This window comes from Chloroflexota bacterium, assembly GCA_034717495.1.
Lineage (GTDB): Bacteria > Chloroflexota > Anaerolineae > JAAEKA01 > JAAEKA01 > JAYELL01.
Window position 1 is genome coordinate 221,081 of the sequence record JAYELL010000001.1, and the last position, 91,223, is coordinate 312,303.

General features: G+C 56.9%; 77 protein-coding genes and 3 tRNA genes. 33 read left to right on the plus strand and 47 right to left on the minus strand.

What is annotated here, in order from left to right:
* The 12 genes from U9R25_00865 to U9R25_00920 form a co-directional block, all read right to left on the minus strand.
* Nucleotides 1–3,865: PKD domain-containing protein (locus U9R25_00865; protein ID MEA3334432.1), on the minus strand; the 3,865-nt coding region annotated here is incomplete at its 3' end.
* A gap of 354 nt (nucleotides 3,866–4,219) precedes the next feature.
* Nucleotides 4,220–6,061, minus strand: coding sequence for a class I SAM-dependent methyltransferase (locus tag U9R25_00870; protein ID MEA3334433.1), 1,842 nt, complete (start codon nucleotides 6,059–6,061; stop codon nucleotides 4,220–4,222).
* A gap of 67 nt (nucleotides 6,062–6,128) precedes the next feature.
* Complete coding sequence (locus U9R25_00875) at nucleotides 6,129–7,352, minus strand: M28 family peptidase (GenBank protein ID MEA3334434.1); 1,224 nt, start codon at nucleotides 7,350–7,352, stop codon at nucleotides 6,129–6,131.
* 37 nt (nucleotides 7,353–7,389) lie between these two features.
* A complete protein-coding gene (locus U9R25_00880; protein ID MEA3334435.1) occupies nucleotides 7,390–8,394 on the minus strand; it encodes an aldo/keto reductase in 1,005 nt (334 codons plus the stop codon).
* Nucleotides 8,395–8,464: 70 nt separating this feature from the next.
* Nucleotides 8,465–9,076 carry a GNAT family N-acetyltransferase gene (locus U9R25_00885; GenBank protein ID MEA3334436.1) on the minus strand — a complete coding sequence of 204 codons (612 nt, stop codon included), beginning with the start codon at nucleotides 9,074–9,076 and terminating at the stop codon, nucleotides 8,465–8,467.
* Nucleotides 9,073–9,735: an HD domain-containing protein gene (locus U9R25_00890; GenBank protein MEA3334437.1), complete on the minus strand. Its 663-nt coding sequence runs from the start codon at nucleotides 9,733–9,735 to the stop codon at nucleotides 9,073–9,075. Before U9R25_00890 ends, U9R25_00885 begins: the two co-directional genes overlap by 4 nt.
* A gap of 222 nt (nucleotides 9,736–9,957) precedes the next feature.
* Nucleotides 9,958–10,872, minus strand: a complete 915-nt coding sequence (locus U9R25_00895) for a dihydrodipicolinate synthase family protein (GenBank protein MEA3334438.1) — start codon at nucleotides 10,870–10,872, stop codon at nucleotides 9,958–9,960.
* A gap of 56 nt (nucleotides 10,873–10,928) precedes the next feature.
* Nucleotides 10,929–12,113: a MalY/PatB family protein gene (locus U9R25_00900; protein ID MEA3334439.1), complete on the minus strand. Its 1,185-nt coding sequence runs from the start codon at nucleotides 12,111–12,113 to the stop codon at nucleotides 10,929–10,931.
* A gap of 131 nt (nucleotides 12,114–12,244) precedes the next feature.
* The gene (locus U9R25_00905; GenBank protein ID MEA3334440.1) at nucleotides 12,245–13,291 is read right to left on the minus strand and encodes a transketolase C-terminal domain-containing protein; all 1,047 of its coding nucleotides are present in this window, start codon (nucleotides 13,289–13,291) and stop codon (nucleotides 12,245–12,247) included.
* On the minus strand, nucleotides 13,288–14,316 hold the full coding sequence (locus U9R25_00910; protein MEA3334441.1) for a thiamine pyrophosphate-dependent dehydrogenase E1 component subunit alpha: 1,029 nt from the start codon (nucleotides 14,314–14,316) through the stop codon (nucleotides 13,288–13,290). Before U9R25_00910 ends, U9R25_00905 begins: the two co-directional genes overlap by 4 nt.
* 56 nt (nucleotides 14,317–14,372) lie before the next feature.
* The gene (locus U9R25_00915; protein ID MEA3334442.1) at nucleotides 14,373–14,714 is read right to left on the minus strand and encodes a hypothetical protein; all 342 of its coding nucleotides are present in this window, start codon (nucleotides 14,712–14,714) and stop codon (nucleotides 14,373–14,375) included.
* A 309-nt stretch (nucleotides 14,715–15,023) separates the two neighbouring features.
* Nucleotides 15,024–15,100: transfer RNA gene (locus U9R25_00920), tRNA-Asp, on the minus strand.
* 371 nt (nucleotides 15,101–15,471) lie between these two features.
* On the opposite strand from U9R25_00920, the gene ssb reads away from it, so the two are divergent.
* Nucleotides 15,472–15,849 carry a single-stranded DNA-binding protein gene (gene ssb, locus U9R25_00925; protein ID MEA3334443.1) on the plus strand — a complete coding sequence of 126 codons (378 nt, stop codon included), beginning with the start codon at nucleotides 15,472–15,474 and terminating at the stop codon, nucleotides 15,847–15,849.
* A gap of 247 nt (nucleotides 15,850–16,096) precedes the next feature.
* On the opposite strand, the gene ltaE is transcribed toward ssb, so the two are convergent.
* Nucleotides 16,097–17,134: a low-specificity L-threonine aldolase gene (gene ltaE, locus U9R25_00930; GenBank protein MEA3334444.1), complete on the minus strand. Its 1,038-nt coding sequence runs from the start codon at nucleotides 17,132–17,134 to the stop codon at nucleotides 16,097–16,099.
* Between the two features lie 640 nt (nucleotides 17,135–17,774).
* Complete coding sequence (locus tag U9R25_00935) at nucleotides 17,775–18,710, minus strand: hypothetical protein (protein ID MEA3334445.1); 936 nt, start codon at nucleotides 18,708–18,710, stop codon at nucleotides 17,775–17,777.
* 417 nt (nucleotides 18,711–19,127) lie between these two features.
* Between U9R25_00935 and U9R25_00940 the strand changes: the two genes are divergently transcribed.
* Nucleotides 19,128–19,595, plus strand: coding sequence for a pentapeptide repeat-containing protein (locus tag U9R25_00940; GenBank protein ID MEA3334446.1), 468 nt, complete (start codon nucleotides 19,128–19,130; stop codon nucleotides 19,593–19,595).
* A 54-nt stretch (nucleotides 19,596–19,649) separates the two neighbouring features.
* Here the strand turns inward: U9R25_00940 and U9R25_00945 are convergent, their stop codons facing one another.
* The 4 genes from U9R25_00945 to U9R25_00960 all read right to left on the minus strand — a co-directional run bounded on the left by U9R25_00945 (nucleotide 19,650) and on the right by U9R25_00960 (nucleotide 21,825).
* Nucleotides 19,650–20,474 (minus strand): carbon-nitrogen hydrolase family protein, encoded by an 825-nt coding sequence (locus U9R25_00945; protein MEA3334447.1) that lies wholly within the window; start codon nucleotides 20,472–20,474, stop codon nucleotides 19,650–19,652.
* Between the two features lie 22 nt (nucleotides 20,475–20,496).
* Nucleotides 20,497–20,856, minus strand: a complete 360-nt coding sequence (locus U9R25_00950; protein MEA3334448.1) for an MGMT family protein — start codon at nucleotides 20,854–20,856, stop codon at nucleotides 20,497–20,499.
* 24 nt (nucleotides 20,857–20,880) lie between these two features.
* On the minus strand, nucleotides 20,881–21,489 hold the full coding sequence (locus U9R25_00955) for a molybdenum cofactor guanylyltransferase (protein MEA3334449.1): 609 nt from the start codon (nucleotides 21,487–21,489) through the stop codon (nucleotides 20,881–20,883).
* 84 nt (nucleotides 21,490–21,573) lie between these two features.
* The gene (locus U9R25_00960; protein ID MEA3334450.1) at nucleotides 21,574–21,825 is read right to left on the minus strand and encodes an acyl carrier protein; all 252 of its coding nucleotides are present in this window, start codon (nucleotides 21,823–21,825) and stop codon (nucleotides 21,574–21,576) included.
* A 290-nt stretch (nucleotides 21,826–22,115) separates the two neighbouring features.
* Between U9R25_00960 and fni the strand changes: the two genes are divergently transcribed.
* The gene (gene fni, locus U9R25_00965; GenBank protein ID MEA3334451.1) at nucleotides 22,116–23,144 is read left to right on the plus strand and encodes a type 2 isopentenyl-diphosphate Delta-isomerase; all 1,029 of its coding nucleotides are present in this window, start codon (nucleotides 22,116–22,118) and stop codon (nucleotides 23,142–23,144) included.
* A gap of 30 nt (nucleotides 23,145–23,174) precedes the next feature.
* Entirely contained in the window at nucleotides 23,175–24,206 is a 1,032-nt protein-coding gene (locus tag U9R25_00970) for a polyprenyl synthetase family protein (protein MEA3334452.1), read from the plus strand.
* A 16-nt stretch (nucleotides 24,207–24,222) separates the two neighbouring features.
* Here the strand turns inward: U9R25_00970 and hemW are convergent, their stop codons facing one another.
* Nucleotides 24,223–25,413, minus strand: a complete 1,191-nt coding sequence (hemW, locus tag U9R25_00975) for a radical SAM family heme chaperone HemW (GenBank protein ID MEA3334453.1) — start codon at nucleotides 25,411–25,413, stop codon at nucleotides 24,223–24,225.
* Complete coding sequence (locus tag U9R25_00980; GenBank protein MEA3334454.1) at nucleotides 25,413–26,090, minus strand: FHA domain-containing protein; 678 nt, start codon at nucleotides 26,088–26,090, stop codon at nucleotides 25,413–25,415. The genes hemW and U9R25_00980 overlap by 1 nt, the downstream gene beginning before the upstream one ends.
* Before the next feature lie 106 nt (nucleotides 26,091–26,196).
* Here U9R25_00980 and U9R25_00985 point away from each other — a divergent pair, with 106 nt between their 5' ends.
* Nucleotides 26,197–27,267 carry a serine/threonine-protein kinase gene (locus U9R25_00985; GenBank protein ID MEA3334455.1) on the plus strand — a complete coding sequence of 357 codons (1,071 nt, stop codon included), beginning with the start codon at nucleotides 26,197–26,199 and terminating at the stop codon, nucleotides 27,265–27,267.
* A gap of 3 nt (nucleotides 27,268–27,270) precedes the next feature.
* Here the strand turns inward: U9R25_00985 and U9R25_00990 are convergent, their stop codons facing one another.
* Nucleotides 27,271–30,210, minus strand: coding sequence for a glycoside hydrolase family 3 N-terminal domain-containing protein (locus U9R25_00990; GenBank protein ID MEA3334456.1), 2,940 nt, complete (start codon nucleotides 30,208–30,210; stop codon nucleotides 27,271–27,273).
* Nucleotides 30,211–30,390: 180 nt separating this feature from the next.
* On the opposite strand from U9R25_00990, the gene uvrB reads away from it, so the two are divergent.
* The 5 genes from uvrB to gyrA all read left to right on the plus strand — a co-directional run bounded on the left by uvrB (nucleotide 30,391) and on the right by gyrA (nucleotide 38,447).
* Nucleotides 30,391–32,520, plus strand: a complete 2,130-nt coding sequence (gene uvrB / locus U9R25_00995) for an excinuclease ABC subunit UvrB (GenBank protein ID MEA3334457.1) — start codon at nucleotides 30,391–30,393, stop codon at nucleotides 32,518–32,520.
* A 25-nt stretch (nucleotides 32,521–32,545) separates the two neighbouring features.
* Nucleotides 32,546–34,033, plus strand: a complete 1,488-nt coding sequence (locus U9R25_01000; protein ID MEA3334458.1) for an alpha-amylase family glycosyl hydrolase — start codon at nucleotides 32,546–32,548, stop codon at nucleotides 34,031–34,033.
* Between the two features lie 26 nt (nucleotides 34,034–34,059).
* On the plus strand, nucleotides 34,060–35,064 hold the full coding sequence (gene galT, locus U9R25_01005) for a galactose-1-phosphate uridylyltransferase (GenBank protein MEA3334459.1): 1,005 nt from the start codon (nucleotides 34,060–34,062) through the stop codon (nucleotides 35,062–35,064).
* 92 nt (nucleotides 35,065–35,156) lie between these two features.
* A complete protein-coding gene (locus tag U9R25_01010; protein ID MEA3334460.1) occupies nucleotides 35,157–35,333 on the plus strand; it encodes a CopG family transcriptional regulator in 177 nt (58 codons plus the stop codon).
* Between the two features lie 153 nt (nucleotides 35,334–35,486).
* Nucleotides 35,487–38,447 (plus strand): DNA gyrase subunit A, encoded by a 2,961-nt coding sequence (gyrA, locus tag U9R25_01015; protein MEA3334461.1) that lies wholly within the window; start codon nucleotides 35,487–35,489, stop codon nucleotides 38,445–38,447.
* A 40-nt stretch (nucleotides 38,448–38,487) separates the two neighbouring features.
* Here the strand turns inward: gyrA and U9R25_01020 are convergent.
* Together U9R25_01020 and U9R25_01025 are read right to left on the minus strand one after the other, a co-directional pair.
* Nucleotides 38,488–38,570 (minus strand) — tRNA-Leu (locus U9R25_01020).
* Between the two features lie 58 nt (nucleotides 38,571–38,628).
* Nucleotides 38,629–38,701, minus strand: a tRNA-Cys gene (locus U9R25_01025).
* Between the two features lie 259 nt (nucleotides 38,702–38,960).
* Between U9R25_01025 and U9R25_01030 the strand changes: the two genes are divergently transcribed.
* Nucleotides 38,961–39,170, plus strand: a complete 210-nt coding sequence (locus tag U9R25_01030) for a cold shock domain-containing protein (GenBank protein ID MEA3334462.1) — start codon at nucleotides 38,961–38,963, stop codon at nucleotides 39,168–39,170.
* On the opposite strand, the gene U9R25_01035 is transcribed toward U9R25_01030, so the two are convergent.
* The 5 genes from U9R25_01035 to U9R25_01055 all read right to left on the minus strand — a co-directional run bounded on the left by U9R25_01035 (nucleotide 39,157) and on the right by U9R25_01055 (nucleotide 46,761).
* Entirely contained in the window at nucleotides 39,157–40,317 is a 1,161-nt protein-coding gene (locus U9R25_01035; protein MEA3334463.1) for a DUF3524 domain-containing protein, read from the minus strand. The two genes, U9R25_01030 and U9R25_01035, sit on opposite strands and share 14 nt — an antisense overlap.
* 172 nt (nucleotides 40,318–40,489) lie before the next feature.
* Complete coding sequence (locus U9R25_01040; protein MEA3334464.1) at nucleotides 40,490–42,172, minus strand: S8/S53 family peptidase; 1,683 nt, start codon at nucleotides 42,170–42,172, stop codon at nucleotides 40,490–40,492.
* A 168-nt stretch (nucleotides 42,173–42,340) separates the two neighbouring features.
* Entirely contained in the window at nucleotides 42,341–45,220 is a 2,880-nt protein-coding gene (locus U9R25_01045; GenBank protein MEA3334465.1) for a CHAT domain-containing tetratricopeptide repeat protein, read from the minus strand.
* Between the two features lie 24 nt (nucleotides 45,221–45,244).
* A complete protein-coding gene (locus U9R25_01050; GenBank protein MEA3334466.1) occupies nucleotides 45,245–45,991 on the minus strand; it encodes a hypothetical protein in 747 nt (248 codons plus the stop codon).
* 53 nt (nucleotides 45,992–46,044) lie between these two features.
* Nucleotides 46,045–46,761 carry a hypothetical protein gene (locus tag U9R25_01055; protein ID MEA3334467.1) on the minus strand — a complete coding sequence of 239 codons (717 nt, stop codon included), beginning with the start codon at nucleotides 46,759–46,761 and terminating at the stop codon, nucleotides 46,045–46,047.
* Nucleotides 46,762–47,065: 304 nt separating this feature from the next.
* Here U9R25_01055 and U9R25_01060 point away from each other — a divergent pair, with 304 nt between their 5' ends.
* Complete coding sequence (locus U9R25_01060; GenBank protein MEA3334468.1) at nucleotides 47,066–48,409, plus strand: trypsin-like peptidase domain-containing protein; 1,344 nt, start codon at nucleotides 47,066–47,068, stop codon at nucleotides 48,407–48,409.
* Here the strand turns inward: U9R25_01060 and U9R25_01065 are convergent.
* Nucleotides 48,388–50,745, minus strand: a complete 2,358-nt coding sequence (locus tag U9R25_01065; GenBank protein MEA3334469.1) for a heavy metal translocating P-type ATPase — start codon at nucleotides 50,743–50,745, stop codon at nucleotides 48,388–48,390. The genes U9R25_01060 and U9R25_01065 overlap by 22 nt on opposite strands.
* A complete protein-coding gene (locus tag U9R25_01070) occupies nucleotides 50,735–51,139 on the minus strand; it encodes a HEAT repeat domain-containing protein (protein ID MEA3334470.1) in 405 nt (134 codons plus the stop codon). The genes U9R25_01065 and U9R25_01070 overlap by 11 nt, the downstream gene beginning before the upstream one ends.
* Nucleotides 51,140–51,382: 243 nt before the next feature.
* Between U9R25_01070 and U9R25_01075 the strand changes: the two genes are divergently transcribed.
* Nucleotides 51,383–52,183, plus strand: a complete 801-nt coding sequence (locus U9R25_01075; protein ID MEA3334471.1) for an undecaprenyl-diphosphate phosphatase — start codon at nucleotides 51,383–51,385, stop codon at nucleotides 52,181–52,183.
* Between the two features lie 42 nt (nucleotides 52,184–52,225).
* On the opposite strand, the gene U9R25_01080 is transcribed toward U9R25_01075, so the two are convergent.
* The gene (locus tag U9R25_01080) at nucleotides 52,226–52,975 is read right to left on the minus strand and encodes an NAD-dependent deacylase (GenBank protein ID MEA3334472.1); all 750 of its coding nucleotides are present in this window, start codon (nucleotides 52,973–52,975) and stop codon (nucleotides 52,226–52,228) included.
* 245 nt (nucleotides 52,976–53,220) lie between these two features.
* Here U9R25_01080 and U9R25_01085 point away from each other — a divergent pair, with 245 nt between their 5' ends.
* From U9R25_01085 to U9R25_01100, 4 genes are all read left to right on the plus strand, one after another.
* Nucleotides 53,221–53,838 carry a CDP-alcohol phosphatidyltransferase family protein gene (locus tag U9R25_01085; GenBank protein MEA3334473.1) on the plus strand — a complete coding sequence of 206 codons (618 nt, stop codon included), beginning with the start codon at nucleotides 53,221–53,223 and terminating at the stop codon, nucleotides 53,836–53,838.
* 127 nt (nucleotides 53,839–53,965) lie between these two features.
* Nucleotides 53,966–54,478 (plus strand): sigma-70 family RNA polymerase sigma factor, encoded by a 513-nt coding sequence (locus U9R25_01090; GenBank protein ID MEA3334474.1) that lies wholly within the window; start codon nucleotides 53,966–53,968, stop codon nucleotides 54,476–54,478.
* A gap of 15 nt (nucleotides 54,479–54,493) precedes the next feature.
* Nucleotides 54,494–57,019, plus strand: a complete 2,526-nt coding sequence (locus U9R25_01095; GenBank protein ID MEA3334475.1) for a DUF5666 domain-containing protein — start codon at nucleotides 54,494–54,496, stop codon at nucleotides 57,017–57,019.
* 595 nt (nucleotides 57,020–57,614) lie between these two features.
* Nucleotides 57,615–58,739: a hypothetical protein gene (locus U9R25_01100; protein MEA3334476.1), complete on the plus strand. Its 1,125-nt coding sequence runs from the start codon at nucleotides 57,615–57,617 to the stop codon at nucleotides 58,737–58,739.
* A gap of 229 nt (nucleotides 58,740–58,968) precedes the next feature.
* On the opposite strand, the gene U9R25_01105 is transcribed toward U9R25_01100, so the two are convergent.
* On the minus strand, nucleotides 58,969–59,268 hold the full coding sequence (locus tag U9R25_01105) for an isoamylase early set domain-containing protein (GenBank protein MEA3334477.1): 300 nt from the start codon (nucleotides 59,266–59,268) through the stop codon (nucleotides 58,969–58,971).
* A gap of 264 nt (nucleotides 59,269–59,532) precedes the next feature.
* Here U9R25_01105 and ffh point away from each other — a divergent pair, with 264 nt between their 5' ends.
* From ffh to thyX, 9 genes are all read left to right on the plus strand, one after another.
* Nucleotides 59,533–60,876 (plus strand): signal recognition particle protein, encoded by a 1,344-nt coding sequence (gene ffh / locus U9R25_01110; GenBank protein MEA3334478.1) that lies wholly within the window; start codon nucleotides 59,533–59,535, stop codon nucleotides 60,874–60,876.
* A 152-nt stretch (nucleotides 60,877–61,028) separates the two neighbouring features.
* Entirely contained in the window at nucleotides 61,029–61,337 is a 309-nt protein-coding gene (locus U9R25_01115; protein ID MEA3334479.1) for a hypothetical protein, read from the plus strand.
* Between the two features lie 24 nt (nucleotides 61,338–61,361).
* Nucleotides 61,362–62,474, plus strand: a complete 1,113-nt coding sequence (gene gcvT / locus U9R25_01120; GenBank protein MEA3334480.1) for a glycine cleavage system aminomethyltransferase GcvT — start codon at nucleotides 61,362–61,364, stop codon at nucleotides 62,472–62,474.
* Nucleotides 62,475–62,490: 16 nt separating this feature from the next.
* Nucleotides 62,491–62,898, plus strand: a complete 408-nt coding sequence (gene gcvH, locus U9R25_01125) for a glycine cleavage system protein GcvH (GenBank protein MEA3334481.1) — start codon at nucleotides 62,491–62,493, stop codon at nucleotides 62,896–62,898.
* Nucleotides 62,898–64,274, plus strand: coding sequence for an aminomethyl-transferring glycine dehydrogenase subunit GcvPA (gene gcvPA, locus U9R25_01130; GenBank protein ID MEA3334482.1), 1,377 nt, complete (start codon nucleotides 62,898–62,900; stop codon nucleotides 64,272–64,274). Before gcvH ends, gcvPA begins: the two co-directional genes overlap by 1 nt.
* Entirely contained in the window at nucleotides 64,271–65,782 is a 1,512-nt protein-coding gene (gene gcvPB, locus U9R25_01135) for an aminomethyl-transferring glycine dehydrogenase subunit GcvPB (GenBank protein ID MEA3334483.1), read from the plus strand. Before gcvPA ends, gcvPB begins: the two co-directional genes overlap by 4 nt.
* A 50-nt stretch (nucleotides 65,783–65,832) precedes the next feature.
* The gene (locus U9R25_01140) at nucleotides 65,833–66,660 is read left to right on the plus strand and encodes a pyruvate, water dikinase regulatory protein (GenBank protein MEA3334484.1); all 828 of its coding nucleotides are present in this window, start codon (nucleotides 65,833–65,835) and stop codon (nucleotides 66,658–66,660) included.
* 9 nt (nucleotides 66,661–66,669) lie between these two features.
* Nucleotides 66,670–67,485, plus strand: a complete 816-nt coding sequence (locus U9R25_01145) for a hypothetical protein (protein ID MEA3334485.1) — start codon at nucleotides 66,670–66,672, stop codon at nucleotides 67,483–67,485.
* Nucleotides 67,486–67,502: 17 nt separating this feature from the next.
* Complete coding sequence (gene thyX / locus U9R25_01150; protein MEA3334486.1) at nucleotides 67,503–68,213, plus strand: FAD-dependent thymidylate synthase; 711 nt, start codon at nucleotides 67,503–67,505, stop codon at nucleotides 68,211–68,213.
* A 54-nt stretch (nucleotides 68,214–68,267) separates the two neighbouring features.
* Here thyX and U9R25_01155 read toward each other — a convergent pair whose 3' ends face one another.
* The 10 genes from U9R25_01155 to tgt form a co-directional block, all read right to left on the minus strand.
* Complete coding sequence (locus U9R25_01155) at nucleotides 68,268–68,684, minus strand: archease (protein MEA3334487.1); 417 nt, start codon at nucleotides 68,682–68,684, stop codon at nucleotides 68,268–68,270.
* A 23-nt stretch (nucleotides 68,685–68,707) separates the two neighbouring features.
* Nucleotides 68,708–69,691 carry a bifunctional riboflavin kinase/FAD synthetase gene (locus tag U9R25_01160; protein MEA3334488.1) on the minus strand — a complete coding sequence of 328 codons (984 nt, stop codon included), beginning with the start codon at nucleotides 69,689–69,691 and terminating at the stop codon, nucleotides 68,708–68,710.
* A 3-nt stretch (nucleotides 69,692–69,694) separates the two neighbouring features.
* Entirely contained in the window at nucleotides 69,695–70,612 is a 918-nt protein-coding gene (truB, locus tag U9R25_01165; GenBank protein ID MEA3334489.1) for a tRNA pseudouridine(55) synthase TruB, read from the minus strand.
* Complete coding sequence (locus tag U9R25_01170; protein MEA3334490.1) at nucleotides 70,609–71,610, minus strand: bifunctional oligoribonuclease/PAP phosphatase NrnA; 1,002 nt, start codon at nucleotides 71,608–71,610, stop codon at nucleotides 70,609–70,611. Before U9R25_01170 ends, truB begins: the two co-directional genes overlap by 4 nt.
* 90 nt (nucleotides 71,611–71,700) lie before the next feature.
* Entirely contained in the window at nucleotides 71,701–72,099 is a 399-nt protein-coding gene (rbfA, locus tag U9R25_01175; GenBank protein ID MEA3334491.1) for a 30S ribosome-binding factor RbfA, read from the minus strand.
* A 17-nt stretch (nucleotides 72,100–72,116) separates the two neighbouring features.
* Complete coding sequence (gene infB / locus U9R25_01180; protein ID MEA3334492.1) at nucleotides 72,117–74,141, minus strand: translation initiation factor IF-2; 2,025 nt, start codon at nucleotides 74,139–74,141, stop codon at nucleotides 72,117–72,119.
* A gap of 262 nt (nucleotides 74,142–74,403) precedes the next feature.
* Complete coding sequence (locus U9R25_01185; protein ID MEA3334493.1) at nucleotides 74,404–74,751, minus strand: YlxR family protein; 348 nt, start codon at nucleotides 74,749–74,751, stop codon at nucleotides 74,404–74,406.
* A 52-nt stretch (nucleotides 74,752–74,803) separates the two neighbouring features.
* Nucleotides 74,804–76,477 carry a transcription termination factor NusA gene (gene nusA / locus U9R25_01190; GenBank protein ID MEA3334494.1) on the minus strand — a complete coding sequence of 558 codons (1,674 nt, stop codon included), beginning with the start codon at nucleotides 76,475–76,477 and terminating at the stop codon, nucleotides 74,804–74,806.
* A 202-nt stretch (nucleotides 76,478–76,679) separates the two neighbouring features.
* Entirely contained in the window at nucleotides 76,680–77,519 is an 840-nt protein-coding gene (locus tag U9R25_01195; protein ID MEA3334495.1) for a substrate-binding domain-containing protein, read from the minus strand.
* Between the two features lie 9 nt (nucleotides 77,520–77,528).
* Nucleotides 77,529–78,704: a tRNA guanosine(34) transglycosylase Tgt gene (gene tgt / locus U9R25_01200; GenBank protein MEA3334496.1), complete on the minus strand. Its 1,176-nt coding sequence runs from the start codon at nucleotides 78,702–78,704 to the stop codon at nucleotides 77,529–77,531.
* A gap of 214 nt (nucleotides 78,705–78,918) precedes the next feature.
* Here tgt and U9R25_01205 point away from each other — a divergent pair, with 214 nt between their 5' ends.
* Nucleotides 78,919–80,862, plus strand: coding sequence for a hypothetical protein (locus U9R25_01205; GenBank protein ID MEA3334497.1), 1,944 nt, complete (start codon nucleotides 78,919–78,921; stop codon nucleotides 80,860–80,862).
* 149 nt (nucleotides 80,863–81,011) lie between these two features.
* Here U9R25_01205 and U9R25_01210 read toward each other — a convergent pair whose 3' ends face one another.
* The 5 genes from U9R25_01210 to lepB all read right to left on the minus strand — a co-directional run bounded on the left by U9R25_01210 (nucleotide 81,012) and on the right by lepB (nucleotide 84,653).
* Complete coding sequence (locus U9R25_01210) at nucleotides 81,012–81,554, minus strand: inorganic diphosphatase (GenBank protein MEA3334498.1); 543 nt, start codon at nucleotides 81,552–81,554, stop codon at nucleotides 81,012–81,014.
* A 100-nt stretch (nucleotides 81,555–81,654) separates the two neighbouring features.
* Entirely contained in the window at nucleotides 81,655–82,938 is a 1,284-nt protein-coding gene (locus tag U9R25_01215; protein MEA3334499.1) for a peptidase MA family metallohydrolase, read from the minus strand.
* Nucleotides 82,939–82,967: 29 nt separating this feature from the next.
* Entirely contained in the window at nucleotides 82,968–83,228 is a 261-nt protein-coding gene (locus U9R25_01220; GenBank protein MEA3334500.1) for a hypothetical protein, read from the minus strand.
* Nucleotides 83,229–83,257: 29 nt separating this feature from the next.
* Nucleotides 83,258–83,956, minus strand: a complete 699-nt coding sequence (gene deoC / locus U9R25_01225; protein MEA3334501.1) for a deoxyribose-phosphate aldolase — start codon at nucleotides 83,954–83,956, stop codon at nucleotides 83,258–83,260.
* A 34-nt stretch (nucleotides 83,957–83,990) separates the two neighbouring features.
* Nucleotides 83,991–84,653: a signal peptidase I gene (gene lepB, locus U9R25_01230; GenBank protein MEA3334502.1), complete on the minus strand. Its 663-nt coding sequence runs from the start codon at nucleotides 84,651–84,653 to the stop codon at nucleotides 83,991–83,993.
* A 347-nt stretch (nucleotides 84,654–85,000) separates the two neighbouring features.
* On the opposite strand from lepB, the gene U9R25_01235 reads away from it, so the two are divergent.
* The 6 genes from U9R25_01235 (at nucleotide 85,001) to U9R25_01260 (ending at nucleotide 91,176) form a co-directional block, all read left to right on the plus strand.
* Entirely contained in the window at nucleotides 85,001–85,666 is a 666-nt protein-coding gene (locus tag U9R25_01235) for a hypothetical protein (protein ID MEA3334503.1), read from the plus strand.
* 4 nt (nucleotides 85,667–85,670) lie between these two features.
* Nucleotides 85,671–87,089, plus strand: a complete 1,419-nt coding sequence (locus U9R25_01240; GenBank protein MEA3334504.1) for an SH3 domain-containing protein — start codon at nucleotides 85,671–85,673, stop codon at nucleotides 87,087–87,089.
* Between the two features lie 462 nt (nucleotides 87,090–87,551).
* Nucleotides 87,552–88,088: a Rab family GTPase gene (locus tag U9R25_01245; protein ID MEA3334505.1), complete on the plus strand. Its 537-nt coding sequence runs from the start codon at nucleotides 87,552–87,554 to the stop codon at nucleotides 88,086–88,088.
* 10 nt (nucleotides 88,089–88,098) lie between these two features.
* Nucleotides 88,099–89,313 (plus strand): HAMP domain-containing sensor histidine kinase, encoded by a 1,215-nt coding sequence (locus tag U9R25_01250; protein ID MEA3334506.1) that lies wholly within the window; start codon nucleotides 88,099–88,101, stop codon nucleotides 89,311–89,313.
* Entirely contained in the window at nucleotides 89,310–90,167 is an 858-nt protein-coding gene (locus U9R25_01255; GenBank protein ID MEA3334507.1) for an inositol monophosphatase family protein, read from the plus strand. Before U9R25_01250 ends, U9R25_01255 begins: the two co-directional genes overlap by 4 nt.
* Nucleotides 90,168–90,231: 64 nt before the next feature.
* Nucleotides 90,232–91,176: a metalloenzyme domain-containing protein gene (locus U9R25_01260; GenBank protein ID MEA3334508.1), complete on the plus strand. Its 945-nt coding sequence runs from the start codon at nucleotides 90,232–90,234 to the stop codon at nucleotides 91,174–91,176.
* Nucleotides 91,177–91,223 lie beyond the last annotated feature (47 nt).

The window sequence follows — 91,223 nt, forward strand, 5'->3', positions numbered from 1 at the left end:
GCTCGCCGACGCTGGCCTGGGTCGGACCCTCGATCAAGGCCGTTGGTGGCTGAGCCTGTTGGGCGATGGTGATCTGGTGGGTGTCATCGTCGCTGAGGCCGTTGGCGTCAGTGACTCTGAGCCGGATGGTGTAGGTGCCCGGCTGGCTGAAGCTGGTTGTCACACTGACATCGGCAGTGGATGCAGCTGAGGCTGATCGGGTGCCCAGGTCCCAGGCGTAGCTGACGATGGGGCTGCTGCCCGGTGTAGAACGGCTGGTGAAGGTCACCGGCTCGCCGACGCTGGCCTGGGTCGGACCCTCGATCCTGGCCGTGGGTGGAGTCTGTTGAGGTCGCTGGCTGATCGTAATTTGATGGGTATCGGTATCTCTGAGGCCGTTGGCATCGGTAACTGTCAAACTGACCGTGTAGGTGCCTGGTTGGCTGTAGCTGGTCGTGACGCTGACGTTCGACTGGGCGTAGGAACTTGACCGGCCAGTCAGATCCCAGTGGTAGCTAACGATGGGGCTGCTGCCCGGTGTAGAACGGCTGGTGAAGGTCACCGGCTCGCCTACGTAAGCCTGGGTTGGGCCTTCGATCAAGGCCGTGGGTGGCTGAGCCTGTTGGGCGATGGTGATCTGGTGGGTGTCATCGTCGCTGAGGCCGTTGGCGTCAGTGACCGAGAGCCGGATGGTGTAGGTGCCCGGCTGGCTGAAACTGGTCGTCACACTGACATCGGCAGTGGATGCAGCTGAGGCTGATCGGGTACCCAGGTCCCAGGCGTAGCTGACGATGGGGCTGCTGCCCGGTGTAGAACGACTGACGAAGGTGACCTGTTGATTTACGAAAGCCTGGGAGGGACCTTCTATCCTTGCCGTCGGTGGATATTGTGGCGGTCGCTGGCTGATCGTAATTTGATGGGTGTCGGTGTCGCTGTAGCCGTTGGCGTCGGTTACTTTCAGACTGACGGTGTAGGTGCCGGGCCGGTTGAAGACCGTCGTCAAGCTGGAATATCCCGTCGAGTAGGGGGCAACCGAGCGGGTGCTCAGGCCCCATTGGTAGCTGACGATCGGGCTGCTGCCTGGCTGGGAGCGACTGACGAAGGTGACCTGATCGCCCACATAGGCCTGGGTTGGACCCTCAATGACTGCATTTGGCGGCGCGTCCTGTGGGTAGATGACAATCTGGTGGCTTGTGGAGTTGCTGAGTCCATTGGTATCGGTGACGGTCAACCGGACAGAATAACTGCCAGGATTGCTGTAGACTACGGAAGCGCTGCTGCTCGACTGGGCATGGGTCGAGGCCTGGCCACTCAGGTCCCATTGGTAGATAGCAATAGGGCTGCTGCCCGGTTGTGAACGGCTGACAAAGGTGACCGTTTCCCCGACATAGGCGTAGGTAGGTCCTTCGATGATCGCCGTTGGAGGGATCTCGGAGGAAGGTGGAGGAAGGATGATGATCCACCGCGTCGTCGTATTGCTCAGGCCATTGGCGTCTGTTACCGTTAGCGAGACGTCATACCATCCGGGTGTACTGTACACGGTCGCGACACTGGCGTTGTTCTCCCCGTAGGACTGCGCAGGAGTAGCCAGGTCCCACTGATAGCTTACGATGGGACTGCTGCCCGGCGTGGATCTGCTGATATAGGTTACAAGCTGGCCTGAGAAGGCATGGGTCGGGCTCTGGATGATGGCTGTCGGCGGCACCTCAGCCTCGATGATCTGGATTGTCTTTCCGGAGGTACCAGTGAAACCGGCTGAATCGACGACTGTCAGGTTTGCCAGGAATGTGCCAACAAACTGATAGGCGTGTGACACCTGGGCGCCATTGCCCCGGAAGCCGTCGCCGAACTGCCAGAAATAGAGCGAGATCGGGTACCGGGAGCGAGATCGGCTGCCGTCGAACAGGACGAGCTCCCCGCGGTTTGCCTTGCCGGGCGCGTCAATGATTGCCACGGGAGACGTCGGTTTGGGCGGAGGATCCTTTGAGAACACCAGGAGTCCCCCATCGGTTGGCATGATAAGCAGGTCATCCTGGAGGAAAAAGGAGCTTGCGGTTCCAAGCGCGCTGAGGTAAGCGGTTTCCTGTTCCATGATGCCGTCGGGTGACCCGCACATCTTCAGTGTGATACCACCCGGAATGACCCAGAATCCTGGCTCAATGGCGGCTTGGTAGTCGTTGCAGCCGGCTGAACCGTTGACAGTACCCTGGATTCTATTATCTTCGATGGTGAATTCGGCGGTGATCTGCGTTTCGGGCAGCAGGGGTTTATCGACAAGTGTGACCAGATACCAGAAGGTGCTATCCAACGGCGAAAGATCGATCCTGCCGCCTTCGGGCAAGGGTGTACCGGCGAAGGTCATCACCTGGTGGCGATCATCGAAGAATATCTCCAACTCATCACCGAGTATTCGGTAGCTCGTGGCATCGTTCAGCCCCAGGAAGTATTGCTGCTCCCTTTCCCGAATGGCATCGCCACAGTCATTCTGTTGCTTTCGGGGCAGGTTGATCTTTATCCTGGTAAGCGATGCGATGTAGTCGGAACCGTATTCGTTGCATCCGCTGGATCCTGTCATCAGGCCGGATGGGGAATCATCGGGTGATGGGGTGAATATCGCCGTGAAATGGGTTTCGGGAATCGGGTACTGTGTCCCGTCAACTGCTCCGATGGAAACGAGTTCCCAAAGCGTGCCTTCCAGTGGCATCCGTTGGGATGTGTAAACAAGCGAACCGCGGCTGGTCGTGATTTCAAGGCGGTCGCCCATGATATCGTAGGTCTTGGCCGCCTGAAGGTCTCGCAGGTAGACCGACTCCAGCTCTTCCAGTTGGGGGCAAACTGCGCTACCGGCCGAAATAGGACCGACGGTCATGCCATTCCCTTCGGCCTCATACCATGCGGAAAAGGAGTTACATCCGGTCCAACCGGTCACCTGTCCATAGGAGTCCAGAAGCCAGGGCTGGAAAAGGGCTGTGATACGAACCTCAGCCGGGATCATTCTACCGTTAAGTGATTCCAGCACCCACTCGATGTCCTGGAGGGGGTATTGGGTCGACGAAAAGACCAGTTGTCCGTCGCCATCATCGTAGTTGATCTCCAGGCTTTCCCCGAAGGTAAGGTAGGTCTCTGCATCGGTCAGGGCTTCCAGGAACAGGGATTCCTGTTCCATGCCAACGGGACATGCCTTCCGCGTTGTGGCCGCGGCCGAGACAAAGATGCGCTGTTCATCCACGCGATACTCTGCCGAATAATCGTTGCACCCGGCCGAGCCGGTGACGGTGCCACCGTCAATCTTTTCTGGAATGAATACTGCAGTAATCGTGGTGCCCGCCTCAACACCCTGCGGGGCATTGGGATCGCCCATGCTTTTCAGTATCCACTCGGTTCCTTCCAGGGGCTGCTGGCCCTGCTTGAAGAGCAGGACCTCTTCGAAGGGCGCCTCTGAATCGTAGGTGATCTCCAGGCCACCATCGTCGCCGATCTGATAGGCCTCGGACTGGGGCAACGCTGAAAAGAACAGTTGCTCCTGTTCCATGCCGGTCGGACAGAGTTTTTTGGTAGCGCCCACACCTTCGACGACGAGACTGTAGCCATCAGAATAATAGCTCGCCGTGTAGTTGTTGCAGCCGCCTGTGCCCGAAAGTGATCCATCGGCGTTGAAAACGGCGGTGACGACGGAACCTGCTTCGACGACCCGCGGATTGAGTGCGTCGCCATAGGCTACCAGCACCCAAAGGGTATCGGTGAGGGACACGGAATCATCGGTGTTCTCTGCGTATGCCGGCTGGGGCGCCACACCAACCAGCGCTGTCAGTGCCAGGAGAACAGCCAGCAGTAATGTTAGCCCTCCCTGGGTAAGAGTAGTTGTTCTGTAAGTCTTTCTTCTCATCTTCTTGTTCCTCCAAATATTCGCTCACAACGCCGGAAAGATTCCCGGCAGTGTTGATGCGGTCGACAAATGCAACGGGGTAACGGTTTAGCACGGCATTGGGCATGCCAGCACAGGGAGCACGGTTGGCCCACTATGTTGCATGCGGGCCATGTCGGAAAGGTTCACTGCCACGCGGCCCGATTCACCCCAAAAAGGGCAAGTCCTGCTGAAAGAGAAGACGTCAGGAACGGCGACAGGTTGCGCATGATTTGCAGCAACTGGTGGAACGAGGTCTTGCGTGGGTCACCCGAGGGGAATCCTCGTGAGACAAGCCCTGTAACCCGGCGTGGTGGGATGTGGTGGGATTGCCACCTATACGGCTTGTTGAAATAGGATGACATCCCTGTCGACAACTTCGATGGTGGCATGCCACTTTTCTGCCAGCCATTGCAGTGTGTCGAGAGAAAAGAAGGATATATGGGTCAGGTCGCGAATATAGTGCCAACTGGCAAAAGCCTCGCGATCGATGACGAGCTTGGTCATGATGCCCAGGGTGCCACCTGGACGCACACACTGCCATAACTGCTCCAGCACTTCGCCCGGATGGCTCAGGTGTTCGACAACCTCGCTGGCCGTAATGAAATCATAGTGTTGCTGAAGGAGTCGAGGGTCGTCGGCGAAGAAGGGATCGTAGGTCGAAACCAAATGCCCGGCCTCTTCGAACATGAGCGGGAGGGCAGGACCAGGGCCGGAGCCAAAATCGAGGCCATGACTTCCTGCCGGCAAACGCTCCTGCATTGGCAGGAACAACCTGGATAGGAATCGGCGATATCCGGGGTCATCCGGCGAATTCTCATGCAGGTTATACTGCGCTTTTTCCTTCTCGGCTGACAGATGGAAGGCGGGTGGCACGAACACCAGGCTGCAGGTGTTGCAGCGATAATAGGGCCGCCACCTGTCATTGTGGTACAGTTCGGCGCTGTCACTACTGCATAAGGGGCAGGTTCTGGCGAAAACGACATCAGCGACGAGCTTGAGCCGCTCTTCCGGGATCTTGAGCAGATCCCACGATAATACCAAACCGTCAGCCCCTGCATCCAGAAATGCATCCAGGTCGGTCTGGATCTGCTGGTTATTCAAGTCTGCAATACCCGGGGCATCGAGCAATTCTATGCCTGCGTACGCTGTACGCACTCCCAATCGGTGGGCGCGACGGATTTCCTTGGCCAGACTTTGCGGAGGAAGGCCCCGATCCCTAAACGTTTCGATGGTCGCCGGCAGGTCAAGTGCCGTTTCTTCGGCAAGCCAGGCCAGCGCCTCTTGTTCACTGGTATCGCCGTTGTCAACCAGGCAATTGGCCAGGTTGATAAGCTCGAAAGGGATCCCGGCCGGCCCCATGGCATGTCCGTAGGTCATCAACTTCACCCATCCGTTCGACCTTCCAAGCACTGAAAGGTCTTGACCGACCATCGGCGCGAGGCACGGTGAAAAACAATCCAACCCAATCGAAAATCCTGCCTGGCGGGCCTGGCTCGCGGCTGATTCGATAAACCGCGAGATAACCCGACTTCGAAACAGCATGAATCGCTGCACTGCTGTCGCTCGTTCATCCTGTGAATCGGAAGGCGTGCAATCTAACAGCAATCGCAACAGCCGTCGTCGCCCCTCCTTCGAGGAGAGCAGGGACCGAGTCGCTGATCTTACTTCGCCAAGATGCAATCCTTCGACTGCTGCGGTTCGCTGGCAGCCTTGGCAGAAGCAGGCCAGGTATCGGCCGGGATCTTCCGCCGGCGAGGGGAAGCGAATGCGGTCGAGAAAGAGGCCGTCGAAGGGGCCGCGTGCCAGCGCTCGACCCAGGTTTTCGAGCATGGCATCGGCAGTGTCAGTTCGATTGGGACAGAGAAAGGTGAATTCCGGCAGGTTGCGGTATCCAGGCACCGGCTCGCCAGCCAGGCCTATCGTTCGCCATTCTTTTTTGATGGGAAAGTTCGCACTGCCCGTCAAGAGTGGATGCCACAGATAGAGGCGCGTGCCCGTTCTGGCAGACTCCTCGGCACAGGCGTTGATCAGGGAATCTGGCAGATCCCACCCGATGATCAATATGTCGATGGGCAGGCAGTTCAGTGCTTGGCGCAGAATCCTGCGGACGCTCGCCTCGGGCAGCGAGGATATGTCCGGCTCGTATTCGAGGAATTGCGTTGCGATAAATGGCACCAATTGCCTTCACTTCACGATCTGGCGTCCCATTAACTGACAGGCGTAACAGGTGGACGGCATCTGATTACGGCCGGTAGCGTTCCAGTCGTAGGATTAAGTCCAGCAGGGCGAATGCCGCGTCAACCAGCTTGCCACTGTCGACGATGTCCGGTACGTCATCAGCGGTATGGGCAATCTCTCGCCAGAGTGCGTCGAAATGATCGGAGGTCAGCGCCAGGGCCGGGCGCTGTTTCAGCAGGAAGAGGCTGTGATCGGACTGGTACCATTTATCGCCCTCGGCTATGCTGTCGAAACCGGCGAATGAGTCGTGAATATAGCGGGCCAGTTCCGGCGAACAGTCGTACAGCGAGTAGGCGGTCTTGCCCTCTCTGTAACCCACGCCGTCCAGGTTGATTCCGAGGTGAATCTGGTGGAATGTGCCGGAATTCCGGGCTAACCAGAGCTTCTCCCCGGGCGCCGAGTAGTAGTCCTCTCCATTCAATGCCACGATCTCAACGCCGAGGCTGCCTTTGTAACCTGCCAGCAACTCGGCAAGTAACAGAAGTATCACAACGCCGGTGCTGTTATCGATGGCACCGGGCGTGCCATCCTTGGCATCGATATGAGCAAAGATGACGACCCGACGGTCCCGTTCCGTACCTTTGGTGGCGACGACGTTTCTGCCGCGGGCGGGCGAACGGGCAGCCCGAATCTCGAGCGATACCTGTTCCCCCTTCAACTGTGCCAATCGATCCCCCGCTTTCGCCGTCATGTATACTGAGGGGATGTCGAAATCGCCATCCTCGATGAGCGGGAAGGGGGAGACGGCTCCAGCCAGGCCTGGATCCTGGGTGGTTGCCGCCGCGATCGCGACCGGATTCCCTGTTTCGAGGAGTTGAATGATCTCCTGGTGTCGTTCGGGATTGAAGAAGGGGAACTTCTTGGGCATCAACTGCTCTTTGGCGATATCTCCCCGCAGCAGCAGGATTTTGCCGGCGACGTCCGCAGCACGCATTTCATCAACGGTAGTGATCGATACGAGGGGAGCTTCAACACTGGCGCCCAGCGAGTAGGGGCTGACCAGGACATCGAACCTGGAATCGCCCGCGAACAGATCGGCGCCCTGCTCGAGCCAGTCGATGCAGGGAAAGGGTGGCGTTTTCGTCTCGAAGCCGAACGATTGCACCTTTTCGGCGAAGAATTCGGTAGCTGTCCGATTTCCTTCACTGCCAACACGCCTGCCCGGAATCTCGAGACAAAGTCGGTTCAGATAGTCGCCGGCTTTCTCTTCCACTGGAATTGCCGCCATCATTACTCCTGATTCGTTCCGCCTTCAAACTGGCACATTACCATGCATATGCCTCAGGTGCTTGACCTGGCCGCAGTGGCCGGCCCTTATTGATGCTGAAAATCTCGTTCAGCTTCCTCATGGCCTCAGGGGCCAACGTCAACTCGGCCGCTCGTTCCATGTTATCCAAATGATCCGGGGTTCGGATTCCCACGATGGCCGATGTTACCGCTGGTTGTGCCAATGTCCACGCAATGGCGACCGCAGTTTCCTCTTCGCCAAGATCCCGGCAGAGCGCGGAGAATTTGGCCAGCTGTTGGTTGGTCTCCCCGATGTGGATCCCGTATTCTCGTTCGACTTGCCTGGTCCTGGAATCGTCTTGCGACTGCGTCTTGCCGGTCAATATGCCACCGGCCAGCGGCATGTAGGGAATGACACCGATTCCCAGATCAAGGGCCGCGGGAAGCACCTCTAACTCGGGATACCGGCATAGCAAGCTGTACATCGTCTGCTCGGAGATGAATCCCATGGAACCGCGTTGCAGGGCCTGCATCTGGTGTTTGGCCAGGCCCCACCCCGGGAAATTACTCGAACCCATGTAAAGCACCTTGCCATCATCGATCAATCGTTCGAAAGTTCCCCAGAATTCCTCCGCAGTTATTCGCCGGTCGATGTGGTGGACCTGATAGAGATCAATGTGATCGGTCTGCAGACGCCTGAGGGAGGACTCCAGGTGTTTGCGGACCCTGTAGGCTGAAATCCCCCGTTCTTCGTTGGGAAGGGATTCGTCGACCATTTGACCGTATACCTTGGTGGCCAGGACCACCCGGTCGCGGTTTTCCGGGCGTTGCTGGAACCATTTGCCGATGATCGTCTCCGAGCCACCGCGATTCTCACTGCCGCCGTAGACGTTGGCGGTGTCAAAGAAGTTGATTCCCAGTTCCAGTGCCCGGTCCATGATGCTGAGGGATTCCTCTTCGGAAGTGCGCTGGCCAAAATGCATGGTGCCCAGGCATATTCGACTGACCATCATGGTGGATTTTCCAAGTCTGGCGTATTTCATCGTGGTTCTCCTCGTGTACTATGTCGTGGCAATGACAAACCTGTTGTCACCGCGTCATCGCATTTCCGCACTATCGCTGCTGAAGAATCATGCCCATGACCAGACTCTTCCTGTGTTCCTCGATCACATGGAAGCCCATATGTTCGTAAAACCCAATGGCATTCTCATTCTGTTTCCCGACTCCCAAATGAACAGCCGGCACCTTCAAAAGGCGGAGGCGGCTCAAGAATGTTTGTACCAGTTTCTGTCCCCAACCCTGGCCCTGGGCCAGCGGCAACAGGTCAATGTGCAGATGGGCGGGATAGGCGCCAAGCCCTTCTTCAACGCGATGGCCTCGGTGAATCAGGCTTACCATCTTGCCGTCAGCTGACTTGGCTTCAGCTCTGTAATCAGACAACGGGTAACGTTCCCTTAACACTGGGAACCAATCACGCTCGCAGCGTTCGTGAAAGAGCTTTGAATCACGGGTGCCGATCATATAACCACATGGTTTTTCGGCATGAGTCAGGACAAAGGCCAGATCGGGTTCCTGAACTACATACGGTCCGACGAACAAGTGCCCAAGTATGTCTGGATCCCGGTAGAGATGGCTGGCATCCTTACCATTGGTGCCCACTTGCATGCAGATTCGATAGAGCGTGCTTAGATCGGAGGGATGGTACGGCCGGATCCTGAAACTCATGACGCGCTGAAGGTCTTTGGCGCCCGATCGATAGCGACCGGCGCGGCATCGCTCGCCAGGCCAAATGTATTCTCGACGACTTCAGGAAACAGACTATAGACCGATCGCCCGATCACCGTCTCCGTCTGCGCCTTGATCTCAAATGTGGCTTTCCACTTGGCCACTGTGTGGTCGTTAATCCCATGCCGAAGCGCGACATCCATCATGCGCTTCTCCATCAGGCAAACCCCCGATGCCATTGCCAAAGCATCACAGAGTTGGATCAATCGGTCATAGTTATCAAAGACGGCCTCACACAAAAATCTGTCGACGAAGGTCAGTTCATCCCGGCTGCAATCCCAGACCCCGAAAAATGTTCTGATATCCCGATTTGGAAAGGGATGGGTGAGGCAGACGTTGGCAGCGTCTTGATAGCCCAGGTTCGCCAGGAAGTTGTACCCGTCCAACAGGTGGCGCATGCCTGTAACGCCCTCACGCCGGCCGATGTCATGTAACAGGCCAAGAACAAAGGCGGCTTCCAGGTCGAGCAGGGGGTGAGGTGTGGCAATCGCTTCGGCGGCGCGCGCCACGTGCTTTGAATGTTCAACCCAGGGACCCGGGTTTAGAAGCGCCGCTTCTTCCAGAAGTGTTTCGGCCTCGTCTCGTGTGGGGGTTTGCATGGCAATGGGTTCCGCGGATTGGGATGTTTCAACAGCCTGAGATTGAATCTACTTCAACTTGAGACAAATTGCAACTGAGCGAGTTTCGCCCATTTCCACAAGGAGAAACCAGTGAAAACCTTCGGCCTGAATGACGATGTGAAACCTGAATACGTCGAGGAGTTTACGAAATATTCGTTACAGGTGCTTGAGGCGATGCAGGGCTTCGATGGGCACATTACGTTAACGCAGCGAAGAGGCCAGGTCAGTAGCAACTTCCAACAGGTTATCTATGAACCTCATGTTCTCACCTGAGAGGACGATATTCCGGACCCTGCATTTTGTCTGAATAGAGAGGCCGCGCTGCTGCAGGAAGTATTTTGCTGCTGCAGGATAATTCACCGATGTGACACTTTCCATCAGTGTCAACATCCGCTGCAGGTAGCGTGCTTGTTCTGGTTTATCGCGGAAGGCGGAACAGAGCCAGGCAAACAGTTCCGGGTAGAAATTGGCCGAAATGGGCGACACTCCGGCAGCGCCGCCCTGCAATGCCGCCAGCGCGGTCGGTGTGTTTGCGCTATACAGTCCCAGACGACTTCCCTGGACCGCATCAATCTTTCCCTGGGTAAGGTCAGGATCGGAAGAAATGGATTTCAGATAGAGGAAACGTCCGGTGGCGGCAAGCTGTCTTGACGTCTCAGGCGGGATCAAACGTTCATGGGGCACCGGGCATTCATACAGGCCCAATGGCAGCGGATCGGTCAAAACCAGGAGGTGCTCAAGCCGATCGAGGATCAGCGTTTCGTTCTCGTCAGGAGCGACCAACTGGTTCGGGATTGCGACGACTGCTTCAACACCGGTGTCAGCCATCTGTTTGACGAAAGCTGCCTGGTTTGCCAGCTTACCGCCGAAGGTACCCGTCGCAACCACAGGCACGCGCCCGTTGCTGCGTCCGACAACGTGTTGAACCAGCGAAAGACGTTCCTCGGGCGTCAGTTCATACATTTCACTGGAAAGACAGCAGGCGAAAAGCCCCGCTGCCCCGGAGGCAATGTACCAATCAGTCAGTTCGTCGACGCTATGCCAATCTATTGAGCCGTCGCTGTTGAATCCGGTTAGCATCACCGGCCACAATCCGCCCGGTAGAGTCTTGTTCATAGTGTGCTGCCAGGCCTTTCCGCACTGTGTGTACTTCGCTGGTCAAGTCTCGGAGATTAGAACTTCGCTGCGATTCGTTGAAGAGCTTCCCGAAGAATGCTGCGGGGGCTGGGGACACAAATTCTCTGGAATCCCTGCCCTTCGGGACCATATCTCTCGCCATCCTGCAGCACTACATTGGCCTTGTTGTAGATCCTGTCATGGATTTCGGCCGCACTTAACCCATATCCCCGAAAGTCAAGCCAGGCGAAATAAGTCCCCTCAGGTATCCAGTATCTGACGCCGGGCATGTTCTCTTCGATAAATCGAGCCAAAAAAGCCAGGTTATCATCGACGTAGCCGTTTACCTGGGCCAGCCATTCTTCGCCATGGTCATAGGCGGCGATGAGCGCCGTGATGGCAAAAGGTGTCGGCGATTTTCTGCCCAACGCGGCACTGAACTGCTCTCGCATCTCTTTGTTATCGATGATGATGTTGGAGCAGTGCAGTCCGGCCGTGTTGAAGGTCTTGTTGATGGCCGTGCAGGAGATCAGCCGGTCATCCTCGACAAGGGTATGAATTGGATGGTGGGTCTTATCCTTGCGGATCAAGTCACCGTGGATTTCGTCAGACACGAAAACGACATCGTTGGCCAGGCAAATTTCCGCCATCCTGATCAACTCATCGGGCCGCCAAACCCGGCCGACGGGATTATGAGGGCTGCAGAGGAGAAACAGGGTGTTTTGTGAATATCTGGCTTTTTCTGCAAGGTCGTCAAAATCAATTGTGTAATAACCGTCGTCGTTGACGAGTGAATTGTTTACCACGCTTCGCCGGTTCGCCTCGATTCTGTTCGTGAATGGACCGTATACCGGGCGCTGAATGATGACACCATCACCTTCCGCGGTAAACGCTCGAATCAGTGCATCGATGGCTTGCACGGTTCCCGGGCTGTAAACAATGGAATCTGCAGTGATCTCCCAGTGGTGTCTGCGTTTGAACCAACCCTGTATGGCATCGACGTAATCTGGCGAGGTGAGGTAGGAAGTGTAACCGAATATCCTTTGCTCGACCCTGGCATGCAGCGCTTCCAGCAGCGGTTGCGGGCATTGGAAATCCATATCCGCCAAAAAGAGGGCAATGGTATCCTGGTCGAATCGTTCTATCACTCCCTTACGAATGAGATACTTGCCCGATTCCCACTTGACCGAGTTGGTGCCGGCCCGACTTATGATTTCGTCAAGATCGTACTTCAATGCCATGGCCTGATTTTAATCCCCTTTGGGTTCGTAGACCCTTCTTCCTTCTTGAGTGAACTGCACGATTTCGGCGGTGGTGATGCCCACTCATTTCGCCACCTCCGTGACTCTTACCCTTATTTTTTTGGCCGCTCTCACCAGGTTCCGATAACCTGTGGCGGGTTGCTTGATACTTCCAGCAGCTGCGCGACTGCAGCGCGGATTCTGGCTATGTTCGGCAAGGTTCTATCTTCAAGGTGCCGGGCATAAGGGATGGTTGTTCGGGTGCAGACGCGACCGTACTTGAACGGGATTCCCGCCTCCAGCACGACCGCTGCCAGCTCGCCGGAAAGGGCAAAGCCTTCGTAATCTTCATCTACCACCAGAAGATGGCCTGTTGAGGCGACTGATTTGAAGAGAGCCGCTTCATCGAGCGGGCAGACAGTTCGCAGGTCCAGCACTTCGGCTGAAATCCCTTCAGCCGCCAGGCCCTCGGCAGCTTCCAGGGCCCGGTGCACACCCACGCCGACGCCGGCCAGCGTGATGTCATGTCCGCTGCGTCGAACAACAGCTTTGCCAATGGGTGTCGGTTGCCACTTTGAGGGTACCGGACCGCGCGCGCCGTCCGCAGGAACGTCGTAGTGTACCGTACTTCGGCCGCCCGAACCAAGAAACTCCAGCCAGGACTCCGAAAGCAGCTTGTGTTCGAGGAAGATGACCGGTCCATCAACCCTGAGAGCCGCCAGCATCAGACCACCCGCGTCGGCTGGCGTCGAAGGAACGACCACGGTCAGTCCGGGGATGTGGGCCAGCCACCCCCACAAGGACTGTCCGTGCTGTCCACCATCGCCATAGCCACCGCCGCAGGGAGCACGCACAACAAGGGGCGCCCGCCATTTGCCACCCGAAAACCTCTCGAGTTTGGCTGCGTGATTGAGCAGCGCATCCATGGCTACAGCGAGGAAGTCCACCATGTACACCTCGACCACCGGGTGCAACCCTGCCATCGCAGCGGCGATTCCTGCTCCCAGGAACGCGCTCTCGCTGATCGGGGCGTTCAGTAGACGATTCGGACCAAAGCGTACCAGAAGATTGCGCCGGATCAGGCGGATGTCCTCACCGATCAGAACGATGCTGGGGTCTTCGGCCATTGCCTGTCCGAGGGCATCATCGACGGCCTCAGTAAACCACATGTTTTTCATTGCTCGCATTCCTGCAAGGCGGACGACAGGATCAAAGCGATTTTCTTTTCGGCCTCGTTTTCCAAGGATTGCAGGCGCGTGGGATCTGACTGCAAAGCGGCCCGGGAGCGGACCACCGGATCGTTGGCAGAGCTCTGGCGTGGATCTCGCAAGGTCGCCAGGATGGCCGAGATGACCAGTTTCAACCCGTCCAGGCGCTCACGCATGGGTGCTCCTCCGGAATGCAGGAACGACCGTGTCAGGGGGAGTGCCATCCCAGGGATTTCCCTATGGGGGGCGCGCCTCACTCGCAGAAGTTGATAGCCCAGGAAATGTCCCTCCAGATGGTCACAACGGGCATGCAGGAATCGCGGCCCCAGGCCGGAGCGGATCTGTTCGATGGCCTGGCCGGCGGCTTCGCAGACCTGGTCTACATCGCGGCCATCTGTTTCGACGGAAGGGATGCCAAAGGCGCGGGACCGCTCGCCCAGGTCACCACCGGTCATTTGGCTGGATCGGGTGGTGATGGCCCACTGGTCATCCTTGCAGACGAACAGCACAGGCAATTTCCAGGCCGAAGCCAGGTTCATGGCCTCCATCAACATGCCCTGATTCATGGCTGCTTCGCCGAAAAAAGCCAGGGCAATGGTGCCCGGCCGCAGGTATTGAGCTGCCAGCGCGAATCCTGCAGCGGTTGGGCCGGCTGCTCCAACAATGCCAGAGGAAGCCGCCAGATGCTTTTTTGAGAACAGGTGCATGTGTCCGCCCATTCCGCCACACAACCCTTTCGGACGGCCCAGCAGCTCGCGCAGGATCAGGACTGGGTCCACGCCGCGCATGATCAAGGGCGGTGTGCCGCGGTGGTCAAGGGCCATGGCATCTCCGTCGCGCAGATGAGCGACAACGCCTGCCACGATGCCTTCCTCGCCGGTCCCCAGGTGCATCTCGCCTGAAATCAAGCCGTCCTTCCAGAGTTGGGCGACAGCCTCCTCGAACAGACGGCTTTTCAGCATGGCCGCATAGAGCGGCCACACGTCACAGGACATGGCATTCTTTGCCGTAGTGGGTGCAAGCGCAGGCTTTTTCGTGGCGATGGTTTCCTCTAGATTCCCTCTTCGGCAATGTTTCTATCGATTTCGAGAAATTCAATCGGTGCGCCATTGTCTTCAATGAAGGCCACAATTACTCCGGGACTGGGGCTGTTTGGCTCGATCAAGACCTTTTTGTCTTTAATGGCTTCTTGGATGTTGCCTACCTCAAAAGCAACATGAGGCACTGTTTTTACCAACTCTGGATATGGCGCATCGTCTTCATATCTTGTCCATTCAACTCCGTATGGGCTTTTGCCGTAGCCGCTGACATACATTTTCAGATGCTCAAGGTGCTTTTCATCTCTGAGTTTGTCATGGGTCGGTATCCCTAAATGGTGATATTTCAAAACCATATTCCTTTTCAGCCCTCTCGGCTGGGATTACCGGCAACCGGGTTCAACGGCTGGGACGTTGCGGTCATTGTAGCTCCTGAGAGGGCAGATGTCAATGCAAAGACCCTATGTCGCGCTGGTAACGTGACCTGCGGGACACTTTGAGTCGACCTGAAATTTGTTCTTCCCAGACTCCGATGGAACAAGAGACTGAAGCTGTTGCCATGATGATGCTGGCAGTCCGGGTTGACGCCAGGGCGAGAAGAAGCCCAGATAATCGTAGGCGGGAGACCAAAGCAAAAGAGCCAACCGGAATTCGGCTGGCTCTTCTGGCGGTCCCGACGGGGCTCGAACCCGCGATCTCCGGCTTGACAGGCCGGTGTGTTCTCCATCTACACTACGGGACCCAGTGCTTGACTTCATTGTACACAAAGCGTACCATTCGTCAAATCATGGGATCGGGATTCGGGTGCTGCTAAAAAACCCTGTGAACGTTATGCTGAGCGGCACGATGAGCCAGCGATCACGTTCGGGCGGCGCAGCGAAGCACACTCATAAATGAATAAGTCGACATAACGCCGGTGGTTTCGATTTGCGCCGCGCGCCAGCTTGTGTTATACTGTTGTCACAATCAATCCGCTTGCGTTGATCCACTCAACCGACTGACCATGAACCGATAATGGGGGCGACAAACCAATCCGCTTAAGGCCATCTTTTGATCGCGTTATTGGATTCTGACGTTGGGGGCAATGCACACATTCAATCGAAGGGGGAACCGATGTATCAACAACTTACGATCGTTGGCAATCTGGGCAATGACCCGGAGTTGAAGCACCTGGCCGATGGCACGCCAGTGACTAACTTCAGCGTCGCTGTTGACCGGCGCTGGACCAACAAGAATGGCGACCCGGGGAAAGAAACTACCTGGTTCCGGGTTGGCGCCTGGCGCAAGCTGGCAGAGCCGTGCAACGAGTATCTCAAGAAAGGCCGGCGTGTCATGGTGGTCGGACGGGTGTCGACCCGCGCCTACCAGGCGGGCGATGGCGAGCCGCGGGCTGTCATGGAGATCGCAGCGAACACGGTCAAGTTCCTGGACGGCGTGCCCGTGGCCGAAGATGCGGCTCCTGACGCGGAGGGAGAGGAGGCGCCCTTCTAGACAACACTGTTTGGCTGAAGGAACCTGAGCAGACCGCCCGGCATGGACGAGCCGGGCGGTTGTTTGATTTGGGTGTGTTCAAAACGGGTTGGGCCGATCCCTGCGGTCACGCTGGTGGGCAGAGGGCGGGGAGACCCCGCCCCTACCGGGGATCAACCCATTTTGAATGCGGTCGTTTGATTTTCTGGGCGGTCCGCCGTCTGCTGTCCGCGGTCACCAAGGCACCGCGTCAACTGCGTAACATCAGTTACTGGGATAGCACGTCGGTGAAGGCCGCCACGGCGCGGTCGATATCTGGCCGGTCCACATGGTAGTTGGTCACGGCACGCAGACGATTGCCTCCGATAGCAAACAGCCAGACTTCCTGCTCGGCCAGCGCAGCGGCAAGTTGCTCGGGCGAAAGCCTGGCATGATCCAGTTCAAAGATCACAATGTTGGTTTGCACTGCCAGAGGGTCGATGGTGATGCCGGGCAGGTCGGCTATGCCTTCAGCCAATCGTCTGGCATTGGCATGGTCGTCGTCAAGCCGGTCCACCATTTCGCTCAGGGCAACGATGCCCGCGGCGGCGATCACCCCGGCCTGGCGCATGCCTCCGCCTACCACTTTGCGTGCACGTCTGGCTCTTGCGACGAAATCGTGATCTCCCGCAGCCATCGAACCGACCGGCGCACCCAGTCCCTTGCTGAGGCAAATATTGACCGAATCGCAGCCGGAAACCAACTCCCGCACATCAACATCAAGCGCCACCGCTGCATTGAAGACCCGGGCGCCATCCAGGTGCAATGCCAGACCGTGTCTCGCCGCGATCTCGACAACCGCGCGTGTGTATGAGATGGGCAGCACTGCGCCGCCGCAGCGATTGTGGGTGTTCTCAAGCAGTATCAGGCGGGTTGGCGGCTGGTGGATATCATCGGGTCGAATCGCCTTTTCGAGCGTTTCCAGATCGATGGTGCCGTCAGGCCGATTGGGCACATTTTTTGGCTGAACGCTGCCCAGAGCGGCCATGCCGGCTTGCTCGTAGACGAAGGTGTGGGCCTGATCTCCCACGATGGCTTCATCTCCCCGCCCGCAGTGGGCCAGAATGGATATGAGGTTGGCCATGGTGCCCGACGGTACGTAGACCGCAGCTTCCATGCCCAGCATTTCCGCGGCCAGTTCCTCCAGGCGTTTCACGGTCGGGTCGTCGCCAAGCACGTCATCGCCTACTTCGGCCTCATACATGGCCTGGCGCATGGCAGGGGTCGGTTTGGTCACAGTGTCCGATCGCAGATCAATGATTTTCATGGTGAATGCTTTCTATGGGTAAGTAGGCAAGTAGACAAGGAAACAAGTAGACAAGTAGACAAGGAAACAAGTAGACAAGTAGACAAGGAAACAAGTAGACAAGTAGACAAGGAAACAAGTAGACAAGTAGACAAGTAGACAAGGAAACAAGTATACAAGTAGACAAGGAAACAAGTAGACAAGTAGACAAGTAGACAAGGAAACAAGTAGACAAGTAGACAAGGAAACAAGTAGACAAGTAGACAAGGAAACAAGTAGACAAGTAGACAAGTAGACAAGGAAACAAGTAGACAAGGAAACAAGTAGACAAGTCAACATGATCGTTGGCACACCAGCAACGATAAAAATGTGGATGCGGTGGACACCAACACGTTCCCGGCCTTTCAGGTGTCTTGCCGACAGGCCACCTGGCCGCGTCACTCCCGCTGTCATCCTCGCGAACGCCGCCAGCACGCTAGCAAGCGGTGCGTGAGCTAGGCGTACCGTGAGGTAGGAACGCGGGAGCCCAGGACTCAATGCCGCTTTCGCATGGATGATGTTCGCCTATCGCAGAAGCGCCTATTTTCAGGACAGTAGACAAGTTTGCCGATGCACCAGAAGCCAGGTATGGAGTTCGTTCCAATTGCATAGTTGGAGTTACTCAACTCGCTGGCGGCGGCTCGTCCCAGACGGCTCGACGAAAACTCAGCCAGGCACGGGCGAATTCCGTTTCCACGCCAGGCACCGCCCGCTCGACCAGGGCAAGGGTTTCGGCGTAGAGAGCCTGCATCTCCGCGACCGCGGCGCGATAGTCCATCCAGAATACCATACGCAGCCGTTCCTGCAAATCCTGTGGCGCCACCGTCATGCGGGCGATCAGAACCTGGGCCCACTTGAAACGGGGATCGGGCAGGAAAATGCGATTGCTCGCCAGGAGAAGGCGCAACAGTTTCTTTTGCATCTGGCTGAATAGATCATACAATGGAATATGCGCCTCACGCTCGGCCAGCATATCGGCCCTCCACCAGGCCTCGTTCACTTCCAACTGCTGCTTGACTACTGCTGCGGCCAGCTCATCGGAGTAGTTGATACGTGCCTTCCATTGAGAAAGCAGATCGACTCCGAAACAGGGTTGGCCATTTTGCACAGAGGACAGCAGGATGTGTTTGTTGTCGTCGACATCGAGATCGTCAACCACATCGGTCAGCCAGCTCTCCATGGTGTTCGCCAGAAATGCGCTGACACCGATATTGACTCCCCGAACGTAGAAGTGCTCAGACCACTCCAGGTCCTCATAGGGCCAAATCTGGCTGGCATGACCTTCTGTGCGCAGAAGAATGTCACGGTACTCGCCCTCGCCCGGAGGATTGTTCCAATTGATATCGATAGCGCTGCCGGCTGCCTGGAGTATGGCAGACCGCTCCGCGTCGTCGGGTGGTTCGGACCAGAACACGTCCAGCTCGATATCGGAATGGCGGTCGGCCCAGCCCCTGGCCACAGATCCTGCCAGCGAAATAGCAGCGATCTTGGGATTAGTCCTGTACGCGTCGGCGACCGACCTGACGAACTCCTGCCGCCATCGTGTTGCGTGGGTCATGATGCTATTCCATCGAAAAGATTATGCCAGATGAACGCTGACAGACGCAGATCAATCCAAAAAAGGATCAGAAAAGATCAGCGAGAATCTGCGCCGGAGGTCTGCGTAATCAGTGTTCCTCTGGCTTGTCCAGGTTAGGGTAAGGCGGTTTGTCAGCTGTGTTTGCCTAAGACTAACCCGGCTAACCCGGAGAAATGGGGACTTCGTGCAGCCTGGACTCCAATGCATATTTGGAATACCGGCAGGACAATTGGGAGATACGGGCCCGCCGGTCTCACGGCTCTGTTCGCCGGCGACGTCGTGAACTTGGTGGCTGCCATGATCTGGGGTAAACTTATGCTGGGAACATTGTAGTACTGATGCTTTGAAACGTTGGTCATTGCCATGGTCAACTCTATTGCAGCGGGAGAAGACACAATGCGTCGCATGAGACTCAGTGAAGAACAGATTCGGGAAATGGTCCAACAGGACCGGGCGCAGGGCAAGACACCTGATTTGAGCAATCGGGACCTTTCCGGACTCGGGTTTTTTCGAGCCGAGTTGAGTGAGGTCGATTTTCGCCGAAGTGACCTGACATCCACCAACTTTGGGCGAGCGGATCTCAGCGGTTCATTGTTTCAGGAGGCAGATCTGAGCCAGGCCGATTTTGGAGGGGCTGATCTGAGCGGTGCCGGCATGAGACGGGCCAATCTATTCAATGCCACCCTGGTTGGGGCGAATCTTCAGGGCGTTGATATGCGGGGCGTGCAGCTGCAGGGCGCTGATCTCAGTCGTGCCAATCTGGCGGGCGCTCAGCTTGAAGGAGCACGCTACAATGAGTATACCAGTTGGCCAGCGCTGTTTGAACCCACAGAAGCAGGCGCGGTAAACGAAGTTGCTTCGTAGGAGGGTCTGGCCCAGGTTCTGGCAGGTGACAACACCATCCATGTCCAGGCCCGATCAATACTTCCTCACCAGATTTCGGTAAGCGGTAGGTTGGCGGCGCTGTAGTATCTGTGTTTGTTCCCGTGTTCCCCGGACGTCGTCCAGATCGATGGTTGCAATCGCATATCCCTCGACAGGCTCCTCGAGGTTGGTGTAAAGCTCAGCGCTGGGACCTACAACCATCGAATCGCCGCAGAAAGCGTAGCTTGGTTCCTCGCCGACTCGGTTGGCTCCGGCCACAAAGACTCCGTTTTCGCAAGCCCTCGCCACGTTGAATGCGCGCCACTGGGCATTGTCATCGACTTCCCAGGCGCCTGACACCGCGATGATCTCGGCGCCGTCCAGGGTAAGACTTCGGGCAGCTTCCGGGAATGCCAGATCCCATCCCAGCAGGAGGCCAACGCGTCCCGGCCCGTTGCGGAACTCGACATCCCACGCCAGGAAGCGATACCCATTTCTGAAGGCCAGGCGCTCCTCGCCACCGAGATGAACCTTGCGATAATCGCCGATCAACTCCCCTTCGGAGCCTAGAAATACGGCGCCATTATAGAGGATGCTTTCGACTTTTTCCTTGATAACCATACCAAATACGATATGGACTCCATATTCGCCCGCACGCTTGGCAATGTAATTCACGCTGTGCCCATGGATGCTCTCAGCCAGTTCAGTGAATCGAGGGCCCGCCTCGTAGCCCGTTGTAGTCAGTTCCGGGAACACGATCAGGTCTGTAGGTTGTTCCTGACAAATACGGTCCACAAATTCGCCCATGCGCTCGAGGTTTCCCTCCACTTCGCCCAGACGTGGATTGAATTGAACCAATGCAACGTTGATTTCTCTCATGATGGTCTCCTCTTTTCTTTCACTATCCCTCTCCCAGCAGGGCTTCCATTTCAACAGGGCTTAAGCCGCGCCAGCCGAAGCGTTTCCAGTCGACATATCCACGATCGCTGAACTCAACACCTTCGGACTCGAGAAGAAGTTGTTGCTCTTCGGCGGCATGCTCCAGGTTTCGAATGCTGATACGTCCCTGCGCGTTGATAACCCGTTGCCACGGGACCTCGGATGCTTGTTCCTGCGGCAGGGATGCCAACGCCCAACCCACGGTGCGGGCGGCTCTGGGGTGTCCCAGAATCGCAGCGACCTGCCCGTAGCTGGTGACTTTCCCCGGAGGGATTTGTTTGACAACCAGGTAGATCTGTTCGAAAAAACGGGACGGGGACAATTTGTTGCCTCCCGGAGATGTTTGCTAACGGCCTGCCGCCGTTCGGGCAAGCTCCGCTTTCATAGCCTGCCAGTCTTTCGGCGTATTGGCATTGGAGAAGCTTTTCCCTTCCCGGTCAAATATGGCGATCTCCCGCTGTTCGACCAAACGCACGCGTACATCAGGATAGAAGCCAATAATCTTGCGTCGTTTGCTTTCCAGGCGCCCTTCGATGGCCTGGATACACCGCCTGTGATACAGAGCGTGAAGGGGTTCATAATTTCCGTTGTGGCGCGGAACGACGATATCGTGGCCTTCAGTCAGCAACACCATGAAGCGTACCAGTCGATGATCGACCAGCGGCATATCACAGGCTACGACGAGTGACCAATCGTTGACCGCTACTGTCAGACCCGCGTGGATGCCTGCCAGTGGACCCGAGCCACCATACAGATCCCCTGTCTGACGCACGGCAAGATTGTCGTAGAGTTCCGGGTTGTTGCTCACGATAACCAGGTCATCGGAAAGCACACTCAGGTTGGACACGACGCGTTCGATCAATGTTTCGTCCGCACTGATCTCCAGCAAAGCCTTGTTGCTGCCCATACGACGGCTTCGGCCGCCAGCCAGGATGATGATGCTAATCGGTTGCAAGCCGTTTTATCCCTTGCAAACAGCGAAAGCGGGCGCCAGGAAGACGCCCGCTACAGGTACGAAATGCAGTTCGATGGAAAAGAGCTAGGCCCCTGCGCCCTGCTCTACCAGGAAGTTGACTGCATCACCGACTGTGGAAATGCTCTGGGCATCCTCGTCGGAAATCTCGCCGCCAAACTCCTCTTCGAAGGCCATGATCAGCTCGACCAGATCCAGAGAGTCGGCTTCCAAATCATCGCGAAAGCTGGCTTTCATCGTTACCTGGTCCTCGTCGACTCCCAATTGGTCAACGATGATATTCCGCACCTTGATAAAAATAGTTTCTTTGTCGGACATGACTTTTCCTTTCTTCTCCAAAATTCGCTGAAAATTTCCCGATATTCTAGCAGCCCTCGCTGTTGCTGTCAACTTCGAAACAGACTGGGATTGCGCAACACGTCCAAGGGGAACGTATCTTCCGCCGCACTTCGCTGTGGTTCCCAAAGGCGCCAGGTACTTGACAAGCGAGACCGCGGCTGGTAAGATGCCCGCTGGCGGCGCGCCCAAGGGCTGAATGGCCAGGCTGGTGGAGCAATTCAGGGCTGGCGTTCGCTGTTTCAAACACCAGAATCGTGGAAAAGTTACGAGTGGACCATCAAACTCGCAAGGCGGACCACATCCGAATCAACCTGGAAGAGGATGTGCAGTTTCCCAGGCTATCGACCGGTTTGAATCGCTACCGTTTCCTCCATCAGGCACTTCCGGAGATGGATATGGCTGATGCCGATACGAGCGTCAACCTTCTGGGCAAGACGTTGCGATTCCCCTTTCTGATATCATCGATGACCGGCGGGACGCCTGAGGCTGAGCGACTCAACCGGAACCTGGCCATTGCGGCTCAGAACCGGGGTGTTGCCATGGGCCTTGGTTCCCAGCGGGCCGGCCTTGAACTGGAGGGGAGCGCCCGCACTTTTCAGGTCCGCAGTGAAGCACCCGATATCCTGCTCATGGCCAACCTGGGTGCTGTGCAACTAAACAAGGGCTATGGGATCGAACAGTGCCTGCGGGCCGTCGACATGATCGAGGCCGATGCTCTGATTCTGCATCTCAACCCGCTGCAGGAGGCGCTGCAAGCCGATGGGGATTGGAACTGGCGGGGGCTGCTCGGAAAAATCTCCGGGGTAGTTGCCAACGTTGGGGTACCGGTGGTGGTGAAGGAAGTCGGTTGGGGCATCTCGGCCGCGGTAGCCCGCCAGTTATCTGAGGTGGGTGTGGCTGCAATCGACGTGGCTGGCGCAGGTGGAACATCCTGGAGCGAGGTGGAGTATCACCGGGCGCCTGACGAACGTCTTCGCCGTCTGGCTCGATCCTTTGCAGACTGGGGCAATCCCACTGCCGATTGCCTGGTGGCTGTCGGGGAAGCTGTACCTGATCTCCCTCTTATTGCCAGCGGTGGCATTCGAACCGGCATTGATGTCGCCAAGTGTCTCGCGCTGGGTGCTACGGCCGCCGGGCTGGCGCTCCCATTTCTGAAAGCCGCTGACGTTTCGGCCGGGGCAGTGATCGAAGCCATCGATATTCTCGGGGATGAACTTCGACTCGCGATGTTCTGTGCTGGTGCAATTGACATGGCGGCGCTTCAGCAACCAGGCAGGTTAATCGAGACCCGGAAATAGAGAATCAGCAGGCTGCGGTTCAGGAGACCAATGATTCAAGATATCTTTTCGGGTTACATCCCGTTGATCGACGCCGAGATGCGCCAGATTCTGGGCGATGATCAGGCGGATCTGGCAGCTCATTATGGCATGCTGCGTTATCACATGGGATGGGTGGACGAGCAGTTCCAGACGGTTCGAAGCGACGGAGGAAAGCGCATCCGTCCGGTGCTATGCCTGCTGGCATGTCAGGCCGTGGGTGGCACGGTGGACCAGGCATTGCCTGCAGCCGCTTCCCTGGAGTTGCTGCATAATTTCTCCCTGATTCACGACGATATCGAAGACGATAGTCCGACGCGAAGGCACCGGCCAACCGTATGGGCTATCTGGGGCCGGCCCCAGGCAATCAATGCCGGTGATGCCATGTTTTCAGTATCGCGGGTTGCATTGAGTGGCCTGGCTGAACGGGGCCTGCCGGCGGAGGTCGTCCTGGATGCCACCCGCGTATTCGATGAAAGTTGTCTGCGTTTGACCGAAGGCCAGTTTCTCGATATGTCCTTCGAGGATCGACTGGATGTGACCAGCGAGCAGTATCTGCGAATGATTGGCGGCAAAACAGCGGCACTGCTTGGTGCCAGTCTGCGTATCGGGGCGATCGTGGGCGGCGCCAGAATGCCAGTTCAGGACAGCCTGGCAGACTATGGCTACCAACTTGGATTGGCATTTCAGATCAGGGACGATCTGCTTGGTATCTGGGGGGATGAGAGGCAGACTGGCAAGTCGGCCCAAAGTGACATCCTGGCGCGCAAGAAATCATTGCCAGTTGTCTACGCTTTGCAGCACTTTGATGTGGGCGAGGCCCTGTCCGCGCTCTATAGCCAGCCCATTTTCCCCGATGACGTCCAGGCGGTTATGGCTCTGTTGGACCAATGCGGCGCCCGGGTCTATGCCGAGGATATGGCGGCCAGCGCCCATCGGGCAGCTCTCGATGCGTTACAAGCCAGCGGGGTCCTCGAAGCTGAAAACGGGGTGGGTCAGGCCTTGTTGCAGATTTCCAGGGCGCTGCTCGATCGGCAGAAGTGAACTCGTTAGTCGGGCACTAGGGCAAAAAGCGGACGAAGACCTGGTTACCGATCAACCGTGCTTCAGGCGCGAGTCGAATCCGATCGGGCAATTGTTCCAGCAAACCAAGCCGCGTCAGTTCGACTACTTCCTGGCCAAAAACATCGATCAGAGCGGCCCCGTGCTTGCGCTCGAATCGTTGGTAACCAACCCCTTCTTCGGTCAATCTCAGGCCCAGCATCATAGTTTCACCCATTGCCAGGGGCGCGTCGATTTCTTCTGCTGAATCGACAGGGGAAGAACCATTGCCAATGGTGCGGATGAATTCCGGTACCAGCCTTTGGTTCGACCAGCGCACGCCCCTTTCGGACGAATGGGCACCCGGACCAAATCCCAGATAGGTTTCGTTGCGCCAGTAGGTCAGGTTGTGCCGGCATTCCGGTCCCGAAATGGCTGATTCCCCTGGTTCATGGGTCGAATGGGCGTCAGCTCGGGCCCAATTGCTGATTTCGTATTGAAGGTATCCTGCATCCGCCAGAAGCTCAACCGCTATCTCGTAGAGATCGGCCGCTCGATCGGGGTCGGGGTAGGGAAACCTGCCGGCCGCTGCCCAATCGGCAAACGGGGTGTTTTCTTCAATTGTCAGGGAGTAGAGCGACAGATGTTCGGGGTGTAGGTCGATCGCCTGGCGCAGTGAGGCGCGCCAGGTCGCTGTGGTCTGGAAGGGCAAACCGAAGATCAAGTCCAGGTTGATGTTGTTGAATCCCGTCCGCCGGGCGGCGCCAACCGCCGCTCGTGCCGTCGCTGCATCGTGAATGCGGCCCAAAAATTGCAGTTCCCCGTCGTCGAAGCTTTGCACTCCCAGGCTCAACCGGTTGATATCCATCTGGCGAAGCGCTGCAAAACGCAGGCTGTCGACAGTGCCCGGGTTGGCCTCGCTGGTGATCTCGGCATCCGGCAGGATTCGAAAAGCGCGCCGAATCGTCGTCAGGATTCGATTTAGTTGGATGGGAGGTAGAACGGTGGGTGTCCCACCACCAATAAAGACAGTTTTGACGGCGGGACGGTTGCGCTGTGCGCCTGCCAACTCGATCTCCTGAACAAGCGCATCGGTGAAGCTTTCGTGTAGTCGATTAAGGCCGGCGAAGGTGTTGAAATCGCAATAGGGGCATTTCTTCTGACAGAAAGGAATATGGATATAGAGTGAAAGCTCCGACGAAACCGGCATCACGAGTCGTCGTCGCCGTCCGTGGCGTTTTCGAAGCGAAAGCCATGGCCCCTGACGGTAACAACGTACTGATGCTCCGGATCGCCTTCGCTTAACCTTTCCCGCAGACGGCGAATCAGCGCGTCGATAGCTTGCTCACTCACCCCTTCTTCAACTGCCTCGGGCCACACCTGTCGCACAACCTCGTCACGGCTCACGACTCCTCCCTGAGCCCGGATCAGGCTGGAGAGCAAACGAAATTGTGCCGGGGAGAGTGGCGGGTCGATGATTGTGTCATCCAGAGAGACCTGTCGCGTGTTATCGTCGATCTGCAGCCGCCCTTGTGTAACAGGTATTTCAAAGGTCAATGGCGCGGTCTCGCCGGTGTCGACAAAGGCCAGCTTAAACCGCAATGCGATCTGGATCTCATCGCCATCTTCCAGCGCATGGGTGCCTGCCAGTTCCAAACCATTCACAAAGGTTCCGTTTTTACTTTTCAGATCTTCTACGATGTAGGAACTCTCTTCATTTTGCCAGACAACCTGGGCGTGGTGCCTTGAGACGAGACGGTCGGGTAGGACGATATCACAGTCGGCATTGCGCCCGATAATGAATCGTCTGCGGCCCAGGGTCCAACGCCGGCCGGCCTCATTGCCGCCCCGTTGAAGGATTAGCATAGCGTTTTCGATTGGTGACATTTGCGACTTTCCTCAAGCGTTTGACAGGTATTCGGTCGTGGGTGATAATTGCATACGGTCTCTACACCACGAAATTGCTCGTTTTCGGATGACCAGGGTTTTTTCTATGCCAGCACCTTTCGCTGTGGGAACGGTCCTTCGTTCTCGCTATAAGATCACAGAATTGGTAGGCCAGGGCGGCATGGGTGCCGTCTATAAGGCCGAAGATCTTCGCCTGGAAGGGCGCCTTTGTGCCGTTAAGGAGATTCTTCCCGATTTTAGCGCCTTTCCCGATGAGCTGGAACAAATGCAGGATCAGTTTTATCGGGAGGCCTCAATTCTGGCACGTTTGGACCACCCGAATTTGCCCAAGGTGTCCGATTATTTCTCATCTGAAGAGCGTGAATTACTTGTCATGGATTTCGTTCCAGGCCGAGATCTGCGGGAATTGGTCTCCGATGCCAAACGGCGCGGCCAGTTTCTTGACGAACGGCAGGTACTTGGCTGGGCTGCACAGCTTTGTGATGCCCTGAGTTATCTTCACAATCAAAATCCTGCGGTCCTTCACCGGGACGTAAAGCCGTCCAATATCAAGCTGACGCCGCGAGGGACGATCAAGCTGGTTGACTTTGGGCTTGTCAAGGTACTGGCGCCTGATGATACGCGTACGGTCACAGTCGTTCAGGGTCGGGGCACGGTCCAATATACGCCGCTCGAGCAATATGGCGGCGACACGGGGCATACCGACGCCCGCTCTGACATTTACTCGCTGGGTGCCACGCTATATCATCTCCTGACAGGCCGGGCACCGGCCGACGCCAAACAGCGATTCCTGTTACCCGGCGCTCTTTTGCCGCCCCGGGAGATCAACCCGCGGGTTTCAACTCGGACCGAACGTGCCATCATGCGGGCTGTAGCCATGCATCCCGACGAGCGCCCGAGCGACGCGGCCCAATTCAGGAATCTGCTCATTGGCTCACAGGTCATCAACGTTCAGGGAATCGCTCAAGCGCAGAGCCGGTCAGCAGAGTGGACCTCCGCCATTCAGCGAAATGGTCTTCTGGCGGGCGCAGCGTTAGGTCTTCTGGCAGTTGCTCTCATAATCAGCTTGCTTGCGCCCCGAATGCCGGCAATACCGGGCGAGCGCTCAATATCATTGACCCCGGCATCTTTGCTCCTTGCTGAAGAGGGCCAGTAACACCTACGCTCTCTTATGCCACTCCTTCCGTGCCCACAGGATCGCCAGCGGCAAGAGGCAACCGATGGTCGTCACCACTGCCGCACCCCAGGGACGCCACTCCCGTTGCATCCAGTTTGCTCCTGGCAGCATACCCAGGCCATACAAGGAAAACCCGATCAAACCGCCGATAGTTGCAATCAACAGGTTCCGTACGGTCTGCTCGGGGATTTCGGCCGTCATCCGATAGAAGAGCAAGCCCACCACAGCTACCGCGATGATGGCAATCAGTGACATACCGAACGATCCCGGGTTGACCCGTCTGGGCGGCAAGGGTAAGACCGGCGTCGGAGCTGGAGTCACGGTTGGGGTGGCGCTGGGTTCTTTGGTCGGTGTCGGTGTCGTGCTGGGGCTTGGCGTGACCGTTGGAACGGGAGATGGCGTGGCAGTGGCCGTGGCAATGGCCACCTGGGCCTCTCCTTCGGCTTCGTCCACGATGTTAAGGATCAAACTGAGGGATCCCTGTGCGTCGCCGGCACGGGCTCGCACCTCGAAGTCGCCGGCCCGTTCAAGGACGACAGAGGTCTCCGCGAATCCGTCAACGGTGCCACTTTCACCCAGAGGCAGTTCGAATTGGTCACCACGTTGCTGCAGCCGGAACACCACCGTTGTGTTGTCTGGCACCAGCCGCCCATTGAAGTCCAGGATGGGGCCCGCAAGTACCCGCAAGGTGTCATCAACCTGGGCCGTGAAAGTGTTGCTGCCCATCCGCACCCGGACATCCGGGACCTGGAGCGGAATAGACTGGGCAGGATCCGGTTTGAGTTTTTCGGCGATGACATAATTGATTCCACTGATGTCGACCGGGGAGGAACCTGTGGGAGAAAATTCTCTGAACAAAGCTCGAATTGATGCTTCCAGGAATGGCTCAGTCTTTCCGAAGGCTGCAAAGTAAGCCGTGAGCTTGGAGATGTCAGTGGCATCCAGGAAGAATGGGGCGTTATAGCTCATCGCTATGACCCGTTTGCGCTCCCGACTCACTGGCCGCTGGTCAAGGAACTGTCTGAGTGCACCCGAGGAAGGGACGTTTGGATCCTCGTCCAACATCGCAAAGACCAACCAGTCAGCAGCATCGATGAGTGCCTCGATTTCCTGGGAGGCCGCTTCGCTGGAACTGCCTTCGAGAAAGGCATTCAACTGGACAAAGCTAAGGCTTTCCACATTCTCCGGTTGCACCTGGCCGCTGCCCTGAGGACCATATTGGCGCAAAATGATCTCCTCCAGGGCGCCAGGCTGGATGAGTGGAAACGAGGGGCAATCTTGCCCGTCCTGACACTCCTGGACCTCTCTTGCATCTGTGAATATCAGGATCTTTTCGTCGGAACCGGGTCCGGTAGGCATTCGCTGGGCCAGCTCAGCCGAGCTGGGGCTGAGCAGCGTGACCGCATCCCTGGCTACCTGGGCAATGGTCGCTTCCGAGGTCGTCTCCCGGACCGCGATCTCGGTGCCATCGACCAGTGCGCTTCGCAGGTCGAGCTCTGGATAGAGCCTGGCCTTCATGTTCAGGATACGAGCCACCGCAGCATCGACGCGGCGCTGAAAATCGGCGTCGCTCGTGTATTTGTCTCGAAAAAACTCGATCGTCTCCTCGATATTGGCCAACTCATCCTGCCAATCGTCGGTCAGCGAAAACCGGGAAAGAAGCAGCAGATCGTTTCCTGCCAGCAGGGCTTCCTGGGCAATCTGTTTTGTGGGAAAACTTTGCAGCGTCGGATCGTAGTATTTGCGGATAGCAGGAGCGCCCAGCGCTTCGCTCATCACCACGCCGCCCTGGTCAACGCGCCAGTCACTGAACGGTGGACTTGCCAGGAGTTCCTGTCCGAGTTGAGGCGCCAGGCTGATGGGAGGAATGCCTTCGCTGCTGCCCTGAATAGCGGCATAACGAACGTGAGTGCTTGACAGCCCGTCGGTGGTCGTGGCGGCGTCAGAGGGGGTATCCTGCCCGTCGGCCAGAAGGGCGTCCAGCGTGCCAGGTTTGACGGCAGCAGCAAATGGGACCAATTCCACCGAGGCCAGTTCCCCGGCCGATTTCTGGATGGTCGCAACTTCATCTTCGGGAAGACGGTCGCTGCTTCCCTGGCCGGGAAAATGGTTTGCCACGGTGGCGATTCGGCCATCAGACCCTTGATGGATCCCGCCGATATAGGCCCGGGAGAGGCGACCCACCCAGTATGGACTTCCGCCAAAAGATCGCACGCCAAGGCTTGTTTGGTCAGGCCGCGGCCGGTCGAGGATGTCCAGGGAAGGACCGGACAGAAGGTTGATTCCGATGTCAGCCAACTCTTGTCCCACGATGCGACCAACAGTAGCCACCGCATCGGTGCTCCATGTGGCGCCAAGAGCCATGTTGCTGGGCAGAGGTGTCATGCCGCCGGTCAGCTGAGAATAGGGGAAACCATCCCCCTCTTGTTCGATGCCAATCAAAAGCGGAAGGGTGACGCCGCGATTTGGCGGCACCGGCAGTCTGCGCACCTCACGATTTTTTGGCACAATCGCGTCCTCAGCAGGTAGATCGCCGTCGAAGGCCAGGGCTTGAAGCTGGTTGGTTAGCCGGACCAACTGGTCGGGGATGTTGGCGGGGCTGCCATCGGGCTCCAGATTGTGAAAGTTGCCGTTGTCCGACCGGAGCAGAACGCCACCGACACGGTATTGCCTGATCAACGTCGCGATATCGGCCGCGGGGGTAACCTCGTCGCCCTCGAAGGTGACGACAAAAAGCTGTCCAATTCGGTCGTCGACCGACATGGCTTCGAGAATGGGATCGACATCGATCGGTTCCTGATGGGCAGCGACACGATCTGCGGGCAAGAATCCAGCCACGACAGCGGAAAGGAGCAGGATGCTGATAAGCCGGCTTGCCAGCCAGTTGCGACCAGAGCGCGATGGATGATGATGGGTCATCATTGCTAGTATACTTGGCGGGGGAATTGTCGTCAAACTGGCAAAAACGGCTGGAATCGCGCTGGAAATCCTTATGCAACCAACTTCCAAACACTTTGCGTATGGCTTTCTGCAAATCGGGAATCCCTGGTCTCGGCTTTGGACAATCAGCACGACCGATGTATAATAAGGCGTTGCGAACCCATGTTCTGTTTACGACCTCCCGGGAGCGATGAATCGGTGCCGGAATTCCAGTTAGTTTCAGAGTTCAAACCAATGGGCGACCAGCCGGAAGCGATACGCCGGTTGCTTGCCGGCATCGACGCGAACTACAAGCATCAGACCCTGCTGGGCGCAACCGGCACGGGAAAAACCTTCGTGATGGCTTCGGTAATCGAGGCGATTCAGCGACCTGCATTGATCCTGGCCCACAACAAGACGCTGGCAGCTCAGTTGTATGCCGAGTTTCGGGAGTTCTTCCCGCATAACGCAGTGGAATACTTCGTCAGCTACTACGATTACTACCAGCCAGAGGCCTACATCCCCAGAACGGACACTTTCATCGAGAAGGATGCTAGCATCAACGACGAGATCGACCGCCTTCGTCTGGCTGCCACCGCATCCCTGTTTTCCCGCCGCGATGTGGTCATCGTAGCCTCCGTGTCGGCGATCTATGGCCTTGGCAGCCCACAGGATTATGGACGGGAGGTCGTTCATCTTGGCGTTGGGGAGACGATTCGACGAAATCTCATCCTGCGGCGACTGGTGGATATTTATTACGACCGAAACGACGTGGCGCTGCAGCGAGGAAAGTTCCGGGTCAGGGGCGATACACTGGAGATCCAGCCGGCCTATGGCCAGACCGCCTATCGGATCGAACTATGGGGTGATGAAGTCGAACGCATCAAGGAGATCGATACCCTGACTGGCGAGGTGCTGGCCGAGCATTCAGAGATCGACATTTTCCCGGCAAAACATTTCGTGACTCCTGCCGATAAACTGGCGGAAGCTGTGGGCAAGATCGAGGATGAACTGGAGGAACGGATCGCCTGGTTCAAGGAGAACGATCTGCTTCTGGAGGCCCAACGAATCGAACAGCGTACCCGCTACGATCTGGAGATGATGCGCGAGGTGGGTTACTGCTCGGGAATCGAGAACTACAGCCAGCCTCTGAGCGGACGTCCTCCCGGGTCTCAGCCCTGGACGCTGCTTGATTATTTTCCTGCTGATTGGCTCTGCATCGTCGATGAAAGCCACATGACCATTCCCCAGATCCGGGGCATGTTTCGCGGCGACCGGTCGCGCAAACAGGTCCTGGTCGATTTTGGATTCAGGTTGCCATCGGCGTTGGATAACCGGCCGTTGCAGTTCGACGAGTTCGAGACGATGGTAAACCAGGTGGTCTACACGAGCGCGACGCCCGGCCCTTACGAGCGCGAGGTGTCAAGTCAGGTGGTGGACCAGGTCATTCGCCCGACAGGATTGCTGGACCCTGTGGTGGAGATCAGGCCTGTTAGTGGCCAGGTTGACGATCTGGTAGGCGAGATTCGCCAGCGTCTGAGCAAAGGGCAGCGGGTTCTTGTCACTACATTGACAAAGCGCATGGCCGAGGATTTGGCGGACTACCTGGCTGATCTGGGAATCAGGGTTCATTATCTCCACAGCGAGATCCATACGCTCGAGCGGGTGGAAATACTGCGCGACCTGCGGCTCGGCGTCTATGACGTGGTTGTCGGGATAAACCTGTTGCGAGAGGGGCTTGATCTGCCCGAGGTGAGCCTTGTCGCTATTTTGGATGCCGATAAAGAGGGTTTTCTGCGATCAGAGTCCGCTCTCATTCAGAACATGGGGCGCGCCGCTCGCCATGTCGAAGGCAAAGCGTTGCTGTATGCCGATCGCATCACCGATAGCATGCGGCGCGCTATCGAGGAAACCGACCGGCGCCGTGAAAAGCAGCGGCAATACAACGAGCAACATGGAATCGAACCGGCGAGCATCGTGAAGTCTATTCGCGACCTGACGCAGCGGCTGCAGCTTAGCGTTGCAGAGCAGAGCGAAGACTACGAGGTTGAAGTGGGCGAGGATGGCCGCGTGGCACAGCCTCTGAACGCCCTGCCCAGGGGTGAACGGGTCAGGATTATCCGCGACCTGGAAGGGGAAATGCACCAGGCTGCTGAAGATCTTCGGTTCGAAGAAGCGGCAGCTCTCCGAGATCAAATTATCGAACTCAAACGCAGTCTGCAGGAGGATTCCGGTCTGCCGGCCTGGAAACGGGATACTCTGGTCGAAATCGAGGAACAGGTTGATTACGCGATCAGCCGGGATCCAGCTTAATGGGTGTGGTGAGAAAGAGTTGACAATGAAATGGCCTCGCTTCCCGCTAATTTACGAAATCAACACGTGGGTGTGGCTTGACGCGCTCAGCCGGCAGGCTGGAGAGCGTTACTCCCTGGCTGATGTGCCCCAGAGCGAGCTGGAACGCCTGGCTGGCCTGGGGCTTGATGGCATCTGGCTCATGGGTGTTTGGCAGCGAAGTCCCGCCGGGCGCCAGGTTGCCCTTCACCACCCTGGGCTGCAGGAGGAATACCACCGGGCATTGCCCGATTTTTCCGATGAGGACGTTGTAGGATCACCTTATGCCGTTCTGGGCTATCGAGTGGATCCTGAGCTGGGTGGTGATGAGGCGCTGGCCTGCCTGCGCCAGCGGCTGTCAGATCTGGGCCTGCGATTGATTCTGGACTTTGTGCCCAATCATGTGGCCGTCGATCACAGGTGGACCACGGATCACCCGGAGCGTCTCCTGCAAGGTGGCCCCGATAACCTGGTCCGTGAGCCCGGCAATTACTTTGAGGTATCGGCTGACGGCACGTGGCGTATCTTTGCGCATGGGCGCGATCCCTATTTCGATGGCTGGACCGACACAGTTCAGATCGATTATCGCGTCGTCGAGGCTCGCCGTGCCATGGCAGATAGGCTGCTGGACATAGCCGATCGCTGTGATGGCGTTCGTTGTGACATGGCAATGCTGGTCACCCATGACATCTTCCAACGCACATGGGGTGGTGAATTTCAGCCGGCGCAGGCGGAGTTCTGGCCAGCAGCCATTGCCGATCTCAAAGCCCGACGTACTGACTTCGCAACGATTGCAGAGGTCTACTGGGACATGGAGTGGGAACTTCAGCAGCAAGGCTTCGATTTCACCTATGACAAACTCCTCTATGATCGTTTGCTTGAGGGCGATGCCATGGCGGTGCGTCTGCACCTGACCGCCAGTCCAGACTACCAGCAACACCTGGCGCGCTTCATCGAAAACCATGATGAACGCCGGGCCGCCGAAGCCTTCGGTATTCCCGCCAGCCGCGCTGCGGCGGTTCTGTCCCTTAGCCTGCCAGGCCTGCGGCTTCTTCATGAAGGCCAACTCAGCGGCAGCCGCGTGAGATTGCCTGTTCAGCTGGGGCGCCGTCCGGATGAGCCAGAGAACAGGGGACTGGAAAAGTTTTTCCAACGTCTTTTGCTGGCGCTGAGACACCCGGTATTTCAAGAGGGCGATTGGCAATTGTTGCGGCCGCTGCCGGAATGGGAGGAGAATCCAAGCCACCGTCAGGCAGTGGCGCATTGCTGGACGTTGCAAGAGGACTATCGGTTGATCATCGTCAACCTGTCTGATCAGCCTGCTCAGTTTTTTCTGCCGGTCCCCTTTCCAGGTCTGGCCGGCAGGGATTGGCGGCTGGTGGACCTGCTCAGCGATGACCAGTATATTCGCAGCGGGGATGAAATGCTGGGACGAGGCCTCTACGTGGATTTACCAGGCTACCGGTATCATTTCTTTGAGCTTCTGCCGGCCTGAGACGACGGGATGACGAGGGATAGCTTATGTCGGAGATTCGACAGAACATGGCGACCAAACAATGGGTCATCATTGCCTCGGAACGAGCCAAGCGCCCGGAGGACTTCGCAGACTGGTCCCGGAGCCGCCCGATGGCCGATGTGCCGGTCTATGATCCGGAATGCCCGTTTTGTCCAGGCAACGAGGAAGGGCCCGAGATGGAGGTCCTGAGATTGCCTGAGGGGGAATCGGATTGGCAGCTTCGCGTGGTCAAAAACAAGTATCCAGCTCTCAATCTGGATGGGCAGCGCGTGCGCCAATTCGATGGCGTACACCGCCGGATTTCGGGTGTGGGTTACCACGAAGTTGTCATCGAGACCAGAGAACACAATACATCGCTGGCAACTCAGACCATCGAAGAGGTGAGCCGGACATTCCAGGCATTCCAGATGCGTGGAAAAGAGATCGCGCTGGATGATCGCATCGAGCACATTATCTACTTTCGAAACCATGGCCCTCATGCCGGCACCTCGCTGGTGCATCCCCATAGCCAGATCATCGGACTTCCTGTCGTGCCATTCAATGTGCGCTCACGAATGGAAGAGGCCCAGCGCTATTTCGATGATACGGGCATTTGCGTCTACTGTGCCATGCTCAAGGATGAGGTAAAGAGCGGCCAACGGGTCGTTGTGGAAAACGAGGATTACGTGGCGTTTTTGCCCTATGCAGCCCTCTCCCCATTTCACATCTGGATCTTGCCAAAAGAGCATCAGTTCAGTTACCTGATGGTCTCACCGCGAGCGATTGATACGCTGGCCGAAATTACGCGGGATGTGCTTGGCCGGCTCTACGTTGGACTGAACGATCCCGATTACAACATCGTGTTGCGGTCCGCGCCTGCCAAAGTCTGGTATGCGGACTACCTTCACTGGTATCTCTCCCTGATTCCTCGTGTTACGCAGTCTGCTGGCTTTGAATTGGGCAGCGGCATGTTTATCAATACAGCTCTGCCCGAGGACAGTGCCGAATTCCTCCGATCGGTAAAAACCTGATCCTTCAACCGGCATTTTTCTCTGGCGCGCTGGCCGAAAGTATGTTATAATGTATACAGCATGACATTACTTCAGAGCGTTGGGGTGAAACCGTGAAACGAACACAGATATACCTGCCGGAAGAGTTACACGATACGGTGCGACGTATTGCCTACGAGCAGCGGCGAAGCATGGCCGATGTTATTCGCGAGGCGGTGTCATCCTATGTGGACCGCCAGAGTGCAGATAGTGCTGGATCAAAAGATGTTGCGGCCCGCAAGACGGCCTGATCATCGTTATCGCACAGCAGATCGGTGATTTTGCGTCGGAGGCGACATTACAGCGACGAGCTTGGGTGTCAAGGCAATCATGATTAAATCAGTGGCTGATGTCGCCTCGGTTATCCGGGGTGGCCGGTCGCCAGGCTTATGTGGAGCGTCGGTATGGAATTAGGACAGGTTCGACAGATCGATATTCAGACGGAAATGCAGGGGGCCTATCTGGATTACGCCATGAGCGTCATCGTTGCGCGCGCTCTGCCCGATGTGCGGGATGGTCTCAAACCGGTGCACCGCCGCATACTTTATGCTATGCACGACATGGGCCTCGACCATGAAAAACCGCACAGGAAATCGGCCCGTATCGTAGGTGAAGTGTTAGGCAAATACCATCCCCATAGCGATGGGGCTGTCTATGATGCCATGGTTCGAATGGCGCAGGATTTCAGCTTGCGCTATACCCTTGTCGATGGGCAGGGCAATTTCGGTTCCATCGATGGCGATAATGCGGCGGCCATGCGTTATACCGAGGCGCGTCTCGAGTTGCTCGCCCACGAGATGCTTTCCGATATCGACAAAGATACCGTTGACTTCACCGTAAACTTTGACGGCATGTTGGAGGAGCCGACCGTGTTGCCGTCCGAACTGCCCAACCTGCTGGTAAACGGCGCCAGCGGCATTGCTGTCGGCATGGCAACCAATATTCCTCCCCACAACCTGGACGAGGTCTGCAATGCCTTGATTTACGTCATCGAGCGCTACGACGAGATTGATGAGATCACGGTTGCGGATCTGATGCAGTTCATCAAAGGGCCCGATTTTCCCACGGCGGGAATAGTCTACCGCTACAGCGGTGATGGAAGCGATGCTGAGGATGTAATTGCCCGTGCCTATGCTTCAGGTCGCGGGCGCTTTCGGATGCAGGCAAAGATCCATATCGAGGAGATGAGTCGCAACCGAAACCGCATCGTGGTGACCGAGTTGCCCTATCAGGTAAACAAGACCCGCCTCATCGAGCGAATCGCCGAACTGGCCCGGGATGAAAAGATCGAGGGCATCACCGATCTGCGCGATGAGTCGGACCGGGCCGGCATGAGGATCGTCATAGAATTGACCCGCAACGCAGACCCGAAGAATGTGTTGGCCGATCTCTATAAGTACACCCCAATGCAGCAGACCTTCGGCATGATCATGCTGGCGCTGGTCAACGGCGAACCCCGTCTGTTGAGCCTGAAGAGGGTGCTGCAATTTCACATTGAACATCGCCGGGAGATCATTCGCCGCCGCAGTGAGTTCAAGTTGAAGCGAGCCAGGGCGCGGGCTCACATCGTCGAAGGTTTGCTCCGGGCCATCGACATTCTGGACGAGATCATCGAAACCATCAGAAAATCCCGCAATACAGAAACGGCCCGCCGGAATCTGGTGCGACAGTTCAAGTTTACGCCGGTCCAGGCCCAGGCCATTCTTGATATGCCGCTCAAACGACTTGCAGGGTTGGAACGGAAGAGGTTGAGCGATGAGCTTGCCGACCTGCGGACGAACATTGCTTATCTGGAGGGCTTGCTGAAGGATCAAAAAAAGATCCTTGGTGTCATCCAGTCAGACCTTGTCGGTCTCAAGGAGCGCTACGCAGATCCAAGGCGCACACGCATCGTGGAACGTGGTGCCTCCCGCGAGAGTCTCACCGTTCGCGATATGCTGGCTGACGAGCCTGTGATGGTGGCAATGGCGTCAGACGGTCATTTGTTGCGGGAAAGCATGAGCGGGCGCCGCCGGGGCAAATTGCCTTCCAAGGTGGGCCGCCGCGCGCCCTCGGTGGTTTCTGCAGGTCGCACGCTCGACGAAGCGTTTCTCTTTTCAGCTGATGGTCGCATGGCGCATTTCGCGGTCCATCGATTGCCCGTCAATAACCCTATCCACGTGGCAGATCTGGGGTTCTTCAATCGCAACGACCGGATCGTCGGGCTTGTATTGGCGGCCAAGGACAACAACGGCGACCCCGAAGGTGACGAACGTTTCATTGCCATGTCCACGCGCGATGGTCGCGTCAAACGGATAAAGATCGGTGATGCCCGGGCCACGGTTCGCGTCTCGACCGCCATGAATGTCGAGCGAGGTGATGAGTTGGTTGGCGTGCAGTTGTCGGATGGCACCGGAGAGATCATGCTGACCACCAGGTTGGGCCAGGTGATCCGCTTCCGCGAATCCGACGTGCGCCCCATGGGTCTTTCGGCAGCAGGGGTTTGGGGCATGAAGTTAAGCAGCGGTGATGAGGTTGTCAGCCTGGCGGTAACACGACCTGATAGCGAACTGGTCATTGCGACCACAGCAGGCTACTTCAAGCGCACCCCTCTTGCTCAGTATTCGATCCAGGGCCGGCATGGCAGTGGCTTGACAGCCATTCGCCTGGGCCAGCGCAGTGGTGCCGTGGCGACAGCCCTCGTGGTTCAGCCCAGTGATGAGTTTTTCAGCGCCAGTCGGGGAGGGACTCTTCGGCGTATCGAATACGGGGAGATCTCCGCGGGTGGACGCAGTGCCATGGGAAAGATGCTGGTGCAACCGGCCAAAAACGATGCCGTAGTTGCCGTGCTTCATCTGCCTTCTGCTCGACCGGGACGAACCGGAGGCGGCCGTTCGGGAACGAAAACGCCGGAAACAGGGAAACCGGCCGCAGCGAAGAAAGTTGGAAAAACAAGGAAGCAGGCGGTCAGAGCTGCCGGTGCAGCGATGGCAGCGGGCGCAAGGACCAAAGCCTCGACAGCCACCAGGTCGCCAACCGCCGCGCGCAGGCAAAAGATAAAAGATGCTGCCAAAGGATCTGGAACAACCAAGAAGGTATCGCAGGGTAAACCGAGCGCGACCGGCAAACCGAAAGCGGGGTCATCCAGCGCCAGGACTTCCTCGACCAGTGGCAAAACGGCCACTGGAAAGGCGCCAGATTCTGGAAAAGAGAAGACACCGGCGGCCAAACGTGATCCTGCTGCCAGTTCAGGGTCGACTGCGAAGGGTGCGACAAAGAAGCCTGCCTCGAAACCTGTTCCAAAGGGGACGACAGGAACACGGAAAAAGAAAGCGCGGCAGCTTTCTCTCCTGGATAAGCTGCGCAGCGTTGGAAAGCAGTCATAAAAAAAAGCCCGGTATGAAAGGTGCCGGGCTTTGTTCAAGGTAGGGCGGGTGGGAGTCGAACCCACATGGGTGTTACCCCGGCGGATTTTAAGTCCGCTGCGTCTGCCATTTCGCCACCGCCCCAGATCAGGTTGATAGCAGATGGCCTATAGCTGACATCCGCTATAGGCCACTTATCCAGAGGCGACGGCCGGACTCGAACCGGCGATCAGGGTTTTGCAGACCCTTGCCTTAACCAACTTGGCCACGTCGCCTGACGTAGTTTCATTTTACCTGGGATGGCGGCTCTTGTCAACTGTCGCATGTTTTCGGTTGGGTATCGAAAATTGTCGCATAGTTCCGCTCGGCCGATCTCGGCTGGCATCGGGAAAACCTCCTGTGGAGGGAACTGTTACAGTGAACGATGATAAGATCTTGACCTGTCGCGAGTGCGGCACAAGGTTCATCTGGACCGCCTTTCAGCAGCGTTCAGCGACAGGGAAACCGGACTATTGTCCCGGATGTATCCAGTTGCTGCCCGGTTCCGGGCGACAACGGGGCACCATCAAGTTCTTCAACGCACGCCGAGGCTGGGGCTTTATCATAGGCACCGGCGGCGGGCAAGTCTTTTTCCATCGGAGTGGGTTGCAGGAAGGGAACAAACCAGGGGAAGGCGACCTGGTGGAATTCGCTGTCGAAGCAACCTCGCGAGGGCCCCAGGCAACCGGGATCATATCCCTCTAAGCGGTTCTTCAGTCGCCAACCCGGACAGCATGTCGTCATACTGTGGAGCCATGTGTCGCCAGTCGAATGACTCGACAACGGGCCGCAGACTTTGCTGCCGCACCATGTCGATTTTGCTGATCGCCCGGTGTAGCAAGGCCACCAGGTCTTCAGGTGACTCGTAGAGACATCGACTGTGATATTCGGAGGGGATCAGGTTGGGGTAGACCAGTCGATTAGGCAGTATCGGCCAGGTGTCGCAATACATGGCTTCGGCGATGCTCACGCCGAAAAACTCGTGGCGTGCGCAGGAGACGACCAGATCGGCCTTCCACAGCCATTCCCCGTACGCCAATCGATCTTTCGCATAGCCAAACTGAACAATGCGGTGGGGCAGACGTTCCCTGGCGCTCTCGAACTCGGTCGGAGTCAATCGAAAGCTTTCACCCAATAAAGCGACCCTGTAATCCGCTCCTGTCAACTCCAGGGCGTCGAGCGCATCGAAGAAGCTGTTGGGACCTTTATCGTGTTCCCAGCGGTGATTCCAGAGAAGCAGGGCAGGCCCGGCGTAAGGGATTGCCGGCCGGGCTTCGTCGAGGGAACCTAGTGCCAGGCCGACCGGCAGGACCTGGCTGCGCTTCTCTATCAGTCTGACGGTATCGGTTTCATTGAAATCGGGGAACTGTTTAAGGAATCGGGGCAGTCCGTCCAGGAAACTATCCCGGTTGAACCTGGAGTTCCACAGGATGCGATCGGCTGCCAGCGCGCTGGTGTAGTTGATGAACGGGTAATGCATATCGGTGCCGGCTGACTGCGTTCGACGCCGGCGGGAGTCGTCCCAGCTTTGGTCGACAGGATTGGCTGGATAGGCCAACTGGTTCTCGTGAAAGTAAAGGGCCACGGGGACGCCGCCGGTGACGTCCCGTGAGAGCGCCAGGAACGTGGCCAGGTCCAGCATGTCGGATGCCAGAATCACGTTGGGCCTCAGCCGGCTTTCCTTCAGCCGTCGGGCCAGCGTAACTGCAGCGCCGTGCATTCGCCACTTCCAGAAACGGCCTGGCAGGGTCAAGAGAGTGACATCATGCCGGCTGTGCCGCGCCAAACCCTCGGCCCAGGTAGCGTGGGAGCCGGTGAAGTAGGGTTCCAACAACAGGACCTTTTGAGGCATAATCTATCAGGATACCATTTTCAGTTTCGAATTCCCGCAGACGAGCGCTGGTTTTGGTAGATTGGAGAATTGAAGAGATCAGCGGAAATCTGCGGCGATCTGCGTGATCTGCGGCTTATTTCTCTCCGATTTCAATCTCAGCAGCTCTTTGTAGATCATATGGGTTTTGTGATCAGGGAAGCGAACCGTCGTGATTGGTCACCCCGGATCCGAGAACTGGATCTGGACTACCGTAGTGGCTGCCCGATTCTGCCAGTTCTTGCCCAACATCGGCTGGGTTGACGCCCTCCTGCAGCAGTCGAGCCGCCTGGCCAGACACGATAGGAGCCGAGAAGGAACTGCCAACCCAAAATCGCAAGCCACCTCCATTCTCGCTTACCGTGCTTATCACACCGAAAGGACATTGGGTATCGGCAGGATCACAATCAGCCGATCGCGGCAGGCAGGACTCGCTGGGCGTCAATTGACCATCCCCTCCGGGCGCAGCGACATCACCCCTGTTGGAGTAACAGGATGGCTTGGTGTAGATATTGCTGGCCGAAACACCCACCACATAGGGGAAATCAGCCGGCAAATCGGGGCTGGCAGCTTCGCCATCTCCCTCGATCTCAGCTGAACTGTTTCCGGCGGCTGCAACCACCACGATGTCATTGTTGTAGACCCGCGAGACAGCCTCTTCCAAGGAAACCACCTCGGCAGGTACCCGGTATTTTTCGACATTCCGGGGCTGGTGAACGCCCAGGCTCAGGTTGGCGACCGCTCTACCCTGTCCCTTGTTCTCAACCACCGAGTCGACAAAGCCGTTGAGTGCAACGATCAACGAAAAAAGATCGCCACACCCATACTTGTTCAGGACCGGATAAAGATGGATGTCTGTGACGGGAGCTACGGCGTTGACCAATCCTGCAACCATTGTGCCGTGCTCTGATGCATCTCCACCGGGGCTGCCGGGAGCGGGCTCGAGTCGATTTAGAATCGGAACGTCGTGCACCGTAAGTGCGAACGAAGCGGAATCTGCCTTCACTCTCGTTTGACCAGCCGACGAAAAGGGCGAGGTGTCGAAGACGCCAACGCGAATAGCAGCGAGCTCAGGCTGGCGCCACTCCTGGCTGTAGACTCTGCCGGCCCTGGCGGTTTTGAAGGCCCACTGGTTCCAGAAGGTGGTCTCGTCGCTCACCGATCCCGGGCCTCCCTGGCCACTGCCTTCCATCTCGAAGGGGCTGCCTTCCATTTCGAAAGGACTGCCTTCCATTTCGAATGGGTTACCGCAGGGACTGGCCCCTTGAGGCCCCACCAGGTAGTTTGGATCCGCAAACACCACACTTTGTCCCAGCTCGTTGATCCTTTTTACGACAACTTCCGGTTGCTCGCTCTCACTGTCGCCGTCGATGAAGTACAGCCGGGTTTCTACCTTGTCCTGGATATTGCTCCATGGGGGCGGTTCCGCCCACCCGCTGCGTTCACCTGGACGCATGGTGTCTCTGCGCACATACGATTTTGGGCTCGGGTAATACAGATAGCATACGGCCATCGGCTGAAGACTCACATCAAGCTCGGCGATCAGCCTGTCTATCTCGGCTCGCGGCCCGCTGACGATGACCTGCTGGTTTACATAGTGGCCTCGACTTGTGGTCTGCCCGCCGCTTTGCCCAGCTTTTAACGTGATGCAACGTTCGCCGTCGGGATCGAATGGTGGCAGCTCTCCTGGAGGGATCGTTGGCCTTTCTGGTTTTTCAGTTGGGGACGGGGGCGTCGGTTGATCAGGTTGTGGATATTGACATCCAGCGACGACGATGCTCAATACAAGCAGGCCCAGGCAAAGAGCTAACACGAATCTTCCAGGTTTGGCCATCATGATTCTTTCCTCCATAAGCTCGGTTCGATCAAGGAAACTGTGTGAAAAGTCTTGTCCATGGCTTGTTGGGTCTTCAAAGTGTGCTTTGCTGCATCAGGCGGGTTTCCAGGCCTGAATTGCAGCTTTCGAGCGGCCTGGGGAGACCGTTGACCCTTTTTCAAACAGCTACTAAAGGGCTCCCGGGTCGCCCACCAGAAAAAATGGTGCCCAGAAATAAGGATGGGCAACGATGCCGTCTTCTACCGAGGCAAGTTGCTGGTTGAAAAACTCGCGCTGGGCCTGGCGCAGCGCAGCGCCCTTGGCGAAGCCGTCAGCGAGTTTGCCGTAGAAGTTCTCCATGAACCGCGCTGTGGCACTATCCTCCACGGTCCACAAGGTGAGAAGTAGCGAGGCCGCGCCTGCGTACAAAAAGGCGCGCATCAATCCGAGAAGTTCGTCTCCCCCGGCGATTGCGCTGCGTCCGGTCTGGCAGGCGCTGAGCGTCACCAGCGACGCTTGCACCCGCTGGTTGAAAATATCAAGCGTTGTCAACCAGCTATCTTCAAGAGCGATTCCGGAAAAGAGGGGGTTGTCCGGCCTGAAATCGCCATGGGCTGCGATATGCACAATCTGGCATTCCCTCATGGCGTCCTTCAATTTACTTACCAGGGCCTGGTCTTCCAGCAATAGCTGGCCGTCGAATTGTGCCGCCACCGATCGGGCTTCAGCCAGGGTATGGGGCAGTCTGCCGTGCAACGAATGGGCGCAGGCCACCGTCGGCCCCGGCACTTTCTGGCTCCGAGAACTGTAGCGGAGGAGACTGGCCCCTGGGAGATAGCTGATCTCGTGATTTTCGACCAGATAGGTTGTTCCGTCGAACAGGGCGTGAAAGGGCAGGTAGTGCAAAGGACCGTGGGGCACGATCACGTGGCGCGGGAAATCCTCGACAAGTGCCTGAATCGGGGCATACAACTGGTCGTGGGCGCGCTTCAGCAGGCCCTGGGCGTTCCTGGTGAGTTCACCGATTCGCGTCGAACCGCCGGCCAGCACCGCGCCAAAGTTGAGCTGGAGCAGACGAAGCAGTTGCTGAATCTGGGCCGGTTTTACCCCAAGCCGGCGTGCCTCAACCGCATCCTGTGTCACCAGGAAGACCACCAACTCATTCTTCACAGAGAAGTATTCGACCAGAATCGTTTCAGCAGGCAGGAAGGGCTGGATGGGCTCGGCGCGTATCTGCCACAACGCCGCGTCGCGTGCGTAGTCAGCGTTGCGGATCAGCAGTTTGTGCCACAGGGAGGTAATTTGTTTTTCAAGTTCGAGAACATCCTGCTGCGAATCCTGCCATGTGTCCTCGCCACTGGATCCACCTCGAACGCCGATTTCGTTCTGCACCTGCCATTGCCGGACTATCAGGTCGCGCTTTTCTCGCAGCCGCTGCAATTCGGTGATCAAGGCCGCATCGCCCGGATTTCTGGCCTCGATGCTGAGATCCAGCCGGAAGGCCAGCATATCGATCAATGCCCGGGACTTGGCGCGTTCCGCATATTCCAGGCTCAATTCGGGCTGCTGGTTCTCCAGGCCCAGATCAACCAGCTCTTCGTAGACCGCCTGCTTGTCTCCCTGGAAATCGGCCCGAAACTCGATCATGATCCGACCTCGCAGCTGTTCCAACGCCGCAATCGCCTTCTTGTATTCGTCGATCGCGTCTTCCAGACGACCCTGTTTGGCTGCGGCCAGGCCCCTCAAGTGGTGGCCCTGGTATTGCAGAGCCGGAATATTGTTTTCCTCTCCGATCCTCAGAGATCGGTCAGCCAGGTCAAGGCCTTCCGCTATGCTGTCCTGTGCCAGCGCAGACCGGGCCGCGACCAACAGTCCATGCGCCTGCCGGACAGGATGGCCGGATGCCGCCAATACTGCCGCTGCATCAAGTGCCAGGGTTTGGCTGGTTTCATACTGCTTCATCTGTCGCAAGATGCTGGCGGTCTCGATATCAGTCAGTGCCGCCCAAACCTTGTTGTCGGAAGCTGCGAAGATATGCCGGGCCTCCTCCAGGGAGTCGAGGGCGTCGCCGAATCGCCCCAGGCCTGCATAGGCCAGTGCTTCATTGACAATGGCCTGTCCGACCTCCTTTGGCGCTCCCAGCCGGACGAACAGATCGCGCACCCGGAGGCAGCGATCCCGGACATCGGCATAGCGCCGGAGCTGAATAAGGCAGTTGCTGGCGAACAACTCAACCAGCATGGCATCGCGTTCCCGCCCGTCGGCCAGAAAGACTCCCGATACGTGGTCCAGATGCTCAAGGGCTTCGTTATAGCGCCCCAGAACGAAAAAGGTCATGGCCAGATTCTGTCGGGCACGGGCAGCGGCCACCGGCTGATGAAGCTCGTCGAGGCGCTGCCAGGCGAGGGTGCTCGCGTCGATGGCAGCATCGAATTGGCCCAGGTTTCGCAGGACATGGGAGCGGTTGAGCTGTGTCCAGAGCCAGCCGGTTTCCCCCTGTTCTCCCATCTCCTGATAGAGCGAGGCTGCTTGATCGAACTTTGCCAGGGCTTCCCGATCGGCTCCCTTGCGGGCGAAATTCACCGCCATGTTCATGGTCAATGAAGTCAAAGGAGTTAGCTGATTGTGGGCAACGAGGACAGTTTCCGCTTGATCAGCTTCCCTGGCGGCCTCCTCATAGCGACCAATACACCCCAGTGCAGCTACCTTGCCGATCGCTGAACGCGCTTCCTCCACTGGCATGTTGGCTTGCCGGTAAATGTCAGCAGCCTGATCATATAGCCCGATGGCCCGATGATAATCCCCCAATCCAAGAGCGTAAACATTTGCCTCGGCAAGCAGCCCCAGGGCCTGATCTGCCGGCTCCTCGTTTAATTCAGCCCAGGTATTGATCAACTCAACAGTGTCCAGTGATCGCTGAACGTTGGACCTCAACAGTCTGTCGGCCTCCGCCTTCAGGGCGCGGGAAATCTCGCCATCATCCTTGCCAGCATGGTCCTCGAGAAGGAGGCGCTGACTGGCAGAATCTGGCGCGGCAAGAAGCTGCTCGACAAATTCCTCCGTAGCCATCACTCGTTGTTTTTTCGCAGCCGGTTAATCTTTCTCCAGTTCCAATTCCTGGATATGGACTTCCAGAGCAGGTGCGCTCAAAATGATGTCGTATTGAGCTGGTGATACGCTGGCAAAGAGGAAGTTTCCCAGGTCGTCCACGTTGGCCGCGGCGATCCACTGCCCCTCTTGCCAGAGATGCGCCTGGGTCTCGACGGGTTGGCCCAGGCCCGTTACCAGTCCGAGGACGTCCAGAGAGCCGGGCGACTCCCCACTGGCCTGAAGGTCAAGGACGATTTGCATTTCACCGGTGACATCGTAGACCATGGGTGTATCCCCGGCACCGCGAACACCGGCGAAAGCAGGAGCGAATGCCGGACTTTGCAGTCCTTGCGAAAGGTTGCCGGCCAGTTTGGCGATCAATACCTGGACCCGTTCCTTGATCGGGCCAACGAAATCGCTTTGTTCCCGGGGTTCGGTGTCAATCAGGAATCGCTCAAGCTGGACGAGTTCGAGCGCACAGTGGGGGCAGGATGCGACATGCGTTGAGATTTCCGCGGCTTGATTCGCCGGCAGCAGGCTCGCGTGAAACTCGCCAAGTTCAATGGACGAGGGGCACTCGGCTCTGAATAGAATGCCTTCAAGATGCCGTTTTTCGATCGCAACGGCATTTGCCCGGTTGCGGCAATAATCGCATCGAGCCAGGTGCGAAATCACCTCCGGGCTTGTTTCACCATCTGCCCACATTAGCAGCATGGTGTCCTCAAGGGCTGGTGGAGAGATACAGTTCATAAAAAAACACGCTCCAATTGGAACAGATAAGGATTCACCAGTTTAAACGAGACCTAGCCAAAAGTTTCAGCATAGTCGAGCAGGATATCTCTCAACTCCTTGTCTCGTCGGAGCCTCGCCAGCACATTCTGTTTGATCCGGTAGATTTCCCGGGTGTCGTCGAACACCTGGCTGTAGCTTTGTTGCAGCTCGCGCGGTTTCATCGCCAGGACGAAACAGCCGTGTAGAACCAGCCGTTCTTTCTCGCTGGCCATGCGCTGCTCGAAAAGATGCCAGAACGATTTCTTCTGAGACTCGTAGACAGCGCTGTCCTCGACGCTTGGGCCTGGCCTTGGTTTGCCTGCAAGGGCCTCCTCCGGCTCAGCATCGACTGTTTCATGACGCCGCAATCTTGAATGATCAACTATGACACTGTTCGTGCATAATTTCAGGTAGCGCAGCAGCGATGGAAGGTTGGGAAATCGCTCAAATTTCTCCGGCGTCACAGCTCTCCAGATTTTTTCGAACGAACGATTGACGAAATACTGGATTTCCTCTCCTGTTCCCGGATAACTCGGGTGGCGTTCTACCCAACCCGCTACAAGAGGCTGGTATTGGCTGTAGAGACAGGAGTGGGCATGTTCATCGTGATGTAGAATGGCGCGCCGGAAAAGTTCGTAACAAAAAGCAGGATCGTAATCCTTCCTGTTGAAGAAATGGGTAGTTTCCTGGGCACACCGGTGTGCGATACCGGATAAATTGAGTGCTGCGAGGTCAACTCTGTCTGCCATGGGATGAAAAGGAGAACCAACTATCGAAATTGCGCCATGTTCCTTGTCAGACCATTATACAATGACTGAAAAAAGATGCAAAGGGGTTGTCTTCCATATCAACGTAATCGCCAATCCAATTTTATGAACCCTTAATGTTGTCGTAATGGGCAGTTAGCCTTGGCAGGATACGATGATGATCGATATCAGGGGTAAGGATGGGGCATGCTGCCAGCATCTACGGTCATAGAGGGACAATTTTCTTCCAGACGCACTAATCCGGAAGAGTCTTCGGGCATAATCTGAGTTTTGAGAAAGGTGATTTATGGATCAGGTTCCAGGAAAGCGTTATGGTGGTTCAGTTGCAATCATTGCTTTGCTGATCGCTACGTTGATTGTCACAGTTGTTATGGCGATTCCAGCAATTGACGGTCTGCCCGCGCAGGCCAGCACGGTGAGCGATGTTTTCGTTCAGCAACCTCCGGTCCGGGCAGGCGTCTCCGCTGCGGCAACACGACCCGCAGACCAGACTCTGCCACCCGATCTGGCAGCAGCGCTGACCTTGGTTGAAGCACAGGAACGAGTCCTGACAAATATCTATGAGACAGTCTTGCCTTCCGTGGTGCATATTCAGGTGCGACAGCGCATTGACAGGGAAAATCTGGGCGGGTTCGCTGTCCCAGGCTTGCCATTCGGTGGACCCGATGACCCGGACACTCCCGGCGATGATTTCTTTCGGGGTGGCGAGGGTTCCGGTTTCGTCTGGGATGATGCGGGCCATATCGTCACCAACAATCACGTAGTCGAAAATGCGGTCGAAGTTCGTGTCTTCTTTTCCAATGGGTTTGAGGCAGAAGCCGAGGTTCTTGGCAAGGATGCCGATGCCGACCTGGCTGTAATTTCCATTGACGTCGATTCCGATCAATTGGTGCCCGTGGTTCTTGGAAACAGCGGCAACCTTCGGGTTGGACAATTGGCAGTAGCTATTGGCAACCCCTTTGGCCTCGAAAACACCATGACATTTGGGATCATCAGCGCACTGGGCCGAACGATCAACAGTGGCCGGACACCCTTTTCGATCCCGGAGGTGGTTCAGACCGATGCGCCTATCAATCCGGGCAACTCGGGTGGACCTCTGCTGGATCGATTTGGTCGGGTCATCGGTATCAACACCCAGATCGTGAGCCGAAGTGGCAGCAATTCAGGCATCGGGTTTGCCGTGCCGATAGACATTGCTAAAAGGATCGTGCCTGAGTTGATCGAGGATGGCGACTACGAGTATTCCTGGCTGGGGATCACCGGTCAGACCTTGCGATCAGAGGTCGTCGAGGCCAACGACCTTTCCCCGGACACTCGAGGCGCTCTGGTCGTAGCGCTTGCTGGTGGCGGCCCGGCAGACCAGGCTGGTCTCGTTGGCAGCCAGAACAGGCAAATCGAGGATGCATTGCCCTATCCAGTGGGTGGAGATGTGATCGTTGCGATTGCAGATCAGCCGGTCACGGGAATGGATGATCTGATCACCTACCTGGCCAGCCAGACCCAACCGGGCGACGTGGTGACGCTGGAGGTGATCAGGGATGGAGAGACCATCTCGCTGGACGTGGAGCTGGGAGCTCGTCCCGGTGTCATGGAAGTTCGAAACCAGTTTCAGGATGACGGCGAGAAATAGAAACCCTGGCCTGACTCTTTCAGCGATCTCGGTCGCGATCGGAGCAGGCGCATGCTGTTCAAGATCACGATAAGCGACGCTCCCACGTCGGCAAAAACCGCCATCCAGAGCGTTGCATAACCCAGCAGTGCCAGGACGACGAAGACCGCTTTGATTGCCAGACTCAGCGCCACGTTTTGTATGATGATGTTTCGCGTTTGGCGGCTAAGGCGGACCAGGTAGGGCAGGCGCGCAAGGTCATCTCCCATCAAGGCAATATCCGCGGTTTCGATGGCCTGATCGGTGCCGGCGCTGCCCATGGCGATCCCTACTGTGGCTCGGGCCAGCGCCGGTGCGTCGTTCACGCCATCTCCCACCATGGCTACAGGGCCGATATGATCGAGGATGTCGGCGATGGCGTTGACTTTGTCTTCCGGAAGAAGACTGGCCCGAACGTCGTCGATCCCAACCTGGCCGGCGATTGCCATGGCTGCGGCGTCGCTGTCTCCCGTCAGCATGATCGTGTGCTGGATGCCGACCTCCTTTAGGGCTGCTATCGCCTCCGCGGCTTCCGGCCGGACCTGATCGGCGACGGCCAGGAATCCCCGTACCGCGTTCGTGTCGTGCACCAGGAGCGCGGTTTGCCCCCGAAGCTCGGCATCGCGGACTTGCCTGCAGAGCGGGTTAGCTTCGCAGAGGCCCAGGTCGTGAACATGGCGGTGGCTGCTTATGCCGATCATCTGGCCGTCGATCTGGCCCTGGACGCCCATTCCGAGAAGCGCCTCGACTTGCCCGGCAGCAGGGTATTGCCGATCCAGTTGCCTGTGCCGCGCTGCCTCTACTACAGCGCGGGCCAGGGGGTGTTCAGATCGTCGCTCGACGGCTGCCGCAAGGGCCAGCAGGTCATCGCAGGAGGAGCAGTTTGTGCTGGAATGCCCGTTGCCAGAGGCCGCGCAATGAATCGTCGTGAGCGCCGGCTGTCCAACAGTCAGCGTTCCCGTCTTGTCGAAGGCGATGGCGCGCACGCCGCTCATGGCTTCCAGGTTGGCACCTCCCTTGATCAGAACGCCATGACGGGCGGCGGCCGTGATGGCTGCAACGATGCTCACCGGGATCGATAACACCAGCGCGCAAGGGCAGGCAATCACCAGCAATGTCAGCGACCGGTAGAGCCAGCCTGTGGTGGTGGCGGTATCGAAAAAGGGTTGACCGAATAACAAGGGCGGTACGATCGCCACCAGAACGGCAATACCCATAACGGCAGGCGTGTAGATGCGGGCAAAACGGTCAACCCAGCGCTGGGCCGGCGCCTTGCTGCTTTGAGCCTCTTCAACCAGGTGAATCAACCTGCTCAGTGTGTTGTCCTCGGCCAGATGGGTGACTTCAATCGTCAGCGTGCCATTGCCATTCACCGTGCCCGCAAAGACCTGATCGCCAGGAGACTTGTCGACCGGAAGGCTTTCACCGGTGATGGGCGACTGGTTGACAGCCGATTGTCCCGACAATACGACGCCATCCATGGGAAATCGTTCACCGGGACGTACAAAAATTGTCTCGCCGATTGCCAAATCCTCGACCGGAACGGCGAGTTCGTGGGGTTCACACCAGGGACATGGCCCGCCATTGTAAACTTCTCCCGTGGGAAGGGCTTTGCCAAAATGCTCCTCACAGTCGACGCAGGGACGCAGGATGGTTGCCTGTGAGGGAGAGAGGGACACCAGGCTCTGGATCGCCTGTCTTGCCCGACCCATGGTATAACCTTCGAGTAACTCGCCGATGCTGAACAGGAACACCACCATGGCCCCTTCGGGCCATTCCCCGATCGCCGCCGCGCCCAACACAGCTACCGTCATCAAGACGTTGATATCAAATTCGTGGTTGTAGCGAAGGCTGGCATAGGCCTTGCGGGCGATCTTGTAGCCGCCGACGACGATGGCAGCGGCAAAGAATCCGGTTGTGACCACCTCAGGCCATTGCAGCCAAGCGCCAAACCAGCCGATGCCGATAAGCAAGCCACATGAAAGGGTGGCCGAAAGGCGGGCCTGGCTTCGCAGCGTATGCAGCAGCCACTCCACACCCTGGGTTTTGGCGGGGTCGCTCGAATCATCCCCGGTGGCGACAGCATAGCCCATGTCGCGAACGCGCCGCTCGACCTGGCCAGGTTCCAGCACCGCCGGATCGATTACCAGGGTCAATTTCGTACTCACGAAGCTTACATCACAGGCGTCTACGCCTGGAAGTTGGCCGATGCTCTTTTCAAGTTTCAGGGCACAATCGGCGCAATCCATTCCCTCAATGGAATAGCTTAGTTCGTTCTGTCCATCGGAGCCAGGAAGTGCCATTTCCTTAGTTTTCAAGCTCCTTCAGCAGTTCATAGGCGGCTTGCGAGGTTGCCAAATCTGCCGCAGGCCCCTTCATGGCAGCCAGAACTGGTTTACTGATTTCACGGACCCCGGGGTCCGTGTTTTTGCTTAGCGCTACCTGTGCGACTTCTCTCAGATTGACGCCGGTGCCGTGAGCCACCAGGTCACGAAGAACCGGGAGTAGTGCGGCCTTGCCGCAGTAGGCCAGCGCGTTGGCGGCCGCCCAGCGGACACCAAACTCGTCGTCGTGCAGGGTCTGGACCAGAACAGCGATCGTTTCGTCGTCGGTGTAGCCCGCGAGCGCATGAATCGCTGTTTCGTGTTCGATGTCGGTCCTGTCGGAGTCCCGAAGAATCGCAAGCGCTTCCAGTTGGCCAAGGGTATCCATGGTTTCCTCCAGTCTTCCAGGGTTAGAAGAACCTGGGTAAGCCGGCCCAGGCTGATTGCTTGACTCGTGTCTTCCGAATCGATTCCAATCGCACTGCTGCTTCTGCCTTCCACTCTACCGCGAGTCGTCCTGCGAGTCAAGCATTGAGGTTATACTTTGACATCCTCACATCCCGGCGTATACTTCTTGTCTGGATTGCTCCGAGAGCGATTTCCAGAGTACATCCCGTTGAAAGACCGTTTTATGAATGAACTATGGAAAGTGATTGTCCTCGGCATCGTGGAGGGAATCACGGAATTCCTTCCCGTTTCGTCCACAGGCCATCTCATCGTCGTTGCCGATCTGATCGATTTTGAGGGATCCATCGGTGGCACGTTCGAGATATTCATCCAGTTGGGCGCCACCCTGGCTGTCGTCGTCTATTTCTTCCGCGACTTGTTGGATCAGGCAAAACGATTGCCGACCGACAGGACTGTCCAACGCTTCTGGCTCAATATTCTCATTGCCTTTTTACCCGCGGCGATCATCGGTTTCCTTATCCATGATTGGATCAAGGAAGTGTTATTCTCGCCCTTGGTGGTGGCGGTGGCGTTGGTATTGGGTGGCGTCATTCTGATTCTGGTCGACAGGGTTGAACGTGAGGGGGCCATCAGCGATCTCTTTGCTGTTCCACCCAAAAAAGCACTGGCCATCGGCATTGCCCAGGTGGCCGCGCTGATTCCTGGTACCTCACGCTCGGGCGCCACGATCGTGGGGGGGTTGCTCTCCGGTCTTGACAGGAAAACTGCCACCGAGTTTTCGTTTTATCTGGCCATACCGACCCTGGGGGGCGCGACTGTATTCGAACTGCTGACCAGCCTGGATCAGATCGGTCGGGACGATGCACTTAACCTGATCGTCGGCGCGATTGTATCGTTTGTCGTTGCTTTGGTCGTGATTGGTTGGCTGCTGCGCTACGTGCAAACCCACAGTTTTCTATTGTTTGGAATTTACCGGATCATTGCGGGGGCGACGATCCTGGCCTGGTGGCAATGGATTGCCTGAACCTCTTTATGTCGTTGCGACGGCTGGCGGATTCAGTAGTGGTTAGCGGCAAGCGTGCGCCAGGGCCGGCAGGATCGTGGCCGCATCCCCTCGGATTACGACGTCTGCAATGGAGTCGGCGCGGGTGGGTTCTCGATTGATAAGAATGATCTTAGCACCCTGGCGTTTGGCCAGATAGGGAAGATCAGCCGCCGGTTCAACCTCCAGCGAAGATCCGACGGCGATCACCACGTCGCACTCGAGGGCGGCCTGTTGCGCCTTTCTCAGGTTCTCATACTCCAGCGGTTCACCGAACAGGATAACATCTGGTTTCACCAGGCCGTTGCATGCTTCGCAATGGATGATTTGGCCGCGCTCGACGAGGGGCCAGAGGATTTCTGTTGAGACCTGCTGGCGGCATGAGAGGCAGGAGGCTGAACGCAAGTGTCCATGAAGTTCGACGACCTCGCTCGAACCGGCTGCCTGGTGCAAACCGTCGATGTTTTGGGTCACAATCAGGGGCAACAGGCCTTTGTGTTCCCACTCGGCCAGGGCGTGGTGGGCCGGGTTGGGTTGGGCGTGGCGGATCTGTCGAGCCAGGGGGACAAACCATCGATAGAAGGCGGTGGGAGTGTCCTGGAATCCCCAAATGGAGGCTACGATGAACGGGTCAACCTGCTGCCAAAGTCCTGAACTGGGGCTACGGAAATCGGGGATCCCTGAGGGTGTACTGATGCCAGCACCGGTGAGCGCCATCACATGGCTTGCGGAACGAAGTATTCTGGAGGCATTCCTGATTTCTTGCTGGCTCATAGGTTATCGACTACCAGCCGGGTTCTGGGTTCGGCTACTGTACCATACGAGTCACTGGCGGACAAACGGCGAGCACTTGACGTAATTCAGCTTTTTATGTATTATGGTAGGTGATGACGGTGAAGCGCCGTGCCGATGGCCTTCTTCGATCGGGCCCGCTATCCAGTATTCTGCCGATATCGCCGACGCTAAATGTGGTATGATGCACACGAATTCTCGGGCCTAGACATGGAGCCTAGCACCAAATGATATCTGATTGGGCCCGCGGTTTTTTTCGGGGATTTCTTGAGGCGGTAGCCAGGTTTTTTCAGCGCCTGGGGGTTACACCAAACCAGCTAACAATTATCGGCCTCATGCTTCAGGCGGTCGTTGCCGTAGTGATCGCGCTCGGATACCTTCCTTTGGCTGGAATCTTGCTGGTCCTCTTTTCCATCTTCGACGCCTTCGACGGTACCCTGGCTCGCATGACCGGGCGCGCCAGCACCTTCGGCTCCTTCCTCGATTCAACCATCGACCGTTATGCTGAGGCCATTGTTCTCTTCGGCCTTCTTGTGTACATGACAGGAATAGGCGATCGGACTGGTATTCTGCTGATCTATGTTTCAATCGTCGGTTCCCTGTTGGTAAGCTATACGCGGGCCAAGGCCGAGAGTCTCGATATCGAGTGTAAGGTTGGCATCCTAACCAGAGCCGAACGCATCATTGTCCTGGTCATTGGCCTGGTATTCTCGGGATGGCACCCGTTTCCTGGAGGCCCCGGCGTTCTGATCCTGGCGCTCTGGGTCCTGGCTATTTTCAGCAACGTCACCGCTATCCAGCGGGTTTATGCCGTATGGAAAGCGACTGAATCGGAGCGAAATTAGCCAATTTGTTGACCTCAGTCAACTGGATAAAAATTGTTCAAAAACTGGGCGTTATTTTTCCGCCGTCCGTACGTCTTGAGAGGTGATGAGGGTGTCGTCAAAGACAACCAACTTGGAGAAGCACACATTGGAACGGGCAAAAGCCTACGATACTGATGCATTGGCTCAGATCTTCGACCAATACCAGGGCAAGATTTACAGCTACATGTATCATCGAGTCGGTAATCCGTCCGTCGCGCAAGACCTAACATCGCAGGTCTTCTTGCGTGTGCTCGAAGCAATTCAAAACGAGCGTGCCTGGCAGTCCTCCTTCTCAGGCTGGCTTTATAGAATTGCTCATAACCTGGTCATCGATTACTACCGTCGCCGGGGGCGCTCCACCCAGGTTTCATTCGAAGATGTACCGGCTCTCGTTTCCAAAGGCGTGGGCCCCGAGCAAGCAGCTCAGCGTGCGCTGGACGCCGAGGGGTTGCGTGATGCCATCAATCGACTGACGGAAGAACAAGCCCAGGTCGTAACTTTACGGTTCCTTGAAGGATTAAGCATTGCTGAAGTCGCTATGGCCATGGAAAAGACGGAAGGTGCTATTAAGGCCCTGCAATACAGGGCGGTCTCATCTCTTCGTCGGTTGATGGTGTAACAGGCATTAGAAACCATGGCAGATATGAGTGCCCGTTTTGAGGCATATGTAGGTGAACTGGAAAGTGGCGCCAGCGTGGACGAATGTGTCTTCGCCGACGACGCCACGGACTCCAGTCTTGCCCCCTTGATTGAGCTGGTGGCGGCCCTGCGCGGGTTGGGCGGGCCAGTACCCGCGCGCGATCCCGAAACGCTGGACGTAGCCCGGACAAGCTTCCTTGAACAAGTCACCCTGTTTGGTCAGCAGGTAAACCAGGAGTTGGAGGATGCCCTGGCGCAGGCCACCCTCATGTTAGGGGCCGGCGCCACCATCGATGAATGCAGTGATGCCTTTCCCGACCTGGCCGAGCAACTCGAACCGCTCCTGGTTACGGTGGACCAACTTCAAACCCTGAGCGACCCTGCGCCACTGCCGGATCCGGACCAGGTAGCCTTTGAACGCAATCGTTTCCTGGCACGCGCTACGCTGTTGGGCCAGGCTCCGGCAACCAGCATCGACGACGCGCTGGACGCGAGTCTGGCCATGATGGCATCGGGGGCAACGCTCGACCAGTGTATCGACAGGTTCCCCCACCATGCGGCGGAATTACGATCGCTTCTTGATACAGTGTTCGCCCTCGAACCCGCTGCCGAACCGGTCCCGGAACGACAGCCCGCGGTAGTTTCAGCCCAGCGAGCGGCATTTCTGGCCGCAGCAGGCGAATATGCTGATGAACCAGGGCCACTGCTTGCGTTCTGGTACGGTTTACTTGATGGCATCGAGTCTTTCTTTGTGCCGGGGGCAAGGCGATGGGCTGCTGTTGCGGCTGCCCTCCTGGTTGTGTTGGTTGGTTTGAGTGGGTTTTCCGTTCAGGTTGCCGCCTCTTCCTTGCCCGGAGATGCCCTTTATCCAGTCAAACTGGCGTCCGAACGTGTCCGTCTGGTTCTGACTACCGACGGCGGGCCCCGCGATATTTTAGCTGAACAGCTTGCGGGTCAGCGCCGGGTCGAAGCAGAAGCCATTTCCGGATTGGGGCGGGTTGCCCGGATGGTGATTCCGGGTGAGATAGAGCGCATCGAGGATGGAGTCTGGTGGCTTGCAGATCTTGCGGTCCCGGTCATGGTTTCGGGTGACACTATTGTTCTCGACGGTGTTCCCGAGCCGGGAAGTAAGGTTCTTATCGAGGCTGTTTCCGATAGCGGCGGCACGCTCCATGCCATTAACATCTGGATCCTGGAAGGCCCATCAGAGTCCTCTGTGGAGGCCGCTCCCCTGCCTGCGACTGCCACACCAACGCCGACAGCGACCTGGACATCGACGCCACTGCCAAGTGATACACCGACGCATGAGCCGAGCAATACGCCGGTTTCGGCTGCCGTCCCGGTTCCGACCAGAACGCCGACGAGGACTCCAACCCGCACGCCGACACCATCGCCGACGCCGAGTCCCTCGCCGACCCCAACGGCGACGATTACGCCGACCCCGACCCCCACAACCCCGACTACTATAAACGTAGGCGGTGTGATTTTGGAGAAACACACCAACTGGTGGCGTGTGGCCGACCATCGAGTTCTCCTGGATAGCGCCACCGTCATCGACGAAACCGTGGCGCCGGCTGAGGTGGGAGCGGATGTCAATGTGGAGGGCTTCCCGCAGCCCGGCGGCGAGATCCTCGCGACCCTCATTACCGTTGTCAGAGGGGCACCCGGACCGGAGATCAAGGAATTCACCGGTCGGATCAACGCCATGAACGGTTCCAATTGGCAGATCGGCAGCACCTGGGTTGTGGTTACCGGCTCTACCGAGATCACCGGCGATCCGGAGATTGGGAAAGTTGCGTCGGTGCGGGCCGAGCGCGATCCGGGCGGACCATGGGAAGCGAAGTGGATCCATGTTCGGGAAACTGAGATTGTCTATATCGATGGGATCATCACCTCGATCAACGGTGATACCTGGGTTGTAGGAGGCCAGACGATCCATGTGGATGGGTCTACTGATATTGCAGGTGATCCCGAGGTCGGACGTCGCGCCCAGGTTGAGGCTGAGGTTCGCCCCGAGGGATTGTACGCCCGCCGAATTCACGTCTTCGGTCCCACTGATACGCCAACCCATACGCCGACCTTTACACCGAGTCTCACGGCGACCTTTACTCCGACGCCGACCGGTACACCCACAGTAACCATTACACCTTCGGATACTCCGACATTGGAGCCTACGGCAACAAATACGCCAACGGTCGAACCGACCAATACTTCGACTCCTGAACCCACGGAAACCCCGACGGTCAAGCCGACTGATACCGTGACACCCGAACCGACCAGTACGCCGACGCCTGAACCGACCGATACATCGACACCTGAACCGACCGATACGCCGACACCTGAACCGACCGATACGCCGACACCTGAACCGACCGATACATCGACACCTGAACCGACCGATACATCGACACCTGAACCGACCAATACGCCGACAGAAGCGCCAACGGATACACCGACCCCCCGACCCTCGCCGACATCGACTGCAGTAATACCGATTCCGCTCACGCCGACGCCGGAGTAACACCTTTGGCGGATAGCCGTGCAGCGCGGCAGACAGGCTTCGATGGCTCACTGTCGCAAGAAAAATATCAACGGTTTTTTCGACTGGCGCGTTTTTTGAACCTGTTGTATACTTGCTGAAGTTATGACGCCCTGGGCATTATTGTTCTCATCAATCGTCCGCCGCCGCCGTTAACACTGCAGCGCAAGAAAAAAAGAAGCAGTTGGTGCCAGAAGCCGAGGTTGTCTCGGGTCTGGAATGCTTTTTCCGCGTTGTCCAGTGGCCTGGGCCAGAAATGAATAACCTACAACGATCTCCAACTTTGCACCATCGCCGGGATGCCGCCACGGTTTCGACCTCTTTGTCGAAGTTCGGGTGGCAGTTTTTGCTTGTACTGTTCTTGGGATTCACCAGTGGCCTGCTGGTGGCCCAAGGCCTGAATACCACTACAGGTGTTTATTCGGGGCTTTCTCCTCGTAGCCTGGCAAGGGTCCTGGAATCAGTTCCTGGATTCGCATCCAACTTCCTTTCGGCAAGCCTCCCATCTGAAACCTCGAATCTGGCTTCCGGGGCTCCGTACAACGCTGCCATCATTGATCAAAGGAGTAGCTCGGCCATGTCCAACGACCTGACTGGCTCACCAGCCTCATCCCATCAGGTGCTAAGCGCCGACTGGTCATTTCCTGAGAATATCTCATCGTCGCAGGCAAGGGCAACCCGTCCCGCCCTGGTAAGTGGACCAAATGGTCAGCTTCACGCCTTGTGGGAGCAGAATGCGAGAATCTTCTATTCGGTGCGCGACAACGGTCAATGGAGTTCGCCTGCAACTGTCGCAACCGGGCGGCAACCGTCCGCCGGCCTCGATGAACAGGGTGCGCTTCATGTAGTCTTCACCAACGAGTTTTTCTTCAAGGACGATATCTTCTTCGTAGTGTTCGATCAGGGGATTTGGTCGCTTCCCATTAAGGTTTCCAAGACAACGGGTGCTTCCCGCCTGGCCGACCTTGCTATCGACCATCAGGGAACGGTTCATGCTGTCTGGACCGATGAAACCCCCGGTTATGAAGTGATCTATCACGGTTGGTTCGAGGAGACCTGGCTCAACGAACCGATTCAAAATGCTCGAGGCGCGACACCGGTATTGGTGGCGGATGGTCAGGATCCTGAGGGGCTTCATCTCGCCTTCCAATCCAGCGGGATCGGAGTTGCTGCCAAGGATATCTACCACCTGAAGGGCAAGATCTACGAGTGGACATTGCCAGAAAATGTTTCGATTTCATCGGAAACGGACTCCATCGACGTCGCTTTGACCCTCGATTCTGACAATCGTGTCCACATGGTTTGGCAAGAGGTGGAGGGGGATACCAGCCGGGTTCGTTACGTGAAGGGCAACCCGAGTGGGTGGGAATATCCTGAGGATGTGTCGGTTCCTGGAATCGATGCCCGTCAGCCTGCCATTCTGGCAACCCAGGGGACTCAGATCAGTGTTGTCTGGCGGGAAGGAAATACCATTGTATTTCGCTGGCGCAGGGGAGATGTCCCCAACTGGCACGTGCCCGATCCAGTGATCGCCAACGACAGCGGACTTGCCGACATGGTCATGGAAGGTGGTGCTGATGGAGCGCTCTACGTCGCATGGAGCGGCGCTGCCAACGGCAGCGAGCGTGATATCTTCTCCTCCCGACATGCACCCTTGTATCAACCCAAGGTATTTCTGCCGGGCATCGAAGTCGATCACTGACCTGTTTGGCAGCTTGATTCTTTCGTACCGACAGCACTTCCCGTAGCCTATACGCGAAAACGCTCACCCTTCAAGGGTGGGCGTCGTACTGTGCGCACTGAAACGCTTCGGGTGGCTATCGCATCAACATCGAGAAAACGCCTGAGGTGAGCAAAGTCGAACTGTTGTCGATAGCGCGCTCATCGAAGCGATGCGGGGCCATCAATGGCAATTGACCACTGACAATTGGCTAAGCGCTTACGACCGAATTGTCGCTTCCATGGATGTTTGGCACAAAGCGGTCGGCATGCCAGTCATTGTGCCAGATGGACTGGTCGACCAAATAGCGGAACTGGTACTCCCGACCTCTCGCCAGCTCCAGTTGCACAGTCCAGATACCGGTTCGTTTATCTTTCCCCATTGGCGTCGCAAGTTCATCCCACTCGTTAAAGTCGCCCACCAGGTGTACCTGGCGCGCTCGTGTGGCGGCTGGATACTCGAATGCGATCAGCACTGTATTGGGGTTGGAAGTATGCTCTCGACGAATCATTCTATGGATATATCCAGATCATAGGGATTTCTACCTGGAAGCAGCATTGCTGGTAGCATAGCATAATCCCCATATCAAGGCAAAACACAAAAACGTTCGGTGCGCAACTTGACGAAAAGATAAGCAAAACGTAGAATGATTTTTGTAAATGCGCCGGGGGCCACCCAACGCCAGTTCGGTGTGCTTGTGAACCGCTGATATCGGTTTGCCTCGTCGCTGATTGTGGTTGGAAAAACCAGGGAAAAGAGTTGACGGGAGCCAATAATGTTTGAGTCCCTATCTGACAAATTGCAGAACATTTTCGATGGCCTTTCGAGTCGCGGGCGTCTTTCGGAAGCCGATGTCGATCGCGCCATGCGCGAGGTTCGCCTGGCGCTGCTTGAAGCCGATGTCAATTTTAAGGTAGTAAAGGATTTCGTCGATCGGGTAAAACAGCGCGCGATTGGCGCTGAGGTCATGAAGAGCCTGACACCCGCTCAACAGGTCGTCAAGATCGTTCACGAGGAACTGGTAGAGACGCTTGGTGAGTCTTCCAGGTTGGACCTCTCTGGCACCACTCCTCACGTGATCATGCTGGTTGGTCTCCAGGGGTCGGGCAAGACAACTACTGCCGCCAAACTGGCCCGGTCATTGCGAAAGTCAGGACAGCGGCCACTGCTGGTCGCCGCCGACACCTACCGTCCTGCCGCCATTCACCAACTCGAGGTGCTCGGCAAACAATTGGACATTCCGGTGCATAGTGAAGGGGATCAGGTCCCGCCACCGGTCATCTGCGAGAATGCGGTGCGACGTGCCCGGGATGCTGCCTACACGGTTGTCATCCTGGATACTGCGGGTCGTCTTCAGATTGACGACTTGATGATGCAGGAACTGGAGGAGATTCGCGATCGTACGCGACCCCAGGAGGTTCTCCTGGTCGCTGATTCGATGACAGGTCAGCAGGCAGTGAATGTAGCAAAATCCTTCCACGAAAAGATCGGGTTGACAGGGTTGATTCTGACGAAGGTTGATGGCGACGCTCGCGGCGGTGCTGCCATCTCCATGCGCCAGGTCACCAATGTCCCGATCAAATTCCTGGCCACGGGTGAGAAAACAGATGCACTGGAAGTGTTTCATCCAGATCGTCTGGCGAACCGTATCCTGGGCATGGGCGACGTGCTTACCCTGATCGAACGAGCCCAGGAAACCATGGATCATGAGACATCCGCGTCGGCTGCCCGGCGCATGATGAAGGGTGAGTTTGATCTGGACGACTTTCTGGAGCAAATGGCTCAGGTGAAGAAAATGGGACCGCTGAGCCAAATAATGGATATGCTTCCAGGATTTGGCCGGATCAGCCAGGACGTTTCTGCTGAAGTTACGGATCAGCAGATGGGCCAGATCGAGGCAATCATAAGTTCAATGACTCGAGAGGAGCGGCGGCGGCCAGAGATCATCAATGCCAGCCGAAAACGCAGAATCGCTCGCGGCTCCGGCACGAATGTGCAGGAGATCAATGAGCTTCTTTCCCAATTCAAGCAGATCAAGAGAATGATGAAACAGTTTGGCGGTGGTGGCAAGCGTCGTCGTGGGCAGATTCCGGGCTTCCCCGGTTTTCCGATGGAGTGATCGAAAGAATCAAGTGCCAGGCATGGATCGAGCAGTTGAAAAAACAGAACCGGGTCATGACGAGATTACCAATTGGCTTATCGAATAAATTTTACGAAACAGACAGCCTCAGGAACACCGATCAAGGATTTGAGTTAGCATTCAAGAATCGTTTGGCTCCAACTACGTTGATTGCAGTGGGGCCGCTGAAGATCGACGGCCAGGTATTTGAGGGTGAAGAAGTTCTGCTTTCACTGGAACGTCCTGCGGTCGGGCACCGTCGGCCTCCTGAACCCCTGCTTCGAACCGGGGCAGAGATATCGTCCAAGAAATCGCTGGCTTTCGATTTGAACGCGATCGCCCGCGTGGCAGTGCCTGGTGCGAGTCTGCCTGCCGGTGAGTACAGTGTTGCCTGGACTTTCAAGACGAAAGAGGTGGGTGACATCACCGTGAGGGCGGTGGATGAAGTTTCCGAAGCCTGATCGATCCTGGATTGGAGAGTCCCCGTGGTTAAAGCATTGAAACGAACAGCTTTGTACGATGAGCACCTGGAACTTCATGGAAGAATGGTGCCGTTTTCAGGTTGGGAGCTGCCTGTCCAATATGACGGCATTGGTCCAATCAAAGAGCATGAGGCAGTTCGCACCAATGCCGGCCTGTTCGACATCGATCACATGGGCCAATTCGAAGTCCGCGGCACTGATGTGTTGCCGTTCCTTCAATTTGTCCAGGTGGCCGATTTGCGGTCTTTGCAGGATAGCGATGCTCGCTACAGCCTGCTCTGTTATGCTGACGGTGGTGTCGTGGATGATATCTTCATCTATCGCTTCGAGAGCGATCGCTGGTGGATCGTGGTTAATGCCACCAACCGTCGCAAGGATCTGGCATGGCTGGAAGCTCACGCGAGCGGCTTCGATGTCCAGATCGAGGATATATCTGACAGGGTGTATATGCTCGCCTTACAGGGACCCAAAGCACAAGAAATCCTGCAACGGTTGGTCGACACCGATCTGGATGAACTGGCCTTTCATACATCGATTTCGGCGCAGGTGGCCGGGATTCCCACTGTGATCGGCGCCACCGGCTATACCGGCGAGTATGGCTACGAACTGTTTTTTCCCGAGAGCAGCGCTGTTTTTTTGTGGCGTACTTTGCTGGAAGCGGGAAAGGCCGATGGGTTACTTCCCTGTGGTCTGGCTGCGCGCGATTCGCTTCGCTTCGAACCCTGTTTGGCTCTTTACGGTCACGAGATCGATCAGGACATCGATCCAGTTGGCGCGCGGTTGGGGTGGGCCATAAGTTTTGACAAGGGTGGTTTTATCGGCCGTGATGCGCTCCTCAAGCTCAAACTCGAAGGGCCGCCCAAAAAACTGGTCGGATTTGAGATGGTGGATCGGGCCGTGCCTCGCGCTGGCTATCAAGTCGCAGTCGACGGTACCGTGGTCGGCCAGGTGACGACCGGGATGAAATCCCCGACAACCGGTCGTTTCGTCGGGCTTGCCTACGTGCCCGCCGAATCGTCGAGGCTGAATACTGAAATTGACATAATTGTTCGAGACAAACCGAAGAGAGCAGTCGTCGTCCGGCGACCGTTCTATCTTGCTGCCTACCGGCGCTAGCAGAGGAGGACATTCCATGGTATACAAATTCGATAGTGGCGTGCACTACGCCAAGTCCCACGACTGGGCCCGCGTTGAAGATGGTCTGGTGGTTTGCGGAATCAGTGACTTTGCCCAGAACGCACTGTCTGACATCGTCTACATCGAGTTGCCTGAAGTTGGCAGCGAGGTGCAACAGGGTGAGGTCTACAGCACCGTCGAGTCGGTGAAAGCGGCTGAAGAGGTCTATGCACCGGTTAGTGGCGAAGTTGTTGAGGTCAATGAGGAATTGGAAGATTCACCTGAACTGCTCAACGAAGATCCCTACGGGGGTGCCTGGATAATGAAGGTTCGTCCAACAGACCTGGCTGAACTGGACAACTTGATGGTAGCCAAGGTCTACGAGGTTTTTGCTGGAAACCTCGATGATTCTGGAGGCCACTAATGCCATTCATTGCGACCACCGATGAAGAGCGAGCGGAGATGCTGGCAGAAATCGGTGTGGAGCGCATCGAAGACCTCTTTCTCGATGTACCGGAACTTTTCCGCTATCCGCCAATGAATCTGCCTGAACCGCTCAGTGAACTGGAGGCCATTCGCGACCTGGGCAGCCTGGCTGGCGCCAACGAGAGCGGCGAGGACCTTTCCAGCTTCATCGGTGCAGGCGCCTACCATCACTTCTCCCCGTCGGTAGTGAATTTCCTTGCAGGTAGATCGGAATTCTATTCCGCTTATACACCCTATCAGGCCGAGGTCAGTCAAGGCACGCTGCAGGCGATCTTCGAGTATCAGACGATGATTGCTGCCCTGACCGGTATGGACGTGGCGAATGCCAGTCATTATGATGGTGCTACGGCAACCGCTGAAGCCGTCATCATGGCCCTGAATATGGCGCGGGGTCGGCGTAAACGGATTGTACTGTCGCCGACTGTAAACGCTCAGTATCGGGAGGTTGTGCGCACATATACCCAGGGCATGGATCTGGATATCGTCGGCGACGGCGATCTAGACAATGATTTCCATGCGCTGATCGATCTCTGCAACGACGACACGGCTATCGTGGTAGTTCAGAATCCTGATTTCCTGGGCCAATTGCATAGCCCGGCTGAGATGCAGGATCTGGCAAACGCCGTGCATGCCGCTGGCGCCGTATTGGCGGTGGCGGTGGATCTCATCAGTCTTGGGCTGTTCACACCGCCTGGTGATTATGGCGCCGATATCGTGATGGGCGAAGGCCAAAGCCTTGGCAACGCGATCAGTTTCGGCGGTCCCTATCTGGGCTTTTTTGCCATGCGGCAGAAGGACGTTCGCAGGTCGGCAGGCCGGATTGCCGGAGAAACGGTCGACGCGGATGACAACACAGGCTATGTGCTCACTCTGAATACCAGGGAGCAGCATATTCGCCGCGGCCGGGCCACCAGCAATATCTGTACCAACCAGGCATGGAACGCGCTGATGGCGTCCATCTATCTGGCAGTCATGGGGAAACATGGGCTGCGCTCCGTCGCCGAGCAATGTTACCATAAAGCCCATTACGCGGCCGCCAGAATCAACGAACTCGACGGTTTCGAAGTACTGGGTAGCCGGCCCTTCTTTAAGGAGTTCGTAATCAGGTGTCCGGTTGACGTGAGCGATCTGAAGGATTATCTGTTGACGGAATGGGGTGTGCTGCCAGGTTATGACCTGACCGGAGATTATCCTGATCTGGGCCAATGCCTTCTTGTTTGCGTGACCGAAATGAACAGTCGCCAGGAGATCGATGATCTGGTAGAGGCGCTGACGCAAGCTGCATCAGTTCTCACCGTTGAGGTAGTGGTATGATCGAACCTACAGTCTATGAAATTTCCTCCCCCGGTCGCACAGGCCCTCGATTGCCCGAATTGGATGTGCCTGAAGCGCCCTTGCCCGAGGGCTACGTGAGGGACGCTGAACAACTTCCTTTGCCGGAATTGAGTGAATTGGATGTCGTGCGGCATTTTGTGCGGCTCAGTCAGAAGAACATGAGCATCGATACCAACTTTTATCCGTTGGGTTCCTGCACGATGAAGTACAATCCGAAGGTCAACGAGTTAACCGCCGGATTGGCCGGATTCGCTCAAATTCATCCCCTTCAGGATACCGATCTGGTTCAGGGTGCTATGCAATTGATGTTTGAGTTGCAGGTTTACCTGGCGGAGATCAGCGGTTTCGACGCGGTGACGCTGCAACCTGCTGCGGGAGCGCAAGGTGAGCTGGCCGGTGTACTCATGATGCGCAAGTACCATCTGGACCGCGGCGATAACAAACGAAAAAAGATTCTGGTGCCCGACTCTGCTCATGGTACGAACCCGGCCTCGACCACCATGTCGGGTCTCGAAGTAGTGGAATTGCCTTCAGATGACCGCGGGAATCTCGATCTGGCTGCTCTCAAGGAGAACCTGGACGAAACGGTCGTCGGTCTGATGCTGACCAATCCCAATACCCTTGGCCTCTTCGAGGAACACATCCTTGAGGTTACCAGGCTGGTCCACGATTCTGGTGGCCTGGTCTACGGCGACGGCGCCAATCTGAATGCCATTGTAGGGATCTGTAAGCCTGCCGAACTCGGTATCGACGTCATGCACTTCAACCTTCACAAGACCTTCAGCACACCGCATGGTGGTGGTGGCCCCGGGGCCGGCCCCGTCGGTGTTGTAGAAAAACTGGCATCGTTTCTGCCTGGTCCTCTTGTGGCCCTTGAGGCTATCGTTGATGAAGAGCCCGGTTTGCCCTTCCTGGCCGGTCCGTTGGCTGAAGAGGGACCCACCGACCTTCATCGCTTGGTCTGGTACACGCCGTCAAAATCGATCGGACGGGTCCGCAGCTTTGCCGGGAACTTCGGCGTGCTGGTCCGCGCCTACACGTATATCCGAATGCTGGGGGCCGAGGGACTTCGCCGGGTCGCGGAGAACGCCGTGCTTAACGCCAACTACCTGAAGGCGCGGCTGCAGGGTGAGGGCTCCTATCCCATTGCTTTTAGCGACCGGACCTGCATGCATGAGTTTGTTGCCCAGGGGATTTTGGAGGGTGCGTCCGGCGTCCATACCCTGGATATCTCCAAGCGATTGATGGATTATGGCTTCCATCCACCAACGGTCTATTTTCCATTGATTGTGAAGGAAGCGTTGATGATTGAACCAACTGAGACAGAAAGCAAGGAGGCGCTTGACCTCTTTGCCGACGCGCTCATCGCTATCGCAGGCGAGGCCCGCACCGATCCGGACCTGCTTCACGAGGCGCCTCATCAGGCACCAGTACGTCGCCTCGACGAGGTGCGTGCCGCCCGGCAGGCGATTTTCTGTCGCCGTTGATCAACAGGGAAACGATGGTTCTGGCCTGCAAAAAGAAAGGATAATCCACGGTGCCAGCCCGTAACGAGTTGCCAATTTATGTCGTTTCTGGCGGGACCGGAACCAGCGCGACAGCCGTTTTGGACCGGGCCTTGAGCCAATTCCCCAGCGCCAAAACCGATGTGCACTTGGTGACCGAAGTGCGCGACGTTGCCCGTTTGGAAGAGGTGGTTCTGTCTGCGGCACTTGATGGAGGCACCATCGTTCATACACTGGTAGAGGCTGACCTGCGAGAGGCAATGGTGAGCCTGGCTCGCAATCACAATGTAGTGGCAATTGACCTGATCGGGCGGCTGCTTCAGCGTCTCAGCCTGGAGTTGGATCAGGCGCCGCTCGAAGAACCAGGACTTTACCGGCAACTGCATGACGAGTATTTCCGTCGCGTCGAAGCCATTGAGTTTTCGGTCAGCCATGACGATGGTCAGCGTGCCCGCGATCTGGAGAATGCTGACATCGTTCTGACCGGCGTATCCAGGGTCTCCAAAACGCCGCTGAGTGTCTATCTTTCAACCCAAGGATGGAAGGTGGCCAATGTGCCAATCGTGGTTAATCAGGAGCCGCCTCAGGAGCTATTCGAGGTCGACAGGAACAAGGTGGTCGCGCTGACGGTGGAGCCGGCACAATTGCAGGAATTCCGTCTGCGGCGGGGACGCCAGCAGGGTCTGCCGGTCAGCGGCCGGTACGGCGATATCCACCATATCACCGAAGAGCTGGAGTGGGCCAACCTGCTGTACCGACGGGGACACTTTGCGGTCGTCGACGTGACGGGCCGGTCGATAGAGGAAACTGCTCAGGTTGTGGTTGACCTGATACGACGCCGGATGAACGAGGATAAGTAGCCAATCTCAATGAAACAGTTTGTTCTGCGCCTGATTCTATTTCTGGTCATTCTATTGGTTGTTTTTGGCGTGTATCGTCTGTTGACCGTCGATGCTCTTGAGCCGCGGGCGTTCTTTGAGGACGCTTCCGATAAACCCCTGGTGATCGTCGATACCGGGCACGGTAGTTTTGGGGTACCTTACTCCCTCGCTGCGATGGAGGCGGCGCGCGATTCCGGTGCCGGGGGGCTATACCTGCCGGTCTATCTGACCCGGGACGGGGAGTTGGCTGTGCTGCCGTCATCGCAGGATGCGCAGGGTTCCGATTTCCGCAGTGGCGCTTCGACGCTGACGCTCGACGACGTGCGCACGCTGGGCGCCGAACAGGGACTCGAGGTAGCCAGCCTCAATGAGGTTTTGCGCGCGTTCCCTGAAATGCGCTTCTTTGTCGACATGCCAGAACCCAGTTTTGGCGCTCTTTCCGCCCTGCTGATAGCGAGTGATGCCTCTTCAGCGCTCGATCGTCTGGTAGTGCGGGTTGACAACCAGCAATTGGCTGATGCGCTACGCCATCAGGTGCCATCTCTGACTACAACCTACACGAGTGGCGAGTACGACGCTTTTTCCCCAGTATTTGCTCTTGGCCTTACGCCCTTTTATCGACCGGCTGCACCGGCGATTGTGGCGCCTTTGCCTGAGGTTTCCCCGCGGCTGATCCGGGTTGGTGACAATGGGGGATTCTATATCGTTGCAGGCGCCGTTGGGCAGGCAAGGGAGACCATCGAGGATTGGCTTGAGTCTGATCTTGATGCGATCATAGTAAGCGAGACATCGCAGATCAACTAAACGATGTGAGGGAGTCGATGATTAACGAGCGTGTGATGGTTCTGGACAAGGGGTGGATCGAGCTTCAGGATGTTATGGGGGATGATAACGCGATTGTTTCCGCTGCGCGGGCCTCATTTCTCGGTGAGAGCAAGGGGACAGAAAAGGATAAACGGTTACTCTTTTATCTGTTGAAACATTATCATACAACCCCGTTTGAAATGGTCGAGTTCAAGTTTCGGATCCGGGCACCGGTGGTGGTTTGGTGGCAGTGGGTAAGGCATCGAACCTGGAGTTTCAACGCGCAAAGCGGGCGCTATACACCATTCAAGGAAAAGGATTTTTTTGAAGTTGGCTCTGAGCAATGGCGGTTGCAGAGCGAAGACAACAAACAGGCCAGTGAAGGTTACCTTGCGGATGGTCAGTGGCTGAGCGATGCTCTGGTCAAGCATTACGAAGAAGGCTACCGGCTTTACGAGGCCGCACTGCAGGCTGGCGTGGCGCGGGAGCAGGCCCGGCTGTTCCTGGCTGGTTTTGCAGTCTATTATACGTGGGTGTGCAAAACAGATGCCCACAATCTCATGCGGTTTCTGAGATTGCGAATGGCCACCGATGCTCAACTGGAGATCAGGGAGTATGCGCAGACGATCTTCCGGGAGTTTTTCAAGCCTGCTCTGCCATGGACGGCAGAGGCCTTTGAGAAATATCGGCTGCAACCGTTTGGCATTCAGGTTGCCTCACACTCGTAAGTCAGGCTTTTTCTTGCACTTGGGGACACCCCGTCTTCGCGAGAGGCCAGGTCTTTATGTATCGAACGTGATCGTGGCTTCCCACCTGCCGTTCACGCAACCCACGAACAAATCCCAATAAGTGGTTGCCTTGATGTGAGCAAGATGGCCGCGCCCGGCGACACCGCGGGCGGTTCCCGTCAATTCGTAGCCCCGATCCGACTGATCCGTGGAAACCGCAAATCCTGTGAAGAGACCATCTTGCACTTCCGAAAGGAGCAGGAGTTCGTTCAACCAGGCAACCATGAGGGCTTCAAGATCGGGCGCTCCGATGGCGACGCTGCTTTCCAGCCTGGCCTCGGCTTCGGGTTCCGCACCCTGCAATAAGAACATGGCTGCCGCGGCGTTTTCGAATAATTGCTCCAACGAACCTCCCCAGACGCGAATGGTCCAATCGGCCGTATGATCCAGTTCCTCAAAGAATTTCGACATGGTTCCCTGATGTGGGGCTCGTCCTAGCCCGCACAACCAGCGTCGCTGAGCGACGCACTGGTGTTGGATGCCTTCTCCAGGATATGGCGAGCCGAGCGGACGTCCCTCCCGATTTGCTCCCGCAGTTCGTTAGCGTTGGCGAAGCGAATCTCAGGGCGCAGGCGTTCGACGAACGAGAGGGATATCGCTCGGCCATAGAGATCACCCTCGTAGTCTAACAGGTGTGTCTCAACGGTGGGTTGCCCATTGTCGAAGCTGGGGCGCACGCCAATGTTGGTTACCGATGGCAGCGGCGTCGAGCCTGCACCGGAGTCATCCAGCAGGCGCACCCAGGTTGCATAGACGCCATATGCCGGTATCAGTCGGCCCGCTGGCACATCCAGATTGGCTGTAGGAAACCCGATTTGATGCCCTCTGCGCGCGCCAGCAACTACCGTGCCCCGAATCGAATAGGGTCGGCCAAGTTGGCGGGTTGCCAGGAAGACATCGCCGTCGGCCAATTGCTGGCGAATCTGCCTGCTTCGGACCTCCATACCGGCGACGGCCTGGGGCTCGATTACTTTCAGGTCGAAGCCCAATCTGTCGCCCATTGATTGCAAGGCTGCTACATTACCTTCGCGATTTCGGCCAAGGGTAAAATCTGGTCCGACCCAGAGCGAAGTGAGGTCCAATGACTGTACCAGTGAAGTGACAAAGTCGCTGGCGGAAGTACTGGCTGTTTCCCGGGAAAACGGGTAGACCACCACATAGTCGAGCCCCAGATCATTCAGGATTTCCAGGCGCTCCTCAACACTGCTGAGACGGCGATGGTGGTGCCCGGGCCGGATCACGGTCAGCGGATGGGGATGGAACGTAAGCAGGCCGGCAAGGCTATTCTGAAGACGGGCGCTTTCGATCATCGCGCGTAACAGAACCTGGTGACCAAGGTGTACACCGTCGAAATTACCGATGGTCAGGTGCGAGTGGATGGCAAGAGGAGGGTGCGGGAGAGTTTTGAAAACTTGCATGCTCTAACCATTCGCCTGGGCAAGTACTTTCACTGGCCGGAAGATGTTCTTAGCTTCATCATACCGAATGATCGCCAGCAGTTTGCCTGCCGGATCAAAAGCTCCCAGGTATGAGTCGGTGCAATCAGATATCGCGGCGTCCAGCGACTGGCCAAAAAGGATCTTTCTGGCATCGCTCTCTGACAATGTGATCGTGTCAAGTTCGGCAATGGCCCTTTCAGCTGGAAGCAACAGGTCTGTCCATTGCCCGGCGTCAACCGCGGCGGATAGAGTATCCAGCCTGTTTGCCATGTCGATCGTGAGGTCTCCCACGGCCAGGCGGCGCAGGCGGGTCAACGTGCCGCCGCAGCCAAGCCTCTTTCCCAGATCATGGGCAATCGAGCGGATGTAGGTTCCCGCACTGCATGAAATACGTAGGTGCAGCCGACCGCCAGTATAATCCAATAACCGGAGGTCATGAACTGTAACCGGCCTCGGTTCGGCCGATACCTGTTCGCCGGCGCGTGCTCTCTTGTACATGGCGATACCGTCGCGCTTCAGGGCCGAAAAAGCGGGGGGCGTCTGCATGATGTCGCCCCGAAAGCTATCCAGTGCCGAGTCCACCTGCTCGAATGATAATCCAGGCAGGCGAGCCTCGCTGGTGATCTGGCCCATGGCATCGTAGGTATCGGTGGTGAACCCCAGGGTGATATCGGCGTCATAGACCTTTTCGGCGCCTACCAGGTACTCAAGAAGTCTCGTTGCCTTGCCAAGCGCCAATACCAGAACCCCTGTTGCCATCGGATCCAGGGTGCCAGAATGCCCCACGCGGCGGATTTTGGTCATCCGGCGTACCCGGTCAACGACGTCATGGGATGTCAAGCCGGCGTCCTTATCGACGACAAGCAGCCCCCAGGTGTCCTGTTGTGTTGTCCCGTTCATGGCTGGTTCGGCTCAGCGCTCTTGGCGGACCTCGTGTTCGTTCGTTGTTTCGCCAGGGAAAGGCGCAGTGCGGCTATGAGCTTTTTTTCGGCTTCCCGTAAGGACATATTCAGCTGGCAACCCGCAGCCAGGGGATGTCCTCCGCCGCCAAGCTGCCGGGCCACATCGGCGACGTTGAAACCGGGGGAAGCGCGCATGCCCACATCGGTCTGTCCATCATCGCGCTCGACAAGAACAGCAGAAACATCAGCCTCGTCCGCAGCGACCATGAAACTGACCAGCCCGGTGTCGCTCTGTTCCACACCACGGCATGAGGTTCGCATCGATCGGGGGATGGTGGTCCAGATTATCCGGTCCTGCAACTTCAGGGCTTCAATCGCTTTTCCCCACAGGCAAATGGAACCCATTGACCGGTGATTGAATACATTTTCGTTGACCGGGGTTAGAGACGCTCCTGCTTCCATCAGTTTCTGGGCGATTCCCATAAGCTCTGCCGTGACGTTGGCAGTGCGGAAACTGCGAGTGTCGGTGGAGATGCCGGTGAGCAGGCATTGGGCAGCATTTCGGTCAACCGCCCAGCCCAGCGACTGGCTGATTTCGAACACAATCTGGCAGGTGCTGCTGGCCTCGGGATTGACGATATTGAGGGTTCCAAAGTTATCGTTGGTGACGTGGTGATCGATATTGATCAGGGGAATGCCGGCATGGAGGAACGGGTCAATCACCGTACCGAGGCGTCGCATGTCGCTCGAATCCAGACTGACGATGAGGTCTGGCTTGCTGCCGGCGGCTTCGGTGACAACCGTCTCCCAGCCCGGAAGAAAGCGCAAGGAATCTGGCACGCCATCCTGATTGGCGGCGATGACTGTTTTCCTGTTCTTTTCCAGCAGGGCCTTCAAGCCCAGCATGGAGCCAATTGCGTCGCCATCAGGCGCAACGTGGCTGATCAGAAGGATTTGTCGGCTGGAAGCCAGATAGGATTTGATTGCCGAATACATTTGTCAATATCCAATTCAAAATAGAATGCCCCATTGGCCGGTCTCATTTCCTTGCAGCGAGACAGGCTAACGGGGCGCGTTCGGGATCGATCAGTCCGTTCCTGTTTCCTCAGGCCCCATTTCGGCTTCGTGAGCTTCGTCTGAGTTCTCCGGAACGAGGGAGTCGAGAAGGTCGCCGAGACGCTGGCTGATGATCATGCCGTCGTCGTAGCGGAAGTTTAGCTCCGGTACATACTGCAACGAAAGGCGCGACCCGATCTCTCGCCGAATATAGCCCGCTGCCTTTTCCAATGTTTTTACTGCCTGTTTGCCCGATGTTTCGTCGCCAAGTTTGCTGACGTATACAGTGGCGTATCTCAGGTCACCCGTCACGTCGACCCGCGTTACGCTTACAAACTCCAGCCGCGGATCTCTCAGGTCGTAATCGATTATCTGTGCCAGTTCCCGTTGCAATTGTTCAGCGACTCTCAATTGCCTTCGTGATGTCATAGGGTTTTTCCGACTGTCTAGACGCGGACCTTCTGGTATGCTTCGATGATATCGCCTTCTTTGAAGTCATCGAACGTGTCGATGCCGATGCCGCACTCGAAGCCGCTCTTCACCTCGTTGACGTCATCCTGGAAGCGCTTCAGTGAATTAAATTTGCCTTCAGAGAGGATTTCGTCGCCACGGTAGACCCGGGCGAGCGCATTTCGGCGAATCTCGCCTTCGGACACATAACAGCCTGCAATGTTGCCCCGTCTTCGGATTTTGAACACCGCTCGTACCTCGGCGCGCCCCAGGCTTTTGTCCTCGTAAACGGGGTCCAGGAGACCCTTGAGCGCCTTGTCAATATCGTCGATCAGCTCGTAAATCACCTCATAGATTCGAACGTCCACCTGCCTGACCAGGTCCGACTTCTGTGCAGCCAGTGTTGGTTGGGTGTTGAAGCCAAGAACAATGGCATTGGACGCGACAGCCAACATCAGGTCTGACTCCGTTATCTCGCCCGTGCCGGTCTGCAGAAGTTTGACCCGAAGCTCGTCGGTGCCCAGGTCCTTCAGTGAGTTGACAATCGGTTCCAGCGAACCATCCACGTCGGCCTTCAGCACCAGGCGAAGTTCCTTGACCTTGCCGGCCAGCATCTGCGCGAAAACATCGTCCAAAGTGATGCCCTTGCTCCCGACATCCTCTCGTGCTGCGCGGCGTCTCTCGACTCGTTGTTCAGCTCTCTCTCGGGCAAGTTTGTCGGTTTCAGTTACCTGAAAGATATCGCCTGCGGTGGGTACTTGCGAGATTCCCAGTACTTTTACCGGCGTCGAGGGCCCGGCGGATTCTACCGGTTCTCCCCGGTTATCAAACATGGCACGAACCCGCCCACTGGTGGTGCCGATCACCATGGCGTCGCCCACGCGCAGTGTGCCCTTTTGAACCAGCAGGGTCGCTGTGACGCCCCGGTTTCGATCCAGCAATGCCTCGATGACCGTGCCGATGGCCGGCCCTTCCGGATCCGCTTGAAGGACTTCCACGTCGGCGACCAGCAGCAGATTCTCGAGCAAATCGTCGATTCCCTGGTTTTGAAGCGCGGAAACGGGGACGCAAATCACATCGCCTCCCCAGTCCTCGACAATCAAATCCTGTTCCGCCAGCTCTTGCTTTACCCGGTCAGGGTTTGCATTGGCCTTGTCCACCTTGTTCAATGCCACGACGATCGGCACGCCAGCTGCCCTGACATGGGCGATAGCTTCCCTGGTTTGCGGCATGACGCCATCGTCTGCAGCGACGACCAGGATTGCTATGTCAGTGGCTTGAGCGCCACGAGCCCGCATTGCGGTAAAAGCCTCGTGGCCAGGTGTATCAAGGAAGGTGATCTTGCGGCCATCGTGGATGATCTGATAGGCACCGATGTGCTGGGTGATGCCGCCCGACTCGCCTGAAACGACATCGGTTTTTCGGATGGAATCCAGCAGGGTTGTCTTGCCATGATCGACATGACCGAGCACCGTGATCACCGGGGGCCGGATGACCAACAATTCCTCCGGCGTATCTTCCAGAAGGCGTTGGCGCAGGGTCTTCGGGTGCGCCAACGTTTCTTCTTCTGCCGTCGTCTCTTCTTGAGCCTTCGCAATCGGTGTGGCCTGAACACCCATTTCCTCGGCAACAATCGCCGCCGTATCATAGTCCAGGGTTTGCGTAATGGGCGCCATGATTCCGAAGTTCATCAACACCTTCATGATGTCGATGGGACTTCGCTGCATTAATTCAGCCATCTCTCGTACCGTAATGGTTTCCGGGAGTTCGATAGTTGATGGTGGCTGGGCCGCCGGCGTTGGCTCGGTGCTCGGCGCTTCTGCGGTTGGTCGAGGTCGCGGTTTTCGTCGCCTGCGGCGCCGTCCAGGTGGATTGGGACGTCTTCGGCGCGGTGGTCTGCTTGACGCACTCGATCGAGGCGCTTGGGTTCCGCCGGTTTTGGGTTGACTCTTGGAAGAGGTAGTGGGTTTGGAAGACGACTGACTCGTCGCCGGTTTGGATGTCTTGTTTTCTTCTGCCATAAAGTTTTCCTTAACAGGGCCTTTCCCTGATGCGGGAAGGCATAGTTCCAGAGTATTGGACGACGAGTTAACGTCTGATATGCTGATACGGTGGCAGGAACCTGAGGAGCTATTGGAGGCTAGGAGGAGGAACGCCTGGTGAGTGAGACCGGGAAACTCAGACGCCCATAGGATCACTCCTCGTCATAGCGCTCTTCCTTTTTGCCACCAGGGTCCACATGATTGGCCACAACTGTTTGGCACCATATCTGTCGGTTTGGGATCACTCTTCGCCGGCCGTCGTCGGTTGCTGTGGCACTTCTGGAATTGGCTTAGTGTCATCGGACAGGCGGCCTGCAAAACCCTGCAATAGGGCCATTTCACCTTCAGTCGGGGGCACTTTCAGCGCCCGTTTAATCAGCGAGCGGTCCAGGGCCCGATGCCAGCAACTCTTGCGCAAACAAATGTAGGCACCGCGGCCGGCGAGCTTGCCACCAGGATCGATCTGAATTCCAGAATCCCTCGTTCGAACGATCCTGACCATTTCACGCTTGCCACTAACTCTATGGCAGGCAATACACGTTCGTTGAGGATCGTGTTTTGTGCGTTGCGGTTTTTTTGCCTTTGCCACTTTTCAGTATCGAAAGGGATGCGGAACAGAGTGTCCTGCTCATCCCTGGTAGTTACTCGTCGTAATCGAACCAGTCCTGGCTGTCACGTTTTCGCTGTCGAATGGCAACAACCTCACCGATTTCTTCATCGAAAACCAGTTTCCGACGCTTATCTCGAATCTTGCGTTCCTGCAGTTGCTCGGCCTTCGATTTTTCAGGATCATCGCTGACTTCCTGTGTCTGGACCTCAACCTCAGCTGCGTCAGGTGTAGCCTCTTCTTCGTCATACTCATCGTACTCGTCGTACTCGTCGTACTCGTCGTACTCGTCGTACTCGTCGTATTCGTCCGACTCTGCTTCACTGGCTTCGGCCTCTACCGTCGCATCGGCGATTTCGTCGACCATTGTTTCGCCCACCGCCTCTGTTGCCTCAGCATCGGGCTCTAATGCAGCAGCGTCGTCGGAGATGGCAACCTCGGTTTCAGCCTCGACCTCGAGTTCGCCGTCAACCTCGAGTTCGCCGTCAACCGTGCCAGGTACTTCACTTTCCGCAAGGGCTTGCGCCTCGGCGGCTTCTTCGTCGGTGAGAAGTTGTTCGGCGACCGACAGGATATCTTCGGTTTGGGCACGAGCTCTTGCCATGGCAAGACGTGCACGCTTGGCTGCCAATTCGATGGCGAACTGATCAAGCTGCTCTTCTTCGGCTTCGGCCTCGCTCTTGATGTCGATGCGCCAACCGGTGAGCTTGGCACTCAGTCGGGCGTTCTGCCCCTCCTTGCCAATCGCGAGTGAGAGTTGGCGATCGGGAACGACGACTATTGCTGTCCGGTTTTCAATTGTGTCGTCCAGCACAACGGTGGTAACCTTGGCCGGGCTCAGCGCGTTGGCAATGAAATGGCCAGGATCCGGGTGCCATTCAACAATGTCGATTTTCTCGCCGTTTAGTTCGTTGACAATTGCCTGGATTCGTACGCCACGCATCCCAACACACGAACCAACGGGATCAACCCCCGGCTGAATAGCGACAACGGCAACTTTGGAACGATGCCCCGGCTCACGTGCGATGCTCTTGATCTCAACGCTGCCATTGAATATCTCAGGCACTTCTTGTTCGAGCAGCCGTCGTAAGAGCCCCCGGTGGGTTCGCGACAGGCGTATTTGCGGGCCACGATTACCATGGGTAACATCTACCAGATAGCAGCGCACTTTGTTGTTGGGCCGGTAGCGTTCATTGGGAATCTGGTCTTCGCGAGTGAGGATGCCTTCCGCCTTACCATCGATGGTAAGCGTAACGTTTCCGCTGCTGTATTCCAAGTTGCGGACGGAACAAAGAAGGATTTCGCCCAAACGATTTTGAAAGCGCTGGTAGATTGCATCCCGTTCGGCTTCCCTGATTCGCTGGAGAATGACCTGCTTGGCAGTCTGAGCTGCGATCCGTCCAAAGCTCGTCGGCGTATTCTCGACCAGCACGACCTGTCCAAAATCGGCCGTTGTGTCAATCGCGCGCGCTTTTACCAGGGATATCTCGATGCTCTCGTCGTCTACCTCTGGAACAACCAACTTCTCAATGTAGATCTGCATTTCCCCGGTTGCGGGATCAACTCTCGCCTGCACTTCTGCTGTCGTGCCAAACCGGCGACGGTGGGCAGAAACCAGGGCTGCCTCAATGGCTTCAAAAACCACCTGGGGTTCAAGCTCGCGCTCGACGCAGATGCTGTTGATGGCCATGATCAGTTCGTTTTTCATATCCCTTTTTTTTACTCCCGGTGCCACTCTTTTTCCCAGAATTGTGCGCTGAGGGCACAAAATGAAAAGTGCCTTACAGCAAGAAAAGTGGGGGATGCCCACTTCTCTCGACCAACATTCTTCAAGCTCGGTGGCATTTTACCACACACCGTGTTGACTTGCCAAATCTAAAAACGAATACCCGGCATAGGATATCCCCGGATCAAGGCTGTTGCCCGACCAGAAAAAATCTGTTCCTCATAAGTTTCTGGCCCTCCTGCGACCGCAAAAACGCCAGCAGAGTCGCCGCATCGGCCGCATGGTCGTCTGGAAATACCAGGTAAACAGGCACGGTAAGGGGATATTGGTCCGGCTGACGGAATGCAAACTCCGGTGACATGCCATCGATGGTCATGGGTTTTACGCTGGGATCCAACCAACCGCCTGCCAGATAGCCGATCGCCTGGGGGTCCTGGGCTATCGACTGTTGCATTAGCTCGCTACCAGGTTTGACCAGGGCTGTCGGTGTGAGGGTTCCATCTTTCAGTAACGCATGTGTCAAAACATTTCGGGTGCCTGTGTCGCGCTCGCGTGTCATCACCTGTACCGGCCCATCGGTCGGTCCAAGGGAAGACCATTCACCGATTTTCCCGGTGAAGAGAGCGTTGGCCTCACTCGTCGATAGATGGTCTTGACGATTCCCGGGATGCACTACAATGAAAAAGGGCTCCTTTCCGATAGCTTGGGAAAAAAGATCCCCGTGGCCAAAGTATGAAGGCTGCACGGTGGTCAGGGCCAGGTCTGCTTTACCGGATAATACATTGAAGATGGCTGCCTCCGAACTTCTGGCGTTGTCCACGGACAATCGAACATCAGGATGGCGAGATGAGAAAGAGCCACTCACCAGCTCTGCCAGGGGCAACATACTGCTGGCGCTGGCCACAGTAAGGTTACAAGGATCCGGTGTCGGCTCGACAGGTGTGCACGCGCCCAACAACATGCCCGGAAGTACTGCGATTGCCAGACAGATATCGAAAAAACGACGCCGGTTTATCTGTGACATGACCTCGTGCTACTGAGACGTCGATTCTGACAGCCGTTGGATCCGGGCTTGCCGGTTTGTGGCACGAGCTGTCTGATCGCTGATCTGGAATCCTGCCAGGAAGGCATTCTTGAAGGCAATGAAGTTGCCCGAGGCAATCGATTCACGAATCTGCTCCATGAAGTGAAGCATGAAATGCAGGTTGTGCAGGGTTGCCAGGCGCAAACCCAACACCTCTTTGGCTTTGAACAGGTGGCGCAGATAGGCTCTGCTGAAATTCCGGCAGGTATAACAGCTGCAGCTTTCTTCCACCGGCAGCGGCGACTCGGCGTACTCTGCATTGCGGATGTTCAAGCGACCTGCATGGGTCAAAAACGCACCGTTACGGGCGATGCGGGTTGGCAGCACGCAATCGAAGAAATCTATGCCCCGGGCCACGCTTTCCAGGATATCCTCAGGGGTGCCCACACCCATAAGATAGCGTGGTTTGTCGACTGGTAGGAGGGGACAGGTAATGTCCAGAGTTGCAGCCATCTGTTCTTTAGTCTCTCCCACTGCCAGTCCTCCGATGGCATAGCCCGGGAAATCAAGATCCGCGAGGAAACGCGCTGAATCGGCGCGCAGGTCTGCAAAAACCCCTCCCTGTACGATGCCAAAGAGAGCCTGATCGGGACGTTTTTGGGCTGCCTTGCAACGCACCGCCCAGGCATGTGTGCGAGCCAGAGCTTGCTCATTATAGGCGCGGTTGAGTGGGTCGGGGCACTCATCCAGGACCATGATGATGTCAGCGCCCAGCAGTTCCTCGCTCGCAATCACCGATTCCGGCGTGAAGCAATGGAGGCTGCCATCGATATGGGAGCGAAAGGTAACCCCGTCATCGTCAACCTTGCGCATATGCGAAAGGCTGAAGACCTGATATCCACCGGAATCGGTCAGAATGGGCCGGTCCCAGCCCATGAATCCGTGCAGTCCACCCTGGCTGGCAATCAACTCAGCGCCGGGGCGTAGAAAAAGATGGTAGGTGTTGGCCAGAATCAGGCCCGTGCCCAGTTCCTCCAGGTCTCTTGGGGTCATCGTTTTCACCGTGGCCTGGGTGCCCACCGGCGCAAATAGCGGTGTTTCCACAGCGCCATGGGGAGTGACCATTCGGCCGAGTCTGGCGTGGCTTTCCCGGTCGACCTTTTTTAATTCAAATTCAATTGCCATGGTTCGGATTATACTGCTTTTTGACGCAAAGGCGCAAAGGTACAAAGGCGCAAAGGTTAAAGGTCAGTGCAGTCACCCATACGATTGCTCTACGATTGCCATAGAGAATTCATCCCGTTCCTTGTATCCGGGAGTCTGGTATGCTATAATATGGTTCAGGCGCGGCATCGATGCCGCGCTTGTTGCCGAACGAAAATAACAGGAGGCACCTACCATGAAACGTACCCTTTTGAGCCTGCTGGTTCTTGTCCTCGCTGCAAGTTTGTTGCCAGCCTCGGCCTCACTTGCTCAAGGGCCTGAATCCCCGACGGCCCCGCTCGACGATGAACTGGTGTTATTGACCAATGTGGGCCGGATCGTTGTCGACGATCCTCACGTTCCGCCGGGTGTCCAACCCGTGGTCTGGGAATCGCCGGACACCGGATGGACCAATATTGCCACCGGCGATTTCAATGGCGACGGCGACGCCGAGATCATCGCTCTGAGCGGTAGCCGGGCCAAGGTGTTTGACCCGGTAGTCCCTTCGGGTACGCCGCCGGTAACATTCGATAAGTTTGTCTCCGGGGAGACGTGGCGATTAGTGGCGACTGGCAACATCGACAGCGACAATCGCGACGAGATCATCCTGACCCGTCGTGCCGGCAATTCCGACGTGGAAACGCTGGTGGCCTACGATGGCAACGCCGCCGGCACCTCCTGGACCCTGGTGCACTCCGCCGAGTTCCGGCTTTGGAAAGAGATCACCTGTGGCGATGTCGACGGCGATAACATGGACGAGGTTGCCGCCATTCGGGAGCCCGGGGATGACAACAAGATCGTTATCTGGGATCCTCAATCGGGCTGGTCCACGCTGCACAACCAGGCTTACAGCTATCCATGGCTTGATATGCAAATTGCCGATGCTGTTCAGGACAGTTCCAACAAGGAAGAGATTCTTGTCACCCGTGAGGGTGTTGTAACCTCGCTACCCTCCTTTTACGTATTCCGCTGGAAGTCCGGCCAATCCAATCTGAAGACCGAGAGAAGCGAAAAGTTCTTCCCCTATTTCTTTGACATCGCCCCAGGCGACAGTACCCTGGATGGCATTGCCGAGGTCTACCTGTTGAGGAAGACGGAAGGGTCATCCAATGCATTGATCGTGCGCTCCTATGGTCCGGTCCAGCCCAATCGTTTCGAGACATTGCTGGGCCAAAACCGCTGGAATGCCACCATCGCAGCCGATCTGGACGGGGACAGCCGGGCTGAGGTGACAGTTGTCTCTTCGAATGAATTTCGCATCTTCTGGCATCCGGAGCAGAACGAGGAGTATGAGCCTCATCCAGGGAACTATTTGAACAGCCACCGCGTGGCGGCGGGCGATATCGATGGTCCGGGTGTTCCTGTTGGCCCTGCTCTGCAGCTCTCCGGCACGTCGTTTACCTTCGATCTGCAGGGGGGCCAGACGGCGAGCCAGCAGGTGCAGGTAACAAACGGCGGCGATGGCTCTGTGATTTGGTGGACGGCCTCGATTATCGAGGGAACCCCCTGGCTCACGATCAGCCCTGGCAATGGGACCACGCCCGGCGTTTTGAGCCTGCATGTCAATACCGCCGGCTTGCTGGCGGGCGCCCACCACGGTGTGGTTCGCGTAAGCGGCGGTGCGGGTGTTGCCAACAGCCCTCAGGATATCTCGGTGACTGTCAATGTGACGGCGCCATCGCTGTCGGTGAGCCCCAATTTCCTCACCTGGCAGCACGTGCAGGGGTCACCTGCTGTCACCAAGTTCGTCAACGTGTTCGGACCTGATGTGCCGTGGCACGCGGGCACGGTGCCGATGTCCAGTGTGCCCGCAATCCAGGAGGGGCTGGACGCTGGTGTGCCACTGGTGTTCGAGCAGGATCGCATCGTCATCGGGCACGGCGAATCGCCAGAGGATGTGCCCATCGTCGACTGGGTTAGCATCACGCCATCGGTGGGTACCGCGACCCAGTGGGGCACGTCCGTGGCGATCGACCTGGTGACCAGTCGGGTGCCGCTGGGATTCTCGTGGGTTGCCGTCGTATTCGTCGCCGACATCCAGTCCTCCCCGCGGGCGGTGGTGGTCGATGTTGAGGTAACATCCACGCCGAGCGAATCTGGCGAGAAACTCTATATGCCGTTTATTGGTTTGTCGCAGTAAAGTTACGGATGGGCAGGTAGGAAGTAGGCGAGTAGACAAGTAGACAGGTAGACAGGTAGACAGGTAGACAGGTAGACAAGTAGACAAGTTAGCCGCCCTTGTTTCCCTGTTTCCCTGTTTCCTTGTTTCCCTGGTCCTTGTTTCCCCGGCTATAGCTCTTTCAGTCCGAAGCGTTCGCGGAAAAGGTTGATGGCACGCAGGATCTCGGCTTGGGCGACTTCCGCAGATTCCCACCCAAGCGGTTTGGTTCTTTCGCCTTCCAGGTCCTTGTACACTTCAAAGAAGTGGGCCACTTCGTTAAGGAATCCCTGGGGGACGTCTTCCAGGTCCCGGTAGCCATCGAAGAGGGGATCGGTCGCAGGGACGGCCAGGATTTTATCATCTTTCTGGCCGCGGTCGAGCATGCGAAAGATACCTAAGGGTCGGGCCTGGATGATACAGCCTGGAAAGGTTGGCTCGTTGATCATCAGCAATATGTCCAGCGGGTCGCCATCATCGTAGAAGGTTTGCGGGATGAGACCATAGTCGCCCGGGTAGTGCAGGGAGGAGTAAAGGACGCGGTCAAGGAAGATTACGCCATTTGCCTTTTGGTATTCATATTTATTGCGAGAACCCTTGGGGATCTCTACGATAGTGTACACGACATTGGGCACATCGGGCCCGGGTCGAAGCTCTCTCCAGATGTTTTCCATATTTCCTTTTCCTCGAATTCTCGCCTTGATACTTGGATATAGAACAAAATCTGTCAGCAAGTTTATCAGGTCGCGCCGAATTGATCAAATCGTTCCGGTTTCAATCGGATTGCTCTTCTGTGGTGACTGGCGGCGTTGCCAGGCCCTTCGCATGGGCGATGGTCCTGTTTTTCCAAAGTTCAAAATAGGCCTGCTGGTCCATAGCGAAGGCTTTTTCAAAGGCTTGATCGGTGGTAGTTCCCGCCTGGATTTCACTCATCAGGGTGCGCAACACTTCCGGGCCGAACTCTGATAACGCGAACTCCACCAGGCTTAGACTTTGGGCGTATGCCAGCACCGCTGTCTCGTCGTTGTGTCCAAAATTGCCTGTCAGATAGGGCAACGGAAGCAAGGCGTCCTGTCTGGCAGCCAGGGCCACTAACTCATGTTGGTCGGCGTGATCGCCTGGTTCGGCGTACTTGGCCAGACCTTCGTCCAGCCACCTGGGTGCAGCACCCATGGGACTGGACAACAATTGATGGTTAAACAGGTGGGCTACCTCATGCGCCAACACCGCTTCTGGCCAACCGGAGTCGATCAGTGTGGGCGGAATTATCTGAACCGTCAGGCCCATGGCGTTGAAAGCTCGCCCGCCAATCCAGTCGTACATTCGGGGGAACGCGCTGCGGAAGGACTGCTCGTCAGGATAGATGACGATGCGCACTCCTTCGGGAGCCGGCACGGCCAGTTCCTCCGATAGCCGCAGCAGCGCCCCGTCTGCAATTTCCAGCATCCGTTCGCCGAACGTATCATCGCCTTCAAACCAAAACACGGAGACCCGGTCGCTGCTTCTCGTCTGCCACGGATAACGCACATCATCGAAATAAACGGTGGACCTTTCGGTGGTGAGGTGATTGTTCCGGTTGTCGCTGATTTCCCAGTAATACTCGACTGGGGCACCTGGGGGAATCGACAGATACTTGGTCCGCCAGGTATGGCTCACCGAAACCGAGGAGGCAGGGTCGCCGAGGTCTATCGGCTGCGAAGTCGGTGACTGGGAACCCCGCGTGGCGAATACCAGTTCGACCCTGGTGATTATGCCATCATTGCTCGTGGCATCAAGGTTGAACTGCAATTCATCGGGAAAGCGGTTTTCGATCCATTCCCCTTCTACGTCGATACCCCGCGAGCCGGCCGGGGATGCCTCGGCGACCACCGGAGTCAGGGAGTCGGGCGTGTTTGTTTCCCGGGTTTCCAGGGAAAACTGTGGAGTGGGGTCCGCCGGTGGTTCGGGGAAGGGGGTTGCAGCGATCAGAGGCTGGTTGCCCGAAATACAAGCTGTTGCTACCAACAGGAGAAAAGCGAAAGCGGTTACGATCCGCCACGGCTGCTGACGCGAAGACACTTGTCGACTCAGGGAGATCAGGTCACTTGCTACAGATGGCGCAGACGCGCCCTGGGGTGGTCGATTCCTTCGCGAAGTTCGCTGAGTTCGATACCCACGGTAGATGCCAGCATCGCGATATTCTCGAAATCCTCCTCCCTGAGGTCAATTAGCTTTTGGCGCTGGTCCTCAGGGATTTTTCGTCCGATGAGGACCCTTTCCGGTTGCTCCAGCAGCAGTGCGCGACAATCCTCGCACTGGATAACGTGTCCCAGGAGGATAGCTGCATCGCTCGTACGGGATGAACCCATGACTTCTCGCTTTCTGCCTTAAAAGAGCTCTAGGTCTGCGCAATCTCGTTTACGATGGCAACACCAGAGCTGGCACCCAGCCGGGACGCGCCCGCGGCAATCATTGTCCGTGCATCCGCTGCTAACCTGATGCCGCCCGCTGCTTTGACGCCGATATCGGGACCAACGGTCTCCCGCATCAAACGCACATCCTGCGGGGTTGCCCCGCCCGGTCCGAAGCCTGTCGATGTCTTAACATAGTCTGCGCCAGCCGCAACAGCGATTTCACAACTGGTCACCTTTTCTTCGTCGGTGAGCAATGCAGTTTCAATGATCACCTTCACGCTGGCACCGTTGGCATGTGCAACCGCCGTCACAGCTTCAATGTCTCGGGCAACCAGTTCAAGGTCGCCGGATTTCAAAGCCCCAACGTTCTGAACCATATCGATTTCCGTGGCACCGTGAGCGATGGCGCGCTCGGTCTCAAAAGCCTTTACCTCGGGCAGAGTTGCTCCCAGTGGAAACCCTATCACGGTGCAAACGGCCGGGGAGCTCCCGGCCAAAAGCTCCGACGACAGGGCGACCCAGGTCGGGTTGATGCAGACGGAAGCGAATCCATAGTCGATGGCTTCGCTGCAAAGCTCTGTAACCTGCTCTGCAGTGGCAGCCGGTTTGAGCAGGGTATGGTCAATCATGGCCGCCACAGCACTCGGCGACAGCTCCACGGCATCGTTATTTGAAACAGGCATTGAATCGATCTTCTTTCCCTGGTGCAGGCCTGGTTTATGTGCCGTCAGGGGGCTTGACGAGGCCCCAGGATTCCGGTGGCCAATAGCTCAGAATAACCTTGCCAACGACCAGGTCCATTGGCAAGGCACCCCAACTATGAGAGTCGCTGGAGTTTGGCCGATTATCTCCCAGCACAAAGATCTCATCCGGCCCGAGTTCGGTCAGGCCGGTAGAGTAATTGGAAGGAACCGTCTCGATCAGGTTCTCTACAGGTTGCCCGTCGACCACGACTTGTCCGCTGCGGATCTCCACGGTGTCACCCGGCAGTCCTACGATTCGTTTGATGAAATCACGACTGGGATCCCGTGGATAGTGAAATACGACGACATCTCCGGGGTTCGGTTCTCCCAGCCGATAGGCCAACTTGCTGACCAGTAGGAACTGCCCATTGTGAAAGTTAGGTTCCATACTCATGCCGTCCACACGGAAATTCTGAACGACAGTTCGCACCAGAAGGAAGATGACCAGTGTGAGGACGATGGTTTCCACCAGTTCGCGAAGGAGGGCTTTTCGGTGGGATGCCGACGATTCGCTACCGGTGTCAGGTGTGAGATCGGACTGGCTCGTGTTTGACTCGGGATATTCGCTGCTGGTACCGGCTTGAACGGGTTCCAGCGTGGATTCAGGTTCGGCAACAGGTTGCAACTGCGTATCCAAAATAGGCCTCGATGTATAGTAATTTCGATGGTCGATTGAGCTATTATAGCATCCACGATACCTTCCAGCAAAACAACGACTGGAATCGATGCGGATTGTTTGACAGCGGGCCCCATGCGTGCTACATTTGTCCTACCTCAAACGGCGCATGAATGCCATCGGGTTGGGTTTAGCAAAGGCCATCAACGCTCGATATCCGCTCTGAGATGGCGCAGGATGTCCTCGATATACTCTGTCCGGAAGTAGTCATTTCATGAGAATTGCTTCCTCGCTCCAACTGTGTTTTGTCGACCGGTTGGTTGGAGTGCTTTTTTTGGTCGACAACCGTTAGTTGCAGGAGAACTGAAATGGCCAAAACACCAGCGACACCGGCGACAGCAGAGACAGCAGATACTTCAATGCCCAGCGGTCAGGATGTGGCTCGCATTCGCGACATCATTATCGGGCCCCAGCTGCGTGATATCGAGCAGCGCTTTTCGATCGTTTACCGGGATATCGATCGGCTACAGGATATGGTCGATCGTTTGAGCGAGCAGGTGACCGAGAAGGCCGGCGAGCAGGCCCAAAACCTCCAAGAAGAGGTTGCTCGCATCGACACAAAACTCGAGGGCCAAAAACAGCAGTTCGGCCGCAGTGTCCAGGAAACCGGTGCCAGGTTTGACGCCAGGCTCGGCGAGCTGAATGCCAGCCTTCAGGAGCAGGGGGGAAAGCTCGAAAGCAAGCTCGATCAAGAAGTCTCTCGTCTGGACAAACAGTTGTCTGACCTGGACATGGCCGCCGAGAAGAAGATCCAGACGCTCAAGCGCGATACCCGCAAAGTGGAAGATGAGCTCCGCCGGGAATTGCGCGATTTTGTGCAGCGGCTTGGCGACGAGAAGACAGATCGTTCGTCGCTGGGGCAGATGTTCATCGAGATTGGTAACCAGTTGGCCAATAGCGGGACCGCCCTCAGTATGGATGACCTGCTGAAGGCGTTGTCACCGGGAGATGAGTCTGCAAAGGAAGAAGAGTAGCGGCGTGTCGGATAGAATCGACGGGACGCCGGGAGATCCTGCATTGGAGGAACCTCCTGATGAAGCATCGCGCGCCCGAGCTCCCGCCGGGGACGATGGCCTGAGCGAACTGCGCTCGATTTTGCTTGACCAGGAACGGCAGCAACTTGGAGACGTCTCGTTCGATGTCGACGAGCTGAAAGCGCTGTTGGCGGATCAGGATGCCCTCGCCGCCATGATTGCGCCCTCTCTGGACGATGCCCTGCGCCGTAAAATCGAACAGAACCGGGATGAAATGATCGAGGTGCTTTACCCGATCATCGGCCAGACCGTAGTGCGTGCTGTCGCCGAATCTGTCCAGGATTTGGCACGCAATGTGGATGCGCGCGTGCGGACCTCGCTGACGCCGGCCTCTGCCTGGCGGCGAATTCAGGCGAGCTTCAGTGGTGTATCAGGGGCCGAACTCGCGCTGCGAGATGCATTGCCCTTCAAGGTAATCGAGCTCTTTTTGATCCATCGTGAGACAGGGCTGTTATTGCGCCACCTGACGGCCGAGGGAGAATCCTGGCCCGACACCGATTTGATCGGGGGCATGCTGACGGCGATCCGCGATTTCGCCGGCGAAGCTTTTGGCCGGGGCCAGGAAGGCCAGCTCGACGCCATTCAGTACGGCGACCGGCGCATTCTGATCGAGGCGGCCGAACATATTTATCTGGCCGTCGTTGTGGAAGGAGTCGAACCAGTCGGTTTTCGCAATCATATGCGAGAGACCGTGTTCGATGTCGAAAACCGGTTTCGATACGAGTTCAGGGATTTCGATGGAGATTTCTCTGCTTTTGGCGCGGTGGATCCGATGCTTTCCGATCTGTTAGTGGACAACGAGGTCGGCAAGGAACCTCCGCTTTCCAGAACACAACGCCGGATCCTGTGGGGCCTAGTTGCCACAATGCTGGCGTGTTCGCTGCTGGCCTGCCTGGGTGGAGCGTGGCTTGTCAAAGCACTGGACTCCCGTTGGCTGCAGCCGGTTGCGGTTGTTCTTCCATCGGCGACGCTTACCAAACAACCCACGGCAACGGTGGCTGCCAGCGCAACGCCGACACCTACTGAAACTTCGACAATGACGCCGAGCTCCACGCCATCGCCCACATCTTCGCCTACGGCAACCCCGAGTCCGACATTGACGCCGATGCCTGCGACACTGGCACCTCTGGTAACGCCCCAGCGAGGCGGATCTGTGGATGGAGTGAGGCTCAACGTGCGCGCCGGACCTGGTCTGGAGTTCCCTGTTCGAGTGGTGGCCGCACCGGGAGAGACCTACCAACTTCTGGGGCGAAGCGAGGACGGGCAGTGGTGGCAAATCTGCTGTATGGAAGATGGTTCGCCGGCCTGGGTTTTCGCTCAATATATCCTCGCGCCTGAAGCCACGCCAACGCCTGCGCCTTAGGCGCTGCGCAGGTGGGCAAGGAAACAAGTAGACAAGGAAACAAGGAAACAAGTAGACAAGGAAACAAGTAGACAAGTAGACAAGGAAACAAGGAAACAAGGAAACAAGTAGACAAGGAAACAAGGAAACAAGTAGACAAGGAAACAAGGAAACAAGGAAACAAGGAAACAAGGAAACAAGGAAACAAGGAAACAAGGAAACAAGGAAACAAGGAAACAAGGAAACAAGTAGACAAGTAGACAAGGAAACAAGGAAACAAGGAAACATGATCGTTGGCACACCAGCAATGATGAGAATGCGGATGCGGTGGACACCAGCACGTCCCCGGCCTTTCAGGGGTCTTTCAGACAGGCCACCTGGCTGCGTCACTTCCACTGTCATCCTCGCGAACGCGCGGACGCGGGAGTTCAGGAGTCAATGCCGCGCAGGGCAGCAGGCGCGGAAAAACAAGGATGGAACAGGGTGGTAACGCTCAGTAAGAAGGTTTGTTTGCTCGGCGATTTTGCCGTAGGCAAGACCAGCCTCGTCAGAAGATTCGTTCATGATACTTTTGACGACAAGTATATCAGTACGATCGGTGTTAAAGTCAGCCGCAAGACAGTTGCGGTGCGCGGCGAAACCGGTGTGGCCGAGGTTACGATGATGCTGTGGGATCTGGCTGGTAGCCAGGAATTCATCCGGGTCCAGAATAGCTATTTGCGAGGGGCATCGGGTGCCCTTCTGGTGGCTGATCTCTCCCGACCGGAGACGTTTGCCAGTTTGATTTCCTATGCCGGTACGCTGCGCGACTTGAATTCGGAGATTTCTCTCGTGATCCTCGCTAACAAGCTTGATCTCCTGGTTTCCGTAAACAATGGCGCTGACCTTGGTATCGAGGACGAACTGGAGCAAGTCGCAAGCGATTTGAATGCCCCCTTGTTTTTCACCAGTGCACTCACGGGTGAAAGAGTCGAGAATGCGTTCAGGTCTCTGGCGCAGGCATTGGTGATCACGCGATGAGGCGCTTGTCATGATTTCCGAGGCATTGGAATGCATATTTCGCGACCGGCAAATCGCCTACGTGGTTACCGATCGGCAGTTGAAAGTCCTGGAGGTGTTCGGTTCTGACGACCTCTTTGGCGTGGCCGAATCTTTCACAGCAGGTACCTCCCTTTTTCATCTGGTACCCGACCTGGAAGGTAACGAAGAGCCGCTGCAGGAGATACTGGCCGGGCAACTGGACCGGTTGCAGCTCGATTGGGTCAGCGCCAGCGGATCTGCGGGGGAACAGCGTTACCTTCGTGTGATCCTGCTGCCGGTCTGCAATGGGATGGAAAGTGTGACCGGGTTGATCTGTGTCGGCGAGGATGTAACCGAATTGGGTGTGGCCCACCAACATCTCACGCAGAAACACAATGATCTTCTTCTGGCCCAACGTGAAGTGGCGAAAATTAACCTGGACTTAATGGCGGCAAATGCCGATCTGCGCAGGCTTTCGCAGACGACATCGAGCTTTGTGACGGTGGCTGCTCATGAGCTACGGACCCCTCTTTCCACCATCAAGGGCTATTCCGATCTTCTTTTACAGGGCCTATCAGGTGATCTGGCCGGGCAGCAGCAGGAAAGTCTCGAAATCATCAATCGCAGCGTCGATCGCCTGCTGCTGATAACAGGCAACCTGCTGGACGTGGCTCGCCTGGAGGCGGAGCGCCTGGAGTTGACATTGCTGCCCATGGATCTGGCTATTCTGGTTGAGGACGTCGTGGCTGAATTTCGAAAGGCCCTTGATGAGCGCAACCAGGAGCTTGTTCTACGGATAGACGGCGCGCTGCCGGCTGCGCTCTGCGATGAAACGAGGATGTGCCAGATAATGGCAAACCTGTTGGGCAATGCGAACAAATATACGCCGGCCGGCGGTGTGATCCAGGTAACAGTGGGTCAATCGGATCAGCCCGGGGAATTGTTGGTTCAGGTAGCAGACTCGGGTGTCGGAATCCCGAAAGAGGATCAACCCAAGCTGTTTCGGCGCTTCTTTCGTGCGCACACCGCCTCTTCTACCGGTGCGCAAGGCGTCGGACTTGGGCTTTACATAACCAAATCGTTGATTGAATTGCACGGCGGGCGCATCTGGGTGGAAAGCACCGAAGCGCAGGGGTCTACCTTTTTCTTCACGGTGTCTGAGGCTGATGTGGGCCCTGACTGGTATGTGGATGAGCCGGAAACTGCGAAAATTGGAGCAAAATGAACAACAGAACAGATGTATCAGAACTCACGCGCTTCGCGCATGAGTTGGTCGACGGGATCAATCTGCGCCTGCTAAACTGGTTTGGCAAGACGCGTCCCGGAATAAAACATGATGGAAGTGTTGTGACCGAGGCTGATCTGGAGGTGGACCAATACATCCACGATCAGATTCGCACCAGTTTCCCGGATCATGCTGTGCTGTCCGAAGAAAACTCTTTGGTCTTTGAGGGCGCACTTTATACCTGGGTCGTCGATCCCCTGGATGGTACGACGAATTTCGCCAACGGCCTGGTGTACTGGGGAACCAGTGTTGCGCTTCTGTTCGAGGGAAAGCCCTTGCTGGGTATCCTCGATTTTCCGATTCTGCAGCAGCGTTTTTCGGCGCTTGAGGGTCAGGGTGCCTGGTTGAATGGGGAATCTCTGCAGGTCTCTGTACCACCGGAGATCCATGGCAATCTCGTTATCACGATGGATACGCGCGGCAATCGATTCGTAGACATCGGCCTTTCTCTGAAGCCCAGGTTGCTCGGGTCTGCTGCCTACGACATGGTTGCAGTCGCGGCGGGAATCGCCGTTGCCTCTATCCAGATAACTCCCAAGATATGGGATATTTCCGCTGCCTGGCTGGTGGCACGTGAGGCTGGTTGTACAGTCGCACCACTCTGGCCCGGTGCGACTGTTTTTCCATTGTTGAAAGGGTGTGACTATGAAACCCAGATGTATCCGCTTATCGTCGCGCCCGATGGCGACACCTGGAATACCCTGAAGGAGTCGGTGAGTCTGCGCCCCGGCAACGACGGGTTGATCGAGGCACTTTCTGAACAGGGTTGGCTGGCGGGGGCTCGCGGGGAATGAAATGCCAGATATTCTGTCCAATCGAGCGAAATGACTCGAGCGCTGGACGTCGCGCGAGGGTTCGATGACTCGAGTGGTTTTTCTGTTTCTGGATGGGGTCGGTTTGGGCGACGATGATCAGGGTATCAACCCGTTGGCCGCGGCAGTCACCCCTGCCCTGGACTCGCTGCTCGGCGGCAAGAAACTGGTGGCAAGTTCCGGGGCGATCGTGGCTTCGCAAGCAAGCATGATGCCTACCGATGCTGCCATGGGCGTGCCTGGTCGTCCCCAAAGTGCCTCAGGCCAGGCGGCATTGCTCACCGGAGTGAACGCACCTGTATTGATTGGTGAGCACTACGGCCCTCGGCCGGAAAAACAGCTTCGGCAACTTCTCGAGGGGGAGACACTCTTTACGCAGGTTCTGAAGGCTGGCGGCACAGCAGCCTTCGTCAACGCCTATCCCTCTGGTTATTTCGAGGCGGTGGAGCGGGGAAGGCGACTCCACGGCGCGATTCCCTATGCCGCCGATGCCGCCGGCCTTGAACTGGCAACATCCAAAGACCTTATGGCGGGTCGGGCTCTCAGCGTCGATTTCACCAACGCCGGTTGGCGCGACAGCCTGGGCTACGACCGGATGCCGTTGCGCACCCCGGCAGAGGCCGGACAGATCCTTGCCAGACTCAGCGCAGATCATGACCTGGTCTTTTTCGACCAGTGGCTCACCGACATCCTGGGGCACCGGCGCGATCTGGCCGGCGCCACCACACTTTTTGAACAGTTCGATTCCTTCCTGGGTGGCCTGCTCGAGGCCATCGATGGGGCCCAGACGCTCGTGGTCATTAGCAGCGATCACGGCAACGTCGAGGATTGCAGCCGAAAGCGCCATACTGAAAACCTTGTGCCCACGGTTCTGGTCGGCCCAGGGCATGCCCGGCTGTCCCGGGAAATCACTGACCTGACCAACATCGCACCCCTCCTTCTGTCGCAACTTGCGGCCGGGGGGAGTGACGCGGCGAGACGGCGACCTTGAGAAGCGGGGACGCGGGGGGTTGGACCACGAAGGCGCGAAGGTTCACG

What these genes read in the sequence shown, in the direction of transcription:
- U9R25_00875 (MEA3334434.1), bottom strand. Translation starts at nt 7,352, where the DNA reads ATGGCGGCAATTCCAGTGGAAGAGAAAGCCGGCGACTATCTGAACCGA.
- U9R25_00880 (MEA3334435.1), bottom strand. Translation starts at nt 8,394, where the DNA reads ATGAAATACGCCAGACTTGGAAAATCCACCATGATGGTCAGTCGAATA.
- U9R25_00885 (MEA3334436.1), bottom strand. Translation starts at nt 9,076, where the DNA reads ATGAGTTTCAGGATCCGGCCGTACCATCCCTCCGATCTAAGCACGCTC.
- U9R25_00890 (MEA3334437.1), bottom strand. Translation starts at nt 9,735, where the DNA reads ATGCAAACCCCCACACGAGACGAGGCCGAAACACTTCTGGAAGAAGCG.
- U9R25_00895 (MEA3334438.1), bottom strand. Translation starts at nt 10,872, where the DNA reads ATGAACAAGACTCTACCGGGCGGATTGTGGCCGGTGATGCTAACCGGA.
- U9R25_00900 (MEA3334439.1), bottom strand. Translation starts at nt 12,113, where the DNA reads ATGGCATTGAAGTACGATCTTGACGAAATCATAAGTCGGGCCGGCACC.
- U9R25_00905 (MEA3334440.1), bottom strand. Translation starts at nt 13,291, where the DNA reads ATGAAAAACATGTGGTTTACTGAGGCCGTCGATGATGCCCTCGGACAG.
- U9R25_00910 (MEA3334441.1), bottom strand. Translation starts at nt 14,316, where the DNA reads ATGTCCTGTGACGTGTGGCCGCTCTATGCGGCCATGCTGAAAAGCCGT.
- U9R25_00915 (MEA3334442.1), bottom strand. Translation starts at nt 14,714, where the DNA reads ATGGTTTTGAAATATCACCATTTAGGGATACCGACCCATGACAAACTC.
- ssb (MEA3334443.1), top strand. Translation starts at nt 15,472, where the DNA reads ATGTATCAACAACTTACGATCGTTGGCAATCTGGGCAATGACCCGGAG.
- ltaE (MEA3334444.1), bottom strand. Translation starts at nt 17,134, where the DNA reads ATGAAAATCATTGATCTGCGATCGGACACTGTGACCAAACCGACCCCT.
- U9R25_00935 (MEA3334445.1), bottom strand. Translation starts at nt 18,710, where the DNA reads ATGACCCACGCAACACGATGGCGGCAGGAGTTCGTCAGGTCGGTCGCC.
- U9R25_00940 (MEA3334446.1), top strand. Translation starts at nt 19,128, where the DNA reads ATGCGTCGCATGAGACTCAGTGAAGAACAGATTCGGGAAATGGTCCAA.
- U9R25_00945 (MEA3334447.1), bottom strand. Translation starts at nt 20,474, where the DNA reads ATGAGAGAAATCAACGTTGCATTGGTTCAATTCAATCCACGTCTGGGC.
- U9R25_00960 (MEA3334450.1), bottom strand. Translation starts at nt 21,825, where the DNA reads ATGTCCGACAAAGAAACTATTTTTATCAAGGTGCGGAATATCATCGTT.
- U9R25_00970 (MEA3334452.1), top strand. Translation starts at nt 23,175, where the DNA reads ATGATTCAAGATATCTTTTCGGGTTACATCCCGTTGATCGACGCCGAG.
- hemW (MEA3334453.1), bottom strand. Translation starts at nt 25,413, where the DNA reads ATGCCGGTTTCGTCGGAGCTTTCACTCTATATCCATATTCCTTTCTGT.
- U9R25_00980 (MEA3334454.1), bottom strand. Translation starts at nt 26,090, where the DNA reads ATGTCACCAATCGAAAACGCTATGCTAATCCTTCAACGGGGCGGCAAT.
- U9R25_00985 (MEA3334455.1), top strand. Translation starts at nt 26,197, where the DNA reads ATGCCAGCACCTTTCGCTGTGGGAACGGTCCTTCGTTCTCGCTATAAG.
- U9R25_00990 (MEA3334456.1), bottom strand. Translation starts at nt 30,210, where the DNA reads ATGATGACCCATCATCATCCATCGCGCTCTGGTCGCAACTGGCTGGCA.
- uvrB (MEA3334457.1), top strand. Translation starts at nt 30,391, where the DNA reads ATGTTCTGTTTACGACCTCCCGGGAGCGATGAATCGGTGCCGGAATTC.
- U9R25_01000 (MEA3334458.1), top strand. Translation starts at nt 32,546, where the DNA reads ATGAAATGGCCTCGCTTCCCGCTAATTTACGAAATCAACACGTGGGTG.
- galT (MEA3334459.1), top strand. Translation starts at nt 34,060, where the DNA reads ATGTCGGAGATTCGACAGAACATGGCGACCAAACAATGGGTCATCATT.
- gyrA (MEA3334461.1), top strand. Translation starts at nt 35,487, where the DNA reads ATGGAATTAGGACAGGTTCGACAGATCGATATTCAGACGGAAATGCAG.
- U9R25_01035 (MEA3334463.1), bottom strand. Translation starts at nt 40,317, where the DNA reads ATGCCTCAAAAGGTCCTGTTGTTGGAACCCTACTTCACCGGCTCCCAC.
- U9R25_01040 (MEA3334464.1), bottom strand. Translation starts at nt 42,172, where the DNA reads ATGATGGCCAAACCTGGAAGATTCGTGTTAGCTCTTTGCCTGGGCCTG.
- U9R25_01045 (MEA3334465.1), bottom strand. Translation starts at nt 45,220, where the DNA reads ATGGCTACGGAGGAATTTGTCGAGCAGCTTCTTGCCGCGCCAGATTCT.
- U9R25_01050 (MEA3334466.1), bottom strand. Translation starts at nt 45,991, where the DNA reads ATGAACTGTATCTCTCCACCAGCCCTTGAGGACACCATGCTGCTAATG.
- U9R25_01055 (MEA3334467.1), bottom strand. Translation starts at nt 46,761, where the DNA reads ATGGCAGACAGAGTTGACCTCGCAGCACTCAATTTATCCGGTATCGCA.
- U9R25_01060 (MEA3334468.1), top strand. Translation starts at nt 47,066, where the DNA reads ATGGATCAGGTTCCAGGAAAGCGTTATGGTGGTTCAGTTGCAATCATT.
- U9R25_01070 (MEA3334470.1), bottom strand. Translation starts at nt 51,139, where the DNA reads ATGGATACCCTTGGCCAACTGGAAGCGCTTGCGATTCTTCGGGACTCC.
- U9R25_01075 (MEA3334471.1), top strand. Translation starts at nt 51,383, where the DNA reads ATGAATGAACTATGGAAAGTGATTGTCCTCGGCATCGTGGAGGGAATC.
- U9R25_01080 (MEA3334472.1), bottom strand. Translation starts at nt 52,975, where the DNA reads ATGAGCCAGCAAGAAATCAGGAATGCCTCCAGAATACTTCGTTCCGCA.
- U9R25_01085 (MEA3334473.1), top strand. Translation starts at nt 53,221, where the DNA reads ATGATATCTGATTGGGCCCGCGGTTTTTTTCGGGGATTTCTTGAGGCG.
- U9R25_01095 (MEA3334475.1), top strand. Translation starts at nt 54,494, where the DNA reads ATGGCAGATATGAGTGCCCGTTTTGAGGCATATGTAGGTGAACTGGAA.
- U9R25_01100 (MEA3334476.1), top strand. Translation starts at nt 57,615, where the DNA reads ATGTCCAACGACCTGACTGGCTCACCAGCCTCATCCCATCAGGTGCTA.
- U9R25_01105 (MEA3334477.1), bottom strand. Translation starts at nt 59,268, where the DNA reads ATGATTCGTCGAGAGCATACTTCCAACCCCAATACAGTGCTGATCGCA.
- ffh (MEA3334478.1), top strand. Translation starts at nt 59,533, where the DNA reads ATGTTTGAGTCCCTATCTGACAAATTGCAGAACATTTTCGATGGCCTT.
- gcvH (MEA3334481.1), top strand. Translation starts at nt 62,491, where the DNA reads ATGGTATACAAATTCGATAGTGGCGTGCACTACGCCAAGTCCCACGAC.
- gcvPA (MEA3334482.1), top strand. Translation starts at nt 62,898, where the DNA reads ATGCCATTCATTGCGACCACCGATGAAGAGCGAGCGGAGATGCTGGCA.
- gcvPB (MEA3334483.1), top strand. Translation starts at nt 64,271, where the DNA reads ATGATCGAACCTACAGTCTATGAAATTTCCTCCCCCGGTCGCACAGGC.
- U9R25_01145 (MEA3334485.1), top strand. Translation starts at nt 66,670, where the DNA reads ATGAAACAGTTTGTTCTGCGCCTGATTCTATTTCTGGTCATTCTATTG.
- thyX (MEA3334486.1), top strand. Translation starts at nt 67,503, where the DNA reads ATGATTAACGAGCGTGTGATGGTTCTGGACAAGGGGTGGATCGAGCTT.
- U9R25_01155 (MEA3334487.1), bottom strand. Translation starts at nt 68,684, where the DNA reads ATGTCGAAATTCTTTGAGGAACTGGATCATACGGCCGATTGGACCATT.
- U9R25_01160 (MEA3334488.1), bottom strand. Translation starts at nt 69,691, where the DNA reads ATGCAAGTTTTCAAAACTCTCCCGCACCCTCCTCTTGCCATCCACTCG.
- truB (MEA3334489.1), bottom strand. Translation starts at nt 70,612, where the DNA reads ATGAACGGGACAACACAACAGGACACCTGGGGGCTGCTTGTCGTCGAT.
- U9R25_01170 (MEA3334490.1), bottom strand. Translation starts at nt 71,610, where the DNA reads ATGTATTCGGCAATCAAATCCTATCTGGCTTCCAGCCGACAAATCCTT.
- rbfA (MEA3334491.1), bottom strand. Translation starts at nt 72,099, where the DNA reads ATGACATCACGAAGGCAATTGAGAGTCGCTGAACAATTGCAACGGGAA.
- infB (MEA3334492.1), bottom strand. Translation starts at nt 74,141, where the DNA reads ATGGCAGAAGAAAACAAGACATCCAAACCGGCGACGAGTCAGTCGTCT.
- nusA (MEA3334494.1), bottom strand. Translation starts at nt 76,477, where the DNA reads ATGAAAAACGAACTGATCATGGCCATCAACAGCATCTGCGTCGAGCGC.
- U9R25_01195 (MEA3334495.1), bottom strand. Translation starts at nt 77,519, where the DNA reads ATGTCACAGATAAACCGGCGTCGTTTTTTCGATATCTGTCTGGCAATC.
- tgt (MEA3334496.1), bottom strand. Translation starts at nt 78,704, where the DNA reads ATGGCAATTGAATTTGAATTAAAAAAGGTCGACCGGGAAAGCCACGCC.
- U9R25_01205 (MEA3334497.1), top strand. Translation starts at nt 78,919, where the DNA reads ATGAAACGTACCCTTTTGAGCCTGCTGGTTCTTGTCCTCGCTGCAAGT.
- U9R25_01210 (MEA3334498.1), bottom strand. Translation starts at nt 81,554, where the DNA reads ATGGAAAACATCTGGAGAGAGCTTCGACCCGGGCCCGATGTGCCCAAT.
- U9R25_01220 (MEA3334500.1), bottom strand. Translation starts at nt 83,228, where the DNA reads ATGGGTTCATCCCGTACGAGCGATGCAGCTATCCTCCTGGGACACGTT.
- deoC (MEA3334501.1), bottom strand. Translation starts at nt 83,956, where the DNA reads ATGCCTGTTTCAAATAACGATGCCGTGGAGCTGTCGCCGAGTGCTGTG.
- U9R25_01235 (MEA3334503.1), top strand. Translation starts at nt 85,001, where the DNA reads ATGGCCAAAACACCAGCGACACCGGCGACAGCAGAGACAGCAGATACT.
- U9R25_01250 (MEA3334506.1), top strand. Translation starts at nt 88,099, where the DNA reads ATGATTTCCGAGGCATTGGAATGCATATTTCGCGACCGGCAAATCGCC.
- U9R25_01255 (MEA3334507.1), top strand. Translation starts at nt 89,310, where the DNA reads ATGAACAACAGAACAGATGTATCAGAACTCACGCGCTTCGCGCATGAG.
- U9R25_01260 (MEA3334508.1), top strand. Translation starts at nt 90,232, where the DNA reads ATGACTCGAGTGGTTTTTCTGTTTCTGGATGGGGTCGGTTTGGGCGAC.